The organism is Stenotrophomonas sp. CFBP8994, from assembly GCF_034044835.1.
GTDB lineage: Bacteria > Pseudomonadota > Gammaproteobacteria > Xanthomonadales > Xanthomonadaceae > Stenotrophomonas > Stenotrophomonas rhizophila_A.
In genome coordinates this window covers 340,632-455,561 of the sequence record NZ_JAXCWT010000004.1, presented here as the reverse complement: position 1 = coordinate 455,561, position 114,930 = coordinate 340,632, and the positions used below count along the sequence as shown (strand labels likewise).

107 protein-coding genes and 1 pseudogene (2 of these 108 running past the window's edge) are annotated in these 114,930 nt (G+C 67.3%); 74 read left to right on the top strand and 34 right to left on the bottom strand.

Annotated features, from left to right (window positions below; translation table 11 throughout):
* The 7 genes from SOM39_RS14075 to fusA all read right to left on the bottom strand — a co-directional run.
* On the bottom strand, positions 1–210 hold the 5' end (the start) of the coding sequence (locus SOM39_RS14075; protein ID WP_320458665.1) for a basic amino acid/polyamine antiporter. 1,218 nt of this gene lie to the left of the window's left edge; 210 of the gene's 1,428 nt are visible here — the first part of the coding sequence; its start codon is at positions 208–210; its stop codon lies beyond the left edge, outside the window.
* Positions 211–223: 13 nt separating this feature from the next.
* Entirely contained in the window at positions 224–1,648 is a 1,425-nt protein-coding gene (locus SOM39_RS14070) for a basic amino acid/polyamine antiporter (RefSeq protein WP_068851863.1), read from the bottom strand.
* A 114-nt stretch (positions 1,649–1,762) separates the two neighbouring features.
* Complete coding sequence (locus tag SOM39_RS14065) at positions 1,763–2,431, bottom strand: ATP-binding cassette domain-containing protein (protein ID WP_320458664.1); 669 nt, start codon at positions 2,429–2,431, stop codon at positions 1,763–1,765.
* Positions 2,421–3,104: a molybdate ABC transporter permease subunit gene (gene modB, locus SOM39_RS14060; protein ID WP_320458663.1), complete on the bottom strand. Its 684-nt coding sequence runs from the start codon at positions 3,102–3,104 to the stop codon at positions 2,421–2,423. The genes SOM39_RS14065 and modB overlap by 11 nt, the downstream gene beginning before the upstream one ends.
* Before the next feature lie 3 nt (positions 3,105–3,107).
* Positions 3,108–3,848, bottom strand: a complete 741-nt coding sequence (modA, locus tag SOM39_RS14055) for a molybdate ABC transporter substrate-binding protein (RefSeq protein WP_320458662.1) — start codon at positions 3,846–3,848, stop codon at positions 3,108–3,110.
* Between the two features lie 64 nt (positions 3,849–3,912).
* Positions 3,913–4,833 (bottom strand): M14 family metallocarboxypeptidase, encoded by a 921-nt coding sequence (locus SOM39_RS14050; protein WP_320458661.1) that lies wholly within the window; start codon positions 4,831–4,833, stop codon positions 3,913–3,915.
* 109 nt (positions 4,834–4,942) lie between these two features.
* On the bottom strand, positions 4,943–6,979 hold the full coding sequence (gene fusA, locus SOM39_RS14045) for an elongation factor G (protein ID WP_320458660.1): 2,037 nt from the start codon (positions 6,977–6,979) through the stop codon (positions 4,943–4,945).
* A 518-nt stretch (positions 6,980–7,497) separates the two neighbouring features.
* Between fusA and SOM39_RS14040 the strand changes: the two genes are divergently transcribed.
* A complete protein-coding gene (locus SOM39_RS14040; RefSeq protein WP_320458659.1) occupies positions 7,498–9,696 on the top strand; it encodes a TonB-dependent siderophore receptor in 2,199 nt (732 codons plus the stop codon).
* 23 nt (positions 9,697–9,719) lie between these two features.
* On the opposite strand, the gene SOM39_RS14035 is transcribed toward SOM39_RS14040, so the two are convergent.
* From SOM39_RS14035 to SOM39_RS13980, 12 genes are all read right to left on the bottom strand, one after another.
* Complete coding sequence (locus SOM39_RS14035) at positions 9,720–10,496, bottom strand: heme ABC transporter ATP-binding protein (protein WP_320458658.1); 777 nt, start codon at positions 10,494–10,496, stop codon at positions 9,720–9,722.
* Complete coding sequence (locus SOM39_RS14030; protein WP_320458657.1) at positions 10,493–11,533, bottom strand: iron ABC transporter permease; 1,041 nt, start codon at positions 11,531–11,533, stop codon at positions 10,493–10,495. Before SOM39_RS14030 ends, SOM39_RS14035 begins: the two co-directional genes overlap by 4 nt.
* A gap of 13 nt (positions 11,534–11,546) precedes the next feature.
* Positions 11,547–12,602: a heme/hemin ABC transporter substrate-binding protein gene (locus SOM39_RS14025; protein ID WP_320458656.1), complete on the bottom strand. Its 1,056-nt coding sequence runs from the start codon at positions 12,600–12,602 to the stop codon at positions 11,547–11,549.
* 52 nt (positions 12,603–12,654) lie between these two features.
* Positions 12,655–14,037: an ATP-binding protein gene (locus tag SOM39_RS14020; protein WP_320458655.1), complete on the bottom strand. Its 1,383-nt coding sequence runs from the start codon at positions 14,035–14,037 to the stop codon at positions 12,655–12,657.
* Positions 14,038–14,128: 91 nt separating this feature from the next.
* Positions 14,129–15,073 (bottom strand): alpha/beta hydrolase, encoded by a 945-nt coding sequence (locus SOM39_RS14015; RefSeq protein WP_414715877.1) that lies wholly within the window; start codon positions 15,071–15,073, stop codon positions 14,129–14,131.
* A 337-nt stretch (positions 15,074–15,410) separates the two neighbouring features.
* On the bottom strand, positions 15,411–15,578 hold the full coding sequence (locus SOM39_RS14010; protein WP_176472691.1) for a hypothetical protein: 168 nt from the start codon (positions 15,576–15,578) through the stop codon (positions 15,411–15,413).
* Between the two features lie 172 nt (positions 15,579–15,750).
* Positions 15,751–16,989, bottom strand: a complete 1,239-nt coding sequence (locus SOM39_RS14005) for a hypothetical protein (protein ID WP_320458653.1) — start codon at positions 16,987–16,989, stop codon at positions 15,751–15,753.
* On the bottom strand, positions 16,986–19,532 hold the full coding sequence (locus tag SOM39_RS14000; protein ID WP_320458652.1) for a TcfC E-set like domain-containing protein: 2,547 nt from the start codon (positions 19,530–19,532) through the stop codon (positions 16,986–16,988). Before SOM39_RS14000 ends, SOM39_RS14005 begins: the two co-directional genes overlap by 4 nt.
* Positions 19,533–19,620: 88 nt before the next feature.
* Entirely contained in the window at positions 19,621–20,121 is a 501-nt protein-coding gene (locus SOM39_RS13995; protein WP_320458651.1) for a CS1 type fimbrial major subunit, read from the bottom strand.
* Between the two features lie 69 nt (positions 20,122–20,190).
* Entirely contained in the window at positions 20,191–20,952 is a 762-nt protein-coding gene (locus SOM39_RS13990; protein WP_320458650.1) for a CS1 fimbrial subunit B flags: Precursor, read from the bottom strand.
* A 336-nt stretch (positions 20,953–21,288) separates the two neighbouring features.
* Positions 21,289–22,737 (bottom strand): amidohydrolase family protein, encoded by a 1,449-nt coding sequence (locus SOM39_RS13985; protein WP_320458649.1) that lies wholly within the window; start codon positions 22,735–22,737, stop codon positions 21,289–21,291.
* A gap of 100 nt (positions 22,738–22,837) precedes the next feature.
* A complete protein-coding gene (locus SOM39_RS13980) occupies positions 22,838–23,443 on the bottom strand; it encodes a glutathione S-transferase family protein (RefSeq protein ID WP_320458648.1) in 606 nt (201 codons plus the stop codon).
* 122 nt (positions 23,444–23,565) lie between these two features.
* On the opposite strand from SOM39_RS13980, the gene SOM39_RS13975 reads away from it, so the two are divergent.
* The 4 genes from SOM39_RS13975 (at position 23,566) to SOM39_RS13960 (ending at position 28,628) form a co-directional block, all read left to right on the top strand.
* Positions 23,566–24,546: a transcriptional regulator gene (locus SOM39_RS13975; protein WP_320458647.1), complete on the top strand. Its 981-nt coding sequence runs from the start codon at positions 23,566–23,568 to the stop codon at positions 24,544–24,546.
* Positions 24,547–24,614: 68 nt separating this feature from the next.
* Complete coding sequence (locus tag SOM39_RS13970) at positions 24,615–25,496, top strand: LysR substrate-binding domain-containing protein (RefSeq protein ID WP_320458646.1); 882 nt, start codon at positions 24,615–24,617, stop codon at positions 25,494–25,496.
* A 130-nt stretch (positions 25,497–25,626) separates the two neighbouring features.
* Entirely contained in the window at positions 25,627–26,277 is a 651-nt protein-coding gene (locus SOM39_RS13965; RefSeq protein WP_320458645.1) for a response regulator transcription factor, read from the top strand.
* The gene (locus SOM39_RS13960) at positions 26,274–28,628 is read left to right on the top strand and encodes a hybrid sensor histidine kinase/response regulator (protein WP_320458644.1); all 2,355 of its coding nucleotides are present in this window, start codon (positions 26,274–26,276) and stop codon (positions 28,626–28,628) included. The genes SOM39_RS13965 and SOM39_RS13960 overlap by 4 nt, the downstream gene beginning before the upstream one ends.
* Here the strand turns inward: SOM39_RS13960 and SOM39_RS13955 are convergent.
* The 6 genes from SOM39_RS13955 to SOM39_RS13930 form a co-directional block, all read right to left on the bottom strand.
* The gene (locus SOM39_RS13955; RefSeq protein ID WP_068851817.1) at positions 28,573–28,845 is read right to left on the bottom strand and encodes a hypothetical protein; all 273 of its coding nucleotides are present in this window, start codon (positions 28,843–28,845) and stop codon (positions 28,573–28,575) included. The genes SOM39_RS13960 and SOM39_RS13955 overlap by 56 nt on opposite strands.
* A 78-nt stretch (positions 28,846–28,923) precedes the next feature.
* A complete protein-coding gene (gene crcB, locus SOM39_RS13950) occupies positions 28,924–29,328 on the bottom strand; it encodes a fluoride efflux transporter CrcB (RefSeq protein WP_217538117.1) in 405 nt (134 codons plus the stop codon).
* The gene (locus SOM39_RS13945) at positions 29,328–30,629 is read right to left on the bottom strand and encodes a replication-associated recombination protein A (protein WP_249834259.1); all 1,302 of its coding nucleotides are present in this window, start codon (positions 30,627–30,629) and stop codon (positions 29,328–29,330) included. Before SOM39_RS13945 ends, crcB begins: the two co-directional genes overlap by 1 nt.
* A 111-nt stretch (positions 30,630–30,740) precedes the next feature.
* Positions 30,741–31,379, bottom strand: coding sequence for an outer membrane lipoprotein chaperone LolA (gene lolA / locus SOM39_RS13940; RefSeq protein WP_320458643.1), 639 nt, complete (start codon positions 31,377–31,379; stop codon positions 30,741–30,743).
* A gap of 64 nt (positions 31,380–31,443) precedes the next feature.
* The gene (locus SOM39_RS13935; RefSeq protein ID WP_320458642.1) at positions 31,444–33,408 is read right to left on the bottom strand and encodes a DUF3857 domain-containing protein; all 1,965 of its coding nucleotides are present in this window, start codon (positions 33,406–33,408) and stop codon (positions 31,444–31,446) included.
* A gap of 13 nt (positions 33,409–33,421) precedes the next feature.
* Positions 33,422–35,788: a DNA translocase FtsK gene (locus tag SOM39_RS13930; RefSeq protein WP_320458641.1), complete on the bottom strand. Its 2,367-nt coding sequence runs from the start codon at positions 35,786–35,788 to the stop codon at positions 33,422–33,424.
* Positions 35,789–35,985: 197 nt separating this feature from the next.
* Here SOM39_RS13930 and trxB point away from each other — a divergent pair, with 197 nt between their 5' ends.
* Together trxB and SOM39_RS13920 are read left to right on the top strand one after the other, a co-directional pair.
* Positions 35,986–36,957: a thioredoxin-disulfide reductase gene (trxB, locus tag SOM39_RS13925; RefSeq protein ID WP_068851800.1), complete on the top strand. Its 972-nt coding sequence runs from the start codon at positions 35,986–35,988 to the stop codon at positions 36,955–36,957.
* A gap of 161 nt (positions 36,958–37,118) precedes the next feature.
* Positions 37,119–37,271: pseudogene (locus tag SOM39_RS13920) on the top strand (DNA-binding protein); the annotation flags it as partial.
* 72 nt (positions 37,272–37,343) lie between these two features.
* On the opposite strand, the gene SOM39_RS13915 reads toward SOM39_RS13920, so the two are convergent.
* The gene (locus SOM39_RS13915) at positions 37,344–38,885 is read right to left on the bottom strand and encodes an N-acetylmuramoyl-L-alanine amidase (RefSeq protein WP_320458640.1); all 1,542 of its coding nucleotides are present in this window, start codon (positions 38,883–38,885) and stop codon (positions 37,344–37,346) included.
* A 197-nt stretch (positions 38,886–39,082) separates the two neighbouring features.
* On the opposite strand from SOM39_RS13915, the gene SOM39_RS13910 reads away from it, so the two are divergent.
* The 4 genes from SOM39_RS13910 (at position 39,083) to SOM39_RS13895 (ending at position 41,854) form a co-directional block, all read left to right on the top strand.
* The gene (locus SOM39_RS13910) at positions 39,083–40,213 is read left to right on the top strand and encodes a GNAT family N-acetyltransferase (protein ID WP_320458639.1); all 1,131 of its coding nucleotides are present in this window, start codon (positions 39,083–39,085) and stop codon (positions 40,211–40,213) included.
* On the top strand, positions 40,210–40,944 hold the full coding sequence (gene aat / locus SOM39_RS13905) for a leucyl/phenylalanyl-tRNA--protein transferase (RefSeq protein WP_320458638.1): 735 nt from the start codon (positions 40,210–40,212) through the stop codon (positions 40,942–40,944). Before SOM39_RS13910 ends, aat begins: the two co-directional genes overlap by 4 nt.
* A gap of 99 nt (positions 40,945–41,043) precedes the next feature.
* On the top strand, positions 41,044–41,262 hold the full coding sequence (gene infA / locus SOM39_RS13900; protein WP_005409596.1) for a translation initiation factor IF-1: 219 nt from the start codon (positions 41,044–41,046) through the stop codon (positions 41,260–41,262).
* A gap of 217 nt (positions 41,263–41,479) precedes the next feature.
* Positions 41,480–41,854 (top strand): hypothetical protein, encoded by a 375-nt coding sequence (locus SOM39_RS13895; RefSeq protein WP_184123686.1) that lies wholly within the window; start codon positions 41,480–41,482, stop codon positions 41,852–41,854.
* Positions 41,855–41,931: 77 nt separating this feature from the next.
* Here the strand turns inward: SOM39_RS13895 and clpA are convergent, their stop codons facing one another.
* Positions 41,932–44,214 carry an ATP-dependent Clp protease ATP-binding subunit ClpA gene (gene clpA / locus SOM39_RS13890; RefSeq protein ID WP_093536703.1) on the bottom strand — a complete coding sequence of 761 codons (2,283 nt, stop codon included), beginning with the start codon at positions 44,212–44,214 and terminating at the stop codon, positions 41,932–41,934.
* Positions 44,215–44,539: 325 nt separating this feature from the next.
* Entirely contained in the window at positions 44,540–44,869 is a 330-nt protein-coding gene (gene clpS, locus SOM39_RS13885) for an ATP-dependent Clp protease adapter ClpS (protein ID WP_068851786.1), read from the bottom strand.
* Positions 44,870–44,963: 94 nt separating this feature from the next.
* On the opposite strand from clpS, the gene SOM39_RS13880 reads away from it, so the two are divergent.
* The 6 genes from SOM39_RS13880 (at position 44,964) to SOM39_RS13855 (ending at position 49,259) form a co-directional block, all read left to right on the top strand.
* Positions 44,964–45,428, top strand: a complete 465-nt coding sequence (locus SOM39_RS13880; RefSeq protein ID WP_068851783.1) for a hypothetical protein — start codon at positions 44,964–44,966, stop codon at positions 45,426–45,428.
* A 1-nt stretch (position 45,429) separates the two neighbouring features.
* Positions 45,430–45,891, top strand: coding sequence for an NUDIX hydrolase (locus tag SOM39_RS13875; RefSeq protein ID WP_320458637.1), 462 nt, complete (start codon positions 45,430–45,432; stop codon positions 45,889–45,891).
* Positions 45,888–47,027 (top strand): tRNA 2-thiouridine(34) synthase MnmA, encoded by a 1,140-nt coding sequence (gene mnmA, locus SOM39_RS13870; protein ID WP_320458636.1) that lies wholly within the window; start codon positions 45,888–45,890, stop codon positions 47,025–47,027. The genes SOM39_RS13875 and mnmA overlap by 4 nt, the downstream gene beginning before the upstream one ends.
* Complete coding sequence (gene hflD, locus SOM39_RS13865) at positions 47,024–47,638, top strand: high frequency lysogenization protein HflD (RefSeq protein ID WP_210132478.1); 615 nt, start codon at positions 47,024–47,026, stop codon at positions 47,636–47,638. Before mnmA ends, hflD begins: the two co-directional genes overlap by 4 nt.
* 74 nt (positions 47,639–47,712) lie before the next feature.
* On the top strand, positions 47,713–48,903 hold the full coding sequence (locus SOM39_RS13860) for a methyl-accepting chemotaxis protein (RefSeq protein ID WP_068851775.1): 1,191 nt from the start codon (positions 47,713–47,715) through the stop codon (positions 48,901–48,903).
* Between the two features lie 98 nt (positions 48,904–49,001).
* Positions 49,002–49,259, top strand: a complete 258-nt coding sequence (locus tag SOM39_RS13855) for a hypothetical protein (protein ID WP_320458635.1) — start codon at positions 49,002–49,004, stop codon at positions 49,257–49,259.
* A gap of 144 nt (positions 49,260–49,403) precedes the next feature.
* On the opposite strand, the gene SOM39_RS13850 is transcribed toward SOM39_RS13855, so the two are convergent.
* Entirely contained in the window at positions 49,404–52,208 is a 2,805-nt protein-coding gene (locus tag SOM39_RS13850) for a bifunctional diguanylate cyclase/phosphodiesterase (protein ID WP_320458634.1), read from the bottom strand.
* A 143-nt stretch (positions 52,209–52,351) separates the two neighbouring features.
* Between SOM39_RS13850 and SOM39_RS13845 the strand changes: the two genes are divergently transcribed.
* Together SOM39_RS13845 and SOM39_RS13840 are read left to right on the top strand one after the other, a co-directional pair.
* Positions 52,352–54,454, top strand: coding sequence for a PAS domain S-box protein (locus SOM39_RS13845; protein ID WP_068851766.1), 2,103 nt, complete (start codon positions 52,352–52,354; stop codon positions 54,452–54,454).
* Positions 54,455–54,457: 3 nt separating this feature from the next.
* Positions 54,458–56,215 carry an EAL domain-containing protein gene (locus tag SOM39_RS13840; protein WP_320458633.1) on the top strand — a complete coding sequence of 586 codons (1,758 nt, stop codon included), beginning with the start codon at positions 54,458–54,460 and terminating at the stop codon, positions 56,213–56,215.
* A gap of 343 nt (positions 56,216–56,558) precedes the next feature.
* Here SOM39_RS13840 and SOM39_RS13835 read toward each other — a convergent pair whose 3' ends face one another.
* From SOM39_RS13835 to flgA, 4 genes are all read right to left on the bottom strand, one after another.
* Positions 56,559–57,788: an ATP-binding protein gene (locus SOM39_RS13835; protein WP_179197305.1), complete on the bottom strand. Its 1,230-nt coding sequence runs from the start codon at positions 57,786–57,788 to the stop codon at positions 56,559–56,561.
* A gap of 44 nt (positions 57,789–57,832) precedes the next feature.
* On the bottom strand, positions 57,833–58,171 hold the full coding sequence (locus tag SOM39_RS13830; protein ID WP_093532818.1) for a flagellar protein FlgN: 339 nt from the start codon (positions 58,169–58,171) through the stop codon (positions 57,833–57,835).
* Positions 58,168–58,470, bottom strand: coding sequence for a flagellar biosynthesis anti-sigma factor FlgM (gene flgM / locus SOM39_RS13825; protein WP_068851758.1), 303 nt, complete (start codon positions 58,468–58,470; stop codon positions 58,168–58,170). The genes SOM39_RS13830 and flgM overlap by 4 nt, the downstream gene beginning before the upstream one ends.
* 81 nt (positions 58,471–58,551) lie before the next feature.
* Positions 58,552–59,214: a flagellar basal body P-ring formation chaperone FlgA gene (gene flgA / locus SOM39_RS13820; RefSeq protein ID WP_068851755.1), complete on the bottom strand. Its 663-nt coding sequence runs from the start codon at positions 59,212–59,214 to the stop codon at positions 58,552–58,554.
* Positions 59,215–59,319: 105 nt separating this feature from the next.
* Here flgA and SOM39_RS13815 point away from each other — a divergent pair, with 105 nt between their 5' ends.
* The 40 genes from SOM39_RS13815 (at position 59,320) to SOM39_RS13620 (ending at position 99,500) form a co-directional block, all read left to right on the top strand.
* The gene (locus tag SOM39_RS13815; protein ID WP_068851752.1) at positions 59,320–60,264 is read left to right on the top strand and encodes a chemotaxis protein; all 945 of its coding nucleotides are present in this window, start codon (positions 59,320–59,322) and stop codon (positions 60,262–60,264) included.
* Positions 60,265–60,689: 425 nt separating this feature from the next.
* On the top strand, positions 60,690–61,085 hold the full coding sequence (flgB, locus tag SOM39_RS13810; protein WP_068851748.1) for a flagellar basal body rod protein FlgB: 396 nt from the start codon (positions 60,690–60,692) through the stop codon (positions 61,083–61,085).
* Positions 61,086–61,088: 3 nt separating this feature from the next.
* Positions 61,089–61,496: a flagellar basal body rod protein FlgC gene (flgC, locus tag SOM39_RS13805; RefSeq protein WP_068851745.1), complete on the top strand. Its 408-nt coding sequence runs from the start codon at positions 61,089–61,091 to the stop codon at positions 61,494–61,496.
* 26 nt (positions 61,497–61,522) lie between these two features.
* A complete protein-coding gene (locus tag SOM39_RS13800) occupies positions 61,523–62,203 on the top strand; it encodes a flagellar hook capping FlgD N-terminal domain-containing protein (RefSeq protein WP_093532817.1) in 681 nt (226 codons plus the stop codon).
* Positions 62,204–62,234: 31 nt separating this feature from the next.
* Positions 62,235–63,458 (top strand): flagellar hook protein FlgE, encoded by a 1,224-nt coding sequence (flgE, locus tag SOM39_RS13795; protein WP_068851739.1) that lies wholly within the window; start codon positions 62,235–62,237, stop codon positions 63,456–63,458.
* Positions 63,459–63,493: 35 nt separating this feature from the next.
* Complete coding sequence (locus tag SOM39_RS13790; protein WP_068851737.1) at positions 63,494–64,246, top strand: flagellar basal body rod protein FlgF; 753 nt, start codon at positions 63,494–63,496, stop codon at positions 64,244–64,246.
* Positions 64,247–64,351: 105 nt separating this feature from the next.
* Positions 64,352–65,137: a flagellar basal-body rod protein FlgG gene (flgG, locus tag SOM39_RS13785; protein ID WP_068851734.1), complete on the top strand. Its 786-nt coding sequence runs from the start codon at positions 64,352–64,354 to the stop codon at positions 65,135–65,137.
* Between the two features lie 22 nt (positions 65,138–65,159).
* On the top strand, positions 65,160–65,852 hold the full coding sequence (flgH, locus tag SOM39_RS13780; protein WP_068851731.1) for a flagellar basal body L-ring protein FlgH: 693 nt from the start codon (positions 65,160–65,162) through the stop codon (positions 65,850–65,852).
* An 8-nt stretch (positions 65,853–65,860) separates the two neighbouring features.
* Positions 65,861–67,003: a flagellar basal body P-ring protein FlgI gene (locus tag SOM39_RS13775; RefSeq protein ID WP_320458632.1), complete on the top strand. Its 1,143-nt coding sequence runs from the start codon at positions 65,861–65,863 to the stop codon at positions 67,001–67,003.
* On the top strand, positions 67,003–68,226 hold the full coding sequence (gene flgJ / locus SOM39_RS13770) for a flagellar assembly peptidoglycan hydrolase FlgJ (RefSeq protein ID WP_320458631.1): 1,224 nt from the start codon (positions 67,003–67,005) through the stop codon (positions 68,224–68,226). The genes SOM39_RS13775 and flgJ overlap by 1 nt, the downstream gene beginning before the upstream one ends.
* Before the next feature lie 8 nt (positions 68,227–68,234).
* The gene (flgK, locus tag SOM39_RS13765) at positions 68,235–70,112 is read left to right on the top strand and encodes a flagellar hook-associated protein FlgK (RefSeq protein ID WP_210132474.1); all 1,878 of its coding nucleotides are present in this window, start codon (positions 68,235–68,237) and stop codon (positions 70,110–70,112) included.
* Entirely contained in the window at positions 70,109–71,314 is a 1,206-nt protein-coding gene (flgL, locus tag SOM39_RS13760) for a flagellar hook-associated protein FlgL (RefSeq protein WP_068851723.1), read from the top strand. The genes flgK and flgL overlap by 4 nt, the downstream gene beginning before the upstream one ends.
* Before the next feature lie 247 nt (positions 71,315–71,561).
* Positions 71,562–72,737, top strand: coding sequence for a flagellin (locus SOM39_RS13755; RefSeq protein ID WP_068851721.1), 1,176 nt, complete (start codon positions 71,562–71,564; stop codon positions 72,735–72,737).
* 192 nt (positions 72,738–72,929) lie between these two features.
* Positions 72,930–74,147, top strand: coding sequence for a flagellin (locus tag SOM39_RS13750; RefSeq protein ID WP_320458630.1), 1,218 nt, complete (start codon positions 72,930–72,932; stop codon positions 74,145–74,147).
* Positions 74,148–74,339: 192 nt separating this feature from the next.
* Positions 74,340–75,560, top strand: coding sequence for a flagellin (locus SOM39_RS13745; protein WP_320458629.1), 1,221 nt, complete (start codon positions 74,340–74,342; stop codon positions 75,558–75,560).
* Between the two features lie 229 nt (positions 75,561–75,789).
* Positions 75,790–77,019, top strand: coding sequence for a flagellin (locus tag SOM39_RS13740; protein WP_068851713.1), 1,230 nt, complete (start codon positions 75,790–75,792; stop codon positions 77,017–77,019).
* Between the two features lie 209 nt (positions 77,020–77,228).
* Complete coding sequence (fliD, locus tag SOM39_RS13735) at positions 77,229–78,587, top strand: flagellar filament capping protein FliD (RefSeq protein WP_320458628.1); 1,359 nt, start codon at positions 77,229–77,231, stop codon at positions 78,585–78,587.
* Positions 78,588–78,688: 101 nt separating this feature from the next.
* The gene (fliS, locus tag SOM39_RS13730) at positions 78,689–79,105 is read left to right on the top strand and encodes a flagellar export chaperone FliS (protein ID WP_068851708.1); all 417 of its coding nucleotides are present in this window, start codon (positions 78,689–78,691) and stop codon (positions 79,103–79,105) included.
* Positions 79,105–79,419, top strand: a complete 315-nt coding sequence (locus SOM39_RS13725; protein WP_093532807.1) for a hypothetical protein — start codon at positions 79,105–79,107, stop codon at positions 79,417–79,419. The genes fliS and SOM39_RS13725 overlap by 1 nt, the downstream gene beginning before the upstream one ends.
* Positions 79,416–80,000 (top strand): PilZ domain-containing protein, encoded by a 585-nt coding sequence (locus tag SOM39_RS13720; RefSeq protein ID WP_320458627.1) that lies wholly within the window; start codon positions 79,416–79,418, stop codon positions 79,998–80,000. The genes SOM39_RS13725 and SOM39_RS13720 overlap by 4 nt, the downstream gene beginning before the upstream one ends.
* Positions 80,001–80,057: 57 nt before the next feature.
* Positions 80,058–80,690 (top strand): response regulator, encoded by a 633-nt coding sequence (locus SOM39_RS13715; RefSeq protein WP_068851698.1) that lies wholly within the window; start codon positions 80,058–80,060, stop codon positions 80,688–80,690.
* A gap of 264 nt (positions 80,691–80,954) precedes the next feature.
* Positions 80,955–82,364, top strand: coding sequence for an RNA polymerase factor sigma-54 (gene rpoN / locus SOM39_RS13710; RefSeq protein WP_320458626.1), 1,410 nt, complete (start codon positions 80,955–80,957; stop codon positions 82,362–82,364).
* Positions 82,365–82,378: 14 nt separating this feature from the next.
* Positions 82,379–82,756, top strand: coding sequence for a response regulator (locus SOM39_RS13705; protein ID WP_068851692.1), 378 nt, complete (start codon positions 82,379–82,381; stop codon positions 82,754–82,756).
* Entirely contained in the window at positions 82,753–84,243 is a 1,491-nt protein-coding gene (locus SOM39_RS13700) for a sigma-54 dependent transcriptional regulator (protein ID WP_320458625.1), read from the top strand. The genes SOM39_RS13705 and SOM39_RS13700 overlap by 4 nt, the downstream gene beginning before the upstream one ends.
* Positions 84,244–84,660: 417 nt before the next feature.
* Positions 84,661–85,686, top strand: coding sequence for a YadA-like family protein (locus SOM39_RS13695; protein ID WP_320458624.1), 1,026 nt, complete (start codon positions 84,661–84,663; stop codon positions 85,684–85,686).
* 338 nt (positions 85,687–86,024) lie between these two features.
* A complete protein-coding gene (gene fliE, locus SOM39_RS13690; RefSeq protein ID WP_068851684.1) occupies positions 86,025–86,381 on the top strand; it encodes a flagellar hook-basal body complex protein FliE in 357 nt (118 codons plus the stop codon).
* Positions 86,382–86,393: 12 nt separating this feature from the next.
* The gene (gene fliF, locus SOM39_RS13685; RefSeq protein ID WP_320458623.1) at positions 86,394–88,040 is read left to right on the top strand and encodes a flagellar basal-body MS-ring/collar protein FliF; all 1,647 of its coding nucleotides are present in this window, start codon (positions 86,394–86,396) and stop codon (positions 88,038–88,040) included.
* Between the two features lie 22 nt (positions 88,041–88,062).
* Complete coding sequence (gene fliG / locus SOM39_RS13680) at positions 88,063–89,049, top strand: flagellar motor switch protein FliG (RefSeq protein ID WP_068854644.1); 987 nt, start codon at positions 88,063–88,065, stop codon at positions 89,047–89,049.
* Complete coding sequence (locus SOM39_RS13675) at positions 89,046–89,681, top strand: FliH/SctL family protein (RefSeq protein WP_068851678.1); 636 nt, start codon at positions 89,046–89,048, stop codon at positions 89,679–89,681. Before fliG ends, SOM39_RS13675 begins: the two co-directional genes overlap by 4 nt.
* Entirely contained in the window at positions 89,678–91,060 is a 1,383-nt protein-coding gene (locus SOM39_RS13670; RefSeq protein WP_095363805.1) for a FliI/YscN family ATPase, read from the top strand. The genes SOM39_RS13675 and SOM39_RS13670 overlap by 4 nt, the downstream gene beginning before the upstream one ends.
* 3 nt (positions 91,061–91,063) lie before the next feature.
* On the top strand, positions 91,064–91,519 hold the full coding sequence (gene fliJ / locus SOM39_RS13665; protein WP_068851672.1) for a flagellar export protein FliJ: 456 nt from the start codon (positions 91,064–91,066) through the stop codon (positions 91,517–91,519).
* Entirely contained in the window at positions 91,519–92,664 is a 1,146-nt protein-coding gene (locus SOM39_RS13660; protein ID WP_320458698.1) for a flagellar hook-length control protein FliK, read from the top strand. Before fliJ ends, SOM39_RS13660 begins: the two co-directional genes overlap by 1 nt.
* Positions 92,665–93,002: 338 nt before the next feature.
* Positions 93,003–93,536 (top strand): flagellar basal body-associated FliL family protein, encoded by a 534-nt coding sequence (locus tag SOM39_RS13655; RefSeq protein ID WP_176472652.1) that lies wholly within the window; start codon positions 93,003–93,005, stop codon positions 93,534–93,536.
* Between the two features lie 9 nt (positions 93,537–93,545).
* On the top strand, positions 93,546–94,553 hold the full coding sequence (gene fliM, locus SOM39_RS13650) for a flagellar motor switch protein FliM (protein WP_068851665.1): 1,008 nt from the start codon (positions 93,546–93,548) through the stop codon (positions 94,551–94,553).
* The gene (fliN, locus tag SOM39_RS13645; RefSeq protein WP_184123708.1) at positions 94,550–94,891 is read left to right on the top strand and encodes a flagellar motor switch protein FliN; all 342 of its coding nucleotides are present in this window, start codon (positions 94,550–94,552) and stop codon (positions 94,889–94,891) included. The genes fliM and fliN overlap by 4 nt, the downstream gene beginning before the upstream one ends.
* Entirely contained in the window at positions 94,888–95,289 is a 402-nt protein-coding gene (gene fliO, locus SOM39_RS13640) for a flagellar biosynthetic protein FliO (RefSeq protein WP_068851659.1), read from the top strand. Before fliN ends, fliO begins: the two co-directional genes overlap by 4 nt.
* Positions 95,290–95,291: 2 nt before the next feature.
* On the top strand, positions 95,292–96,074 hold the full coding sequence (gene fliP / locus SOM39_RS13635; RefSeq protein ID WP_068851657.1) for a flagellar type III secretion system pore protein FliP: 783 nt from the start codon (positions 95,292–95,294) through the stop codon (positions 96,072–96,074).
* A 7-nt stretch (positions 96,075–96,081) separates the two neighbouring features.
* Positions 96,082–96,351: a flagellar biosynthetic protein FliQ gene (locus SOM39_RS13630; protein ID WP_017356083.1), complete on the top strand. Its 270-nt coding sequence runs from the start codon at positions 96,082–96,084 to the stop codon at positions 96,349–96,351.
* Between the two features lie 7 nt (positions 96,352–96,358).
* Positions 96,359–97,150, top strand: a complete 792-nt coding sequence (gene fliR, locus SOM39_RS13625) for a flagellar biosynthetic protein FliR (protein ID WP_068851654.1) — start codon at positions 96,359–96,361, stop codon at positions 97,148–97,150.
* A 208-nt stretch (positions 97,151–97,358) separates the two neighbouring features.
* A complete protein-coding gene (locus SOM39_RS13620) occupies positions 97,359–99,500 on the top strand; it encodes a putative bifunctional diguanylate cyclase/phosphodiesterase (RefSeq protein WP_320458622.1) in 2,142 nt (713 codons plus the stop codon).
* Here the strand turns inward: SOM39_RS13620 and SOM39_RS13615 are convergent.
* Positions 99,497–100,324, bottom strand: coding sequence for a DMT family transporter (locus SOM39_RS13615; RefSeq protein WP_320458621.1), 828 nt, complete (start codon positions 100,322–100,324; stop codon positions 99,497–99,499). The two genes, SOM39_RS13620 and SOM39_RS13615, sit on opposite strands and share 4 nt — an antisense overlap.
* Before the next feature lie 391 nt (positions 100,325–100,715).
* On the opposite strand from SOM39_RS13615, the gene flhB reads away from it, so the two are divergent.
* The 15 genes from flhB to SOM39_RS13540 all read left to right on the top strand — a co-directional run.
* Complete coding sequence (gene flhB, locus SOM39_RS13610) at positions 100,716–101,846, top strand: flagellar biosynthesis protein FlhB (RefSeq protein WP_320458620.1); 1,131 nt, start codon at positions 100,716–100,718, stop codon at positions 101,844–101,846.
* Positions 101,843–103,948, top strand: coding sequence for a flagellar biosynthesis protein FlhA (flhA, locus tag SOM39_RS13605; RefSeq protein WP_414715875.1), 2,106 nt, complete (start codon positions 101,843–101,845; stop codon positions 103,946–103,948). The genes flhB and flhA overlap by 4 nt, the downstream gene beginning before the upstream one ends.
* Positions 103,949–104,099: 151 nt before the next feature.
* The gene (locus SOM39_RS13600; RefSeq protein WP_320458619.1) at positions 104,100–105,974 is read left to right on the top strand and encodes an AAA family ATPase; all 1,875 of its coding nucleotides are present in this window, start codon (positions 104,100–104,102) and stop codon (positions 105,972–105,974) included.
* Entirely contained in the window at positions 105,961–106,848 is an 888-nt protein-coding gene (locus tag SOM39_RS13595) for a MinD/ParA family ATP-binding protein (protein ID WP_068851643.1), read from the top strand. The genes SOM39_RS13600 and SOM39_RS13595 overlap by 14 nt, the downstream gene beginning before the upstream one ends.
* Positions 106,845–107,591: an RNA polymerase sigma factor FliA gene (locus tag SOM39_RS13590; protein ID WP_068851640.1), complete on the top strand. Its 747-nt coding sequence runs from the start codon at positions 106,845–106,847 to the stop codon at positions 107,589–107,591. The genes SOM39_RS13595 and SOM39_RS13590 overlap by 4 nt, the downstream gene beginning before the upstream one ends.
* A gap of 16 nt (positions 107,592–107,607) precedes the next feature.
* Complete coding sequence (gene cheY / locus SOM39_RS13585) at positions 107,608–108,000, top strand: chemotaxis response regulator CheY (RefSeq protein WP_068851637.1); 393 nt, start codon at positions 107,608–107,610, stop codon at positions 107,998–108,000.
* Positions 108,000–108,614, top strand: a complete 615-nt coding sequence (locus SOM39_RS13580; protein WP_068851634.1) for a protein phosphatase CheZ — start codon at positions 108,000–108,002, stop codon at positions 108,612–108,614. The genes cheY and SOM39_RS13580 overlap by 1 nt, the downstream gene beginning before the upstream one ends.
* Before the next feature lie 4 nt (positions 108,615–108,618).
* Positions 108,619–110,451 (top strand): chemotaxis protein CheW, encoded by a 1,833-nt coding sequence (locus SOM39_RS13575; protein WP_184123713.1) that lies wholly within the window; start codon positions 108,619–108,621, stop codon positions 110,449–110,451.
* A 114-nt stretch (positions 110,452–110,565) separates the two neighbouring features.
* Positions 110,566–111,306 carry a flagellar motor protein gene (locus SOM39_RS13570; RefSeq protein WP_184123714.1) on the top strand — a complete coding sequence of 247 codons (741 nt, stop codon included), beginning with the start codon at positions 110,566–110,568 and terminating at the stop codon, positions 111,304–111,306.
* A gap of 1 nt (position 111,307) precedes the next feature.
* Positions 111,308–112,300 (top strand): flagellar motor protein MotD, encoded by a 993-nt coding sequence (gene motD / locus SOM39_RS13565; RefSeq protein WP_068851625.1) that lies wholly within the window; start codon positions 111,308–111,310, stop codon positions 112,298–112,300.
* A 4-nt stretch (positions 112,301–112,304) separates the two neighbouring features.
* Entirely contained in the window at positions 112,305–113,087 is a 783-nt protein-coding gene (locus SOM39_RS13560; protein ID WP_320458618.1) for a ParA family protein, read from the top strand.
* Positions 113,084–114,106 (top strand): chemotaxis protein CheW, encoded by a 1,023-nt coding sequence (locus SOM39_RS13555; protein WP_307107032.1) that lies wholly within the window; start codon positions 113,084–113,086, stop codon positions 114,104–114,106. Before SOM39_RS13560 ends, SOM39_RS13555 begins: the two co-directional genes overlap by 4 nt.
* Before the next feature lie 79 nt (positions 114,107–114,185).
* The gene (locus SOM39_RS13550; protein ID WP_068851616.1) at positions 114,186–114,494 is read left to right on the top strand and encodes an STAS domain-containing protein; all 309 of its coding nucleotides are present in this window, start codon (positions 114,186–114,188) and stop codon (positions 114,492–114,494) included.
* The gene (locus SOM39_RS13545) at positions 114,491–114,856 is read left to right on the top strand and encodes a response regulator (RefSeq protein WP_038688521.1); all 366 of its coding nucleotides are present in this window, start codon (positions 114,491–114,493) and stop codon (positions 114,854–114,856) included. The genes SOM39_RS13550 and SOM39_RS13545 overlap by 4 nt, the downstream gene beginning before the upstream one ends.
* Positions 114,857–114,904: 48 nt before the next feature.
* Positions 114,905–114,930, top strand: partial view of a chemotaxis protein CheA gene (locus tag SOM39_RS13540; protein WP_320458617.1) — the beginning only. 1,957 nt of this gene lie beyond the right edge of the window; 26 of the gene's 1,983 nt are visible here — the first part of the coding sequence; it begins with the start codon at positions 114,905–114,907; the stop codon falls past the right edge of the window.

Below are 114,930 nucleotides of genomic sequence, written 5' to 3'. Positions count from 1 at the left end.
CGGCTTCAGCCGCGACAGCGACTGGAACACGAAGGCCAGCATCAGCATGCCGGTGCCGGCGATCGCCCAGGCCAGCAGTGCACCGTTCACCCCGGTGTTGGCGGCGAAGGCGGCGGGCAACGCGAAAATGCCCGAACCGATCATGGAGCCGACCACCAGCGCGGTCAGCTCCAGCAGCGACAGCTTGCGGCTACCCACGGCGGGGCTCATCGCGGCATGGTCCTTAGATCTGGATATAACCCGTTGCGATCCAGTACACGCCCACGATGGCAGCAATCACCGCCACCGCCAGGATGATGAAATCCGACGCCTTGGTGAAGATCTTCTCGCCCTGCTCGCGCCGCGCCCAGAAGTACAGCAGGCTGCCCGGTGCATACAGCACCGCCGAGAGCACGATGAACTTGATGCCGCCCGCGTACAGCAGGAACGCGGTGTAGATCGTGGCCAGGATCGCCAGGGTCAGGTCACGCCCGCGTTCGTTGGGGCGCTCGTTGTAGGTCTCTCCGCGCCGGGTGATCTTCAACCCGTACGCGGCCACCAGCAGGAACGGAATCAGCGACATCGCGCTGGTCAGGTTGAGCATCAGCGAGAACGCATCGCGCGACCAGTAGGTGGTGATCACGATCAGCTGGATGATGATGTTGGTCGCCCACAGTGCCGCCGACGGCACCCCGTTGGCGTTCTCACGGGCGAAGATGGCCGGCATGTCCTTGGTGCGCGCCGCCGCCGACAGCACTTCGGCGCAGATCAGCGACCACGCCAGGTAGGCGCCCAGCACCGATACCATCAGCCCGACGCTGACGAACACCGCGCCCCAATGGCCCACCACCGCTTCCAGCACGGTGGCCATCGAGGGCTGGCGCATGCCGGCGATGTCGGCCCGCTCCAGCACCGCAAACGGCAGCAGGGTCACCAGCACCATCAACGTGGTGACCACCAGGAAACCGGTGATGGTGGCCGCGCCCACGTCCTTGCGCTCCTTGGCATAGCGCGAGTACACGCTGGCGCCTTCAATGCCGAGGAACACGAACACCGTGACCAGCATGGTCGCGCGCACCTGTTCGAAGATGCCGCCTTCCAGCCCGCCGCCGTAGAAATTGAACTGGAACACGTCCATCTTCATGGCAAAGGCCATGATCACCAGGAACACCACGATGGGGATGACCTTGGCAATGGTGACGATCTTGTTGATCGCCGCGGCCTGCTGCACACCGCGCAGGATCATGAAGTGGAACAACCAGATGCCGGCCGAGGCCACCAGGATCGCAACGACGGTATTGCCATCCCCGAAGATCGGGAAGAACGCGCCCAGGGTGGATTTGATCAGCACCCAATACGACACGTTGCCGATGCAGCTGCCGATCCAGTAGCCGAACGCGGAAAGGAACCCGGGGTAGTCGCCGAAGCCCTCCTTCGCATAGGCGAACACACCGGCGTCCAGATCCGGCTTGCGCTCGGCCAGCAGCTGGAACACGCGGGCCAGGGTGTACATGCCCAAGCCGGCGATCAGCCACGCCACCACCGCACCCAGTGGGCCGGTGGCACCGGCGAAGGTTCGCGGGAGGGAGAAAATACCTGCGCCGATCATGCCGCCGACCACCATGGCGGTAAGTTGCGTGCGCGTCATCTTCACGACGTTCGAGGACATGGCTGGCGTCCACTGGCAGGCTGGAGCATTCAGGATGGAGAGCAAATCGTCAATTCGACGTGAGTGCTTTGCCACTATCCGGAAACCGTCATCGGAGCGTGTTTTCAGCAGTATTCAGCGGTGTTTTGCCTGTCCGTCAACGAGCTCCACCACCTGCTGGCCGAACATCGCCACGTCCACCGGATCATGGCTGATCAGCAGCAGCGGAATGTCGGTGGCCTCCAGAACGCCCTGCAGTTCTTGGCGCAGGTGATCGCGCAACGCGTGGTCCAGTGCAGCAAACGGCTCGTCCAGCAGCAGCGCCTGCGGTCGTGTCACCAGCGCCCGTGCCAACGCCGTGCGCTGGCGCTGTCCGCCCGACAGCTGGGCCGGCATCATCTGTGCCAGGTGCTCGATGCGCAGTGCCGCCATCCAGCGTTCCACCTCGGGGTCGGCCTCCCGGCGCCGGGGATTGAACCAGCCGCGACGCAGGCCGAACGCGATGTTCTGGCGCACGGTCAGGTGCGGGAACAGGGCGTAGTCCTGGAACACGTAACCCAACCGGCGCTGCTGGGGTGGCAGGTGAATGCCCTGCGCGGCGTCGAACAGCGTCGCACCGCCCAGCCGCACATGCCCATCGTGCGGTCGCAGCAGGCCGGCGATGGCCTTCAGGGTCAGGCTCTTGCCTGCGCCGGAGGGGCCGAACAGCACCACCTGCCGCTGGCTGCACTGCAGCTGCACGTCCAGCGTGAACTGCTGGCCGGGTGCTTCCAGCGTGCGGCGGATGTCCAGTTCAAGCCACATCGCGCATCTCCCGGCGGCGCCCGCCGACCAGCCGCGCCGCCGCCAGCAGGATGAGGATGCACACCACCGAGGTGAGGATGACCAGACCGTTGGCGGTGTCGTCATGCCCGGCCTGCACGGCTTCGTAGATCGCGATGGACAGGGTCTGGGTGCGTCCGGGAATGCTGCCGGCCACCATCAAGGTGGCACCAAACTCACCCATCGACCGCGCGAATGCCAGCAGCAGCCCCGCCAGGATGCCGCGCCAGGCCAGCGGCAGGCTGACCCGCAGGAACAGTGCGAACTCGGAGACACCGAGCGTGCGCGCAGCCTGCTCCAGCTGCCCGTCCACGTCCTCGAACGCCGCGCGTGCCGGCTTGAACACCAGCGGCAGCGAGGCAACGGCAGCGGCGATGACCGCCGCCTGCCAGGTAAACACCAGGTTGATGCCGAAGGTGGACTGCAACCATGCGCCAAGTGGTCCGTTGCGCCCGATCACCACCAGCAGGTAATACCCCAGCACGGTCGGGGGCAGCACCATCGGCAGCGTCAGCAGCGTGTCCAGCAGCTCACGCCCGGGGAAACGGCGCCGCGCCAGCAGCGCGCCCAGCGCCACGCCCAGTACCAGGTTGATCGCCGTGGCCCAGCCGGCCACCTTCAGCGACAACCAGAGCGCGGACCAGTCCAGCGCCATCGATCAGGGCGCGCCGAAACCGTGGCGGCGCAGGATCGCCCGGCCCTGCGGTGAGACCACGAACGCCACGAAACGGCGCGCTTCCGCCGCACGGCCGCTGTCCTTGATCACCGCCACCGGGTAGTTGATCGGGGTCTTCAGCGGCACCTCGAAGGCACGCACCACGCGGCCGGGCGTGGCCTGGTAATCGCTGGCGTAGACAAAACCGGCGTCCACTTCGCCGCGCGCCACGTAATCGAGGGACTGGCGCACGTTCTGGGTGGTGATGGTCTTGGCGGTGATCGCCTCCCACAACCCGGCGTCCTGCAGCGCGGCGCGTGCATAGCGGCCCACCGGCACGCTGTCCGGATTGCCGATCGCCACCCGCTGCACGCCCTTCCCTGCCAGCGCGGCCAAGGACGCGGGGGCATCCCTGCGGCCCGGAGGCACCACCACCACCAGCCGGTTGGTGGCGAAGATCTGGCGCGAATCGGTTTCCAGAAGTCCGCCCTTCGCCGCCTGCACCATCGTTTCGGTATCGGCAGTGGCCAGTACATCCACCGGCGCGCCGCGCGAAACCTGCTGCAGCAGCACGCCCGATGCGGCGAAGTTCAGATCGACCTTCGTTCCTGGCTGCGCCGCCTCGTACGCGCTGGCGATGTCACGGAAGCTTTCGGTCAGGCTGGACGCGGCCGATACGGTGAGTTCGGCGGCGGTGGCCGGCAACGCGGCCACCATCAGCAACAGGCACAGCAATCGTTTCATCGGTCAGGTCCCGGGGGGTTGCGCCGATGATAGCCACGGCGGGATGCCCGCCGCGCGAAGACCGTTACCCTGCCTGCAGGGCGAAGTCCAACCCCGCGCGCACGGCAGCCACCTGTGCGGCGTTGCACTCCGTCGGCGTGGTCCGCGGGCTGTCCGGGTACACCTCGGTGGTGGTGGCGAAGCGGGCACTGGTGAACCCCGCGCAGGCGCCGATCGAGCGCGATTCGCCCCACACCACGCCCGGCGACTGCAGCGGCAGCCCGACCAGGTTGCCCTGCGCGTCGGCGGGGGCGATGTGGGTAATGGGGGCCACGGCGGCGATCAGGGCACGCTGGAAGGCCGGTTCCGGATTTTCGCTGTTGCCGATCACATAGAAGCCGTCGGGAATGGTTTCCGGGTGCCACGGCTTGCCATCGCGCGAGGCCAGCGCCGGGTCGAACTCATGCGCGTCGCTGTCGGTGGTTTCGTGCAGGTCCAGGTGCACCAGCAGGTCGTCGTTGCGGGCAGCGACCCAGTGCATCAGCGAGGCCGTTTCAACGATGCGGCCACCGTCACGGAAGCTGCGGTTGGGATCGATCGCATCGTGGTTCCAGCGCTGGATGCGTTCGTAGCCCCAAGGGCACACGCAGGGGGCGACGATCAGGTTGATGCGGCCGGCGTACTCCTGCGCGTGGTCGCGCAGGAACTGCAGTGCGCCGTGCACGCCGCTGGTTTCGTAACCGTGCACACCGCCGGTGACCAGAGCGGTGGGTAGCGCCGGGTCCCAGTTGCGGGTCTTGGCCAGCAGCAGCGGGTAGGTGTCGGTGATGGATTCAAGCTGGCCGTACTGGACGATTTCCAGTGCATCGGGCAGCGCATTCAAGGCGGCGACCACGTCGTTGGCGTAGTGGCGTTGCACGACCTGGCGCGCGCGCCACGCCGCGCGCTCGGTATCGCCCCAGGGTTGGCCGGGGATACCGACGGGGTAGAAATGGGGGGTGGTCATGGGAAGCTCCTGAAGCAGATGCCCCCATTGTAAAGGGTTGCCGGTAGAGCCACGCCCTGCGTGGCTGAGCGGGGGCCGGAGAATTCCGGCCCCCTTTTCCTTCCAGCGTTCAAGCAGCCTGCACCTCTTCGTAGCCGTTGAAGCGCATGTCGCTGGATGCGCGGCCCTGGGTCAGCGAGCGCAGCGAGGTGGTGTAGCCGGACAACTGCGCCAGCGGCGCGTAGCCCACCACTTCCGCACGCCCACCCTGGTCCTCGATGGAGGCGATGCGGCCACTGCGGCGGTTGAGGTCGCCCACCACGTCGCCGACATTCACCGACGGCACGTGGATGGCTACTTCCATCACCGGCTCCAGCAGGCGTGTTCCTGCCTGCAGCAGCGCGGCCTTCACCGCTTCGGCACCGGCGCGATGGAACGCCATGTCGGACGAATCCTTGGCATGGGTCTGCCCATCGACCAGCGCCACCTCGATGCCCACCACCGGATGGCCACGCGGCCCTTCCGACAGCGCGCTCCGCACGCCCTTCTCCACCGCCGCTACGAAGCCGCGCGGGATCACGCCGCCTACGGTGCGGTCGACGAAATGCACCTCGCCGTCCTCGCGTGGGCTGACATCCAGCACCACCCGGGCGTACTGGCCCTGGCCGCCGGTCTGCTTGACCACCTTGCCTTCGATGCCACGCACCGCCTGCTTCAGCGTTTCCTGGTAGGCCACCCGCGGCGCACCGGTGCGGACGTTGACATTCCACTCGGTGCGCAGCCGTTCCACCATCACTTCCAGGTGCAGCTCGCCCATGCCCCAGACCAGGGTTTCGCCGCTGTCCGCTTCGGTTTCGACGCGGAACGACGGGTCTTCCTGGGCCAGGCTGGACAGGCCCTGCGCGATGCGGATCAGGTCGGCCGACTTTTCCGCAGTCAACCGCCACGCCAGCACCGCGTGCTGCGCCTGGATGGTGTCCAGCAACAGCGGGCGCGAGGGTGCACTGAGCGTTTCACCGCTCACCGCATCCTTCCAGCCCAGCACCGCCACGATGTCACCGGCCACCGCCTGCTTGATGTCGTGGGTCTGGTCGGCCTGCACTCGCACCAGCCGGCTGACCCGGCGTCCCTGCGCATGCTGCGAACTGGCCAACGCATCGCCCACCTTCAGCGTGCCCGAATACACCCGTACGAAGCTCAACGCCCCATGGTGCTGGTGCGTGATCTTGAACAGCAGCGCCGCCAGCGGCCCATTCGGATCCGGCGGCAGGCTGACCTCGCCCGCTTCCTCCGTGGCCACCACGGCCGGCCGGTCTTCCGGCGCGGGCAGGTAGTCCACGATGGCATCGAGCAGGGTTTCAATGCCCTTGCTCTTGAACGCCGCACCCGCCAGTACCGGCACGCCGGCACCGGCCAGCGTGGCCCGGCGCAGCGCAGCGCGCAGCGCGGCGGGTGCCACCGCACTTCCGTCCAGCCAGGCTTCGGCCAGCAGTTCGTCGTGGTCGGCCACCGCTTCCACCAGTTCCGCACGCCGCGGCTCCCACGCGCTGTGCTCAGCGGTGGTCCATGCGGTGCGGGTCGGCATGCCGGCGTCGTCCCACTGCACGGTGCTGCGGTCGACCAGGTCAACCCAGCCGTGGAAGGCGTTCTCGGCGCCCAACGGCCAGCCGAGCGCCCACGGCCGCGCCTGCAGCTTGTCCTGAAGCTGCGCCAGCACGCGCTCGAACGAGGCGCCGATGCGGTCCATCTTGTTGACGAACGCGATCAGCGGCACGCCATGGCGACGGGCCTGGTGCCACACGGTTTCCGATTGCGGTTGCACGCCATCCACGGCGGAGAACACCGCCACCGCACCGTCGAGCACGCGCAGCGAACGTTCGACTTCAATGGCGAAGTCGATATGCCCGGGCGTGTCGATCAGGGTCAGGTGGTGGGTCGGTTCGCCGCGCGGCGCCCAATGCGCCTGCACGGCGGCCGCGCCGATGGTGATGCCGCGCTCGCGCTCGATCGCCGAGAAGTCGGTGGTGGCGGCGCCATCGTGGACTTCACCGACGCGATGGATCTCGCCGGTTTTCCACAGCAGGCGTTCGGTGAGCGTGGTTTTGCCGGCGTCGATGTGGGCAATGATGCCGAGGTTGCGCCGGAGGTTCTGGGTCTGGGTGTTCATAAAAGGGGTCTCGCTGCTGCCAACATCAGGGAGCCGCACGCCGCCGTTGGCTAACGGGCGTGCGGCCAGGTTTGGGGCTCGGCGATCTGGTGCATGGCACGTTCTCCTTGATGCGTGGTGTTACAAAACACTGAAACGAAAAAAGCGCCCAATGGGCGCTCTGTCTGGGGTCCTGCGGTGATCGAATCCGATCAGCCGCCAGAGGAGCCGCGAGGCAGACGCGCCCGTCCCGCGAAAGCGCGGGTGCGAGTAAAAAACGTCAGGAGCGGCATCGAGTTCATGGCGGTGGTTGAGAGGATCTGCGGCGAATTCTAGACCTCTGCGTACGGGTTGCAAGCGGTTTTTGCTGCCACGGGTAGAACACTGACGACTATGTCGAGCGGATTATCACGCGGGCGCGGAGTTAACTCCCTCCGCCCCCGCTGGTACATGCGAATAGGTCGCAATTGCATTGCGTGTCGGAATCCTTAAAATGCCGGGTCAACGTCGCTCTGCGACGACCCTGACGCTGGCAGTACATGACCCCCTCCCCCGCTTCGTTCCGTCGGTTGCGCCCCAACCTGCTTGCCCTCGCCTGCTGCCTCGCCAGCGCCGCCGCTCCTGTCGCCTTTGCGCAGAACGCCACCGATCTGGATGCCGTCCAGGTCAACGCCTACCGCGCGGCCAACAGCACCAGTGGCGCCACGAAGACCACCACCAGCATTGCGGAAACGCCACAGTCCGTCGCCGTGATCGAACGCGCCGAACTCGATGCGCGTGGCGTGCAGTCGCTCAACGACGCCATGCGCTATGTAGCGGGCGTGAGCCTGGAAAGCAGCGGCATCGACAACCGCGTGGACGACTTCCGCATCCGTGGGTTCGATGCCGGCAGCTGGGCCAACAACGTAACCCTGGATGGCATGCGCGCGCCGCAGGGCAGCCAGTGGAACCGCAGCATGTTCGACAGCTGGAACCTGGAACGCGTGGAAGTGCTCAAGGGCCCGTCCGCGGTGATGTACGGGCAGGTCGCACCCGGCGGCATGGTCAACCAGGTCAGCAAGACCCCCACCCCGGACCCGCAGCAGCTGCTGCGCCTGGGCGTGGATGCCAACGGCCAGTACAGCGCGGCCTTCGACGTCGGCACCGGCAGCGACGACAACACGCACCTGCTGCGTCTGGTCGGCCTGTACCGGGATGGCAACACCCAGATCAAGCACACGGCGCAGGAACACTGGTTCCTCGCGCCCAGCTACACCTGGCAGATCGCCGAACGCACCCGCCTCACCCTGCTCGGCATGTACCAGAAGGACGACGGCGGCTCCACCTACCAGTTCCTGCCAATGGCCGGCACCCTCAACGCCACGCCCCATGGCCACATGAAGAACAGCACCTTCATCGGCCAGCCGGACTGGAATACCTTCGACCGCACGCTGTGGACGGCCGCCTGGATGTTCGAACACCAGTTCAACGACCACCTTACCCTGACCCAGAACGCACGCCGCACCCATGTGGATTCGCTGTACCGCGGCGTGGTCACCTTCGGCGCGCTCAATGCCGATGGCCGCACCCAGAACCGGCGCGGCGTACAGGGCACCGGCGATTCCGACGGCGACACCTTCGATACCCGCCTGCAGGCCCGCTTCAGCACGGGCGCGGTGGACCACACCGTACTGCTCGGCTGGGATTGGCAACGGGCAGACTGGGAAGGCGTGCGCAGCGCGATGACCAACCCGCGCGCGATCGACATCTTCGATCCCGTCTACTACCCGTACCAGCCCACCGTCACCACCGAAACACCCACCGCCGGCATCAACCGGCAGAGCGGCGTGTACCTGCAGGACCAGTTGGCCGCCGGCCACTGGCGCCTGACCCTGGGCGGCCGGTATGACTGGACCAAGGACGACACGCTGAGCGCCACCCGCAACATCGCCACCGGCATATCGCAACCGGGTGCGCACAACGTGATCAAGAACGAAGCGTTCACCGGTCGTGCCGGCGTGCTATATGTGTTCGACAGCGGTCTGACCCCGTATGTCAGCTATGCCGAATCGTTCCAGCCCTCCAACAAGTCGCCATTGGACAGCTTCACCCAGACCGCGTTCGACCCGGTGACCGGCTCGCAATGGGAAGCCGGTCTGAAGTACCAGCCGGCCAGCGTCGATGGGCTGGTCACCCTGGCCGTGTACGACCTGCGCCAGCAGGACATGATTGTCGATGACCCCGTGGCCAGCCACCGCAACTGCGGCGCTACGGGCACGGCGGTCTGCTCGATCCAGGGCGACGAAGGCCGCGTGCGCGGCATCGAACTGGAAGGCCGCATCACGCCGATCGCGGGGCTGAGCCTGATCGGTGCGGCCTCGCGGATGGACTCGGAAATGCTGACGTCAGCGGCCTACAAGGGCAAGCAGCTGGCCATGGTGCCCGACTACAGCGCTTCATTCTGGGCCGACTACACCTTCCAGGCCGGTGCGCTGCGTGGCGTAAGCCTGGCGGCTGGCGCGCGCTACAACGGCGTGAGCTACGGCGACAGCGCCAACCTGTACCGCATTCCGTCCTACACCCTGTTTGACGCTGCGCTGCGCTATGACCTCGGCCAGCATGGCAACACGCACGTGCAGCTCGCGCTCAACGCCAGCAACCTGGCGGACAAGCGATATGTGTCTACCTGCACCGGCGTATCGTCCTGCTATTACGGCAGCGGGCGTACCGTGATGGCTACGGCGACGTTTGGCTGGTAGCCCCCGCCACACAGGGCGTGGCGCTATGCGGGGGGATCGGCGACTACCACCAGCGGCACATCGCGTTGCGGGTGCCGCAGCACCAGCACCGGCTGCTGGTATACCCGCTCGATGTGCTCGCGCGTCAGCACCTGGTCCGGCGTTCCATCAGCCGCCACCCTGCCCTGCTCCAGCAGCACGATCCGGTCGGCATACCCCGCTGCCAAGTTCAGGTCGTGCAGCACGACGATCACGCATGCGCCGCTGTCGGCCAGCTGCCGCACCGCACGCAGCGTCCGCTCCTGGTGCCGGAGGTCCAGCGCCGCGGTCGGCTCATCGAGCAGCAGCAGCGGCGTGTCCTGGGTGAGCACCCGCGCGAACGTGGCCCGCGCCGCCTCACCGCCGGACAACGTCTGCACCTCGCGCCGCCGCAACCCCACCATCTCGGCCTGGCCCAACGACTGTTCCACCCGCGCCGCATCGCGCAACGCATCGGCAGGGTGCGGCAACCGCCCCATCGCCACCACCTCGTCCACCGTGAACGCAAAGCGCACTGCATGGTCCTGCGGCATCACCGCCCGCTCGCGCGCCAGCGCCATCGCCTTCCAGTGCGCGATCGGTCTGTCGTGCAGGATCACCTGCCCGGCATCGGCCTCGACGTCGCCACTGGCCACCGCCAGCAGCGTCGACTTGCCCGCCCCGTTCGGCCCGACCAGCGCCGTCACCGTGCCCGGCACGAACCCCAGGTGGATGTCGTGCAGGATGGACCGCTCACCGAAACGAACGCCCACGCCATCCAGTTGCAGGAACGGCGCGCTCATACCGTGCCGCTCCGGCGCTGGTGCAGCACCAGCCACAGGAAGAACGGTGCACCCAATGCTGCCGAGAACAAGCCCAGCGGAATCTCTGCGGGCGGGTCCAAGGTACGTGCGGCGGTATCGGCGACCACGATCAACACCGCACCGGTCACCGCCGACACCGGCAGCAACCAGCGGTGCCCGGGGCCCACCAGCATGCGCACCACATGCGGCACCACCAGCCCCACAAAACCGATGGAACCGGCGAACGCCACGGCCGCGCCGACCAGCAGCGCGCTGAACGCAATCAGCTTCAGCCGTGTGCGCTTCACGTCCAGACCCAGGTGCTGCGCCTGGCGCTCCCCCAGCGCCAGCATGTCCAGCGGCGTGGACAGCCGCAGCAGCGCGAACGTCCCCAGCACGAACACCGGCAGCGCCGCCGCCAGGTCAGCCCAGTCGGCCTGCGCCAGCGAGCCCATCTGCCAGAACACCAGCGACTGCAGCTCGCTTTCGCTGGCGATGTAGGTCAGGAACCCGATCGCCGCCGAACAGAACGCCGCCATCGCAATGCCTACCAGCAGCAAGGTCGCCGTGCCCGTGTTACGCCCGGGCCGCGCCAGCGCATAGGTGAGGCTGATCGCCGCCGCACCCCCGGCAAAGGCCGCCAGCGGCAGCGTCCAGCCGCCCACGCTGCCGGCGCCCAGCACGATGGCCGCCACCGCGCCCAACGCCGCGCCCTGGGTCACCCCCACGATGCCCGGATCGGCCAGTGGATTGCCGAACAACCCCTGCAGGCTGGCCCCGGCCATCGCCAGTGATGCCCCCACCAGCGCGCCCAGCAGCGCACGCGGAATGCGCAGGTTCCAGACCACCGCCATGTCGCGCTGGCTGACCTGCGCGGGGTCGAGCATGCCCAGCTTGACCGCCACCGCCTGCACCACCTCCAGCGGTGGCAGGCGCAACGGCCCGACCGCGAACGAAGCCAGGATCGCGCCCAGCAGGGCCAGCGACATCATCGCCAGCACCCATCCGCCTGCACGTCTGCGCGTAGCGCGTTCCATCACAGCGTCCTGCTCACGGCGACGGCAGTGCCGCCAGCGCCTTGGCCAAGGCCACCGCACCGCTGCCGGAGCCCACGCTGGCCGCCTTCAACTGCACGTCCGGCATCACCCACACCCGGTTGGCCGCGCCGGCCGGGGTCTGTTTCAACGTCGGGTAGGCCTTCCACAGGCCCGCCTCACCCCCGAACAGCTGCAGATCGTTTTCGGTCACCAGGATGACCTCGGGCGCTGCGGCCACCACGCCTTCATTGCTCAGCGCGGAATAGTTGGCCACCCCCGCTTCGGTGCCGATGTTCACGCCACCGGCCAGCCCGATCAGCTTGCCCGAGGCACTGTCGGCGCCCGCCACGGTCGGCGCACCGCCAGCCCCGGTCGCGGAAAGATGGATCACCCGCGGGTGCACCTTGCTGGCCGCGGCGATGCGGGCCGCCTCATCCAGCTGCGCCTGCACCTGCGTGGCCAGTGCCTCGCCCGCCGTTGCCACGCCCAGCGCAGCCGCCACCTTGCGTACCTTGTCCGGCGCCGGCTGCAGGTCATCGATCACCACGGCCGCCTCACCGGCACCGCGCAGTTTCTTCGCCAGCTCGGTATGCCGGCGCAGGCTGTTGCCCAGGAACAGCGTCCCTTCCAGGCTCAGCACGCCTTCCACGCCGGTGGTGCGGTTGAACAGGAACTGCTTGGGCGCCTTGCGCCCCGCTTCGGTGGCCGACCGCAGCGGCGCGCCGTACACCTGCCCGCCCAGGCCCAGCGCTTCGATCACCGCGATGACATCGTCACCGCCAGCCACGATGCGCGAGGCGTCTTTCACCGTGACCTGTTCGCCGTCATCGGAGGTAACCGTGACCGGCAGCACCGGGGTGAGGTTGGTGCTGGAGGGCACATTGGCGCCGGCCAGGTGCAGCCAGCCCTGCGGCAGCGCGGCAGGCGATGATGCGTTTGCGGCGTCGGCCGCCTTCGGCGCGGCTGCGGCGGGCGCTGCGGTTTCCGCGGGCTTGCCGCCGCAGGCAGTCAGTGCGGCTGCCAAGGCCAGCACCAGCAGATGCCGGCGCGCGGTCAGGGAACTGGACATGTCATTACTCCGTCAGGTGCGCGCAGGGCCGCAGCCCCGCGCGCGGAATGCATCAGCGGCGGGTCGGGGTGATGCGGGTGATGCGGTCGCCCTTCGGGTCCTCCGCACCGCGCGACTTGTTGACCGCGAACACGTTGCCCTTGCCGTCTTCGCGGACGTGGTTCGGGAACGTGCCGCCGTCCAGGTTGCCGACCACCTTGCCGTCGCCATCCACCACGGTCACCGTGCCGGCACCACGATTGGTGACGTAGGCCAGGCCGGACACCGGTTCGAACGCCACGTTCAGCGCACCCGCGCCCACCGGCACATCGTGCAGGACCTTGCCACTGGCCACGTCGACGATGAGCAGGTTGTCGGTGCCCTGCGAGGCCACGAACAGGCGGTTGCGCTTCGCATCGAAGGCTACGCCGGAGGCGCTGATCGAATTGCCCAGGTCGATCACCTTGTCCACTTTGCCGCTGGCCACGTCGATCACTGCCGCTTCCGGTGTCCCGATGCTCACCGTGAACAGCTTGCCGCTGGCTTCATCCAGCACCAGGCTCATCGGCACGAACTTCTCGTCGTCCACGCCGGATGCCAGCGTGATCGGCTCCAGCGCCTTGAAGGTCCTGGCATCGAACACCGACAGATGGTCTTCACCAGCCGCCGACGCGAACACCTTGCCACGCTTGGCATCCACCACTACGTCACGCGCATGCGGCACCGCGCCCACCGGGAACTGGTGCACCAGTGACAGATCCGACTGGCGGTACACCGCCACCGTGTCCTGGCGGGTGTTGCTGACCCACACGTTGCCGTTGGCATCGTCCACGCCCACGCCATACACCGCAAACACGCTGCCGCCCTTGGCATCGGGCACCTGTGCCGGCGTGATTGCCTTGACCACCTTCAGCGTCTTCGGGTCCACCTTGAGCAGCTGCGACTGGGTCACCGGCGGGCGGCCCACCGCCGAGGTCACGAACAGCGCGTTGCTGCCCGCGCTGTAGGCGCTCTGGTACAGCCCCTGCACCAGCTTGCCCGAACGCTGCTGGAATGCCTGCTGGCCGCTCAGCGGCAGGTTCGGCGACACCCGCAGGGCGACCACGGTCGCAGCAGCCGGCTGGCTGGCGCGCACCACCACCGGGTGCTGGCCGGGCACGGCGTCGGCGGGGATCTGCACGCTGGCCTTGAAGTTGCCCTGCGCGTCCACCACCACCGGCGTGGCGTTGAGCACGGTCTCGCCGCGCAGCAGCGTCACCTGCTGGCCGGGCACGAACGCGCGCCCGGTCACTTCAGCGGCGCTGCCGGGAATCACGTTCTCGTTGCGGGCGCTGACCTTGCCACGGAAGCCGTTGGCCGGCGCATCGAACACCGGCTGTGCGGACACCGCGCCGGTGGCCAGCGACAAGGCCAGGGCCAACGCGGCAACGCGCGGGAGGGAAATCAATCGGGACATAGCAGACTCCTTCTGTAGGGGCGCGCCAGCGGCGCGTGTCACAAGGGTTGCCTTGGCAGGGCCGGATCGGCGCAGCCTGGGTAAGGAAAAATCAATCGGCGCTCTTGTCGGCCACGCCGTACAGCGCCGCCAGCGTTGCTTTCAGCGAAGCCGGCAGCATCGGGCCGTGGCCCAGGCCAGGAAATTCGCGGTACTTGACCTGCAGCCCGGGCACCTTGGCCAGGCGCCCGCTCAGCGCATGCGCGGCATCGGGGGTGGCACCGGCGATGCGGCGCAGGTGCGCCACCACGCGCGGGTTGCTCATGTCACGCACGCCGCGGTTGCCGCTGCGCTCGTCGCCGCCGAGCATCAGCCACAGCTTCGCCGGCGCGGGGTGGGCGATGAATTCCTGCTCCATCGCGCCCTGCGGCGCGCCCTGGCTCCACCACAAGGAGGGGCTGGCGCTCACGTACTGTTGGAATGCGGTCGGCTGGGTGTACAGCGTGCTGAGCACGAACAGCCCGCCCAACGAGTGGCCCCAGAGCGACTGCTGCTGCGTGTCCACCCGGGCGCGGCGCTCCACCTCGGGCTTGATCCGCTGCTGGATGACGTCCAGGAACGCCTTGGCGCCGCCGCCGCTGGACCGGGACGCGCCGTTCTCATCATCGGCCGTATCCACCCACGCGGTGTAGTCGAGCGTGCGGGCGGGTGAATCGATGCGCAGGTCGTTGTCGTAGCCGATGAACACCAGCACCGGCGCGGCATGTGCGGCCAGGTCGCTCAGCATCGCCTGGTCGAACACCATGGCCGCTGCGTTGCCATCCAGCATGTACAGCACCGGCGCAGGCGCGTCTGCCTTGCGCACAGGCACGCCGACGTTGACGCGCCAGCGCCGTGCAGGCTCGCCGCTTTCAATCACGAAACGCTCGAACCGATAGCGCTGCGGCGGTTGGTCCAGTACGGTCTCGCCGACCTTCTGCAACGGGTTGCGTTGCTGGGCGGCAACCGGCGCCATCGCGACCACGCCCAGTACTGCGGCAACGCCAGCGTTGCGCAACCACGGAGAGAAATCGGAAATCAGACGGGAAAACACGGCGGGCACGACCCAGGGCAAGACGATCGCCCCAGTGTACCCGAAATGCGAATGGGTATCACTTGCTTCGTGAACACCCTGCAACGGCACCCGATTGTTGATCGTGACTCGACCGCAACGGTAGGTCACCACCGTAGGTTTCAGCGGCAACGGTAGGTCACGACCGTAGGTCTCAGCGGCAACGGTAGGTCACGACCGTAGGTCTCAGCGGCAACGGTAGGTCACGACCGTTGGTCGTGACCCAACAAACGGAAAGTCCGGCCCAAAGGCCGGACTCCGGTCATAGCGTTGGTGCAGCAGCTTATTCTTCTTCTTCCTGCTGGCCGCCCTGCTGGTTGCGCTCGCCCTTCTGGTTCTGGTCCTGCTGTTGCTGCTGGCCCTGGCGCTGCTGGTCCTTCTGGTTCTGCTGGTTCTGCTGGCCCTGCTGCGGATTCTGCTGGCCCTGCTGCGGATTCTGTTGGTTACCCATCATGCTTCTCCGGTAGACGGCGTCGAAAGCGATGCCGGTAAGCCAACACTAGGGACCGCCGCGTTACCGCCGCGTGCGCTGACGATGCCGCGCGTCAACGGAAAACGCATGTACGTAAACAGTTCAGAACCGAACCTGTGTGTCGTCACGCTGTTGTCGCACTCCCCATGCATCAGGGATCCGCATCGAAGATCACCGTCACGTCACCGCGATATCGGCTGCCGGGATGGTCCAGCATCGTGCCCACCGCCTCGCCATTGACGGCAAAATGCAGTCTGGAGGGGCGGCGGATGATGAAACTCTCGGCGGTCATCACAGGCGGCGTCATCGTGGTGGTCAACGCAATGCCAATCGCCTCTGCTCCCGACGATGCATCGCGGAAACCTGGCAGGGTCAGCTGGACATCGAGCGGCGCGTCTGGCGCATCCACGGTTTCGTTGCGGATCGCACAGCGGCCATCCGGCAGCGCGTACTGGCACGACAGTGAGACGCTGAATTGACCGGAACTGCTCAGGCTGAACGGCACCTCGCGCTCCAGCGCCTTCGGCACGACGCCGTGGTCGCTCCATTGCGTCCAGCCTCCTTTTGGCGCGAGGACCGCGCGATCACTGCCCGGCGGCAGGTCGAGCTGGAAGGCATGCTGGACGTCCAGACGGAAATGAACATTGACGATGTTGTCGTCCAGGACTACGCCGTTGCCAAGGTCGAAATCGGCACCGTCACCGGTACCGCCAACCCGGTACGAGGTGACGCCCGTGTACACGCCGCTTCGCATGGCCAGCGGGGCCGGCGTGGTCAGCTTGTAGGTAAAGTCGAACTCGGTCATGAGGTAGTTGTTGGTAGCCTGCCAGTGCAGGGAACAGGCGACTACACCCTCACCGCCATCGCGCCGCAGGAACATGCGCATCGTGCTGCGATTCTGCGCACTCGCGTTGGTCAAGCCCCTGTTGCAGTTCCTGGGATTTCCAACCGAGGCCGGCTCCAGCGGCCCGTCACGGTCCTCGTCCACCAGCCGCATCGCCGCCCCAATGATGTTGAATCCAAGATCGAAGCTGTGTGCGCCGTCGTCCGAGGTGACACGCACGGTCCGGGGCGGCGGCATGCCTATATAGAAGCCGTTACGCCCATAGTTGTCCTCACGGATCGCCTGCTTGGTCCCCCGTATCTTCGTGTCGATGCTCCACCAGCTGTTGCTGATGCAGGCCTGCAGGTGCGTGCTGTTGCACACGCCAGACCAGGGCGTGGTGTTCTCGAAGTCGCGCTTGTCCGGATCGAGGATGCTGGGCTTGAACTCAGCGGTGATAAGGATGTCGGCGGCCCGGGCACTGTTGGTGCCCGCCATCAGCATCAGCGCGCACAGCGCCATGGCCGGCCACTGCGACGCGGTGTTTGATCGGATGGGGTTTCTCATGGCATGGCTCCAGCAGTCGGCGCAGCTGCGTGCGATTGCCCGGTGGTCAGGGTGGACGGCGGGCACTGCAGGATCCCGGCGAGCCAGGTGTCGCCGTCCGGACGCGTTGCGGTGCCGTCGAGCATGAAGCTGCACCCGGCCACCCTGGGGTGGCGGACTTCCAGGCTCGGCACCCTGGCACTCATCTCCAGCGCGAAGAAGCCATCGGCCTCCGCTACGCTGCGCCCGGCGTGGTTGATCACGTGGGCGCCGGCCAGTGGCTGCCCGGCGGCATCCTTGAGATGGCCCATCACGGTGAAGGTGCTGAGCACGTCCACCTTGCCGTAGGCCACGCCCCCCTTGTTGAGGTGATAGTCCAGCGTGGCCGGCTGGATGCTCGCAGCCGGCGCGGCGCGCCCATGGAAGTCGACCTGCAGGGCGCCGGTGCGATATGCAGTGACCGGCAGGAAGTTGCGGCCAGGGTGGAGCGCGTAGGAGCCACCGCGGCTGTCGTATGCGCGCAGCTCCACATCGGGCAGCTCGGAGCTCACGTCCACGATCATGCCGGTATCGACACTGCCGACCTGCCCCGCACCGGCGATGGCAAGCTTTCCGCCCCCCATTGCCAAGGTGCTTTCCAGGTTCAGGCCGCCACTGACGGTGCCGCCCAGCGACGAGCGCTGCGCATGCACGTCGCCGCGCAGTGCAGGATGCTCGAACTGCGCGTTGCTGCTCAGGCCCAGCCCATCGCTGTCCAGCGTGGCCTGGCCGGCGACACTGCGCAGCAGCCCCTCTTCATAGGTCTGCTGTACCCCCGCGCTGGCGTACAGGCTGCGCCCGCCATCGGTGGCGGTGCGGCTGCCAAGGCTGCCGCTGTAGCGACGCCCCTCCTGGCCCAGCGCGATGTTCAGGGTGAAGTCGACACCACGGTTGCGGCGCGTGCCGCTGCTGGCACTGGCCGGGCGGTCGAACACCGCAGCGCGCCAGGTCGCGTCGCTGCCGAACAGGGTCTGGCGACGGCTGAAGGACAGGTCGAGCCCAACGCCGTTGCTGGTGCCACTGTGATGCGACACGCGCGCGGCAACGTAGCTGCTGTCACCGAGGCGATGGTTCATGCTCAGCGCACTGGTCTGCAGCCAGCCCGAGCGGGTCTGCGGCAGCTCGGCACCGGGCGGCAACGGCGGGTAGGCGTCGTCACCAGGGCGGCGACGCTCCTGCCAGCTGCGGTTGTGCGAGGCGATCACGGTGCCTTTGCCATGGCGCCACATGCCTTGGAGATCGACGCCATTGCCGTGGTCGCCGCTGTAGGCGTTGGTATGGATGTTGGCACGGTCGTTGACCTGCCAGTCCAGCGATCCAGCGACGGCATTCCCGCCATCCAGGTGCTGGGCAGACAGGCCGAGGATCGCACGCGGATGGGCCAGGTAATTGACGATGCCGCCTGCGGCGAAGGCACCGGCATTGGGGTCCTCCAGGGTGTCCAGCAGGCTGTGCTGGACACCGGCGAACGCGCTGTAGCGCCAGCGGCGGCTCGGGTCGCGCCAGTTGCCGGGCTTGTGGATCACCGTGGTTTCACGCGAGCTTTCGCGTCCATCCTCGATGACCCGCAGTTCGACCTCGTAGATGCCGCCCGGCAGGCGACGGGTATCCAGCTCCTGCAGGCCCGGCTGCAATGGCTGGGTCTGGATCAGGCTACCGTCGCGGAACACCTCCACGGTGCCCTCGCGGTTGGCGGTCACGTACACCGGATACAGGCTCGGTGCGCGAGAATCAATGGCCAGGCTGTCCGATGAGCCGGCCATCATGCCCACGGTGGTGTGGCTGAACGAGCCGGGCGCACGCGGCTGGCGGGTGACGCCCTGGAAGTTGGGCAGGAAGTAACCCACGCGCAGGAAGTTGTCGCGGAATTCGCGTTGTGCGTAGAGGCTCTGTACCGACTGTCGCAGCTGCCCGGCTTCATCGCTGCTGCGGTCGACCTGGTAGTTGCCTACCAGCGTCCAGTGTCCCAGGCTGCCCTGTGCGTCGAGCGCGTAGCGGCCCACCGTAGCCACGCCCTGCCCTGCATAGGCGTTGAGCTGGTGGCGCAGGATCAGGCCGCGACTGCCGTCTTCAGGCAACGCGAGGTGGCGCTGCGGCATGGCGGCGCGCCCACCGTTCTCGGTGGCGATGGAAAGCAGCGAGCTCTCCAGGCTGTAGTGAAGCCGCACCAGGCTGTCATTGCAGGCCAGTTCGCAGGCGCCCAATGGGCGCGGTGCAGCCAACGCCTTCAACCAGCGCTCGCGTTCGGCGGCCGGTTCGGTGCTGTCGTGGCTGTCGGTAAACTCCAACAGCGACAAGGTATTGTCGCGGGTCAGCACCGCACGGGCATCGCCCAGGTACTGACCATCGCGTTCGACCCGTACCACCAGGGGTACGTCGAAGAAATGGTCACGGAAGTCATCGGGCAGGCCCCCCGCCTGGTCAAGCAGGGTGAGGCTTTCCAGTGCCGCAGGCGCAGCCTGCACTGCTGCAACGCTGCAATGGAGCATGACGGCGGTGGCGAGGGGAAGCAGACGCGGTGACATGGTCATTCCTGTGCATGAAGAAGGGGCGCGAGCGCGCCCCTCCTGTGGCAGCCGGAGCTGCCGGGGTGAAACATGCGCAGCTGCGCGATTACGGGGTGCCGCTCTCGAACATCATGAAAACGTTGCCCTGGTAGGTGCCCTGCACGTAGCTCTCGCCGGTCGGCGCAGCGGCGGTGATGGCAACCGCAGCGCGCTTGCTCGCGGCGGCTTCGGTCGCGGTGGCCACTTCAACCGCGTTGGCGGCACCGACCTGCAGGTCCTGGCCGGCGACGGCCACGGTCAGGTCGATGGCGTTGCCGGCGCTGGTCAGCATGGCTTCGGTGGTCAGGTAGGCGTTGATGGCGCCCAGGCCGCTCTTTATGTCGACCTGCTGCAGGATCGGATCCAGGCGCTGGGTCGCGATGTTCCAGCGCATGTTCTGGGTCTGGCCAGCCCAGTCGCCGACCGGCGAGATCTGCAGGCCGGTGGCGGACGGCACCGTGGCTTCAACCGTCACCTGGATGGGGAACTGCTCGGTGGCGGCCATGGCGACAGCCGGGGTCAGGATCAGGGCAGCCGCAGCGGCCAGGACGGTGGTCTTGAGGTTCATTTTTCCTGCATCTCCAACGGAAAGGTGTCGCCTGGAGCCCGGCGACGGGACGGCGGTTCCGGGCGGAACCTAGCGGGTGAGCAGGACGTCCTTGCGGTTGTCCCCCTCAACGATCTGGAAGCGGTGCAGATGCCCGGCACTGCGAGCGAAGCGTTCGGTGCGTCCGGGCAGCAGGTGCACCTTGCGCGACGGGGAGCACTTGCCCGGCTTGTCCTGCGCACTGCACTGGCGGATGTCGTCGAGCACCACCGTGGTATTGCCGGCATTGCGCAGCTGCACGTGGCTGTCGTGCGTTTCGGTCTGCACGTCGTAGCGGGGCTGGTCGGGATGCACGATCACGAACACGCCATAGCCGGTCAATACGTTGACGCCGGCCAAGAGCTCGTTGCGATAGTCATCACGCTGCGCGTCTGTCAGCGCGAATTCGTCTTCGGACTGTGGCAGCACCGGCACGAAGCGCACGCGGTAGTAGCGTTCGGTGCTGCGATCCCCCTGCACCAGCAGGCGCGTGGCCTGTTGGCCCTGCGCCGGCACGATCAACCGCGACGGGCTGGCAATCAGGCCGGCGGCGGCAGCGGTGCCGGAGGTATCCACCGGGATCTCCTGATGGGTGCCGTCCGCGGCGTAGCGCACTTCGCTGATCTGCACACGGACAAACGCCGTGGCATCGCCGGTGTTGCGCACGCGCTTCAGCAGCGCCCCCTTGCCCGGCTCGGCATATTCGTACATCGCCCCCACATGGATGCTTGGAGCGGCAGCCTGGGCCGGACGAGGCGACGCCGTCATCGCCATGGCCATTGCTGTCGCCAGCGCGGTCGTCAGACGCTTCATCGAAGGGACTCCTGTTATTGAAGGGTCGATCACGAAATCCGGTTGTCATAACCGTCTCGAATCGAGGGCGAAGCATAGGCAGCCGCCTCCTGTCGCCCTATGCAACTCGTTGCAAGACACCCTGAAATAAATTGCAACCGCGATTGGAATGACCAACAGATGCGTGCGAATGCATCGCCGCGTTGAATGGGGGCAGCTTAAAGTTCTGCTACGCCGCGCCACATTCAATATTCCTCAATGCGCTACTGCAATTTGTTGTAGCGGCGCCCAAACGAAAACGCCCCGCTGATGAGCGGGGCGCCTGCTGCTTCTCTTCACTCTGCTGCGCGCATATCGCTACTGGGCAGCGTCCTGCTGCCACTTGGCGACCTTGGACCGTGTCTGCGCCAGCAACGCATCCAGCGCCTTGCGGTCATACACGTGGCCACGCAGTACCACGGTGTTGATCGCGCGCGTGGCCTGGATATCCTGCAGCGGGTTGGCATCCAGCAGCACCAGGTCGGCGGCCTTGCCTTCGGCGATGCCGCCGTAGCGGTCCAGCGTACCGAACCACGACGGACCCGCACGGGTTGCCGACGACAGCGCCTGCGCAGGAGTCAGGCCTTCCTTGACGAACAGGGCCAGCTCGTCATGCAGGCCGATACCGGGATAGTTGAAGGAATTGAGGAACCCCGCATCGGTGCCGGCCATGACGGTCACGCCCGCCTGCTGCAGCATCGGCAGCACGGCCGCCACCTGGTGGTACTGCTGGTGGCGCTCGGCGATCTGCTCTGGACCCGCCTTGGCAGCACGTTCCACCCGCCACAGGTAAGTCGCCTGCAGCTTCGGGCCAATGTAGGCCAGGTACGGATCGTTGGCGTGGTCATCCTGGTCCAGGAAGTCGAGGATGCGGCCGCCGTTGAGGGTGGGCGTGACATACACGCCCTTCGCCGCAAAGCCACGGTAGGCGGCCATGGCAGTGTCACGATCAAAGCCGGCATCAAGCCGGCGATTGGCCTCGGCGCGATCGATGCGCTTGGCGGCGAAATCGGCGGCAATGGCCGCCTCGTCCTTGACCCCGGCCTTGTAGGCGTAGTCCAGATGCTCGATCGAGCTGATGCCGGCATCCACCGCCTGCTGCACGGTCAGCGCCATCGGGATGTGCCCGGACGCGCGCAGGCCATTGGCACGGGCGCCACGCACTGCCGCCAGGAACAGGGGCGGGGTCAGGGTGCTGTCGGTGATCTTGACGAAGTCGACGCGGTCGCGCTTGAGCTGGGCCAGCGCGGCATCGAGGTCGGCCTGGCTGCCGACCTCCAGCGTTCCCTTCCAGACCGGCTTGATGCCTTCGATCTTGGCGCCCGAACTGAACAGCTGCGGGCCTTCCAGGCTGCCGTCGGCAATCTGGCCACGCCACTGCAGCACCTGCGTGGGCAGGTCGCCGGAACAATCGCGGATGGTGGTGATGCCATGGGCGATGTACAGCGGCAGCAGCGCCTTGTTCTCTTCGACCAGCTCCGGTCCGCCGCCGAAATGCACATGCATGTCCCACAGGCCGGGAATCAGGAAGCGGCCGTTGCCATCGATGCGCTGCGGCGCCTTCCAGGCCTTGGCAATGCTGCGGTCGTCACCCACGGCGACGATGTCATTGCCGCGTACCACCACCGCCTGGTCGGCATGGGTGGTGGCATGTTCGACATCCACCACGGTGGCATGCCGGATGATCAGGTCGGCCTGTTCGGCGGCGAGGACGCAGGGCGCCAGTGCAAGCAGCACCGGGAAGGCAGACAGCACAATGGGTTTCATGGCAACGTGGCAAAAAGGAGTACCTCCGCACCATACGGCGCGAAGGCATCCATTCACCAGTTAAATTTCGTCATGACGCGCATTACGGAATCGAATGCGCTCAGACCTCGCCCTGCATGGCCGGACGCGCCTGCACCTGCGCCAACCAGGCCGCCACGGCGGGATACGCGTCCACGCCGGCACCGACGTAGGTGCCATAACCGACCACCTGCGCCACCACCAGGTCCACCAGCGAGTAATCGCCGCCCAGCATCCAGGGCTGCGATCCCAGGCGATCTTCCAGCAATCCCAGCAGCTCGGCCGCGCCCTGCCCTGCGGCGGCGGCCTGCACAGTGTCGCGCAGCGGGCCTTCGCGGGTGGCCAGCATCAGCCGGTTGATCATCGCCGCGTAGGTCACATAGGCCCACGCGCACCACGACAACGCCTGCAGCCGCTCCGGGGTGTCGGCGGCCGGCCACAGCCCGCGCGCCACGCCGAAGCGGTCACCCAGCCACAGATGGATGGCCAGGCCCTCGAAGATCGGCGTGCCATCCACCACCAGGCACGGCACCTTGCCGTTGGGATTGATCGCCAGGTACTCCGGGGTGCGCTGCTCTCCATTCCGGATGTCGATCCGCACCCGGTCATGGGCAACCCCCAGTTCGGCAAGCGCGCAGGCGACGGGGGTGGCACTGGACATGGGATGCCAATAGAAGACGACGGACATGTGGAACTCCTTGTGGGTTGTCGGTGTGGAAAGGTGCGCCGCCAGGGGGCCTTGCACCGTGGCCACAGGCTAGCCACCATTGCGGACAGATCCTGTCCTCGACAGGCGCGATGCTGCCGCCCATGCTGACCACCTCCGCTCGACTGCTGCGCCTGCTCTCGCTGCTGCAATCCCGGCCGCATTGGCCGGGCAACACACTGGCCGCGGATATCGGCGTGCATCCGCGCACGCTGCGCCGCGACATCGACCGCCTGCGCGAGCTGGGCTACCCGATCCAGGCCAGCAGTGGCGTGGCCGGCGGCTACGCGTTCCGCGCCGGGCGCGCATTGCCGCCGCTGCTGCTCGACGATGAAGAAGCGTTGGCCGCTGCGCTGGCCCTGCGCACTGCAGTGACCGGCACCATCAGCGGCATCGAGCAGACCGCCATCACCGCACTGGTCAAACTGGAACAGGTGATGCCGGCCCGGCTGCGCCGCCGGCTGGATGCATTACGTACCGCGATCCTGCCGATCGACCAGGCCGGGCCCATGGTCGATGCCGGGCTGCTGGCCACCCTGGCCGGCGCCTGCCGCGACCAACTGCAGCTTCGCTTCGACTATGCCGACCGCCAGGGACAGCCCAGCCAGCGGCTGGTGGAACCGCAGGGCGTGGTGCATGCCGAACGGCGCTGGTACCTGGTGGCCTGGGACACGCTGCGCGTGGATTGGCGCACCTTCCGCATCGACCGCATGACCAGTGCGGCAGAGGTGGGCGCGCACTTCCGCCCGCGCCCCTCGCCCGCCAATGGCGACCTGCGCGCGTTCGTGAGCCAGTCGCTGTCGCTGGGGCCCTACGGAGACGAAGCGCGGGTGATCCTGCACGCGCCCATCGACATCGTGCGCGAACGCATACCGGCCTCGGCGGGCATGCTCGAAGCGGTGGATGCACAGCGCTGCCTGCTGCGGTGTGGCGCGCACCCGCAGGGCGCGGTGGTGTACTGGCTGCTCGCGCTGGAGCTCGAATTCGAGGTACTGGGCCCGCCTGCGCTGCACGCGATGATGCAGGCCGCGGGCGCTCGCGTGGCGCGCAGCCTTGCACGTAGCGGTAGTGCCGCCAACGGATGAGGAGCCGCAGCTGGCTAGGCACCCGCGTGCATGCTAGAACAGGCACCATTCGTTTTCTGGATACCGCCATGCCGCCCAGTGCACAATCGCATCGCACCCTGTTCGAACTGGACCTGCTGCGGGCGATGGTGATGGTGGCCGACTGCGGCAGCTTCACCACCGCCGCCACGCGCCTGCATTCCACCCAGTCCACCATCAGCCAGAAGATCCGGCGGCTGGAGCAGTTGGCCGGGCACCCGCTGCTGGTGCGCGGCAACCGCGATGTGCACCCCACCGATGCCGGCCAGACACTGCTCGGCATCGCGCGCCAGATGCTGGCCCTCAACGACCAGATGGGCGAAGCACTGGCCGGCGCCACGGTGGCGGTGACCGTCCGGCTGGGCGTGCCCGAAGACTTTGTCAGCCCCCGCACCACCGCCCTGCTGGGCCGCTTCACCCGCCGCCACCGGCAGGTGAAGCTGGAAGTCACCAGCGGCCTCAGCCGCGACCTCGCCAACGCCTACGACCACGGCGAGCTGGACCTTGTGCTGGTCAAACAGCGCCGCAACAGCCGCCAGGGCGTGGCCTGCTGGCATGAGCCGATGCGCTGGGTGGACAGTGCACGCAGCCCCTGCATCGGCATGGACCCGATTCCGCTGGTGACGTTTCCGCCGCGCGGGCTGTATCGCGATGAATTGATCGCAGCCGTGGAAGGCATGGGCCGGCGCTGGCGAATCGGCTTCACCAGCTCCAGCCTCAGTGGCATCCAGGGCGCGGTGGCCGACGGCATGGGCATCAGCCTGCTGCCAGCGCGTGCCATGACCCGCGAACACCGCGCGCTCACCGCGCGCCAAGGCCTGCCGCCCATGGACGGCATCGAAATCGCGATGCTGCACCGTGACAATGCCGATCCGCTGGTTGTGGATCTGGCGTCGCAGTTCGCGCGACTGCTCGATCGCGAAAAACGGTGACGCGGATGCGCGCAGAGAGTGACGCACCTCTCGTACCGAGCATAGGAATAGTCCTAATCTGACATCAGACTATCTCCGCTGCGCGTTGAAGCGGTAAGAATGGCGCAAATCCCACGATTGCGTGCCTCCTTTGTCTCGACGCCATCCAGGCCCCGCATATGGACCGCTGCTGCCGTCCGTACTCAACATCGCCCTGCTGGATGACCACGATGTGGTCCGGCATGGCAGTTATGTACACCTGTCCACCGACCCTCGCTTCCATGTGGTCGGCAACCACGCCCACACCAGCTCCCTGATCAGCACTTTGCAACACCACCCGGTGGACGTGGCGGTGGTGGACTACACGCTGGGCGAAGGCGACCTGCAGGGCATGGAGCTGCTGCGCATGCTGCGACGCCGGTTCCCGCGCGTGCGGGTGTTGATGTTCTCGGCCAACGTCCATCACGTGATGATCTCCAACACCATGGCCGCCGGCGCCGCGGGCGTGGTCTCCAAGGGCGAGACACTGGAGGCGCTGGCGCGCGCGGTCACCCGCGTGGCGGCCGGGCACACCCATGTACCGGTCAACTACCGCGACGAACACGCCGAACACCGGTTGTCGCAGAGCGAGCGCGAAGTGCTGCAGCTGTGCCTGAGCGGCATGACCGTGACCGACATTGCCCTGCAGCGCAACCGCAGCATCAAGACCATCAGCACCCAGAAGCACGCGGCGTTCCGCAAGCTCGGCCTGCGCACCGACCGCGACCTGTTCACCCTTCGCCACCAGCTGGCGGTGTGGTGAGCGGCAACTGGACTTGGGCCGGCGCCTTGACCGGGGTGCTGGTCGGCCTGCTGCTGCCTGTCACCGCGGGCAGCAGTGCCGAACCGCGGCTGGTCCGGGTGGCTGCCGACCCCTCCCAGCATGGCCTGCTCGCCAACGACAACCGCGCGGCGCGCGACACCAACCTGATCACCGGCTATGCGCAGCTGGTCGCCGAACAGGCCGGACTGGAATTCCGCGAGCAGCCGGTGGAATCGGCCACCGCCGCGCTGCAGGCGATCTGCGACGGGCGCGCCGATCTGATGCTGCTGCTGGGTCCGCTGGACAACGCGCCCTGCACGGCGTTGGCCGCATCACCGGCGTATTACCGCGGCCAGACCCTGATGGCCAGCCGCCACGCCCAGGCGCACCCGCCGGAGTTCGCACACCTGCGCCGGGTGGCGGTGGTGCGCGGCACCCGCCTGGCCGAATGGCTGGGCGCCTACCACCCCCACCTGCAGGTGGTGGACCTGCCCAGCCTGCGTGAAGCGCTGTCCGCCGTGGAAGCCGGCGTGGTGGACGCGGCACTGGACCTGGATGTGGCAATGCGCCCCGTGGTGCGCCGCGACTTCGGCAACAGCCTGCTCCTGCATGGCGGGCCATCCACCTTGCCAGGCAGCCTGCACCTGGTGGTGCGCCACCGCGACCGCGCCCTGCTCGATCAGATCCATCAGGCGATGCGCTCGATCAGCCCGCAGGAACACGCGATGCTGATGCAGCGCTGGACCAAAGCCACGCACCTGAGCGGACCGTCGCTGCAGGTGATGTCGCAGCACTTTCGCTGGGAACTGCTGGCCGGCGCGCTGATCCTGCTGGCCCTGCTCACCGCCGGGGTGTGGATGCGTGTGGCACAGCAGTCGGCGCGGCGCAGCGAGCGCCAGCAGGCGCGCTTCATCGCCGTGATGAGCCACGAAGTGCGCAACGCCGCGCAGGCGCTGGTCACCTCGGTGGATCTGCTGCACCAGTCGGGCCTGGACCAGGGCCAGCGGCAACTGGTGAACGCCGCACGCAATGCGGGGGCCGGCCTGCGCCATCTGCTCGGCCACGCGCTGGACTATTCACGCCTGGCCACCGGCGAGTACCACCCCACCCCCGGCTGGCAGGACGTGCGCCAGCTGGCGCGTGACTGCCTGGCGGTGGCCCGCCCTGCGGCCGAGGCCAAGGGCCTGGCCATCACCCTGCTGCAGGACACCGACCCGCTGCCCCGGATGTGGCTGGACGGTGACGCGCTGCGCCAGGTGCTCAGCAACCTGCTGGGCAACGCGGTGAAGTTCACCGACCTGGGGCACGTGGACGTGACCCTGTCGCTGCACCTGGACCAGGACAGCGCACACCTGGGGCTGTCGGTCCGCGATACCGGCATCGGCATCCCGCCCGCGCTGCACGACACCGTGTTCAAGCCTTTCGCGCAGGCGCACGACAGTCATTCGCGGCAGATGGGCGGCGCCGGGCTCGGCCTCTCCATCTGCCAGGATCTGGTGCGGGGCATGGGAGGCACGGTGCAGCTGCGCAGCGCCCCCGGCGAGGGCAGCTGCTTCGAGGTGCGCTTGCCGGTGGTGATCGAAGCCACCGGCCCCTGCGCGGGGGAGCAGCCGCTGGCCGGGCGCACCCTGTTGCTGGTTGAAGACCACGCATTGAATCGCACGGTGGTGTGTCGGCAGTTGGAGACGCTGGGCGCCTCGGTGAGCAGCTGCGCCGACGGCGCCAGCGCACTGCACTGCCAGGCCGCCGAGCCCTGCGGCATCGTGCTGCTCGATTGCGTACTCGACGACATGAGCGGTTACGAGCTGGCCGTCCAACTGCGACAACTGGAGCGCCGCCACGGGCGTACGCCGGCCGTATTGGTTGCAGTGTCTGCCAATGATTCGGCCGCGCACGTGGAACGCTGCCTCGCCTGCGGCATGGACGCGGTGCTGTGCAAGCCGCTGGATATCGGCCAGCTGCTCCGGGCATTGCAGGTGGAGACACAGGGGAACGCAGAGCGGCTGGCAAGCGCGAGCAGCGGCCCAACCGACCCTGTCTGGATCGAGATCCTGCAATCGCTGCAGGAAGAGCAGATGGCGCTGCATGACGCCCTGCGCGACCGGGCCGCAACCTCGCTGCGGCACCACGCGCATCGGCTGGCCGGCGTGCTGCAGATGCTGGGACAACCGGATCTGGCCGCGATTGCCGGCGACCTGCACGAACTGGACCTGGACGAGCCCGGCGACTGGCTGGATGCCGGGCGGCTGCTGGGTTACCTGCGCCCGGCCCTCGCCGGCCTGGCAGGCGGGACGATCATTTCAGCTGCAGGGGATAGCGCTGCCACAGCACGTGCACCAGGAATCCAGTGAGCTCGGCATCCTTTGCGCTGATCGCTGCACGGATCTTGTCCAGCAGCACCATATCGCTGCAGGTGCGCACATCGGCGTGGTCGGCCTGTCCGGCACGGCGGGCCCGGTAGCGGGCGGCACGTTGGGCATCGGTCATGGCGTAGCCGAACGTGGGCGGACGGCCGCGCTTGCGCGGCAGCATCAGCTCCAGGGTGCCGGGGTCTTCTTCATCACGCATGACGGACGGGGAACGCAAACGGGGCGCGAACAATATCGTGAGATGTAACGGAAATCCAGCAGAAATACGCGGAATCGATCACCGCGCGAGCGAGGACTCCGCCAACCGCGCGCCCAACCACACCAGCGCAAATCCCGCCACCAGACTGATGCCCAGATACGTCGGCATCACCCACCCGCGTCCGTTGCGGACCAGCAGCACTGCCTCCAGCATCATCGACGAGAACGTGGTCAGCCCGCCAATGATGCCGACGATGGCGAACGCGCGCCAATACAATGCCGCGCTGCCGCGGGTCTGCAGCCAGACCACCACGTAGCCGACCGCGAAGGCGCCCACCAGGTTCACCGTCAGCGTGCCCCAGGGGAAGCCGTTGCCGAACTGGCGCAGCATGGCGTCGCCGATGATGAAACGCAGCGCAGCGCCCAGCGCGCCGCCGGCCATCACCAGCCCCAACTGCTGCCACCACGTGCTGAAGCCCCCCATCAGTCGCTGCCCTTGCGCGCCCGCGCCTGCTCGCGCTCGGCACGCAGCCGGTCGAGCTTTTCCTTCAGCTTGATTTCCAGGCCGCGCGCCACCGGTTGGTAATACACCCGCTCGCCCATCGCATCCGGGAAGCCGGTCTGGTCCAGCGCGATGCCACCTTCGGCGTCATGGTCGTACTGGTAGGTCTTGCCGTAACCCAGTTCCTTCATCAGTTTGGTCGGCGCGTTGCGCAGGTGCAGCGGCACCTCCTGGGTGCCGGTCTCGCGCACTTCCTGCTTGGCCAGGTTGAAGGCGGCATAGCCGGCGTTGGATTTGGCGGTGCTGGCCAGGTACAGCACCAGCTGGGCGAAGGCCAGCTCGCCCTCCGGGCTGCCCAGCCGTTCGTAGATGTCCCAGGCTTCCAACGCCATCGACTGCGCGCGTGGATCGGCCAGGCCGATGTCCTCGATCGCCATGCGGGTCAGGCGCCGGGCCAGGTAGGAGGGATCGCAGCCGCCATCGAGCATGCGCGTCAGCCAGTACAGCGCCGCATCCGGATTGGAGCTGCGCACCGACTTGTGCAGGGCCGAGATCTGGTCGTAGAACTGCTCGCCCCCCTTGTCGAAGCGGCGGGTGCGGTCGGCCAGCACCTGCACCAGCATCTCCGGGCTGATCCGCCCGCCTTCACCGCCAGCCAGTTCGGCGGCGATCTCCAGCAGGGTCAGACCGCGCCGCACATCGCCGTCGGCGGCGGTCGCGATCTCCAGCAGCGCTTCGGGGGTGACCTGCAGCGCCTCGGCGCCGAGCCCGCGTTCCTTGTCCTGCAGCGCCCGCTCCAGCGCCTCGACGATGTCGGCCGGCGACACCGCTTCCAGCACGTGCACGCGGCAGCGCGACAGCAACGCCGAATTGAGCTCGAATGAAGGGTTTTCCGTGGTGGCACCGACGAACACGATGGTGCCGCGCTCGATATGCGGCAGGAATGCATCCTGCTGCGCCTTGTTGAAGCGGTGCACTTCGTCCACGAACAGCACCGTGCGGCGGCCTTCGGCGAAGCGCTGGGCCGCTTCGGCCAGCACCACCCGGACCTCGGGCAGGCCCGAAAGCACCGCGGAGATGGCACGGAATTCGGCGTCGGCGTAGTGCGCCAGCAGCAGGGACAACGTGGTCTTGCCGCAGCCTGGCGGCCCCCACAGGATCATCGAGTGTACATGCCCGGACTCGACTGCCCGGCGCAGCGCACTGCCCGGGGCGAGAAGGCGTTTCTGCCCCACCATCTCATCGAGGGTCTGCGGGCGCATGCGCTCGGCAAGCGGGCGCATGCTGTCCCGATCCACCGTCAGCAGATCGGGTTCATTGAATGTCGTTCGGTTTCTGGCCACGCCACTATTGTATGACCGAATGACGCAGCGCCGGGCCCTGCCCGGCTACGCTCAGTTGCCGATGACGTCGGTGCCCTTCGGCGGCGTGAACGTGAAGGTGGTTTTCGGGAACGTCGGGTTCCGCTTCCAGTCCTTGAACGAGATCACCGTGCGCTGGTTCACCGCATCGGTCACTTCCATGCGGGCCAGGCCCTGCGCGTTGAAGCCCAGCGCGGCGTACTGGAACGACGTTTCGGTTTCACGCTTCGGGGTCAGCGACAGCCACTGCAGGCCATCGCGCTGCGCGGCCTCTTCACTGACGTCGTACTGCTTTTCCAGCAGCGCCGGGGTGATCAGCGCGATCAACGGGCTGTTCTGTTCCTCGGCGCCCTGCACCCGCTTGGTCGCCTGCTGCAGGTCCGGCTCGTACACCCACACATTCCTGCCGTCGGCAATGATCAGCTGCTCGTGCGGCACCTTGTACTCCCAGCGGAACTGGTTCGGCACCGACAACGCCACGCTGCCGCTGGTGGTTTCCTTCACCTTGCCCTTGCTGTCGAACACCTTCTGCTCGAACTTGCCGTCCAGGCCCTTCAGGCCCTTGGTGAACGTGGTCAGCTCATCGCGGGCGCCGGCCCAGGCAGACACCGACCCGACACTGGCGCAGACCAGCGTGGCGGCGACAAGACAGCGGCGGAAAGTGCTCTGCATACGGGTATCCAATGAAGGTGGTAAGGATGGCCGGCAGTGTGCCGAGGTCATCCTGAATGGGGGGTCAGGGGACGGATTGCACCGTGCGAAGGTCGCCGTAGACCACCTGCCCACGGAAGCCGCGCCGCACCTGCTGGTACAGCTCGCGGAACGCAGCATAGTCGCCCGGCTGGCACAGCGCATCCGCGCCGCGCACCGCGTTCTGGTGCAGGCGGTGGCGGGCGACGATGGCCTGCCCTTCGCGGCGCCACTCAAGCGCATACTCCCCGGCGGCATTACGGAACTGCTGGTTGCGGGGCATCGCCACGATCGGCACCCCGGCCGGGAACTCCAGCCGGTAGGTTTCTTCGCGCAGGGTGTCGTTGCAGTAGAACGGGGTGGCGTTGTCCGGCGCTGAAGTGGTGGTGTAGATGTCACGGAACGACTCACCACCGGGCGGGTCCGGCAGCACCATGCCGCCGACTACGCCGAAATCGACGTAATCCCGGGCGTGGAAGTCGTAGCGGTAGTTGAACGGCCGGGTCAGGTCCTGCGGGTCGCCCAGCAGGGTCAGCGTGCCGCTGCCATCGAAGCCGGACGAGGCCATGATCGACTCCTCCACCCGCGCCCGGTTCTGCGCGTTGAGCCGGGCGAAAGCGCCGCGCATCCCGATCTCGCCCACTTCGCGGGGCTGCTGCACGGTCTGGCCCTGCAGGTTGCCGTCCGGGTCGAAGCGGAAGGTCACCTCGAAGCCGCTGCCGTTGCGCGCGGCATCGTTGGCCGGGGTGCGTGCCACCCTGGCCTGGCGCGTATGCAGCACCGGCGCACCGAGGTCGGCGTCGGGCAGCTGGCCAAAGCGCGCATAGGCGCTGGTGGAATCCAGGTACAGGTCGAACTCGGGAATATAGGTGATGGCGTGGTTGAACCGCCCCAGCAGGGGAATGTCCGGCAGGGTCGGGCCGCCGCCAGCACCAATCAGCACCGGCGTGCTGTCGATGCCGCGCGCGGCCAGCAACGCCTCCAGGATCACCACGTGGTCCTTGCAGTCGCCGTAGTGGTTGTCGAGGATGCTCTGCGCCGGGTTCGGCTCGAGCCCGCCGTTGCCCAGGTACACCGCCACGTAGCGGATATTCTGCGACACCCAACGGTACAGCGCGGCGGCCTGCTCCCGCCGGTCGACGATGCCGCGGGTGACCTCGTCGGCCAGCGCCTGGATCCCCGGGGTCACCCGTGCCGCCTCGCCGCCCTTGAGCTGGTAGGCCTGCGCCACCTGCGCCCAGTCGCGGTAGGTGCTGGCCATGATGGTCGGGCTGAATTCCCACGGCGCCGCGGTCCAGATCTGCACCGGCATCGGGTCCGGGCGGCGGTAGCGCCAGGCCCAGCTCGCCTGCCCGTTCCGGATGACGGGTTTCTGGCTGCCCTGGACGCCCCGCTGCTGCACGTACATCGGCAGGGAGGCCGGCGCGCTCAGGGTGACCTGCGCATCGTCGTACTGCGAGAACCCGCTGAAGGTTTCCCACAGGCTGAAGTAGCCCGGGAAGTACGGCTGGGTCTGGGTGCGGCGGGTCTGGTAGACCACCCGGGTACCCGGCGCCAGGTTGGGGAACACCACCACCCGCACCTTGCGGTCGGCGTACATGGCCGCCGCGGCGCTGGAGTAGCTTTCCTGGGTGTAGATGCGGTCGGCCGGCACGTCACGGCGCTGGCCGTCGGCGGTCAGGGTGTAGGCCGACAGCACCTCCAGCGTTTCCATCTTCTCGCTGTAGCTCAGCCGCACCTGGCTGAACTGCTCCACCGCTGCCTTGGTCTTGAGCAGGATGTCGTAGGACTCGGTCTGCACGTTGCCGGCGTCAGCGCGCACCACGTAATCGGCGCGGTAGCTGACGAAGCTGAAGTTGTTGCTGGCCTGGGTATCGCTGGGGGCGGCCGGCGGGGCCGGTGCCGGTGCCATCGCAGGCGCCGGAACCGGGGCCGGGGCGACCGCCTGGGCCGACACCAGCAGGGGCGCCAACGCCAGCGCGCACGCGGTCATCCATGTCATGCGGATCATTGCGGTTCCGGCGTTACTTCGGCGGGGGCGGCGCAAGCACGCTGCGGTCGCCGTTGTGTTCGGGTGGGCTGACCACGCCGGCCATCTCCATGGCTTCGATCAGGCGCGCGGCGCGGTTGTAGCCGATCTTGAGCCGGCGCTGCACACCGGAAATCGAGGCGCGGCGGGTTTCGGTCACGATCCGCACTGCTTCGTCGTACAGCGGATCCGATTCATCCCCTGCCGCCCCGCTGGACTCGGGCAGGCCACCGGCACCCACCACCACGCCATCGCCCATCATCTGCACTTCGTCCAGCACGCCGCTGATGTAGTCGGCCGGGCCGCTGGCCTTGAGGTGTTCGACCACGCGGTGCACTTCCTCGTCGGAAACGAACGCGCCGTGCACACGGTCAGGCAATGCGGTGCCGGGCGGCAGGTACAGCATGTCGCCGTGGCCCAGCAGCGTTTCGGCGCCGGACTGGTCCAGGATGGTGCGCGAATCGATCTTGGAGCTGACTTGGAAGCCGATGCGGGTCGGGATGTTGGCCTTGATCAGGCCGGTGATCACATCCACCGACGGACGCTGGGTGGCCAGGATCAGGTGGATGCCGGCCGCACGCGCCTTCTGTGCCAGGCGCGCGATCAGCTCTTCGACCTTCTTGCCGACGATCATCATCATGTCGGCGAATTCGTCGATGAAGATGACAATGAACGGCAGCGTCTCCAGCGGGCGCGGGGCTTCGCCCAGCTCCGGGTTCGGCTTGAACAGCGGGTCCATCAACGGCTGGCCGGCGTCTTCGGCGTCCTTGACCTTCTTGTTGAAGCCGGCCAGGTTGCGCACGCCCACCGCGCTCATCAGCTTGTAGCGCCGTTCCATTTCGGCCACGCACCAGCGCAGGCCGTTGGCGGCTTCCTTCATGTCGGTGACCACCGGCGCCAGCAGGTGCGGAATGCCCTGGTAGACACTCAGTTCGAGCATCTTCGGGTCGATCATCAACATCCGCAGGTCTTTGGGCGAGGCCTTGTACAGCAGGCTCAGCACCATGGCGTTGACCGCCACCGACTTGCCCGAGCCGGTGGTACCGGCCACCAGCAGGTGCGGCATGCGCGCCAGGTCGGCCACGGTCGGACGGCCGGCAATGTCCTTGCCCAAGGCCAGGGTCAGCGGGCTGGCCGACTTGTCGTACTCCTTGGAGCGCAGCAGTTCGGACAGGTAGATCATTTCGCGGGTGACGTTGGGGATCTCAAGACCCACCACCGACTTGCCCGGAATCACATCCACCACGCGCACCGACTTGACCGACAGGCCGCGGGCGATGTCCTTGTCCAGCGAGCTGATCTGGCTGACCTTGATGCCCGGTGCCGGCTCGATCTCGAAGCGCGTGATCACCGGGCCGGGATATGCGCCGACCACCTGCGCGTCGATGCGGAAGTCCTTGAGCTTGAACTCGATCTGGCGCGACAGGGTTTCCAGCGTCTCCTCGTCGTAGCCTTTGGGCTGCGACTTGGGATCATCCAGCAGCGCCAGCGGCGGCAGGTCCGAGCCATCGCCATTGACGCCGCGGAACATCGGAATCTGGGTTTCGCGCTTGGCGCGGTCGCTCTTTTCCAGCACCGGTTCCGGACGCGGCTCGATCTTGACCGGTTCGCGCTTGGCGCGCACCTCGGCGTCCACCTTGCGCACTTCCTGGCGCTCCTCGCGCATGGCGCGGGTCTGCTGCCACTCGGTGGCCTGCTCCTTCTTCTTGCTGAGCAGCGGCGGCAGCGCAAGCACCGCGCGGCCGATCTTCTCCATCACCACGAACCACGAAATGCCGGTGGCCAGGGTGATCGAGGCCAGCAGCAGCACCAGCACGAACAGGTTCGCGCCGAGCGCGCCGAACCCAGCACTGAGCGAATTGCCCACCAGCCGGCCGAGGATGCCGCCGGCATGGCCCACATCGCCACTGAACAGCCGCAGGTGCAGGAAGCCGGTGCCGGCAATCAGGAAGCCGACCAGGCCGACCAGCCGCAGCGCCGGGTCCAGGTCGTGCTCGCCCTTGCTCTCACGCTTGAGCCCGAACATGGCGAACCACGCCAGCGCGCCCAGCACGATCGGCAGCAGGAACGCCATGTAACCGAACAGCTGCAGCAGCACATCGGCCACCCAGGCGCCGACCCGGCCGCCCATGTTGTGGATGGGCGCCACCACGCTGCCGGTGTGCGACCAGCCCGGGTCGCTCGCCGAATAGGTGAACAGGCTGGCGACCAGATACAGCAACGCCGGGGCGATCGCGATCAGGCCGAGGTCGCGCCAGAGGCGCTGCCGACGGGGATTTTCGACCGGCGCCGCAGCCGCAGCACGGCGCGACGCCGCTTTGCCGTCGGGAGACTTGGATCGTTCCGGGACCTGTTTCGCCACCTTAGACCAGACCTTGGGAATGCACTGTTAGTGCTTGATAATAAACGACTGACGGCACGCCAACCACCACCGGCTGGGTTGCGCCGTTCCACCGCTCGCCTTGAATCGGGCGACCCCTGCCGCCACTCTATGACCTGTCTTCGACGCCGGGCAATCTTTCCCCAGCGCCCCGCCCCATCATCTCTTTGCGAGTCTACATGAGCAATTCCAAGCCTTCCCGCCACCAGAAGCTCGTCATCCTCGGTTCCGGCCCGGCCGGCTGGACGGCAGCGGTCTACGCCGCCCGCGCCAACCTGAACCCGGTGGTGATCACCGGCCTGCAGCAGGGCGGCCAGCTCATGACCACCACCGAAGTGGACAACTGGCCGGGCGACGCCCACGGCCTGATGGGCCCGGACCTGATGGCGCGCATGCAGGCCCACGCCGAGCGCTTCGAGACCGAAGTGATCTTCGACCACATCCACACCGCCGATGTGACCCAGCGCCCGTTCAAGCTGATCGGCGACAGCGCCGAGTACACCTGCGACGCGCTGATCATCGCCACCGGCGCCACCGCCAAGTACCTGGGCATTCCCACCGAAGAGGCCTTCAAGGGCCGCGGCGTGTCGGCCTGCGCCACCTGCGACGGCTTCTTCTACCGTGACCAGGACGTGGTCGTGGTCGGCGGCGGCAACACCGCCGTGGAAGAGGCGCTGTACCTGTCCAACATCGCCCGCAAGGTCTACCTGGTCCACCGCCGCGACACCCTCAAGGCGGAAAAGATCATGCAGGACAAGCTGTTCGCCAAGGTCGCCTCGGGCAAGATCGAGACCGTGTGGCACCACCAGGTGGACGAAGTGCTGGGTAACGAAGCAGGCGTCACCGGCGTGCGCGTGAAGTCCACCCTGGACGGCAGCACCCGCGACATCGACGCCCACGGCTTCTTCGTGGCCATCGGCCACCACCCGAACACCAGCCTGTTCGAAGGCCAGCTGACCATGAACAACGGTTACCTGGACATCCGCTCGGGCCTGGGCGGCAACGCCACCCAGACCTCGGTGGAAGGCGTGTTCGCCGCCGGCGACGTGGCCGACCAGCACTACCGCCAGGCCATCACCTCGGCCGGCTTCGGCTGCATGGCCGCGCTGGACGCTGAGCGCTACCTGGATGCCAAGGGCGAGCTGAGCTGATCGGCGGCGCCTGAAGCACCCCAGGAAGGCCGGCGCCCAGCGCCGGCCTTCTTCGTTTCTGGTCATACGCAACTGTTTGCAATGCTCGCCACACGACCTTACGGCTACGCTGGACAGGTGAAGCATCGGCGCATCGAGAAGCGCCTCGGAGCCAGGCAGCTGTGACAGAGAAGATCAATACACAAGCGTTCGACGTAGCAGATCATCTTCGCACCCCCGAAGAAATGGCGGCCTATCTGGATGCCTGCATCCTTGAGAGTGACGGCGACCCTGCGTTCATCACCAAGGCGCTCGCGGACATTGCCCGCGCCCAAGACTAAGTCACGCTTGTTCTGCGAAAGCCGGCGCACCGCGCCGACCTTCTGCATGTCAATGGAACTGCCAAATCAACTGCTGCTCTCGCATGTCATCCAGTGCTCGACGGGGCCGGAAGTGACGCCGTCGGCATCGCGCATGACCGTGCTCCAGTTGACCATGCCGTAGCCGCTCCCTTCGCAGGACATCTGCACCTTGATGGGTGAGGCAGACGCCTCCGTAATCGTCTTCACTTCCGCCCTGCAGGCGCCCGGCTGGGTGCAGTAGACAGGCGTGAAGGTGAGGGTTACCGGGAACTGTGGATGGCCGTCGAAACGAACGCTGGTCTCTGCCGCCCCATTCGCAGGAACAGTAACGCGATCAATCTTTGACAGGGCCAGCGGCGTACAGTCCTTGCCATCACGGAACAGACGGTGGCCCTTCTCAACCCCCTTCATCGAAGCCGCACGGAACACCGGGTCCAATAGTGCCGCCGCATCTTCCGGATGCGTATGGAACGCCGTCTCGACGATGATGGAGGGCATGGTGGCCAGACGGTTTTCGCCCTTATCCTCGGAATGAGGCGCAGGCGCTACGACGAACGACTCGTAGCCGGGAGTACTTTGAATCAGTTCTTTCATTGCACATAGAACGCTCGCTCCCAGCGCTGCATCTGAGGGACGCCCGGGCTGGACGATGACACGGGCACCCCTTGCCGTACCGTGATCATCTGCATTGCTGTGCAGGTGGATGGCGAATTCTGCACCCAGATGATTGGCAAGCAGTGGTCGAGTGTTGATGTCCTCTTTGTACTCGCGATCACTTGCAGCACTCCCTTCATGGGTATTCCATATCTCAGGATTGCCCGGGTACTGCGCCGCGACCGAATAGCGCGCAGCCATCCGCCACCACTCCTGCCCACTCTCCGGGTGAGTCCCCGTCCCATCTTGGACGCGAGGCCGGATCACAGGCATCTGAGAGCGAAGTTCGATGACGCTTTTCAGCTCAGCGGCATAGGTGGGCGTCAGCATGCCCTCCATCACGCCGTTATGGGGGTCTCGTTGCGTCTTCCATGCTCGGTCCTTATGGTCGAAGTAGTATCCATGCCCTGCCGCCACGAATGCCACGCCAGACCCCGCGACCTGCCCCGATCGCTCTCGTCCCTGCTTTTCACGGCGGATGCGCTCCCCGGCCTTTCGAGCCGCATCATCCTCCTCCTTGACCTCTGGAAAATAGTGGTAGACGTCGAATCCACCGTAAAGGTATTTGACCTGCGAAACATGCAGGAATCGCTCGGTGACTGACAACAGCGCGTTGTTGATGATGCTGCGTTGATCTTCAAATGCAGGGCCGTAGTCCTGCGGGATGAAACCGCGATCCAGGTTCACGGTGATGACCTTTTGCGAAAGATCCACCGACGCACTGACATGCCTGCTTCTCGCCTGCCCCTCAAGCAGCTCTATACGCCCCACCAGATCGCTGGCTGCACGCGTGAGGAGCATATCCAGCTCCATATTGCTTTCTGGCGCCAAGACCTCAACTGCATGAAGCGGGGTCGGGGCGAAGCCGCAACACGCGCCGACGGCAAGCATTGAAGCGGAGAAGAGACGGTTGAGGCCACTGCACTTGATCACGACGAAGCTCCTGAGTCGACTGAGATTCGCGCCAACAGTTCGGCGCGACTTGAAATCTCCTCCCTTCATGGCCGCACGAACGCGCGCCAACGCACGCTTCCCGGCGTTTACTGAACGACTTTCTTATCGGTTACCGCAAGCCGATCAACGCCGCCTAAAACACCCCGTTTTCCATCTGCCTGCCCTATCCTTCAGCCATGCCCGATATACGCTTCCTTCATCGCCTCACCGACCTGCCCGCCGCCGACTGGGATGCGCTGCACGACGGCCGCAACCCGTTCGTCAGCTACGCGTTCCTGCAGGGGCTGGAGGAACACGGCTGCCTGCGTGCGGAATGGGGCTGGCGGCCATGCCACTTCACCCTGTGGGAGAGCGGCCAGCTGATCGGGGCGGTACCGGGTTACCTGAAGGACAACTCGCATGGCGAGTTCGTGTTCGATCACGCCTGGGCCAATGCCTATGCCCGCCACGGGCTGGCGTACTTCCCGAAGTGGCTGGGCGCGGTGCCGTATTCGCCGGTGAGCGGGCCGCGCCTGCTGGCGAAGGATGCGGAAACCGCTCGCACGCTGGTGGAAACCCTGCGCGCGGAAGTCGCCCGCATGGGCTGGTCGTCGGCGCACGTGAACTTCCACCTGGCCGAAGACGACGCCGCGTTCGGCCCCGACTGGCTGCTGCGCGAGGACATCCAGTTCCAGTGGCACAACCCGGGCGACTGGACCGACTTCAGCAGCTTCCTGGCCGCGATGGACCACAAGCACCGCAAGAACATCCGCCAGGAGCGCGCCAAGCTGGCCCGCACCGGGGTGAACTACCGGATCGTGCACGGCGATGAAGCCACCGACGCCGACCTGCAGGCCATGCACGACTTCTACCTGCAGACCTTCAGTGAGTACGGCAACTCGCCGGCACTGACCCTGCCCTTCCTGCAGCACCTGGCCACGGCAATGCCGCGACAGCTGGTGATCTTCCTGGCCATGCTGGAGGGCCAGCCGATCGCCGGCGCGCTGTGCCTGCGCGGTGGCGACACCCTGTACGGGCGCTACTGGGGTGGCGCCACCCTGCCCGGCCTGCACTTTGAAACCTGCTACTACCAGGGTATCGAGTACTGCCTGCGCGAAGGGCTCACCCGTTTCGAGCCCGGCGCGCAGGGTGAGCACAAGCTGGCGCGTGGGTTCCTGCCACATGCGGTGCGCAGCCGGCACTGGCTGGCCGAGCCCGCGTTCGCCGCCGCCCTTGCAGGCTGGTGCGCGCAGGAGCGCGAGGAAGTGCAGCGCTATGCGCAGCTGCTGGCCGAGCACACCCCATTCAAGGCCATCGAGTCCCCATGACCCGGCACCTGCCCTGGCGACTGGACAACCGGCCGGACGCCCCCTTCCCGCCGGCCGAAACCGCGCTGCGCGATCCCGATGGCCTGCTGGCACTGGGCGGCGACCTCTCGCCGGCGCGCCTGCTCAATGCCTACGCCGGCGGCATCTTTCCGTGGTTCTCGCAGGGCCAGCCGCTGCTGTGGTGGTCGCCGGACCCGCGCATGGTGTTCCGCACCGAGGGCGTCCACCTGTCCTCGCGCTTCCGCCGCAGCCTGCGCGCCAGCAGCTGGATGCTGCGTGCCGATACCCGCTTCCGGGAGGTGATCGAGGCCTGCGCGGCCAGCCCGCGCCCCGGGCAGGACGGGACCTGGATTACCCGGGACATGATCGAGGCCTATGTGGCGCTGCATGCCCTCGGCTTCGCCCATTCGATCGAGGTGCTGGACGGCGACCGGCTGGTGGGCGGGATCTACGGGGTGGCCATCGGCCGGATGTTCTTCGGCGAAAGCATGTTCAGCGCGGCCAGCGGCGGCTCCAAGGTGGCGCTGGCCGGGTTGGCCCACCGGCTGTCGTCGTGGGGGTGGCCATTGATCGATGCACAGGTGGAAAACGACCACCTGCTGCGGATGGGCGCCGAACATTGGCCGCGGGAGCGGTTCCTGGGGGTGGTGCGGGAGCAGGTGCAGGCCGCAGCGCCGCCCGGGGGTTGGACGGAGCGGTTTGGCGACGTTTCCGCCACATCATTGGCCTGAGGCGGACGGTTAACGCAATCTTTGCATCCCGGGGGAGATGCGCGTAAAATGCCCGCTCTTAAGGCCAGCTCGGCCGTTTATAGAACTGCACAGGACTACATGTCGAAAGACGACTCCATCGAGTTCGAAGGCACCGTCAGCGAGACGCTGCCGAACACCACTTTCCGCGTTCGACTGGAAAACGGGCATGAAATCATCGCCCACATCTCCGGCCGCATGCGCAAGAACTACATCCGCATCCTGACGGGCGACCGTGTCAAGGTTGAAATGACGCCCTACGACCTGACCAAGGGTCGCATCACCTACCGCATGAAGTAAGCGGCAGGGCGGCTTCTCCGGAAGACGCGATCAAAGGCCGGCCCTGCGCTGGCCTTTTTGCGTGGGCGCCATTCAGCTGTGCCCACCGTGCCGGCAGTCACCCTGCCCCACGGCACCCTGACATCAGTCAGCCTGCCTTGATGCAGATTCGCCACCGGCCGAACGCAGGCACTGTGGTCTACGGTCCACTCCGGATCGTGACCCACTGGCCCCCGCCATGAAGACCCTGATCGCGCTTTGCCTGTTGGTTGTTTCCAGCGTAGCCGCTACGGCATCGGCGCAGACTGCGCCAGCTGCCGCCACCCCGGCGGCCTCCGATTGCATCACCCTGTCCAGCGACCAGCAGCTGGTCCGCAAGGGCGCCGATCGCAGCATCCTGCTGCGCAACGGCACCGATCACTACATCGTCCATTTCCAGAACAGCTGCAGCCAGGCCAGCTTCTCGCGAAAGCTCGAGTTTGCCACCCCCAGCAACGAGGGCCAGCTGTGCGGGGCACGCGCCAGCAAGCTGCGCACCGACACCGGCAGCTGCGATGTCGCCCGGCTTGAGCCGATCAGCGCAGAGGCGTTCGCATCCCGCGCCAAGCGCTGAGCGGGACCCAACAAAAACGCCCCATCCGGGGCGTTTTTGCGTTCAATGAGCCACGGCCAACGGTCGTGGCCTGCCGGTCATTCGACCGTTGCCGGCAGCAGCCGCTCCGGCTCGGCCTGCGCTTCGACGAACAGCTCGTCGTCGCGCACGTCGATGCTGACGCGGCCGCCATTGACCAGCTTGCCGAACAGCAGCTCGTCGGCCAGCGGGCGCTTGACCTTGTCCTGGATCACCCGCGCCATCGGGCGGGCACCCATCAGCGGGTCGAAGCCGTGGCGGGCCAGCCAGTCGCGCGCGGTCGGGGTGGCCGACAGGCTGACGTGCTTTTCCTGCAGCAGCATTTCCAGCTCGATCAGGAACTTGTCCACCACGCGCAGGATGTGCTCGAAGCCCAGCGGCTGGAACTGCACCACCGCATCGAGGCGGTTGCGGAATTCCGGCGTGAAGCTCTTGCGGATGATCTCCATCGCGTCGGTGGCGTGGTCCTGCCGGGTGAAGCCGATCGACCGCCGCGAGGCCTGCGCCGCGCCGGCGTTGGTGGTCATCACCAGCACCACGTTCTTGAAGTTGGCTTCGCGCCCGTTGGTGTCGGTGAGCACGCCACGGTCCATGACCTGCAGCAGGATGTTGAAGATGTCCGGGTGGGCCTTTTCCACCTCGTCCAGCAACAGCACGCAGTGCGGGGTCTTGACGATCTTTTCGGTGAGCAGGCCACCCTGGTCGAAGCCGACGTAGCCCGGGGGCGCACCGATCAGGCGGCTGATCGAATGCGGCTCCATGTACTCGCTCATGTCAAAGCGCACCAGCTCGATGCCCAGCTGCAGGGCCAGCTGCTTGGTCACCTCGGTCTTGCCCACGCCGGTGGGGCCGGCGAACAGGAAGTTGCCGATCGGCTTTTCCGGATTGGCCAGGCCCGAACGGGCCAGCTTGATCGCCGAGGACAGGGTCTCGATGGCCGGGTCCTGGCCGAAGATCACCATCTTCAGGTTGCGCTCCAGGTGCTGCAGCACGTCCTTGTCGGTGGCGCTGACCTGCTTGGCCGGAATGCGCGCCATCTTGGCCACGATCGTTTCAATTTCCTCGATGTCGATCAGCTCCTTGCGCTCGCCCTCGGGCAGCAGGCGCTGGCGGGCACCGGCTTCGTCGATTACGTCGATGGCCTTGTCCGGCAGCAGGCGGTCGCCGATGTGCTTCACCGACAGGTCCACCGCCGCCTGCAGCGCGTCATCGGCATAGGTCACGCCGTGGTGCGCCTCGTACTTGGGCTTGAGGCCCTGCAGGATCTCGTAGGTTTCGCCCACGGTCGGCTCGACGATGTCGATCTTCTGGAAGCGACGGGCCAGCGCACGGTCCTTCTCGAAGATGCCGCGGTATTCCTGGAAGGTGGTGGAGCCGATGCAGCGCAGCTCACCGGAGGCCAGCGCCGGCTTGATCAGGTTGGAGGCGTCCATGGTGCCGCCCGACGCCGACCCGGCACCGATGATGGTGTGGATCTCGTCGATGAACAGTACGGCGTTGGGCATCTTCTTCAGTGCGGTCAGCACGCCCTTCAGGCGCTTTTCGAAATCGCCGCGGTACTTGGTGCCGGCCACCAGCGCGCCCAGATCGAGCGAATAGATCACCGCATCGGCCAGCACGTCGGGCACCGTACCTTCCACGATGCGCTTGGCCAGGCCTTCGGCAATGGCGGTCTTGCCCACGCCGGCCTCGCCCACGTAGAGCGGGTTGTTCTTGCGGCGGCGGCACAGCACCTGGATGGTGCGCTCGATTTCGTCGCGGCGGCCGACCAGCGGGTCGATCCGGCCGTTGCGCGCCGCTTCGTTGAGGTTGCTGGCGAACTCGGCCAGGGCATCGCCCTTGCCTTCGCCATCGCCACCCTCGGCGCGCCCTTCGGCGTCCGACGACGGCGGCACTTCGCCCTCCTCGCCCAGCTTGGCGATGCCATGGGAGAGGTAATTGACGATATCCAGCCGGGTCACGTCCTGCTGGTTGAGGTAATACACCGCATGGGAGTCCTTTTCGCCGAAGATCGCCACCAGCACGTTGGCGCCGGTGACCTCCTTCTTGCCCGAGGACTGCACGTGGTACACGGCCCGCTGCAGCACGCGCTGGAAGCCCAGGGTGGGCTGGGTGTCGCGGCCGTCATCTTCGGCCAGGCGCGAGACGGAGGCTTCGATGGCCTGCTCCAGCTCCTGGCGCAGGCGGTCGGCGTCGGCCCCGCATGCCTTGAGCACGGCCTGGGCGGACGGGTTGTCGAGCAGTGCCAGCAGCAGGTGTTCCACCGTCATGAACTCATGGCGGGCCTCACGGGCGCGCTTGTAGCACTGACCGATGGTGTGTTCGAGGTCTTTACTGAACATGTTCTACTCCGGCGGCAGTTGAGAACAATATGCGGCCTACCTGCACAATTTCCATCACCCTACTGGATCGGTGCGTTCAGATGGCGTTATCACTCGCGCGATCATGCCCCAGACACCGCCAGCATTGGCTGCCGACCCGTGATGGCGACGTCATCCACCCATTGCAAGGCGCCCCGCCCCTTGGCGGCCCCCGGCGCTCTTTCCCTCATGGACGGGCATGGGGCCCGGAAACGGCCATGCGTGGGCCGGCCAACGGCCGGCGCTACGAATCGTGATGGGCCCATTGGGGCCTGGATCAATCAACCGGGGCGGCGGGAACGCCTTGTTATCCGGCTTTTTCCATCGTGCACAGCAGCGGATGCTGGTTCATGCGCGAGAACTCATTGACCTGGGCCACCTTCGATTCGGCGACCTCGCGGGTGAACACACCGCACACGCCACGGCCACGGGTGTGCACGTTGAGCATCACCTGGGTGGCTTTTTCCAGATCCATCGAGAAGAAGTGCTGCAGCACGGTCACCACGAAGTCCATCGGGGTGTAGTCGTCGTTCAGCAGCATCACCTGGTAGAACGGCGGCGGCGCGACCTCGGGGCGGGCTGGCTCCAGCGCTACGCCGTGGTCGTGGTGGGGTTCTTGGGAAGGCTCGCGGGGCATCCGGACATTATAGACGCCGCACCGGCCGGATTGGACGTTGGCCCCCTGCCCCCGTCACAATCCACTCATGGATACATACTTTCACAGGGATTTCATGAAAAGGATCGCCACCGCGCTGCTGCTGACCGCCACCGTGTTCGGGGCCCAGGCCGCAACGCCCGACAAGGCCGTCGGCCGCGTACTGGACACGCTGAAGTACCCCTACGAGGTCGACGAGGACGGCGACTACAAGCTGGTGTTCGACGTCGAAGGCGACCGCACCCAGCTGGTGTTCGTGCGCTCGGCCGTGGAAGAGTACGGCAAGCACCGCATCCGCGAGATCTGGTCGCCGGGCTACAACGCGCCGGGCAAGCAGTTCTCCGCCGCGGTGGCCAACCGCCTGCTGGAAGACTCCCAGGACGCCAAGCTGGGCGGCTGGGTGAAGCAGGAGCAGCTGGCCATGTTCGTGGTGAAGGTGGATGCCAACGCCAGCGCGGACGCCCTGAGCGAGGCCATCGAGGCGGCGATGAACACCGCCGATGCGATGGAACTTGAACTGACTGGAACGGACGAATACTGACGTGAACGAAGTGCAGGACCTGCGCTGGGCGCCGCACGTGACCGTGGCCACCGTGGTGGTGCGGGACGGGCGCCTGTTGCTGGTGGAAGAAGCCATCGACGGCCGTGCGGTGCTCAACCAGCCGGCCGGGCACCTGGAGCCGGGCGAGAGCCTGGCCGCCGCCGCCGTGCGCGAGACCCTGGAAGAATCGGGCTGGACGGTGCGGCTGACCGCCTTCATCGGCACTTACCAGTGGACCGCGCCCGACGGCACGCCGTTCCTGCGCTTCGCCTACGCGGCCGAGCCGATCTCGCATGACCCGGCCCGACCGCTGGACACCGGCATCCTGCGCGCGCTGTGGCTGGACCCGGCCGAGCTGCTGGCCGAGCCCTCGCGGCTGCGCAGTCCGCTGGTCTGGCAGGTCGTTGCCGACTTCCTGGCGGGCCAGCGCCACCCGCTGTCGATCGTGAAGGAGGTTGCATGAGCACCCCGCGCATCATGGTCGGCGTTTCCGGCGGCGTGGATTCGTCCGTGGCCGCCTGGCGGCTGGTCCAGCAGGGCGAGCCGGTGGCCGGGCTGTTCATGCAGAACTGGGCCGACGACGGCAGCGGCGATTGCCGCGCCGAAGACGACCGCCGCGATGCGGTCGCCGTGTGCGGCCTGCTCGACATTCCGTTCCACTTCCGCGACTTCTCCAGCGAATACTGGCAGGGCGTGTTCGAACACTTCCTGGCCGAATACGCGGCCGGGCGCACCCCCAACCCGGACGTGCTGTGCAACCGCGAAGTGAAGTTCAAGCACTTCCTGGACGCGGCCCGCGAGCTGGGCGCCGAACGCATCGCCACCGGCCACTACGCCCGCGTGGCCCAGGTGGGCGGGCGCTGGGCACTGCTGCGCGGTGCCGACCGCAGCAAGGACCAGAGCTACTTCCTGCACCAGCTGGGCCAGGCCCAGCTGGCCGCCACCCTGTTCCCGATCGGCGACCTGCAGAAGAACGACCTGCGCCGCATTGCCCGCGATGCGCGCCTGCCGACCCACGCCAAGAAGGACTCCACCGGCATCTGCTTCATCGGCGAGCGGGACTTCCGCGAATTCCTGGGCCGTTACCTGCCGGCGCGTACCGGTGAGATCCAGGACCCGGACGGCAACCGCATCGCGGAGCACCCCGGGGTGTTCTATTTCACCCTGGGCCAGCGCGAGGGCCTGAACATCGGCGGCGTGCGGGGCCGCCCGGCGGCCCCGTGGTACGTGGTGGGCAAGGACGTGGCCAGCAACGTGCTGTACGTGGACCAGGACCGCGAAAGCCCGTGGCTGCAGTCGACCCGCCTGCATTCGGAAACTGCCCACTGGATCGCCGGCGCACCGCCTGCGCGCGAATTCGAGTGCACCGCGCAGACCCGCTACCGCCAACCGGACGAGCCCTGCACGGTGCGGGTGCGCGGCGATGGCAGCGTGGATGTGCGTTTCGCGCGGCCACAGCGTGCCGTCACCCCCGGGCAATCCCTGGTGTTGTATGACGACGAGGTCTGCCTGGGTGGCGCGGTGATCGCCGCCACCGATGCGCCGCTGGAGCAGCGCCTGCGCACCGCCCCTTCCCCCTTCGAGGTATCTGCTGCATGAGTTTTTCCATCGACGACCGCGTCCTTGCCCTGGCTGGCATCGCCCAGGCGCTGCAGCAGGTGCGCCGCATCGCCGAAACCGGCCATTCCGAGGCCAGCGTGGTCCGCACCGCCATCGACAGCGTGTTCCGGATCGACGCTGACAGCCCGCAGGCCATCTATGGCAGCGCCGCCAACCTGGCCCCGGGCCTGCGCCTGCTGCACAACTATTTCCGCAACCAGGGCCAGGACGAGATCCTGCCGCGGTTGGCATTGGCCGTGCTGCAGCTGGAGCGCCGCTTCGTGCGCGAGAACGCCGTGGTCGAGCAGGTCAGCCAGGGCATCGCCCGTGCCCAGCGCCAGGCCGCCGAGCTGAACGACAGTGCCCACCCGGACGTGCTGTCCAGCCTGGGCGGACTGTATGCCGACACCATCAGTCACCTCAAACCGCGGGTGATGGTCCAGGGCAACCCGCACTACCTGGGCCAGGCCGGGGTGGTGGCCGAGATCCGCGCACTGCTGCTGGCGGCGGTGCGTTCGGCGGTGCTGTGGCGCCAGACCGGCGGCCAGTACTGGGATTTCCTGATCTCGCGCAAGGCGATGATCGACGCTGTGGACCGTCAGCTTCGATAAAAAATGGTGCACGGCGGCTAAAGCAAACGGGGGTACGGCCGATACATCATCCGTGCACCTCCCCGAGAACGTCCATGTACTCACGCCTCTTCACTAGTCTGGCCGCCCCCCTGGTCCTGACCCTGCTGCTTCCCTTCGCCATCGGCTTTGAATGGCCGGCCGCCCTGCGCTGGGCGATCCTGACCACGATGACGCTCAGCTGGCTGGGGTTCGCGTGGTGGACCGCCCGCGCCCAGACCCAGCGCTCGCCCGAGCATGCCCGCATGATGCGGGAACAGGACCAGCTGCTGACCGAGCTGCGCTCGTTCGTCGGCAACGAAATCGACGGTTCGCGTGGCGAAATCGAACGCGCCCGTGACCTGATCCGCCAGGCCGTGGCCGGCCTGGGTGGCAGCTTCGATGCCATGAACCGCAAGTCCCGCCAGCAGAGCCAGGCACTGGCCCGGATCGTCGACCGCGCCGGTGAAGACGGCGGCGCCGGCGTCGACGTGGCCCGTTTCGCCCAGCACGCCAGCCACCGCATGGAACAGCTGGTGGAAGCGCTGGAACAGGTCAGCGGCCAGAGCAGCAACACCGTGCAGCACATCGACCAGATGGCGCAGCACCTGGATGGCATCTTCGCGCTGCTGGAAGACGTCAAGTCGATCGCCGACCAGACCAACCTGCTGGCGCTGAACGCGGCCATCGAAGCAGCCCGTGCCGGTGAAGCCGGTCGCGGCTTCGCAGTGGTGGCCGACGAGGTACGCAACCTCTCCGAGCGTTCCACCACCTTCAACGAGCAGATCCGCAAGCTGGCGCACAGCTCCAAGGACGCCATCGCCAAGGTCCGCGAGACGGTGTCCAACATGGCCTCGCGGGACATGGACCGCTCCCGCGAAGCGCGTCACGAAGCGGCGGCCATGCTCGACAACGTGGCGCAGATCAACGCGTCGCTGGGCGAAGGCATGCGCGAGATCTCCGAGTGCGGCCGTGCCATCGACAGCAGCGTGGCCGAAGCCGTGCGCGCCCTGCAGTTCGAGGACATCGCCACCCAGGCCCTGGGCGGCGTGCACACCCACCTGGACCGCCTGACCTCGATCAACCGTGAAGCGGTCGGCCTGCAGGAACTGCTGCACCGTAACGGCGGCGTGTTCGATGCCGAAGTGGCCACCGCGCTGCAGCGTACCGGCAACCGCCTGCGCGAAATGCGCAGCGAATGGGAACGCCCGCCGCACAAGCCGGTGAGCCAGCAGAGCATGGCAGCCGGTGCGGTCGAACTGTTCTGACCTGCCATTCGTGCCCGCAACGGCATTCCACGAGGGCCCCGGCATTGCCGGGGCTTTCGTGCGTGTAGCACCCTGACCCATCTGCTGAAGACTGCCGCATGCTGTTGAACGCCGCCCCCTCTCAATTGATTCCTGCCGGTAACGGCGCGTCGCCCGACGCTGCGGGCGACGTCATCCCCCCTGCTCCGCCGCCCGCGGCACCGAAGAGCGGGCGTGCGCTGTTGGCGGCGCTGGAACAGCAGGCGCAACGGGAGCTGGCGGGAATGTTGGCGACGGCACCGGCGGCAGCGCCGCTGGATCCCGCATTGGCGGGATTGGCGTGGGACCTGGGATTGAGCGGAGACAGGGTTGGTTGATACGGGTCCCGATGGGCCCGTGACAATCCGTGGATCGGAATCAACCCACCACAGGCTCGTCAACGGTCATGGACACGACGGTATCGGGATCATCAACGGGCACCGGACACCGGTAGCGCCGGCCGTTGGCCGGCCCACGCACCGTCAGGGGGCGACCGGAATCCGCAACGCGTCACCCGCCGGGGCGGGAATCGCCTGCATCTGTCCGCCACCGTGCTTCAGCCACTGGGCCAGGTCACGCGGGGTCAGCGGACGCGAATACAGGTAGCCCTGGATCTCATCGCAGCCCTGGCGGCGCAGCATCGCTTCTTCCTGCTCGGTTTCCACGCCTTCGGCCACCACTTTCATGCCCAGGGCGTGGCCCAGGTGCACGATGGCCTGGGTGACCTCGGCGGTACCGGCATCGTGGAGCATGCCCTGCACGAAGCTGCGGTCGATCTTCAGGCGGCCCACCGGGAAACGGTTGAGGTAGTGCAGGTTGGAGAAGCCGGTACCGAAATCGTCTACCGCCAAGGGCACGCCGTGCCGCTCCAGCACATCAAAACAATGCCGCAGCACGTCGGTGTCGCGGATCAGCGCCGATTCGGTCAGCTCCAGTTCCAGCCGCTGCGGTGCCCAGCCATGGGCGTGGCAGATGTCGATCACCCGCTCGGCAAAGCCGCGGTCGCGCAGCTGCACGGCCGATACGTTCACCGCGATCCGGTCGAACACCAGCCCTGCCCGGTCCCAGGCGGCTGCCTGGCGGCAGGCTTCGGCCAGCACCCAGTCGCCGATGCGCACGATCTCGCCGCACTTCTCGGCAATGGGAATGAACTCGGCTGGACTGCAGTAGCCAATCCCCGGGCGGTGCCAGCGCAGCAGCGCCTCGATGGCCGGCGGCTGGTCCTGCGCGGCATGCAGCAGCGGCTGGTAGGCCAGGCTGAATTCTTCGCGCTCGATGGCACCCAGCAGCGCGTGCTCGATCTCCAACTTGCGCTGGATCCGCAGCAACGCGTCCTGGCTGTAGTACTGGTAGGTATTGCGGCCCGCTTCCTTGGCGGCATACATGGCCGCATCGGCTGCGCGCAGCAGGGAATCGAAATCGGTGCGTCCTTCGTCGAGCATCGCAATGCCTACGCTGGCGCCCACCTTCAAGGTGGTGTCACCGCGCTGCAGCGGCTCGGCCAGCGATGCGATCAGCTTGCGCGCCACGTGCCCGGCATCTTCCGGATCGGCCAGGTCGCGCAGCACCACGATGAACTCATCGCCGCTGAAGCGCCCGAACAGGTCGGCGTTGCGCAGGTTCTGGTGTAGCCGCGCCGCCGCTGCCTTGAGCAGCGCATCGCCGGTGGCGTGGCCGAAGGTGTCGTTGATGGTCTTGAAACCATCCAGGTCGATGAACAGCATCGCCAACGGCGCGCCGCGATCGCGCGCTTCCTCGATGGCGTCGGCGGTCTGCTCGCGCAGGAGCATGCGGTTGGGCAGGCCGGTGAGCAGGTCATAATGGGCCAGCAGCTCGATCCGCTCGTTGGCTTCGCGTTCGCGGGTGATGTCACGGAACAGCACCACGAAGCGGGTTGGCAGGCCGTCGCGATGATCCAGCTCGACCAGCACCTGCACCCAGACGCGCAGCCCGGACTGGCGGTAGAAGCACAGGTCCAGCTGTTCGGGCAGGCCGCCGGCGGCAATGCGCGCCAGTGCGGCCTCGAACGCATCGCGCGAATCCTGCGTGTACAGCGCCAGCGCCTGGTCCAGGGTGATCGGTTCCTTGCGCAGCCCGTGGATGCGGTAGCACTCCTCGGTCCACTGCATGTGGCGGGTGGCCACGTCGATCTCGCAACCGCCGATCCTGCCCAGCGCAGAGACCCGGTTCAGCAGCTCGGTCCGCCAGCGGATGAGCGCATCGGTCTGGTGCTGTTCGGTGATGTTCTGGACCTGGCCGAGCAGGCGCTGGATGCGCCCGTCCGGGCCCAGCAGCGGCTGCATCCACAATCGCAGGTGCAGCGCGCTGTCGTTCCCGCGCGGCAGCTCCAGCGCCAGCGTGCTGGGCTTGCCATCGCGCAGCATGCGCCGCCAGGCCTGCCGCAGCAGGCCGCGCGAACGCGGTTCCAGCAGGCGCAGCCAGTGCCGGCGACTGCTCAACGGGGCATCGCCCACGCCGAGCAGCGCCCGGAACTCCGGCGACCACCAGAACTGGCGGCTGTCCGGGTCCCACGACCAGCTGCCCATGCTGGCGATGCGCTGCGCCTCGCGCAGGTGTACCTGCTGCTCCAGCAGCAGGGCTTCCATCTGTTTCTGTGCCTGGATGTCGGTGTGGGTGCCGACCATGCGCAGCGGCTGTCCGTCGACGGTACGGGCCACCACGCGGCCGCGATCGAGCACCCAGCGCCACTCGCCTTCGGGATGGCGCAGGCGGTACTGGGCGGTGTACACCTCGCCTTCGCCGCGCAGGTGCGCGTCCAGCGCCGCGCGCACCGCGGCCTGGTCATCGGGATGCACAGGCGCCAGCAACGTCTGGCCGGCGTCCGCCGCCGCGTGTTCGTCCATGCCAGCCGGCACGTCATGCCAGCGCTGCGAACGGGTCACCGCGTCGCTGGGCAGGTCCCAGTCCCACAAGCCGTGTCCGGCGTGGTCCAGCGCCACTTCCCAGCGGCTGCCCGCGTAGGCGGCCACCGGTTCGGGCACGCTCAGGGTGAAGGCCAGCAGGTTGCCGTCGGCGTCGTGCACGGCGCGCATCCAGCCATCGAAGCGTCCACGGGGCCCACCCGGCAGCTGGCAGGGCACCAGGCCGCCATCGGCGGCCAGCAGCCGCAGGTCTTCCAGCAGCTCGCCGTAGGCCGCCACGGTAGCCGGCAACCCATGTTCGCGCGCGGCCGGATTGGCGGCGAGCGGGCGCCCGGTCCGGTCCAGGATGACCAGGGCCGAGGCCAGGGGGTGCTGCAGCAGACTCGCGATGATGCCTTGGTCCACGCGGTATGACTCCGATAACGCACCCGACAGCCGGGAACGCAATCGTTAGCGGCTGTTCTGGTCGATAGTTGAGCCTCGCGTGCGCCCGGGGTGTCCCAGCCACTACTATGGACCGCCCACCCAACCCCTTCCCGTCGCGCCCCATGCCTGTCGTCCCGCCCGGCCCGCCCGCACCGCACCGTCGTGACCACCCGCTCGCCCAGGCCCTGCGCCGCGATCGCTGGCGGGTGGTGCTCGGCTATCTGGTGCTGGCGCTGGTGTGGATCCTTTGCAGCGACGCCGCCGTGCAGGTGCTCACCGCCGACCTGGCCACGGCCGCGCGCTGGCAGACCGCCAAAGGGGCGTTCTTCGTCATTCTCAGCGGCGCGCTGATCTACCTGCTGCTGCGCCCGCTCGCCCACCACGTGCTGCAGACCCACGCGAAGCTGGAGCACTCCGAGCAGCGCCACCGGCAGCTGTTCGAGGGCAACCCCGGGCCGATCCTGGTGTACGACCTGGACACGCTGGAGATCCTGGACGTCAACCCGGCCGCGTGCAGCCTGTTCGGCTGGACGCGCGAGGAGTTCACGGCCCTGCCGATGACCGCGCTGTGGCCACCGGGCGACGAAGCAGTCCTGGCCGCCAAGCTTGAGCAGATCCGGGCCCAGCCGGACCAGCTGTGCGTGCTTACCGCCGACCTGCTGTTGAAGGACGGCAGCCCGCGGCGGATCGAAATGCGCAGCAACTACCTCGATTACGCCGGCCGCCCGGCGCGGCTGCTGATCGCCATCGACCGGACCCGCGAAGACCAGGCGCTGCGCCGCCGCGACCAGGCCCTGGCCCGTGTCGAGGAAGCCCATGAAATGGCCCGTATCGGCGCGTGGGAAGTCGACCCCGCCACGGGTATGGGCCAGTACTCCAACCAGGTCTACCACCTGCTGGGCCGGCGCCCACCGGAAGCGCGGCGCTGGCACCGCTTCGACGAGCTGCTGGTGCCGGCCGATCCGTCCACTGCCGCACTGAGCGAACAGCTGCTGCAGGACATGCGGGGTGAGCAGGTGCAGATCGACGTACTGCTGCCGCTGCTGGCCATGGACGGTCGCGCCTTGATGGTCCACCTGCGCGCCGAGAGCGGCACCGACGACGCCGGGCGCCCGCGCGTGCTGGGCACCCTGCAGGATGTCACCGAGCGCGAACACTCGCGGCGCCTGCTGCGCGAGCGTGAGGAGCAGTTCCGCGAACTGGTCCGGGTGCTGCCCGACGGCGTGGTGATCCTCTCCGACGAACACGTGCTGTATGCCAATGCCTGCGCCGCGGCCCAGTTCGGCTACGGGCAACATACGCTGCTGGGCGAGCCGCTGTCGGCGCTGGTCGCCGCCACCGACCTGTCCCGGGTCCGCGCGCAGCTGTTCGCCACCATTCCCCTGCCCAGCAGCGGCAGTGAAGTCATCGGCATGCGCCGGCTGGACGGCGAAGGTTTCCAGGCCGGCCTGGCGGTGGGCGAGGTCCGTTACGGCGGGCGCAACTGCAAGCTGTTGATCGTGCGCGACCTGAGCGAGCCCGAGCGCATCCGCGAGGCGCTGGAAACCAGCAACCGCGAGCTGCAGGCCATGGCCGGGCGCCTGTTCTCGCTGCAGGAAGACGAGCGCCGCGCGATCTCGCGCGACCTCCACGACGATATCGGCCAGGCCATCACCGCCATGAAGCTGTCGGCGTATGCGGCACAGGATGAAGCCGATCCGCAACGGCGCGGCGAAGACCTGGAGCAGATCATCCAGCTGGCCGACACCACGGTGGGCAAGCTGCGCGACATCTCCACCCTGCTGCGCCCGCCGCAGCTGGACGCACTGGGCCTGGAGGCGGCGTTGCGCTGGCAGGCCGGGGTGCTGTTCCGTTCCTCGCCGATCGAACTGCTGGCCGACATCGCGGCGCTGCCGCGACGGCCGCAGGGTGAGATCGAGCAGGCCTGTTTCCGCATCGCCCAGGAAAGCCTGACCAATGTGCTGCGCCATGCGCGCGCCAGCCAGGTGCACCTGACGCTGCAGGACGTGCAGGACCATGGCCTGCACCTGCAGGTGCGCGATGACGGCGAGGGTTTCGACCCCGACGGCCCGCGCGGGCTGGGCCTGATCGTCATGCGCGAACGCGCGCAGAGCGCCGGCGGCACCCTCAAGATCGAGTCGGCGCATGGCGCCGGCACCCTGGTCGACCTGTTCCTGCCTTACCGCAGCGATGGCGTGGCCACCCCCGATACCGTGGAATATTGAGTGATGTGGAACCCTTCCCTGCCCCTGGTCAGCATCGAGGACGCGCCGCCCCGGCTGGGTGCCGGCAATCCTGCGCTGCAGGCGATGGTGGCCGAGGCCGCCTCCGGTGGCACGCCGTTGATGCTGATGCACGTGGATATCGACCACTTCGCGTCGGTCAACGAGAACATGAGCGCCGAGGTCGGCGATCAGGCGCTGGTGCTGGTGGCCCAGCGCCTGCAGCACCACCTGCGCGGGCGCGGCAAGCTGTGGCGGCATGGCAGCGATGAGTTCCTGATCGCGGTACCGCGCACTGCCGACCTGCCGCTGCCGGACGACCTGGCCGAAGAGATCCGGCAGCAGCTGGAGCTGCCGCTCTCGGTGCTGCCGTATACGCTGTTCATGACCGGCAAGCTCGGCGTCAGCCTGTGTCCGGAGCATGCGACAGAGACCTCGCGCCTGCTCGACCATGCCGAGGACGCGCTGTACCAGGCCGCCCGCGAGGGCGGCAATGCCGTGCGCATCCACGCGGTCAATACCCCGTCCAGCGCGCACAGCGAGAGCATCATCGCGCGCCAGATCGTGGACGCCATTCCCAATGGCGAGCTGAAGCTGCGCTACCAGCCGCTGGTGAGCGCCCGCGATGGCCATGTGGTCGGGATGGAGGCGCTGCTGCGCTGGCAGTCACCGACGCTGGGCATGCTGGTGCCGGAGCGTTTCATGCGCACCGCCGAGCGGCTGGGCATCATCGTGCAGATCGGCACGTGGGTGCTGGAGGGCGCACTGAAGCAGGCCAGGCTCTGGCGGGACCTGGGCTTCGATGACTTCACCATCGCGGTGAACGTGTCGACGCTGCAGCTGCTGCGCCCGAACTTCTTCGGTGAGGTGATGGCGCTGATGCAGACCGCCGGCGTGCCGGCGCAGATGCTCACGCTGGAAATCAACGAAAGTGCGCTGACCAACAACGTCAATTTCGTGCACGAAACGCTGGTGAACCTGCGCAATGAAGGCATCAGCCTTAGCCTGGACAACTTCGGCACCGGCGATTCCAGCCTGAGCGCGCTGGTGCGCTACCCGGTGGACAAGCTGAAGATCGACCGCAGCTTCATCAAGAGCGCGCCGGCCGGAAACCGCGAGGCGGCCATTGCGCGCGCGATCATCGCCATGGGCCACCAGCTGGGCATGACGGTGATCGCCAACGGGGTGGAGTCGCAGGCGCAGCTGGGCTTCCTGCGCCGCAATGACTGCGACGTGTTCCAGGGGTACCTGTTCGGCGAGCCGATGTCGGCCGACGCGGCGGGCATGACCCTGCGCCGGCGCTACCTGCGCCCGGAAGCGTTCGCCGAAACCCGCCCGGACCGCACGCTGCTGCTGCTGGACGACGAGGAGAACGTGCTGCGTTCGCTGGTGCGCCTGTTCCGCCGCGATGGCTACCGGATCCTGGCGGCGGGCAACGTGCGCGATGCGTTCGACCTGCTGGCGATCAACGACGTGCAGGTGATCCTGTCGGACCAGCGCATGAGCGACATGAGCGGCACGGAGTTCCTGGGCCGGGTGAAGATGCTGTACCCGGACACGATCCGGCTGGTCCTTTCGGGCTACACCGACCTCAACACGGTGACCGACGCGATCAACCGCGGCGCGATCTACCGCTTCCTGACCAAGCCCTGGAACGACGACGAGCTGCGCAAGCACATCCACCAGGCGTTCCGCACGCACGAAGAGCAACGGCGCGCCAACACCTCACAACCGGTTGCTATACCGGCGCCTGAAGGCGATTGAGAGCAGCGTGTCCGTTGCTACGTGCTGGGGAGGGCGACGGGCAGCCCACTCCGGGACACGCCGTAAACCGCCCTCCGGGCCCCGGCCCAGCCGCCAGCGGCTGTGCGTTCAGTCGCACGCGAGGCAGTGCCTCGCAAGCAGTGCGCCTTCACCCTTGGGGGCTTGGCAAAAACATCCATGTTTTTGACAGTCCCTCCGTGGGCTACCCGCCGCCCTCCCCCGACAGTTGGTCGCGGGCGGAAACAAACGGCAGGCACACCCTGCGCTGGTAGAGTCGGTTCCCAAACGACTGCCGTGAACCCAGCAACGCGCGGTAACGCATGAAAATGATCGGGACTACGCTTTAGCGCGGTTGCTTGATCGGCAACACCAACCGGAATCGCGAACCCACGCCCGGGGTGCTGTCCAGGTCGATCCGCCCGTGGTGTTTGTTGATGATGCTGTACGAAATCGACAGCCCCAGCCCGGTGCCGCTGCCCACCGGCTTGGTGGTGAAGAACGGGTCGAAGATGCGCTGGCGCAGGTCCGGCGAAATGCCGCCACCGGTGTCTTCGAATTCCACCCAGACGTAGTCGCCGTCCACGCCGGTGCGCACGGTGATGGTGCCGCGCTCGGCGATGGCGTGGCCGGCATTGAGCAGCAGGTTCATGTAGACCTGGTTGAGCTCGGACGGCAGGCATTCCACCAGCGGCAGCTGGCCGAACTCGCGGTGCAGCGTCACCTTGTACTTGAGCTCGTTCCAGATGATGTTGATCGTGGACTCAAGACCCGAGTGCAGGTCGACCAGCTTCCACGATTCGTCGCGGCCCGAGTAGGAGAAGTCCTTCAGGTCACGCACGATCCGGGTGACCCGCTCGATGCCTTCGCGTGATTCGGCCATCAGCTGCGGCAGGTCGCGGCTGATGAAATCGATGTCGAAGCGGTTGCGGATATCGTCGATTTCGGGAATCAGCGCCTTCGGGTCCGGCGCGCGCAGTGCCCGCTCGTAGGCTTCGATCACGGTGAACAGGCTGCGCAGGTATTCCTGCAGGCTGCCCAGGTTGGAGTGCACGTAGCCGATGGGATTGTTGATCTCGTGCGCGACGCCGGCGGCGAGCTGGCCGATGGAGGCCATCTTTTCCGACTGCAGCAGTTTTTCCTGGGTGCCGTTGAGGCGCAGGTAGGCCTGCCGCAGCTCGGCGTGGCGCTGCTGCAGCTCGCGTTCGTAGTCTTCCTGGCCTTCGATGCGACGGAACAGCGCCAGGTAATGAAGCCTGCCGGCGTCTTCCTGCTGGTAGACATGCGCGATGACCATGCGTTCGCCCACGGGCAGGCTGCCGTTCCAGTGGCCGTGCAGGCGCGCATGCTCCAGCGCATCGGGCGGCAGCAGCTGGCGCAGCCATTGCGCGGGATCCACGCCGGCATCGATCTCGGCCTGGCCGAGCATGCCGCGCACGGCGGCGTTGGCCACGGCCACGCTGCCGTCATCACGGAACAGGAGCACGCCTTCGTTGATGCGCTCGAACAGCGCAAGCAGAACCGGCTGCGGCGGCAGCGGTGCGGTGACAAAAGTGGTGGGCGCGGTCACGGTCACATCGGGGCAGTCGAAACAGGTGCCCACTATATCCGTGTTGGCGCCTAGGCGACGGCCAGCGGCCTGCGCGTGTGCAGGGTGTTGGCCTGGCCCTTGGCGTCGTACGCCGAGGAGGCTTCGCTGCGGCCCAGCTGGCGCAGTGCCCAGTTGACCTCGCGGCGGCGGCGCGCCAGCAGCACGCCGTTGGCGCGGTTGCGCTCGGCCAGCTCCTGCAGGCGTTCGTTCTGCCCCACCGGCAACACCTGCTCCAGCGCACGCAGCGCATCGAGCTTGGCGCTGGTGGCGCGGATCAGGGACTGGACGTCATGCTCCACCAAGGCCTGGCGTTCGACGTCCAAGGCATCGCTGAGGCGCTGCAATGGCTCGCTCATGGCCAGCTTCATTTCTGCAGCTGCTGGTCCAGCTCAAGCATGCGCGAGGCGATCGCGTCCGGATTGATCTTGTAGGTGCCGTTCTGCAGCGACTCGCGCACGGCCTGCACGCGGCCGGCATCGATCGCCGGGGCGGTGCTCAGTTCGCGCTGCAGCGCCTGCAGGCTGGTGGCCTCGCCGGTCAGCTTCAGGCTGTCGGCCGCTTCCACCGGCCGCGCCGGGGCATCGGTGCTCACGCTGGGCTTGTTACCCGGCGCAATGCTGCGCAGATGGGCGGTCGCCTGCAGGTTGCCGTCGATTTTCTGGCTCATGGGTTGTCCTGGGAGTTACGGTTCACAAGGGATAACGGCACGGGGGCCGGCATCTTTAGGAGATTTTGCGTGCTGGAGTGGTCAGCGCGTCACAAAAACGTCGCCGCTGGCCGCCACCGTGCCCTGGACCACCTTGCGTGACGACAGATTTTCCACGGATACGCGTTCATTTTCACCTGCATCGGCCAGAGCCTTCCCCGCCACCCGGACTTCGACCCCACCAAAACGCGAGACCAGGGCAACGCTGTCGCCGCGGCGGATGAGACGCTGGGCGACCAGGTCGTTGGCCGACAGCAGGCTGCCGGCACTCAGCGTACGCCGCGCCACCCGCCCCACCGCCACGGCCGGGTCGGCCAGGGCGGCACCGGCAATGCGGGCCACGTCTCGCTGTGCCGTGGTGATATCGGCCACCCCCAGCGTTTCTCCAGCGGCAATGCCCCGATTGAGGATCAGCACGGTCTGGTTGCGGCGCACCTTCACCGGTACGAACAGGCGCCAGCCACCCGCGTCGGGGCAGCTGACCTCCACGGTGCTGGTGCCGGTGGGCTGGGCGCGCAGGTCCTGGCCGCAGGCCGGCAGGCGCAGCGCCGAATCCAGGGTGGTGTCGCCTTCGCTGCCCGCCGGCAACGTGGACAGCGCGGCGGCGCGGATGCTGTCCACCGGCTGCCAGCCGCCAGCGGCCTGGGCGTGCGGGGACGCACCGGCCAACGCGATCAGCGCGACAACTATAGGAAGGATACGCATGGCGGCTCCGGGGCAAGGCACATGCGCAGCACCCTGCAAGGGCCGTGCCGTTCATGCACGGCGCGCGGCGCTCAAGTGATTGCCAATGCCGCCGATACATCCCCCATGTCACATGACCTGCTCAACCGCATCGACCAGCGCACGCGCCTGGCGGGCCACAACCGCCTGGCCCTGCTGCTGTTCCGCCTTGGCGGACGTCAGCTTTTTGGCGTCAACGTGTTCAAGGTGCAGGAAGTCCTGCGCCGGCCGGACCTGTTCCAGGTACCCGGGCTGCCCAGCCAGTTCGCCGGCGTGGCCGACGTGCGCGGCCGCTCGGTACCGGTGCTGGACCTGGGCCTGGCGATCGGCCACCCCGAGCGCGAGCCGGACGCCGACAAGTCGCCGGGCTACCTGGTGGTGACCGAATTCAACCGCTCGATCCAGGGCTTCCTGGTCAGCGGCGTGGAGCGCATCGTCAACATCGCGGTCGAAGACATCCACCCGCCGCCGGAACTGGGCGCCGAATCGAGCTACCTGACCGCCGTCACCCGCTTCCAGGGTGAGCTGATCCAGGTGATCGACGTGGAAAGCGTGCTGGCCGACATCGCCCAGGTGCGTGGCGAGGCCGTGCTGGACCCCTCGATGGCGCTGCCGGCCGACGCCCCGCAGCTGCAGGTGCTGGTGGTGGACGACTCGCGGGTTGCCCGCCAGCAGATCCGCAGCGTGCTGGACCAGCTGGGCGTGGGCGCCACCCTGCTCTCGGACGGCAAGCAGGCGCTGGACCATCTGCTGCAGATCCACGCCGCCGGCGAAAACCCGGCCGAGCGTTATGCCATGGTCATTTCGGACATCGAAATGCCGGCCATGGACGGCTACACCCTGACGACGGAAATCCGTCGCCACCCGGGCCTGGCCGGCCTGTACGTGCTGCTTCACACCTCCCTCTCGGGCGTATTCAACAACGCCATGGTCGAGCGGGTCGGCGCCAACGCCTTCGTGGCCAAGTATTCCCCACACGAACTGGCCGATTTCGTGCTGGATCGCCTCCGGAAGGTCGCCCTGGCGGCCTGACCGGCCGTTGACCTTGGTTGATTGATCCGGACCCCAATGGGCCCGTATGAATTCGTAGCCCCGGCCGTTGGCCGGACACCGCGCGCAGCGCGGCCAAAGGGTCCGGAGCCTGACAGGCTGTCGGTCGGGACCGTACGTCCGGGTGTGCAACCAGAACGAAACCGTGTATCAGGCGACATGAGCGCCTGACGGGCGGCTTCGGAACCTCTAAACGCCGGGATGTTGGCCGCGAGCGATAACCCGCCGGCTTCGGACGCTTGGGCCGCGCTGCGCGCGGTTTCCGGCCAACGGCCGGGGCTACGAATTTTTGCGGGCCCATTGGGATCCCGACCAATCAACCGAGGCCTTCGGTTCGGCGCGGTTGCACGTCCCCGTTCTGGCACGGCCCTTGCAACCTCCCCCACATCGTCCCGTGGGAGAGCGCCATGCCCAACCTGATTTCCGACTATCTGGGTGTCCATGCCCAGGCCATGCCGTTGCGCGAGCAGCGGATGAAGCTGATTGCCAGCAACCTGAGCAATGCCGATACCCCCGGGTACAAGGCCCAGGACCTGGACTTCGATGCCGCCCTGCGCAACGCCCAGGGTGCCGACAGCAACGGGCTCATGCGGACCACCAATGAGCAGCACTTCAGCATCGGCGGTGGGCTCAACCCGTTCCAGATCACCAAGGAAGGCGTGCAGCCGAGCATCGACGGCAACACCGTCGATCCCGATGCCGAGCGCGCCGCCTATGGCCGCGCCGCGCTGGAATACCGCGCCTCGCTGAGCTTCGTCGAATCCAAGGTGCGCTCCATGCTCACCGCAATCACGGGGCAATAAGCCATGAGCAACCTGCCCATCTTCGATATCGCCGGCTCCGCGCTGCAGGCCCAGTCCGTGCGCATGAGCACGCTGGCCTCCAACCTGTCCAACGCCGACACCGTCGCCGGCTCGGCCGATGCCGTGTACAAGCCGCTCGAACCGATCTTCCAGTCGGTCACCAGCCGCACCGACCCGAACATCACCACCGTCCAGGTCAAGGAAATCAGCCAGAGCAACGCCGCGCCGATCAAGCGCTACGAGCCCGGCCACCCCCTGGCCGATGGCGATGGCTACATCTACCAGCCCGATGTCGACCCCGTCGCCCAGATGGTCAACCTGATCTCGACCTCGCGCAATTACCAGGCCGGCGTGGAGATGCTCACCACCGCCAAGGAACTGGCGCTGGCCACCCTGACCATGGGTCGCTGACCCTTCTTATTGCAGGACATACCGTCATGAGCAGCACCAGCGGCGTCGGCAACACCGACATCTACAGCGCCTTGGGCCTGAACGCACCCAACAGCAGCACCACCAAGAAGAAGGACACCCTGGACCAGGCCGACTTCCTGCGCCTGATGACCGAGCAGCTGCAGCACCAGGATCCGCTCAAGCCCATGGACAACACCCAGATGGTGGCGCAGATGGCGCAGCTGTCGCAGGTGCAGGGCATCAATGACCTCAACAGCACCGTCCAAGGCTTCCAGGAATCGATGGCCGGCGACCAGGTCCTGCGCGGCGCGGCGCTGGTCGGCCATGACGTACTTGTGCCCTCCACCAAGTGGCAGCTGGAAACCGAAGGCGATACCAGCGGCATGGTCGCTGCGCCCGGCGCCGGCTACGTCACCGTGGACATCACCGACGCCAACGGCGTGAAGGTGACCCAGCTCAGCGTGGAAGCCAAGGAAGCCGGCGAAGTGACCTTCAACTGGGATGGCAAGGATGCCAACGGCAACCGCATGGCCGCCGGCAGCTACACCATCGCCGCCACCCACACCGACAGCGCCGGTACCCAGACCAAGATCAACACCTACGTCGAAGCACCGGTGGAAAGCGTCACCGTCGGCTCGGACGGCCTCTACCTCAACCTCAAGGGCCTGGGCACGGCCCCGATCGACTACGTGCTGCGCGTCAGCTGAGTCCCTTCGTCACGCATCCAAGGAGAATCCCATGGGCTTCAACATCTCGCTGTCCGGCATCAATGCCGCCAATGCCGACCTGAACGTCACCGCGAACAACATCGCCAACGTCAACACCACCGGCTTCAAGGAATCGCGCGCCGAGTTCGCCGACCTGTTCTCGGCCACCAGCTATGGCCTGTCAAAGAATGCAGTGGGTTCGGGCGTGCGCCTGACCAACGTGGCCCAGCAGTTCTCGCAGGGCAACAACGAGCAGACCGGGCGCAGCCTGGACATGGCGATCTCCGGCGAAGGCTTCTTCACCATGAGCATGAACGGCGCCCGCGTGTACTCGCGCGCCGGCAACTTCCAGACCGACCAGGCCGGCTACGTGACCAACCCGCAGGGTGCGCGCCTGCAGGTGTTCGCGCCCAACGCCGACGGCACCAGCTTCGACAGCGGCCGCCTGACCGACCTGCAGCTGCTCACCACCGACAGCCCGCCCAAGCAGACCGGCAAGGTCAACGTGGCGTTCACCCTGCCGGCCAACGCCAAGCAGCCGACCCTGGCCACGTTCGACCCGACCGATTCCAACAGCTACAACCAGTCCACCGGCGGCATCACCGTGTACGACTCGCTGGGCGTGAGCCACACCCAGACCTCGTACTTCGTCAAGACGGCCACCGCCAACGAATGGCAGGTCTACAACTACGTCGATGGCCAGGCCGTGGGCACCCCGACCACGCTGACCTTCAACGATGCCGGCGCGCTGACCACCCCGGCCAACGGCCAGATCGTGATGGACCCGTTCACCCCGACCACCGGCGCTGGCACCCTGGCGATGACCCTGGATGTCACCGGGTCCACCCAGTACGGCGAGAAGTTCGCGCTGCGCAACACCCAGCAGGACGGCTACGCCGCCGGCAAGCTCAACGAGATCACCGTGTCCGAAGAGGGCGTGGTCTATGCCCGCTACACCAACGGCGACGACAAGCCGCTGGGCCAGGTCGCGCTCACCACCTTCAACAACTCGCAGGGCCTGGAAGCCAAGGGCAACAACCTGTGGGTGGAAACCTTCAGCTCCGGCACGCCGCGTACCGGCGCGCCCGACAGCTCCAACCTGGGCAAGGTACAGGCCGGTTCGCTGGAAGCCTCCACGGTCGATCTGACCGAGCAGCTGGTGAACATGATCACCGCCCAGCGCAACTTCCAGGCCAACTCGCAGATGGTCTCCACGATGGACCAGATCACCCAGACCATCATCAACATCCGTTGATGAGCCACTGATCGCAGCAGCACGGGAATACAACGATGGACAAGGCGCTCTACGTCGCGATGACCGGTGCACGTGCGTCCCTGCAGGCGCAGGGGACGCTGTCGCACAACCTGGCCAACACCGATACGCCTGGATTCAAGGAAGCCCTCGCCAATACCGAGGCCTTCCCGATCAAGGGTGCCGGCTATGCCTCGCGCGTGGATGCCCTGCACGTGGACGCCGGCTTCAACCGGCGCCAGGGCGCGCAGCACATCACCGGCAACGCGCTGGACCTGTCGCTGGACGCAGGCAACTGGCTGGCCGTGCAGGCGCCGACCGGGGGCGGTGAGGCCTATACCCGCGGTGCATCGCTGTCGATCACGCCCAATGGCCAGCTGGTGACCGCCGGCGGCCATCCGGTGCTGGACGAGAACGGCGCCCCGATCGCGATTCCGCCGCACCAGGCGATGGACATCGGCAACGACGGCACCATCTCGATCATCCCGCAGGGCGAAGGCCCGCAGACCATGGCGGTGATCGGCCGCCTGCGCGTGGTCGCCGCCGAGGATGCGCGGCTGGAGCGCGGGCTGGACGGGTTGATGCGCAACACCGACCCGCAGCAGCCGTTCGTGCAGGCCCAGGGCAAGTCGCTGGACAGTGGCCAGCTCGAAGGCAGCAACGTGGATGCCGCCGGCGCGCTGGTGCAGATGATCCAGCTGCAGCGGCAATACGAAATGCAGGTGAAGGTGATCAAGCACGGCGATGAAAACGCCCGCAGCGCCAACTCCCTGCTGCGCCTGGGCAGCTGACCGGCCGCCCCGACGTAATTCCGGCGCGGTTGTGGCACGCGCCATGCATCAGCCAGGACAACGGCCACCCCGCGTGGCCACCCGCATCAACACAGGAACAAGGCCATGAACCAGGCATTGTGGATCGCCAAGACCGGACTGGATGCGCAGCAGACGCGCATGTCGGTGGTTTCCAACAACCTCGCCAACACCAACACCACCGGCTTCAAGCAGGACCGTGCCAGCTTCGAAGACCTGCTGTACCAGCAGGTACGCCAGCCCGGCGGTTCCTCCTCGGCCCAGACGCAGCTGCCCACCGGCCTGCAGCTGGGTACCGGCGTGCGCGTGGTGGCCACCTCCAAGAACTTCGAACAGGGCAGCCAGCAGCAGACCGGCCGCGCCCTGGACGTGATGGTGAACGGCCGCGGCTTTTTCGAAGTGCAGATGCCCGATGGTTCGTCGGCGTATACCCGCGACGGCTCGTTCCAGCGCAACCAGCAGGGCGAACTGGTCACCAACAGCGGCTATCCGGTGCAGCCGGGCATCCAGATTCCCGAAGGCGCGCAGTCGCTCACCATCGGCACCGACGGCACCATCAGCGTGAAGATGGCCGACGACGCCGCCTCGGTCGAAATCGGCGCGCTGACCCTCACCGACTTCGTCAATCCGGCCGGCCTGCAGGCACGCGGTGAAAACCTGTTCCTGGAAACCACCGCCTCGGGCCCCGCACAGAACGGCAACCCCGGCCTGAACGGCCTGGGCAGCGTGGTGCAGGGTGCGCTGGAAGGCAGCAACGTCAACGTGGTCGAAGAGCTGGTGTCGATGATCGAAACCCAGCGCGCCTACGAAATGAACGCCAAGGCGATCTCCACTACCGACTCCATGCTCGGCTACCTCAACAACAACGTCTGATCGGTTGAACCGGGAACCTGCCATGTCGCCTCTGCGCCCTACCCTTCGCCTGCTGCTCGCCAGCGCCGTGACCGCCCTGCTCGGCGGCTGCGTCATCGCGGGCGATGTGCGCCCGTATCCGGCAATGGCGCCGGTCGTGCCCGTGGTCGCGCCCAGCGCGCCGGCCACCGCCGGGGCGATCTACGCCTCGGGCCCCGGCCTGCAGCTGTATTCGGACCGCCGCGCACGTGATGTCGGCGACCTGCTCACCATCACCCTGACCGAAAGCACCACCGCGCAGACCACCGCCAACACCAGTACCGACAAGGAATCCAACCTCGCGCTGGGCACGCCCACGCTGTTCGGTGCGCCGGTGACGCTGGGCGGCAAGGACATCCTGGGCGCCAGCGCGACCGGCTCGCGCGACTTCACCGGCAAGGGCACCAGCGCGCAGAGCAACCGCCTGCAGGGCAGCGTGACCGTGACCGTGATGCAGCGCCTGCCCAACGGCAACCTGGTCGTGCAGGGGGCCAAGAACCTGCGGCTGAACCAGGGCGACGAACTGGTGCAGGTACAGGGCATCGTGCGCGCGGCGGACATCTTCCCGGACAACACCATTCCCTCCAGCCGCGTGGCCGATGCACGCATCGTGTACGGCGGTCGTGGCCCGGTCGCCCAGTCCAATGCGATGGGCTGGCTGAGTCGTTTCTTCAACTCGGCGCTGGTGCCGTTCTGAGGCTGATGATGAAATTCCTTCTTCGGTTGGTTGTTCAGCCACGCACGGCGTGGCTCTACGCGGTTGTCATCGCCGCTTCCGTTCTGGGTGTTGCGGCGCCTGCCTCGGCTGAGCGGATCAAGGACCTGGCGCAGGTGGGCGGCGTGCGCGGCAATGCGCTGGTCGGCTACGGCCTGGTGGTCGGCCTGGATGGCAGCGGTGACCGCACCAGCCAGGCCCCCTTCACCGTGCAGAGCCTGAAGAACCTGCTGGGCGAGCTGGGAGTGAACGTGCCGGCCAACGTCAATCCGCAGCTGAAGAACGTGGCTGCCGTGGCGATCCACGCCGAGCTGCCGCCGTTCGCCAAACCGGGCCAGCCGATCGACATCACCGTGTCCTCGATCGGCAACGCGGTGTCGCTGCGTGGCGGTTCCCTGCTGATGGCGCCGCTGCGCGGTGCCGATGGCCAGGTCTACGCCATCGCCCAGGGCAACCTGGTGGTGGGCGGCTTCGGCGCACAGGGCAAGGATGGCTCGCGGGTATCGGTCAACGTGCCCAGCGTCGGCCGCATTCCGAACGGTGCCACGGTCGAACGTGCCCTGCCCGACGTGTTCAGCGCTGGCGGCGAGATCACGCTCAACCTGCACAAGAACGACTTCACCACGGTGTCGCGCATGGTCGCCGCGCTGAACAACGCCTTCGGCGATGGCGCCGCGCGCGCCGTGGATGGCGTCACCGTGGCGGTGCAGTCGCCCAATGACCCGGGCGCGCGCATCGGCCTGCTGGCCCGCATTGAAAACCTGGAACTCACCCCCGGCACCGCGCCGGCCAAGGTGGTGGTCAACTCGCGTACCGGCACCGTGGTCATCGGCGCGCAGGTGCGGGTCGGCGCGGCGGCCATCTCGCACGGTTCGCTGACCGTGACGATCAACGAAAACACCAACGTCAGCCAGCCCAATGCCTTCGCCGGTGGCCAGACCGTGGCCACGCCGCAGTCCACCATCACCGCCACCAACGATGGCAGCCGCATGTTCAAGTTCAACGGCGGCAGCACCCTGGATGAGATCGTGCACGCGGTCAATGCCGTGGGCGCCGCCCCGGGTGACCTGATCGCGATCCTGGAAGCGCTCAAGCAGGCCGGCGCGCTGAGCGCCGAACTCGAGGTGATCTGATGCGCATCCAACCGTCACTGGAGCTCAATCCGGCCCAGGCCAACAGCCCGGCCAAGGTCGACAAGGTCGCGCGCCAGCTGGAAGGCCAGTTCGCGCAGATGCTGGTCAAGAGCATGCGCGATGCCAGTTTCGGCGATTCGCTGCTGCCCGGCGAAAACCAGATGTTCCGCGACATGTACGACCAGAAGATCGCCGAAGCGATGACCAAGGGCCGCGGCCTGGGGCTGTCGGCGATGATCTCGCGCCAGCTCGGCGGTGGCGGGACCGACGCTGCCAAGCCCACCGACACCAGCCTGAATCCCGCCGCGGCGCTGCGTGCCTACCGGCTCAACGCGCCGGCTGCCGCGCCGATGGCCCTGCCCGCATCCGGTGCAGCGCCTTCCGCACCAAGCGAAGTCGACCTGCTGCAGCAGCTTGGCGGGCAGGCACCGTCGGCGGTGCTGCAGCCGATGGAGCGTGCGCTGGACCTGATTGCCGGACGTGAAAGCAGCCAGATGCATGAAGCAATCGGCCGCAGCGATCCGTACGGCGCCGCGCCCGCCACCGATACGTCCGGCGAAAACTGGGCAATGGCCGACGACCGTTGGCGCGACGTCGGCACCACCGCCGCCACCACCGGCCCCAGCGCCGTGGATACGCTGGCCGGCAGCACTGCCGCCGCCCAGCTTGGCGCACATACCCCCGAAGGCTTCGTGGCCAGCATCTGGGGCCACGCGCAGCAGGCCGCGCGCGAACTGGGCGTGGATGCCAAGGCGCTGGTCGCCCAGGCCGCGCTGGAAACCGGCTGGGGCCGCAAGCTGGTGCAGCGCAATGGCGGCGGCAGCTCGCACAACCTGTTCGGCATCAAGGCCAGCGGCTGGAGTGGCGAGCGCGCCACCAGCGGCACCCACGAATACGTCGATGGCGTGCGCCGCAATGAAACCGCCAGTTTCCGGGCCTACGGCTCGGTCGGCGACAGCTTTGCCGACTACGTGAAACTGCTCAAGAACAGCCCGCGCTACCAGAACGCGCTGCAGGCCGGCGGCGATGTCCGTGGCTTCGCCCAGGGCCTGCAGAAGGCCGGCTACGCCACCGACCCCAGCTACGCGGCCAAGATCGCCGCGATCGCCGGCGGCCCGACCATCGAGCGCGCCATCGCCGCCGTGGGCGATGCCAGCCAGCGCCTGGGCCGCACCTTTGCCAGCACCGCCAGCCCCGCCGGGCTGGGGGCAATCCGTCGTTGAGGTAACCCATGTCCGTACTTTCCACCGGCACCAGCGCCCTGCTCGCCTTCCAGCGCGCACTGGCCACCACCAGCCATAACGTCGCCAACATCAACACGCCCGGCTACAGCCGGCAGAAGGTGGACTTCGCCACCGCCAGCCCGCAGAACCTGGGCTATGGCGATATCGGCAACGGCACCCGCATCACCGACGTGCGCCGCGTGGCCGACCAGCTGGCGATCTCGCGGCTGCTCGACAGCAGCGGCGAACTGGCGCGGCTGAAGCAGCTGTCCACCCTGGCCGACCGCGTGGATTCACTGTTCTCCGATACCGCCACCAATGTGTCCGGCGTGTGGTCGAACTTCTTCGACACGGTCAGCGGCCTGTCCTCCAATGCCTCGGGCACCGCCGACCGCCAGAACGTGCTCGACAACGCCGGCACCCTGGCCAGCCGCTTCAAGCAGCTCAACGAAAGCCTCAATTCGCTCAATGGCGAGGTCAACAACGGCCTGATCGCCGGCGCCTCCGAAGTGAACCGGCTGGCAGCGGAAATCGCCCAGCTCAACGGCGCCATCGGCAGCAATGCCAATACCGCCGCACCGGACCTGCTCGACCGCCGCGACCAGCTGGTGGCCAACCTGATCGGCTATACCGGCGGCACCGCGGTGATCCAGGACGGCGGCTTCATGAACGTCTATACCGCTGGCGGCCAGGCCGTGGTGGTGGGCACCACCGCCAGCAAGGTCACCACCGTCACCGACCCCTACCAGCCCGAGCGCCTGCAGCTGGCGATGGAAACCCAGGGCCAGAAGATCACCCTGGATCCGAAGAGCCTGGGCGGCCAGATTGGCGGCCTGCTCGAATTCCGCGATTCAGTGCTCACCCCCACCCAGGCCGAGCTGGGCAAGCTCGCCGTGGGCCTGGCCAGCAGCTTCAACGACACCCACCACCAGGGCGTTGACCTGTACGGCAACATGGGCGGCGACTTCTTCAACTACGGCAGCCCGCGCGTCACCGGCAACACCGGCAATACCGGCACCGCCAGCTTCAGCGCCAGCTTCGGCGACCTGTCCAAGCTGGACGGCCAGAACATCGTGCTGAAGTTCGATGGCGGTGCGTGGCAGGCCACGCGCGCCGACACCGGTGCGGCCGTGCCGATGACCGGCACCGGCACCGCCGCCGACCCGCTGGTGCTCAACGGCGTGGAAATGGTGATGTCCGGCACCCCGGCACAGAACGACCGCTTCCTGCTGCAGCCCACCGCCGGCGTGGCCGGCACCCTGTCGGTGGCGATCACCGATACCTCGCGCATTGCCGCGGCTGCGCCGATCAAGGCCGCCGCAGGCCTGGGCAACACCGGCACCGGCAAGGTCAGCGGCGTGGCGGTGAGCGACTACACCAACGCCAACCTGCGCAATCCGGCCGCGATCGTGTTCACCAGCGCCACCGAATACACCATCGATGGCACCGGGCCGTTTACCTATACCGCTGGACAGACCATCAGCGCCAATGGCTGGAGCTTCGTGCTCGACGGCGCGCCGAAGGTCGGCGACAGCTTCAACATCAGCCCCACCCCGGCCGGCTCCAGCGACAACAGCAACGCGCTGCTGCTGGCCAAGGTGGAAGACGCCAAGACCTTCAACGCCGGTACGGTCACGCTCAACGGTGCCCTGGGTGGCCTGACCACGCTGGTGGGCTCGGCCGCACGCGCGGCCGACTACTCGCTGCAGGCCCAGCAGGTCATCACCGACCAGGCACAGGCCTCGCGCGACTCGGTGTCCGGGGTCAACCTGGACGAAGAAGCCGCCGACATGCTCCGGCTGCAGCAGGCCTACCAGGCCGCCTCGCAGCTGATCTCCACTGCCGACACCATGTTCCAGACCATCCTGGGAGCCGTTTCGCGATGAACAACCGAATCTCCACCGGGATGATGTTCAACCAGTCCATCTCGATGATGATGGCCAAGCAGAGCAAGATGAACCACCTGGAGCAGCAGCTGGCCACCGGCAAGAAGCTGGTCAGCGCCAAGGACGACCCGGTCGCCGCGGGCACCGCGGTCGGCCTGGACCGCGCCGTGGCCGAGCTGGACCGCTTCGCCCGCAATGGCGACGTGGTGGAGAACCGCCTGGGCCTGCAGGAAAACGCACTGGCACAGGCCGGCGAAATGATGGCCCATATCACCGAGCTGACCATCCAGGCCAACAACCCGGCACTGTCGGCGGCCGACCTGAAGTCGATCGCCTCGGAACTGAAGAGCGTGCGCGACGGCCTGCTGTCGCTGGCCAATTCCACCGACGGCACCGGCCGCTACCTGTTCGGCGGCACCGACGACGCCGATGCGCCGTTCAAGCTCAGCAATGGCGTGGTCACCTACAACGGCGACCAGACCCAGCGCCAGGTGGAAGTGGCCCCGGACACCTTCGTCAAGGACGCCCTGCCCGGCAGCGAGATCTTCCTGCGCATCCGCACCGGCGATGGCACCCTGGACGGCAGCGCAGCCGGCACCAATACCGGCACCGGCGTGCTCACCACCTTTGGCCGCGACCCGGCTTCCGGCAACTGGGATGGCGCCAGCTACACCCTGCGCTTCACCGGCCCGGACGCCTATGAAGTGGTGGATGCAACCAATACCGTGGTCAAGACCGGCGCCTTCAAGGCCGGCGAAGACATCACGTTCGAAGGCGTTTCCATGCGGATCGAAGGCGAACCCAAGGCCGGCGACAGCTTCGGCATCGGCGCCGCCGACGCCCGCGACATCTTCTCCACCCTGGACGGCATGATCAACGCGCTGGACAACGCCGCTGACGACCCGACCGCCGTGGCCCGCCAGCAGAACATCCTGCAGGCCGGCATCCGTGACGTGGCCCGTGCCTCGGAGAAGTTCATCGACGCCCGCGCCGCCGGCGGTGCGCAGCTCAAGGCCATCGACGATGCCGGCGCACTGCGCGACGCCAACGGCGTGACCCTGAAGACCACCCTGTCGGCCATGCGCGACCTCGACTACGCCGAAGCCATCGGCCAGTACCAGCTGGAACAGATTTCCCTGCAGGCCGCGCAGACCATTTTCACCCAGATGCAGCAGATGTCGCTGTTCAACGCGATCCGCTGACATAGCGCGCACGCCGGGCGCAGAACGCCCCGCGCTGCAGGCTGTTGCGCGTGGTCCGGCCCCTGCCGGACGCGCGCAACCACCGACCATCACCCCACCCGGGTGATGTTTTCTGCGTATTTTTTCTCAAGGCTTCGCGCCAACCGCCGTTATCTCTCCTGCAACAGCTGCATCCGGCACGGGTGCGGACTCTGCGTCAACTCCGGGTGCACGCCGCGGCCGGAACTTGCCCACAGGAAAGAGACAAATGGCACAAGTAATCAATACCAACGTGATGTCGCTGAATGCTCAGCGCAATCTGTCGACCAGCGGTTCCAGCCTGGCCACCACGATCCAGCGCCTGTCCTCGGGCCTGCGCATCAACAGCGCCAAGGACGACGCGGCCGGCCTGGCCATCTCCGAACGCTTCAGCACCCAGATCCGCGGCCTGGACGTGGCCGTGCGCAATGCCAACGACGGCATTTCGCTGGCCCAGACCGCCGAAGGCGCGATGGTGGAAATCGGCAACAACCTGCAGCGTATCCGCGAACTGTCGGTGCAGTCGGCCAACGCCACCAACTCCGACAGCGACCGTGAAGCGCTGAACGCCGAAGTCAACCAGCTGGTCTCGGAAATCGACCGCGTCTCCCGCCAGACCAACTTCAACGGCACCAAGCTGCTGGACGGTTCGTTCTCCGGCGCGCTGTTCCAGATCGGCGCCGATTCGGGCCAGACCATCGGCATCAACAGCATCGTCAACTCCAGCACCTCGGAGCTGGGCAACGGCCTGTACGCTGCCAAGCAGACCTCGACCGCAGCTGCCCTGACCGGCACCGCGACGGCCGCGGGCACTGTCAGCGACATGGAAATCAATGGCGTTGCCATTGCTGCCGTGGACGTTGCCGTGGGCGACAAGGCCGCCGACGTCAGCAAGAAGGTGGTCAATGCCATCAACGACAAGATGGACCAGACCGGCGTGTACGCCTCGCTGGACAAGGACGGCAAGCTGGAACTGACTTCGCTGAAGTCGGGCAAGGATTTCGAGTTCACCACCGCCACCACCGATGCCACCGGCCTGACCGTGGCCATGGCCGGCATTGGCGCCACCGCCGATGCGGACGCCCGTGACACCGTCAGCGGCGTGGACATCTCCTCGGTCGCCGGTGCCCAGAAGGCGCTGTCGATCGTGGACGACGCCCTGAAGGCGGTGAACTCCTCGCGTGCCGACATGGGTGCGATCCAGAACCGCTTCACCTCCACCATCGCCAACCTGAACACCACCTCGGAAAACCTGTCGGCCTCGCGCAGCCGTATCCGCGACACCGACTACGCCAAGGAAACCGCCGAACTGACCCGCACGCAGATCCTGCAGCAGGCCGGCACCGCGATGCTGGCCCAGGCCAACCAGTCGCCCTCGAGCGTGATGAGCCTGCTGAACGGCTGATCCCGCACAAGCACGCGTCACAGAAAACCCCGCTCCGGCGGGGTTTTTTGTTGACAAACGCACTTTTGACCCGCTGAGCCCTAAAGGTTCCGGCCCCGGTGTCGTTAATGATTTCAACCAGGGCACATCGCCCATTGCCTCCCCCGGGGCACCCCAAAAACCAGCAGTAACTTCGTATCCAGGAGCACGGAAATGGCACAAGTCATCAACACCAATGTGATGTCGCTGAACGCACAGCGCAATCTGTCGACCAGCGGTTCCAGCCTGGCTACCACCATCCAGCGCCTGTCCTCGGGCCTGCGCATCAACAGCGCCAAGGACGACGCCGCCGGCCTGGCGATCTCCGAGCGCTTCAGCACCCAGATCCGCGGCCTGGATGTTGCGGTTCGCAACGCCAACGACGGCATCTCGCTGGCCCAGACCGCCGAAGGCGCGATGGTCGAAATCGGCAACAACCTGCAGCGTATCCGCGAACTGTCGGTGCAGTCGGCCAACGCCACCAACTCCGACAGCGACCGTGAAGCGCTGAACGCCGAAGTGAAGCAGCTGACCTCGGAAATCGACCGCGTTTCCCGCCAGACCAACTTCAACGGCACCAAGCTGCTGGACGGTTCGTTCTCCGGCGCCCTGTTCCAGGTCGGTGCGGATTCGGGCCAGACCATCGGCATCAACAGCATCGTCAACGCCAGCGCCAGCGCACTGGGCGGCGCCAAGTTCGACAAGAACACCTTCACCGTCGCCGCCCCGGGCACCAATGCCGCCGCGACCATCAAGGGCATGGAAATCAAGGGTGCCGACGGCACCTCGTACAAGCTGGACGACATCGAAGTGAAGGCCGGCGTCGACGCCGCCGCCACCCAGAAGGCCACCGCCTCCGCCATCGCCGCCGCAATCAACGCCAAGATGGACCAGACCGGCGTCTATGCCTCGGTCGATGCCGCCACCGCCGGCAAGCTGGACCTGACCTCGGTGCAGAACAACGTCGCCGACGACGGCACCTTCAATGCCATCGCCGTGACCATGGGCACCTGGACCGGCGCCACCGCACCGACCGCGCCGACCCCGACCGCCGACGCCACCGGCCTGACCGCGCAGTTCGCCAGCAACCTGAACATCTCCACCTTCACCGGTGCGCAGCAGGCCCTGTCGATCGTCGACAAGGCGCTGACCGCAGTCAACTCCTCGCGAGCCGACATGGGTGCGATCCAGAACCGCTTCACCTCCACCATCGCCAACCTCGGCACCACCTCGGAAAACCTGTCGGCCTCGCGCAGCCGTATCCGCGATACCGACTACGCCAAGGAAACCGCCGAGCTGACCCGCACGCAGATCCTGCAGCAGGCCGGCACCGCGATGCTGGCCCAGGCCAACCAGTCGCCCTCGAGCGTCATGAGCCTGCTGCAGGGTTGATGCCTGCGGAGGGTGCGTAACGGAAAACCCCGCGAAAGCGGGGTTTTTTGTTGACAAACGCGAAATTCGGTCGTCCTAGCCCTAAAGGTTCCCTGCGGGTTGTCGTTAATGATTTCAACCCGGGCACATTGCCCACCGCCTCCCCCGCGAGGCGCCCACTGAATCCGCATCACCGCACCCAGGAGCACGGAAATGGCACAAGTCATCAACACCAATGTGATGTCGCTGAACGCACAGCGCAATCTGTCGACCAGCGGTTCCAGCCTGGCCACCACCATCCAGCGCCTGTCCTCGGGCCTGCGCATCAACAGCGCCAAGGACGACGCCGCCGGCCTGGCGATTTCCGAGCGCTTCAGCACCCAGATCCGCGGCCTGGACGTTGCGGTTCGCAACGCCAACGACGGCATCTCGCTGGCCCAGACCGCCGAAGGCGCGATGGTCGAAATCGGCAACAACCTGCAGCGCATCCGCGAACTGTCGGTGCAGTCGTCCAATGCGACCAACTCCGACAGCGACCGTGAAGCGCTGAACGCCGAAGTGAAGCAGCTGACCTCGGAAATCGACCGCGTCTCCCGCCAGACCAACTTCAACGGCACCAAGCTGCTTGACGGTTCGTTCTCCGGCGCACTGTTCCAGGTCGGCGCCGATTCGGGCCAGACCATCGGCATCAACAGCATCGTCAACGCCAGCGCCAGCGCGCTGGGCGGCGCCAAGTTCGACACCAGCACCCTGGACATCGGCGTGCCCGCCACCAACGGTGACGTGACCATCAAGGGCATGACCATCAAGGGCGCCGACGGCACCGCCTACGCGCTGTCGGACATCTCGGTGAAGGCCGGCGTCGACGCCGCCGCCACGCAGAAGGCCGCCACCGCCGCCGTCGCCGCCGCCATCAACGAGAAGATGGACCAGGCCGGCGTGTACGCATCGGTCAATGCCACTGCCGGCAAGATCGACCTGACCTCGGTCAAGAACAGCGTCTCCGACACCGGCACGTTCAACGCCATCACCGTCACCGCAGGCACCTGGACCGGCATCACCGCGCCGACCCCGGCCACCCCGACCACTGCCGCCGCCGGCGCTGCCCTGGCCACCAAGTTCGCCAGCGACCTGGACATCTCCTCGGTGGCCGGCGCGCAGCAGGCCCTGTCGATCGTCGACAAGGCGCTGACCTCGGTGAACTCCTCGCGAGCTGACATGGGTGCGATCCAGAACCGCTTCACCTCCACCATCGCCAACCTCAACACCACCTCGGAAAACCTGTCGGCCTCGCGCAGCCGTATCCGCGACACCGACTACGCCAAGGAAACCGCCGAGCTGACCCGCACGCAGATCCTGCAGCAGGCCGGCACCGCGATGCTGGCCCAGGCCAACCAGTCGCCCTCGAGCGTGATGAGCCTCCTGCAGGGTTGATGCCTGCGAAGGATGCGTAACGAAAAACCCCGCGAAAGCGGGGTTTTTTGTTTGCATCGGCGTTCATGAAACGTGACGGATTCAGCGTTTTTTTCACCCCATTGATTAAAGCTTCTTGACATTGGGTCGTTATTGATTTCAGCCACGGCAGATCGACATCGCTTGGCGCTCCCACACGGGAGAAACACCTCTATAACCCGGCGACATCATCGCCACCAGGAGCAAGAAAATGGCACAAGTCATCAACACCAACGTGATGTCGCTCAACGCCCAGCGCAACCTGTCGACCAGCGGCTCCAGCCTGGCCACGACGATCCAGCGCCTGTCCTCGGGCCTGCGCATCAACAGCGCCAAGGACGACGCCGCCGGCCTCGCGATTTCCGAGCGCTTCAGCACCCAGATCCGTGGCCTTGACGTTGCGGTTCGCAACGCCAACGACGGCATCTCACTGGCCCAGACCGCCGAAGGCGCGATGGTCGAAATCGGCAACAACCTGCAGCGCATCCGCGAACTGTCGGTGCAGTCGGCCAACGCCACCAACTCCGACAGCGACCGTGAAGCGCTGAACGCCGAAGTGAAGCAGCTGACCTCGGAAATCGACCGCGTTTCCCGCCAGACCAACTTCAACGGCACCAAGCTGCTGGACGGTTCCTTCTCCGGTGCGCTGTTCCAGGTCGGTGCGGATTCGGGCCAGACCATCGGCATCAACAGCATCGTCAACGCCAGCGCCAACGCGCTGGGCGGCGCCAAGTTCGACAGCAACAGCTTCACTGTCGGCGCGGTCGCTGCGGCTGCCAACGCCGACGTCAAGATCACCGGCATGGCCATCACCGGCGCCGACGGCAAGTCGTACACCCTGTCCGACATCAACGTGAAGGCCGGCGTCGACTCGGCTGCCACCCAGAAGGCCACCGTGGCTGCGGTGACCGCCGCGATCAACGAAAAGATGGACCAGACCGGCGTGTACGCCTCGGTCGACGGCGCCGCCGGCAAGGTCAACCTGACCTCCGTGCAGAACAGCGTGGGCTCGGACGGCACCTTCAACGCGATCGGCCTGACCGCCGGCACCTACACCGGTGGCGCCACCGCCCCGGCCGCGTACACCGCCACCACCGCCGCTGCCGGCGCCGCCCTGGCCAACAAGTTCGCCAGCGACCTGGACATCTCCTCGGTGGCCGGTGCGCAGCAGGCCCTGTCGATCGTCGACAAGGCGCTGACCGCGGTGAACTCCTCGCGCGCCGACATGGGTGCGATCCAGAACCGCTTCACTTCGACCATCGCCAACCTCAACACCACCTCGGAAAACCTGTCGGCCTCGCGCAGCCGTATCCGCGACACCGACTACGCCAAGGAAACCGCCGAACTGACCCGCACGCAGATCCTGCAGCAGGCCGGCACCGCGATGCTGGCCCAGGCCAACCAGTCGCCCTCCAGCGTCATGAGCCTGCTGAACGGCTAAGCGTCATTGGCGTTGCGAAACAGGGAACCCCGCTCCGGCGGGGTTTTTTGTTGGCCACGGCGCCACTCTGGCATGCCGCTTGCACCTGCTTTGGCATCAGCGCGCCCACCGCCAGGTGGACGGGCCTCAAGCCTCCCCGTTCCGGGCCGATACCACCTGCAGGAAGCGCAGGCGGTTGCGTGCCCACATTTCAAGACAGGACTGCAGACATGGCGATTGGCACCATTGGTACCGGCCTCGATATTCCCACCCTGGTGGCCCAGCTGGTCGCCAAGGAGCGCGAACCGCAGGAAAACCAGATCAATTCCGCCGGTACCGCCGCCAGTGCCAAATTGTCGGCGCTGGCCACCCTGACCAGTGGCATGACCAACCTGCAGACCACCCTGGCCAGCCTGATCAAGAACGCCGACAAGCCGTCCTTCAAAGCCAGCACCATCACCGACTCCAACTTCACCGCCAGCATCGACACCAGCGAAGGCGCCGCCTCCGCCTCTGCCGGCACCCACCAGGTGGAAGTCAAATCCCTGGCCCAGGGCCAGAAGCTCAGCTCCGGCGCCTTCGCCAAGGACACCGTCATCGGCGACGGCACCCTGACCATCGCCTATGGCGACAAGACCCTCGACGTCACCATCAACGCCGACAGCAAGCTCAGCGACATCGCCGCGGCCATCAACAAAGCCGCCGGCGGCAAAGTGGTCAGCGCCAGTGTCATCACCGCCGACGATGGCCAGCATCTGATGCTCAGTGCCGTCGATACCGGCCTGTCGGGTGCCGTCAAGATCACCGCCAGCGGCGGCAACGGCGGCTTGGCGGCCCTGACCTACGACGGCACCGCCGGCTCCCCGATGACCCAGACCGTCGAGCCGAAGGATGCCGTGGTCGTCGTCGACGGGTTCACCCGTACCTCCAGCTCCAACACGATCAGCGACATCGTCCCCGGGGTGAACCTGACCCTGACCAAGGCCGGCACTGAAGCGGGCAAGACCCAGACCCTGACGATTACCCGCGACAACACCGCGGTCAAGACCGACATGGCCGCCTTCGTGGCCGCCTACAACGCCATGAACAGCGCGCTGAAGTCCACCAGCGCCTACAACGCCACCAGCAAAACCGCCGCCGCACTCACTGGCGACGCCATGGTGCGCGGCCTGCAGCAGCAGCTGCGCAGCCAGTTCAGCAGCAACATCAACGGCCTCAAGGACATGGGCGTCACCATGGCGGCCGACGGCAGCCTGACCCTGGACAGCGGCAAGATGGAGACCGCCATCGGCAAGGATCCCGATGCCGTGTCCCGCCTGTTCGGCAAGGACGGCGCCATCGGCAAGCCCATGGACACGCTCATCAAGAGCAACCTGGACAAGGAAACCGGCACCCTCACCCAGCGCACCAATTCGCTGAACAAGCAGATCAAGGACCTGGAAATCCGCCTGGACGCGCTCGACGCGCGCATGGAAAAGGTTTCCGACCGCTACACCAAGCAGTTCACCGCCATGGAAACCCTGGTGACCCAGATGCAGACCACCAGCGACAGCCTGACCCAGGCACTGGCCAAGAAGACCAGCAGCTGACCCGCCGCGCGGCAACGCTCAAGTTTCCGCACCGCACCGCCGATATTCATGGCAGCACCCACCACCTGATGTCTGGCGTGGGTCCCAGAGGAGAAGTTCCAATGTACGGTTCCAGCCGTCAGTACGCAGAGCAGTACCGCAAGGTCGGCGTTTCCAGCGCCGTCAACGATGCCGACCCGCACAAACTGGTCGCCATGCTGCTGACCGGTGCCTGCGAGCGCATCCGCCTGGCCGAGGCCTGCCTGGAGCGCAACGACCAGGCCCGCAAGGGCAAGGCCATCGGCGAGGCCTGCGCCATCGTCGGCCACCTCAATGGCTCGCTCGACCACGAAGCCGGCGGCGACATCGCCGGCAACCTGTCGGCCCTGTACGACTACGTCATGCAGCGCCTGACCGACGCCAACCTGCACAACGACGGCGCTGCCCTGCAGGAAGCCCTGCAGCTGCTGACCGAGATCGATTCTGCGTGGAATGCCATCCCGCACGACCAGCGCCAGCCCGCTGCGGCAGGCGCCTGATGCACGCCTCACTCGCCCCCGACGTCCTTCACCTCCTGCATGATGCGCTGGACAGGCTGTCGGGCGCGGTTGAAGGTGATGACCACGACCTGACCCAGCGCCTGATGGACGCCTACGACCAGCAGGTACGTGCGTACCTGGACGAACACGAGGCCCGCATCGACGCCGGCTCGCTGCGCGGGCTGATCGCCCGCCAGCAGCAGGTCAGCATCCGCATGGCGGCCCGCCGCGACGAAGCGGGCAGCCACCTCACCGCCGACCGACGCGCCGTTCGCGCGTCTCTCGCCTACCTCCGGGCAGAATCCCTGACATGAGCGAACTTCGCCCCAGCGACATCCATCATCCGGCCGAAAGCGAGCTGTTCGATGAAACGCTGAGCTGCGATGTCGCCCTGCCCGCCGAATTCCGCCTGGGCAGCAGCGTGATCCGCCCCGGCAGCGCCGAAACCCTGCTGCGCAGCGTTGCCCTGGTCGAGGATTCCCGGGGTGATGACGGTCATGACGACCGTGGCGAATCCAGTGCCCAGCTGCAGCGCCTGGAAGCCAAGCTGGACCTGACCATGGTGCTGCTCGGCCGGCTGGTGCGGCAGAGCGCCCAGGACCTGGACCTGCGCCCGCTGCGCTGGTCGCGCCGGGGCATCCGCCTGGAACTGGGCGCCCGCACCGGTGCCGCGGCCGGCAGCGTGGGGGTGATCCGCCTGCAGCCCTGCGACTGGCTGCCCGACCACATCGACCTGCCCGTCACCGTGCTGGCCGAAGCGGCCACCGGTGCCGGCTCCTGTTTCCTCTGGCTGCGCTTCGCGCCCATGAGCGACGGGCTGGAAATGGCGCTGGAGCGGCACCTGTTCCGGCTGCACCGGCGGCAGGTGGCGGATTCCCGGCGGCGCGGTCTTTAATAAAGGCCCGCGCTAGGATAATGTGAAGAACTTCTTTTCTTCACATCTCTTCTGCCCGTGCGCGTTCTCATCGTCGACGATCACACCCTGGTCCGCGCCGGCCTAAGCCGCCTGCTCCAGGGCTTTGCCGACGTCGAGGTCGCCGCAGAGGCCAGCAATGCAAAGGAGGCGCTTGAAATGGCCCTGCTGCATTCCCCCGATGTGATCCTGATGGACCTGTCCCTGCCCGGACGTACCGGGCTGGAAGCCCTGAGCGATATCCTGGTCCGCGCGCCGGGCACCCGCGTGGTGATGATGACCATGCACGACGACGCCGTGCACGTGCGCGACGCACTGGACCGCGGTGCGGTGGGCTTCGTGGTCAAGGACGCTGCCCCCCAGGAGCTCGACCTGGCCCTGCGCGCCGCCCATGCCGGCCAGGTGTTCCTGAGCCCACAGATCTCGGCCAAGATGCTGGCGCCCATGCTGGGCAGGGAAAAGCCGGTCGGCATTGCCGCGCTCTCGCCGCGCCAGCGCGAGATCCTGCGCCAGATCGGCAAGGGTGAAAGCAACAAGGAAATCGCCGCCGACCTGGGCATCAGCGTCAAGACGGTGGAAACCCACCGCGCGCGCATGATGGAATCGCTGGGCTGCCGCCGCGCCAACGATCTGCTGCTGCTGGCCGCGCGTCACCAGCACGAACTGGAATAACCGGCGTCGATTCCCCGACACCCACCCGCCACGGCGGCCACGAGCGCCGGGTTTTTGAACGGGACGCACCCGGACACACCACGGAAACAGCGATCTCCGCCGCGCCCAGCGTCAAATAACCAGACATACCGTCAGGAATCTCCCTACACGCTGTCGGGAACCTGACGACCCCGCTAGGGAACCCCCTGATTTCGCCCCCACGGGATCACAAGCAAGATGTGTTCCATAACGCACCGGGGGCTCGGGGCGACGGGGATACACCACATGAAGCCGATGATGTCGACCCAGATGGGTCAGCAGCTGCACCTCACGCCGCAATTGCTGCAGTCGATCCGACTGCTGCAGCTGGACGGCATGCAGCTGGAGCTGGAAATCCGCCGCGCACTGGACACCAATCCGCTGCTGGAGCTGGAGGAAGCGCCCGCGCCCGACACCGCCGAGACCGGCGAAGCCGGCACCACCGTGGAAGTGGCCGCCTTCGACGAACTGCCCGAGCCGGCGATGTGGGACGTGGCCGGGGCCAGCTGGCACGACGGCGACGACGACCGCCTGCAGCGCATTGCCGCCGACGAATCCAGCGACCCGCAGCTGCGCGCCCTGCAGCGCCTGTCGCTGGAACTGGATGCACGCGAACTGACCGTGGCCCGCTTCTGGCTGGAGCACTGCGACGATGCCGGCTACCTGGACGCGCCGCTGGAGCAGCTGACCCTGCTGGCCAGCGCCCATTGCGACGTGGACGCCGCCGGTGTGGAAGCGGTGCGCCAGCAGATCCTGCACGGCGACCCGGCCGGCCTGGCTGCCCGCGACCTGCACGAATGCCTCTCGGTCCAGCTGCGCGCCCTGCACGGCCGAGTGCCGGCCCGCCACCTGGCCCTGCGGGTGCTGGACCACGGCCTGGACGCCCTGGCCGCGCACGACTACCCCGCCCTGGCCCGCCAGCTGGAGGCGGAAGTCGCCGACATCCACGAAGCAGTGCGCCTGATCCTCTCGCTGCAGCCGCGCCCGGGCGACAGCCTGCTGCCGGATACCTCCGGCGCGGTCATCCCGGACGTGGTGGCCTGGCACGCCGATGGCCAGTGGCGCGTGGCGCTCAACCCGGCCACCAGCCGCCGCCTGAGCATCAACCCCACCTACGAAAGTGCCCTGGCCGATGCCGGCGACAGTGCCCAGCCGTTGCGCGACATGCTGCAGGAAGCCCGCTGGCTGACCCGTGGCCTGTCCATGCGCTACGACACCCTGCTGCGCACCACCCGCGTCATCATCGAACGCCAGGCCGGCTTCCTCACCCGCGGCGAAGAGGCCATGGCCCCGCTGACCCTGAAGGAAGTGGCCGATGCCATCGGCATGCACGAGTCCACCGTCTCGCGCATCACCACCGGCAAGTACCTGCAGACCCCGCGCGGCACCCTGGAGCTGAAGCACTTCTTCGCCGTGCGCCTGGAAGGCGCCAGCGTCTCCGGCCAGGCCGTGAAGGCCATGGTCCGGCGCCTGATCGATGCCGAACCGGCCGGTCGTCCGCTGGCTGATGAGGCCATTGCGGGACTTCTGTCACGTCAGGGCGTGAACATTGCCCGCCGAACCGTTGCAAAATACCGCGAACAACTGGACATCGCCCCGGCCCGGGAACGCCGCCGGCACAATGCCCGCACCCCGCTACTGGCCCGGGTGGGCTGAAGGAAGTACACGACATGAACAAGCTCACCGTCCTGCTGGTCGATGACCACGAGGGCTTCATCAACGCCGCCATGCGCCACTTCCGCAAGGTCGACTGGCTCGATGTGGTCGGCAGCGCCGGCAATGGCCTGGAAGCCATCGAGCGTTCCGAGTCGCTACGCCCGCAGGTGGTGCTGATGGACCTGGCCATGCCGGAAATGGGCGGGCTGCAGGCCACCCGCCTGATCAAGACCCAGGACGATGCACCGTACATCGTCATCGCCAGCCACTTCGACGACGTCGAACACCGCGAGCACGCCCTGCGTGCCGGTGCCGACAACTTCGTCAGCAAGCTGTCCTACATCCAGGAGGTCATGCCGATCCTGGAGGGCTTGAAGGAGCCGACGCCATGAGCGAGTCGCGCATCCTGGTGCTGGACAACGACGCCGTGCGCGCCGAGCGCACCGTTGGCCTGCTGGAATTCATGGACTTCAACCCGCGCTGGATTGCCGACGCGGCCGATTTCGATACCACCCGCCACCGTGCCACCGACTGGATGGCCGTGATCATCGGCGGCCTGGAGCCGGGCGCGCGCAGTGAAGCGCTGTTCGCGTGGGCCGGCCAGGGCGCCCTGCCGCCGCCAGTGATGCTGATCGACGGCGATGCTGCCGCGTTCGCCCAGCGCCACGGCCTGCATGAGGCAAATGTATGGCCGCTGGAAGCCCCGCTGCGCCATGCGCAGATGGAAGCCCTGCTGCGCCGTGCCAGCCTGAAGCGGCTGGATGCCGAACACCAGGCCGGCGCCAGCCAGGACCAGGGTCCCACCGGCGACGGTGCGGCGGTGAGCGCGCTGCGCCAGATGATCGAGCAGGTGGCCGCCTTCGACACCACCGTGCTGGTGCTGGGCGAATCGGGCACCGGCAAGGAAGTGGTGTCGCGTTCGATCCACCAGCGCTCGCCGCGCCGCGATGGCCCGTTCGTGGCGATCAACTGCGGCGCGATTCCGGCCGACCTGCTGGAAAGCGAACTGTTCGGTCACGAAAAGGGTGCCTTCACCGGCGCACTCAGCGCACGCAAGGGCCGTTTCGAAATGGCCGAGGGCGGCACCCTGCTGCTGGACGAAATCGGCGACATGAGCCTGCCGATGCAGGTCAAGCTGCTGCGCGTGCTGCAGGAACGCAGCTTCGAGCGCGTGGGCGGCAACCAGACCATCCGCTGCAACGTACGGGTGATCGCCGCAACCCATCGTGACCTGGAATCGCGCATTGCCGATGGCAAGTTCCGCGAGGATCTGTTCTACCGGCTCAATGTGTTCCCGATTGAAGTGCCGGCGCTGCGCGAGCGCAGCGAAGACCTGCCCGCACTGGTCACCACCATTGCCGGCCAGCTGGCCCGCACCGGCCGCGGCGAAGTGCGATTCAGCCCGGAAGCGTTGCAGGCCCTGGCCGCCTACGAATGGCCGGGCAATGTGCGCGAGCTGACCAACCTCGTGGAGCGCCTGGCCGTGTTGCACCCGGGCGGCAACGTTCGGGTGCAGGACCTGCCGGCACGGTATCGCGGTGATTTCGCGGTGGCAGCGCCGGTTGCGGCAGCGGCGCCGGCACCGGCCGGTGACGACCGTCTGGACCTGCGCAGCTTCTCGTTCCACGCCCCGGCGACGGGTACGGCGGCAGCGAACGGCGCCGCGCCGGCCGACAAATCCCCGGCCCTGCCCGACGCCGGCCTGGACCTGCGCAACCACATGGCCAATATCGAGCTGACCCTGATCAACGAGGCGCTGGAGCGCACGCAGGGCGTGGTCGCCCACGCTGCCCAGCTGCTTGGCCTGCGGCGTACCACGCTGGTGGAGAAGCTGCGCAAGTACGGGATCGAGCGGGACCAGGCTGAGTTGGCGGGTTGATGTTTGCAGGATGCGCATAGTCGGAAAGGCCCGGTTTATACCGGGCCTTTTGCGTTTCCGGCGTCATGATGTCTGACGGGCGGCTTCGGATCGTCTAAACGTCGGTGGCATCGACGCAACCGATTGCACACCGGCTCCGGATGCTTGCGCCGCGCTGCGCGCGGTCGCCGACTAACAGTCGGCGCTACGAATTGTTACGGGCGCCGGTGGGATCCGGATTGCGAATTGGTACGGGCGCCGGTGGGATCCGGATACGGCAGTTCCTGCGATGGCCCTTCACCTCACCATGACGGCACCGGGCATAGCGTCGCCAGCAGCCGTACGCGGGGGAGACGCGTACGGGGAATCGGGGGATTCATGCAGATCGTCTGACCGGCATTGCCCCGGCGGGCGCGCTGCCACCCGAGGATATCCGCCATGGATCGTTCCTGGTATCGCATTGCATTGCGTGGTGTTTCGCGCGCGACCTCCGCCCGTTCCCTCCTCATTACCGCCGCTGCGTTGGGCGTGTTCCTGTCCGCAAGTGGTCCTGCACTGGCCCAGTCGGTCTGCAACCAGACCGGCGGTACTGCGCCCACTGCTACAGGCGGGAGCGCTTTCGCCTGCGGCGACGGCGCCACTGCCAGCGGCGGCCTCGGCACGGCCTTCGGCACGGACAGCAGTGCCGGCGGCGGCAACGCCGTTGCAGTGGGTGGTCTTTCCAACGCCTCTGGCGAATTCACCACCGCGCTGGGCCGAAGTGCGACCGCCAGCGACGACGCCGCTACCGCCGTGGGGTTCAACAGCGCCGCTACAGGGAACAATTCGGTCGCACTGGGCGCCAATTCGGTAGCCGACCAGGCAGACACTGTATCGCTGGGTGCCGCAGGAGCGGAGCGGCGGGTCACCAACATGGCACCTGGCACGAACGCCACCGACGGCGTCAATGTCAGCCAGCTCAACAACACCGCCGCGACCACGCTCGCTTCGGCCAACCAGTACACCGACGAACAGGCCGATGCCACCCTGACCGAGGCCAACACGTATACCGACCAGGTGGCCGGCGATACGTTGACGGCGGCCAACGATTACACCAACCAGCAGGTCAACCAGATCGGCGGAATGGCCAGCGGGGCAGCAGCGGCGCTGGAACAGTTCCGGGCAGAGGCCAATGACCGCTTCGCGGGCATCGACTCCCGCTTGAACGCCATGGATGACAGCCTGCGCACGATGGACAAGCGCATCAGTCGACAGGCGGCCATGACCGCCGCATTCGTACAGAGCTCCGGCATGCCCGACGTCGGTAAGAACTACCTCGGTGCCGGGGTGGGCTGGTCCGAAGGCGAGAACGCCTTTGCCGCCACGTTCCGCCGCCGGTTCACCGAGCACTTCACGGCGTCCGTCGGCGGCGCCAGGAGCGGCAATGAAAGCTCAGTGGGCGTGGGCGCCGGCTTCACCTGGTAGCCGCGCCCCCCCTTTAAGTGTCCAGACGCCCGGCCAGCCCGGGCGTCTTTGTCTCCGGTAGCGCCGGCCGTTGGCCGGCCCACGCCATGTCCGGCGATGCGCAGCGCAACAACGTCCAGCCACCGTCACGGGTCAGGCGTCGGTTTCCCGACGCCGGGGTTCCGACGTCCCCTTTGCGACCTGCTGACGCACCGGCTTTCCGCCACGCCCGGCATGTAACCGGTTGCGCCGCGGGTCCCTGCAGCCCGCCATCACGACATCGCTGAACCACTCAGCCGTTTCGGCACGGGGCTTGCAACGTCATCACTCGAAACCCCCAAACAGCCGGAACGTTCCAGATGTCACACTCCGTCACCTCGATTCTTTCCCAGATCCGCACCTACCAGACCCAGGTCGGTCAGTCCGTTGAGACCCCCCAGACCAACGCCCTGCAAGGGCTGCAGGGGCTGGGAGCGCCGCAGGACGTGCAGGGCCCGAGCTTCACCGAAACCCTGCGTGGCGCGATCGCCGGCGTCAACGAGGCGCAGCAGAAATCCGGCGCCCTCGCCCGCGCCTTCGAACTGGGTGAACCCGGCGCCGACCTGGCCAAGGTGATGGTCGCCTCGCAGCAGTCCCAGATCGCCTTCCGCGCCACCGTGGAAGTCCGCAACCGTCTCGTCCAGGCTTACCAGGACGTGATGAACATGCCGCTGTAAGGATAGAAACGCATGGCCCTGTCGCTCACCAAGGAATCCCTGAACGCCGAAAAGGCGGGCCAGTGGTTCGACCGGCTGCAAAGCCTGCAGATCACCCGTCGGCTTGGCCTGATGGCGATGATCGCCGTGGCCGTTGCGGCAGGCCTGTTCGTGTTCTTCTGGTCGCAGAAGCCGGGGATGGTGCCGCTGTACACCGGCCTGGACCAGAAGGCCACCGCCGAAGCCACCGACCTGCTGCGTGCTGCACAGATTCCGTTCGAACTGGATGCGGCCACCGGCGGCATCACCGTGCCGGAAAAGAACCTGCACGATGCGCGCCTGAAGCTGGCCGGCTCCGGCCTGACCGACAGCGGCCGGCTCGGCTTCGAGCTGATGGAGCGCGACCCCGGCTTCGGCGTCAGCCAGTTCATGGAAAATGCCCGCTACCAGCACTCGCTGGAAACCGAGCTGTCGCGCACCATCAACACCCTGCGCCCGGTGCGCGATTCGCGCGTGCACCTGGCCATTCCCAAGCCCAGCGCCTTCACCCGCCAGCGCGACGTCGCCAGCGCCTCGGTGGTGCTGGAACTGCGCGGTGGCCAGCAGCTGGAACGCGGCCAGATCGATGCCATCGTGCACATGGTGGCCGCCAGCATTCCCGACCTGGCCGCCGAGCGCGTCACCGTGGTCGACCAGAACGGGCGCATGCTCAGCGTGTCCGACCCCAACAGCGAAGCGGCAGTCAACGCCGCCCAGTTCGACCAGGTGCGCCGCCAGGAAACCTCGTTCAACCAGCGCATCCGCGAGCTGCTCGAGCCGATGACCGGCCCGGGCCGGGTCAACCCGGAGGTCAGCGTGGACATGGACTTCTCGGTCACCGAAGAAGCCCGCGAAATCTACAACGGCGAGCCGCAGAAGCTGCGCAGCGAACAGACCAGCGAAAACAGCACGACCACCCCGGGTCCGCAGGGCGTACCGGGTGCGGCCAGCAACACGCCGCCGGGTCCGGCTGCGGCACCGGCCACCGCTGCCACGCCTACCGAAACCGCGCGCAACGCCACACGCAACTACGAACTGGATCGCACCCTGCAGCACAGCCGCCAGCCGGCCGGCCGCATCAAGCGCGTTTCCGTCGCCGTACTGCTGGACAACGTGCCGCGCCCGGGCGCCAACGGCAAGACCACCGAGCAGCCGCTGTCGGCCGCTGAACTCACCCGGGTCGAAGCGCTGGTCAAGCAGGCAGTGGGCTTCAACGCCGAACGTGGCGACACCGTGTCGGTGATGAACGCTCCGTTCGTGCGTGAAGTCACCCCCGTCGAAGGGCCGAAGTGGTGGGAACTGCCGCAGGTGCAGGACGGCCTGCGCCTGCTGCTCGGTGCCATCGTGGTGCTGGCGCTGGTGTTCGGCGTACTGCGCCCGGCGCTGCGCTCGATCACCGGCACCCCGAAGAAGCCCGGCCGGGACGACAGCCTCGAACCGCACAGCGCCGACGTGCAACTGGTGGACGATGGCGAAGGCCTGCCCCAGCTCGGCTCGGACCGGGTACACCTTTCTGGCCAAGAGCCGCTGGCATTGCCCGTGGACTCCTACGAGGAACGACTGCGCATGGCGCGTGAAGCTGTAAAGACCGATTCCAAGCGCGTGGCCCAGGTGGTCAAGGGCTGGGTGGCCAATGATTGATCCCGCAGCCCCCCCTGCCCCGCTGAGCGGCGTGCAGCGCGCCGCCGTGCTGCTGCTGTCCCTGGGTGAAGTGGAAGCGGCCGACGTGCTGCGCCACATGGAACCGAAGGAAGTGCAGAAGATCGGCATCGCCATGGCGACCATGAGCGACATCACCCGCGAGCAGGTCGAGCGGGTCATGGACCAGTTCAGCACCGAACTGGGCTCCAAGACCTCGCTTGGCGTCGGCTCGGACGACTACATCCGCAACATGCTGGTGCAGGCCCTGGGCAGCGAGAAGGCCGGCAACCTGATCGACCGCATCCTGCTCGGCCGCAACACCACCGGCCTGGATGCGCTGAAGTGGATGGACCCGCGTGCGGTGGCCGACCTGGTCCGCAACGAGCACCCGCAGATCATCGCCATCGTGATGGCCCACCTGGAAACCGACCAGGCCGCCGATGCGCTCAAGCTGCTGCCCGAGCGCACCCGCGTGGACGTGCTGCTGCGCATCGCCACCCTGGACGGCATTCCGCCCAACGCGTTGAACGAACTGAACGAAATCATGGAGCGCCAGTTCGCCGGCAACCAGAACCTGAAGTCGTCCAACATCGGCGGCGTGCAGTGCGCGGCCAACATCCTCAACTTCATGGACAGTGGCCAGGACCAGGCCATCCTCGGCGAGATCTCGCGCATCGATGCGCCGCTGAGCGCGCGCATCCAGGAAAAGATGTTCGTGTTCGACGACCTGATCGACCTGGAAGACCGCGAACTGCAGCTGGTGCTGCGCGAAGTCAGTGGCGAGCGCCTGGGCCTGGCCCTGCGCGGCGCCGACATCAAGGTGCGCGACAAGATCACCCGCAACATGTCCCAGCGTGCCGCCGAAATCCTGCTTGAAGACATGGAAGCACGCGGTCCGGTGCGCCTGTCGGACGTGGAAACCGCGCAGCGCGAGATCCTGGCCATCGTCAAGCGCATGGCCGATGAAGGCACCGTCACCCTCGGCGGCAACGCGGAGGCGATGCTGTGAACCACGCCGTGCGCTGGCTTGCCCCGGACCTGCTGGCGGCCCCTGCCGCCCCGCAGGACGACCATTACGACCTCGACGAACCGGTTGCCGAACACGAGCCCGAACCGCTGCTGCAGCTGCCGACCCTGGAAGAAATCCAGGCGATCCAGGACGCTGCGGAGAAAGACGGTTTCGAACAGGGCCACGCCGACGGCCAGGCCCAGGGCCAGGCCGAAGTGCGCCGCCTGGTCGCGCAGATCGAAGGCATCCTGGACAACTTCGGCCGTCCACTGGCCCGTCTCGAAAACGAAGTGGTGGCCGCGCTCGGCGAACTGGCCGTGCGCATCGCCGGCACCCTGGTCGGCCGCGCCTACGAGGCCGACCCCGCCCTGCTCGCGCAGCTGGTTGGCGAAGCAGTCGACGCGGTGGGCGGTGCAAATCGCGACGTCGAAGTGCGCCTGCACCCCGACGACATCGCCGCACTCGCCCCGCTGCTGCAGCTCTCGCCCACCCAGCGCCTCACCGCCGACCTCACCCTGAGCCGTGGCGACCTGCGCGTGCACGCCGAAGCCGTGCGCATCGACGGCACCCTCGAAGCGCGTCTGCGCGGCGCGCTGGATGCAGTGCTGCGCAAATCCGGAGCCAGCGCATGACCCCCGAGTCCCTGCCCCCGCCCGCCGCGGACTGGTCCGCCGCGCGCAACCTGCGCCTGGCCGCGCGCCTGGACGGTATCAAGCCCGACGGCGCACATGGTCGCGGCCTGATCCGCGAAGGCGTGCTGCGCCGCGCGGTCGGCCTGACCCTGGAAGCGGTCGGCTGCGAATCGCCGATGGGCGCCAGCTGCAAGGTCGAAGTGGCCGATGGCGGCTGGGTCGATGCCGAAGTGGTCGGCTTCGCCGGCGAACGCACCTACCTCATGCCCAGCGCCGAGCTGCACGGGCTGCTGCCCAATGCCCGCGTGGTGCCCTCGCTGGGCCGTGGCGGCGTGGAAGTCGGCGAAGGCCTGCTCGGCCGCGTCATCGACAGCGACGGCGTGCCGCTGGACGGCAAGGGTCCGATCCGCGCTGAAGGCACCGTCGGCATGGCCGGCGTCTCGATCAACCCGCTCGCCCGCGAACCGATCACCCAGCCGCTCGATGTCGGCGTGCGCGCCATCAACGCCCTGCTGCCGATCGGCCGTGGCCAGCGCGTGGGCCTGTTCGCCGGTTCCGGCGTCGGCAAGTCCACCCTGCTGGGCATGATGACCCGCTACACCGCCGCCGATGTGATCGTGGTCGGCCTGATCGGCGAACGTGGCCGCGAAGTGCGCGACTTCGTCGAAAGCACCCTCGGCGAAGAAGGCCTGCGCCGCGCCGTGGTGGTGGCCAGCCCCGCCGACCGCCCACCGTTGGCCCGCCTGCACGGCGCCTACCGCGCCACCGCCATTGCCGAATGGTTCCGCGACCAGGGCCTGAACGTGCTGCTGCTCATGGACTCGCTGACCCGCTTCGCCCAGGCGCAGCGCGAAATCGGCCTGTCCGTCGGCGAACCGCCGACCACCCGCGGCTACCCGCCCTCGGTGTTCGCCAAACTGCCCGCGCTGGTCGAACGCGCCGGCAACGGCGCCAAAGGCCGCGGCTCCATCACCGCGTTCTACACCGTGCTGACCGAAGGCGACGACCCGCAGGACCCCATCGCCGACGCCGCCCGCGCCATCCTCGACGGCCACATCCTGCTCTCCCGCCGCGTGGCCGACAGCGGCCTGTACCCGGCCATCGACGTCGAATCGTCGGTCAGCCGCGTCGTCACTGAAATCGCCGACGAACCCTGGCGCCTGCGCATCCGCAAGCTCAAGCGCCTGGTCTCGGCCTACTCCAGCAACCGCGACCTGATCGCCATCGGCGCCTACCAGCGCGGCAACGATCCGGCCACCGACGAAGCACTGGAACGCTGGTCGGACATCGTCGATTTCCTCGGCCAGGACGTCGGCAAAGCCGCCGACCTGCCGCACAGCCAGGCCGCGCTCAAGCGCCTGGTGGAACCTGAGGGCTAACCCATGCAATCCAAGCGCATCGATCCCCTGCTCAAGCGGGCCCAGGACCACGAAGACGAAGTCGCCCGCGACCTCGCCGAACGCCAGCGCGTGCTCGACACCCACCTCTCACGCCTGGAAGAGCTGCGGCGCTATGCCGAGGAATACGCGAACGCACAGATGGCCGCCACCAGCCCGGCCCAGCTGCTCAACCGCCGCGCCTTCCTCGACCGCCTCGACACCGCCGTCGCCCAGCAGCGCCAGACCGTCGACAGCAACCGCGAAAAGGTCGAAGCCGAACGCGCCCGCCTGATCCTGGCCAGCCGCGACAAAGCCGTGCTCGAACAGCTCGCCGCCAGCTACCGCGCCCAGGAAAAAGTCCTGGTCGACCGCCGCGACCAGCGCGAAATGGACGACCTCGGCGCCCGCCGCAGCCGCCTGGCCCGCGCCGAAGACACCGACAGCGGAGACACCCCGTGATGCCCCCCAGCCTGCTCGGCAGCAGCGCCGGCCCCACCGCCAGCAGCAGCGCCACCCCCACCAGCCCCAGCGCGCGCAACACCGCCAGCGGCGGCAGCGACCGTCGGGACTTTGACGCCCTGCTGAAAGCCGACGGCGGCCCTAAAGACGCGCCCGCCAAGGCCAGCAAAGACAAACCCACGACCGCCGACGCCGGCGGCAGCAGCACGGGCGACGCCCCCGGCCGCCCCGGCGCGGACGCGCCAGCCGAGGCCACCGACCCGGCCGCCGCGCCCACGACTGCCGCCAGCGACACGCCGACCGCCAGCGACGCCACCGACGACGCCGACACCGCTCCATGGCCGCCGCTCGGCCTCGCCGGCCTGGCCTTGGCCGGCGTCGAAGCCGTCACCGTCATGGCCGCCCCGGCCGCCAATGCCGACACCGCCCTGGCCAAGGCCGACCCGGCACTCCCCACCGCGCCCACCACCCCCGCCAACGCACTGCCCGCATCCGCGCTGCCCGGTCTCGCCCCCGCCGCCACTGCCAGCAGCGCCGCGCCCATCGCCCTGCCGGCCGACGCCCAGGTCACGGAAGACGTCGCCCTGCCCGATTCGCTGAAAGACGCCATCGCCAACGCCGGCAGCGACAGCGACGCCCCCACCACCCCGCTCCTGCACGCCCTGCACGCCGCCGCCGAACTCAAGGCCGCCGCCACCGCCAGCACCCCGTTCCAGGGCGACCCCACCGCCACCCCGCACATCGGCGGCGACGACTTCGACGACGCCATGAGCGCCCGCATCGGCTGGCTGGCCGACCAGAAAATCGGCCACGCCACCATCAAAGTCACCCCGCACGACCTCGGCCAGATCGAAGTCCGCCTCCAGATGGACGGCGACAAGGTCCACGCCAGCTTCAGCAGCGCCCACGCCGACGTCCGCCACGCCCTCGAATCCAGCATCCCGCGCCTGCGTGAAATGCTGGACGACCAGGGATTCCAGCTGGGCAATGCCGACGTTGGCCACCAGCAGACCGCCCAGGATGGCAAGGCAAACGGCGGCCAGGCAGGTCACGGAACCGGAGACGGAGACGCGGCATTGGTCGAAACAACGATTTCCCCATCGCAATTGATGCGCCAGCGCGGATTAGTCGACGCGTACGCATAAAGCGACCCGACCAACGGTCGGGCCCTACCGAAACACAGGCCGATGTAAGACGCCCGGCCAGCACACCGGTTTTGCATTGGTTTTTCCCCCGTCAATGGGACACCGTCATAGGTGGGTCGGGGCCGGTTTGCGGGGGTGTGAGCGGCATGGATGCCGCGACCAAGCCCCCAGGGATGGGTTCACGGCGTCCCCCGCAAACCGGCACCGACCCGCCAAGCCTCAGACAGCGCACAGCCGACGCCGTTGCCGTTGCCGTTGCCGTTGAAACGTCAAATTCCCGACAACGAAACACCGGCGCATTACGGCACGCCCTTTGCATGTAGCCAGGAAGCAATCCTATGGAGCTTCCCCTCGTGGCCGCAGCCGCTGACAAAACCAAGAAATCCACCGACAAGGACAAGGCCGCCAAGCCGCGCAGCCCCCTCCTCGTCACCGCCCTGATCGCCGTCGTCGCCGCTGGCGCCGCCGGTGGCGGCGTGTGGTACTTCACCCAGTCCCACGACGAGAAGACCCCCGCCAAAGCCGCCACCGCCAAATCGGCCGTGCCCGCCCCCGCCCAGTACTTCGGCCTCGAACCCCCGTTCGTCGTCAACCTCAGCAGCAGCTTCGACGGCCCCCGCTACCTCCAGGTCGAAGTCCAGCTCATGACCCGCGACCCGGCCGCCCTTGAAGCCATCAAGCTTCACGCCCCCGCCATCCGCGCCAAACTGCTCATGCTGTTCTCCCAGGTCGAACCGGCCCAGATCGCCGACCGCGCCGGCAAAGAACGCCTGCAGGCCGACTCCCTGGCCGAAGTGCAGAAACTGCTCAAAGCCGAAACCGGCAGCAAGGGCGTCGACGAACTGCTGTTCACCAGCTTCGTCACCCAGTAAGGGCATCCCATGAATGACCTGCTTTCCCAGGACGAAATCGATGCCCTGCTGCATGGCGTCGATTCCGGCGCCGTCGAAACCGAAGTCGACGCCATCGCCCCCGGCGAAGCGCGCAACTACGATTTTGCCAGCCAGGACCGCATCATCCGGGGGCGCATGCCGACCCTGGAAATGGTCAACGAGCGCTTCGCCCGCCTCTGGCGCATCGGCCTGTTCAACCTGATCCGCCGCTCCGCCGAACTGTCCGTGCGCGGCATCGAACTGATCAAGTTCAACGACTACATGCACTCCCTGTATGTACCGACCAACCTCAACCTGATCCGCTTCAAGCCCCTGCGCGGCACCGGCCTGATCGTCTTCGAGCCTACCCTCGTGTTCGCCATCGTCGACAACTTCTTCGGCGGCGACGGGCGCTACCCCACCCGCATCGAAGGCCGCGAGTTCACCGCCACCGAAATGCGCGTCATCCACCTCCTGCTCAAGCAGACCTTCGCCGACCTGCGCGAAGCCTGGGCCCCGGTGATGGATGTCGAACTCGAATACATCAACTCCGAAATCAACCCCCACTTCGCCAACATCGTCACCCCCCGCGAATACGTCGTGGTCTGCCGCCTGCATGTCGAACTCGACGGCGGTGGCGGCGACATCCACGTCACGTTGCCGTACTCGATGCTCGAACCGATCCGCGAACTGCTCGACGCCGGCATCCAGAGCGACCGCAACGACCGCGACGAAAGCTGGGGCACCATGCTGCGCGAACAGCTCAACATCGCCGAAGTCACCCTCTCCAGCGTGCTCGCCACCAAACGCATGAGCCTGCGTGACCTCACCCAGCTCAAGATCGGCGACATCCTGCCCATCGACCTGCCTCCCCACGTGCCGCTGTGCGTGGAGAACATTCCCGTGTTCACCGGCCAGTTCGGCGTCGCCAACGGCATGAACGCCGTGAAGATCACCGCTACCCATCCCCCGGGCACCCGCCCGCGCGCTCCCGTTATCCAGGAAGACCCGCAATGAACGACGACATCGAAACCAACGAACCGGCACCGGCGCAGTTCACCACCCTGCACTCCGACGAGACCAGCGGCGGCCCGGATCTGAACCTCGACGTGATCCTCGACGTACCGGTCACCCTGTCGCTGGAAGTCGGCCGCGCCCGCCTGCCCATCCGCAACCTGCTGCAGCTCAACCAGGGCTCGGTGGTGGAACTGGAACGCGGCGCCGGCGAATCGCTCGACGTGTTCGTCAACGGCACCCTCATCGCCCACGGCGAAGTCGTGGTCATCAACGACCGCTTCGGCGTGCGCCTGACCGACGTGGTCAGCCCCAGCGAACGGATCCGGAGACTGCGTTGATTTCCCTGGCACTCATTGCCGCCGGCGCACCGGCGGCCAAGGTCGGCCAGCACGCCGCCGCGGCACCCAGCATGTTCGGCGCCGTGCTCGCACTGCTGGCTGTGCTGGCGCTGATCGTCGGCCTGGGCTGGGTGCTCAAGCGCATGCCCGGCAGCGGCTTCAAGCCCGCCGACGGCCTGCGCGTGGTGGCCAGCCTCAACGTGGGTGCCAAGGAACGCGTCGTCGTCGTCGATATCAATGGCGAACAGCTGCTGCTCGGCGTCACCGCCGGCGGCATCAACACGCTGCACCGCCTGCCCGAACCGCTGCCCACCCCGGAACCGGCGCGCCTGCCGGATTTCAAGAACCTGCCGAATTTCGCCCAGCTGCTGCAACAGCGGCTGCGCAAGGAAAAATGATCATGCGTGGCCCCCGTGCATCCTGGACCCGTTACCTGCCGTTGCTGCTGACCCTGCTGCTGTGCGCGTTGCCCGCGCTGGCCATGGCCGCGCCCGGCGCGCCCGCCGTGCCCAACCTGCCCGACGTGAATGTCGGCAAGATCGGCGGCGCCCCGGTCAGCCTGCCGCTGCAGACCCTGCTGCTGATGACCGCGATCACCCTGATCCCGTCGATGCTGCTGGTGCTTACCGCCTTCACCCGCATCATCATCGTGCTGGGCCTGCTGCGCCAGGCACTGGGCACCGGCCAGACCCCGTCCAACCAGGTGCTGCTCGGCCTGGCCCTGTTCCTGACCGCCATGGTCATGCTGCCGGTGTGGCAGAAAGCCTGGGGCAGCGGCATGGCGCCCTACCTCAACGGCGAGATCGACTTCCAGACCGCCTGGACCCTCACCACCCAGCCGCTGCGCGCCTTCATGCTGGCCCAGATCCGCGAAACCGACCTGATGACCTTCGCCGGCATGGCCGGGCATGGCACCTACGCCAGCCCCGATGCCATTCCGTTCCCGGTGCTGGTCGCCTCGTTCGTCACCAGCGAACTGAAAACCGCCTTTGAAATCGGCTTCCTGATCTTCATCCCGTTCGTGATCATCGACCTGGTCGTGGCCAGCGTGCTGATGTCGATGGGCATGATGATGCTCTCGCCGATGCTGGTCTCGGCGCCCTTCAAGATCCTGCTGTTCGTGCTGGTCGACGGCTGGGTGCTGGTGGTCGGCACCCTCGCCGCCAGCTTCAACGCCGTCTGAGGTCGCCATGACACCCGAACTTGCCCTGACCGAACTGCGCGGCGGCCTGATCACCGTGCTGTGGGTAGCCGGCCCGCTGCTGTTGACCGTCCTGATCGTCGGCGTGGTGGTCGGCGTGGTGCAGGCTGCCACCCAGCTCAACGAACCCACCATCGCCTTCGTGGCCAAGGCCGCCGCGCTCACCGCGGTGCTGTTCGCGCTCGGCAGCCTGCTGATCGGCCACCTGGTCGAATACACCACGCTGCTGTTCCAGCGCATACCGCATCTGATCGGATAGCCCCGCGATGGATTCGGCAACCCAGATGGCCGCCGACGGGCTCAACGCCTTCGGCATGATCGGCACCGTGCTGTGGACCATGCTGCGCATCGGCGCCATGATCATGGCCATGCCGCTGGTCGGCAGCCGCGCGGTGCCGGCACGGGTGCGCGTGATGCTGTCCGGCGCATTGGCCATCGCGCTGTCGCCGATGCTGCCGCCCGTCCCGGCCTGGACCGGTTTTGACGCGGCCACCGTACTCAGCATCGCGCGCGAACTGGCCATCGGCATCTCCATCGGCTTCCTGCTGCGGCTGGTGTTCGAAGCCGGTGCCATGGCCGGCGAACTGGTCTCGCAGGGCACCGGCCTGGCCTTCGCGCAGATGAGCGATCCGATGCGCGGCGGCACCTCGGGCGTGATCGGTCAGTGGTTCTATCTTCTGTTCGGCCTGCTGTTCTTCGCCGCCAACGGGCATCTCGCCTTGATCTCACTGGTGATGGACAGCTACAAGGCAGTGCCGATCGGCGCATCGCTGCCCGACCTCGATGCGTTCATCAGCACCGCGCCCACGTTCCTGCTGCAGGTGCTGCGCGGCGCGTTGACGCTGTCGCTGCCGATCACGGTCGCCATGTTGGCGGTGAACCTGGCCTTCGGCGTGCTGGCGCGTGCCGCACCCGCGCTCAACCCGATCCAGCTGGGCCTGCCGGTCGCCCTGTTGCTGGGCCTGTTCCTGCTGACCGTGCTTGCCGGTGAAATGGGCCCCCCGGTGCAACGCCTGTTCGACGCCGCGTTCCAGACCGCCGACGGCCTCACCCGCTAGCGCCGGCCCCGTCGCGTACGCGCCCGTATGTAAAACAGGTGACGGTCGCGTGATGGCTGCATGAAATTTGGCCGGATTTGCGCTTGCTTTCGCCCCCTCCTGTGTCGTTAACATGCGCTCACGGCAGGGGGAACGTGCCTGAGCAGTCCGCGCAGACGCGCGGTCCAGTCTTTTTAGATTGCAGCTGTGTACGCCAGGGAGAGTCATGATGCTCGTCGGCAGTTACACCCCATGGTTGGTCGTGGTTTCGCTGCTGGTCGCCATCATGGCGTCCTTCACCGCGCTGGACATGGCCAATCGGGTCACCACCGCGCCTTCGCCAAGGATCAGCGTGCTGTGGCTGCTGGGCGGTGGGTGCGCCATGGGCCTGGGAATCTGGTCCATGCACTTCATCGGCATGCTGGCCTTCAAGCTGCCCATTCCATTGGGGTACGACCTTGAACTGACCGCGGTATCGTTGCTGGCGGCGATCGCCTCCTCGATCTTCGCGCTCTGGCTGGTCTCACGCGCCACGCTGCCGCACTCGCGCCTGGCGCTGGGTGCATTGCTGATGGGCAGCGGCATCGCCAGCATGCACTACCTGGGCATGGCGGCCATGCTCATGCGCCCGGGCATCGAATACCACCCGGGCTGGTTCACCCTCTCTCTCATCATTGCAGTGGCGGCATCGTGGGTCGCGCTGTACGTCGCCTTCCGCCTGCGCCACAACGACACCCGGCTGCAGCATCGCCTGGCGCCGGCGGTGGTGCTGGGCGCGGCGATCGTCGGCATGCACTACACCGGCATGGCCGCGGCACGGTTCCCCGCTGACAGTGTGTGCGGCGCCGCCGCCGGCACCGGCCTGCAGACCCAGTGGCTGGGAGCGCTGGTGATGGTGCTCACCATCGGCATCCTGGCCGTGGTGCTGTTGGTGTCCTGGCTGGACCAGCGCCAGCAGGCGCAGCTGCTGCGGTTGCGCAACCTGCACCTGCGCACGTCGTTGGACGATGCGCACGCCGAGCTCAGCCAGGCCGCCCTGCACGATCCGCTGACCCACCTGCCCAATCGCCTGCTGCTGCAGCAGCGCATTGAACAGGCCCTGGTGGATGCCGAACAACGTGGCGGGCGTTTCGCGGTGATGTTCATGGACCTGGATGGCTTCAAACAGGTCAACGACGCCTACGGTCACCAGACCGGCGACGCCCTGCTGGTCGCGGTGGCCACGCGCACCCGCCAGCTGCTGCGTGCCGCCGACGTGATGGCCCGCCTGGGCGGCGACGAATTCGTGCTGGTGGTCGGCATCGACAACGACGAGGACGTGTCCAGCCTGGCCGGCCGCATCATTCAGGCCGTGGGCACCGGCAACCTGGTGCCCGGGCATGAGCTGCAGGTCACGGCCAGCATCGGCATTTCCATCTGCCCCGACCACGCCACCACCGAACGCCAGTTGATGGGGTATGCCGACGCGGCGATGTACCAGGCCAAGGAGGCCGGACGCAACGCCTTCGTGGTGTTCGCCGAGTGGATGAGCGACAGCGCCGAACAGCAGTTCCGGCTGCTGGCCGACCTGCGCCGCGCGATCCAGGCCAACCAGCTGTTCCTGCACTACCAGCCCAAGGTGCGGGTCAGCACCCACCAGGTCTGTGGCGCCGAGGCCCTGGTCCGCTGGAACCACCCCGAGCACGGCCTGATTCCACCGGATCGTTTCATCCGCCTGGCCGAACGCAGCGGGGTCATCCACGAGATCGGGCGCTGGGTGCTCAACGAAGCGTGCCGCCAGCTGCGCCGCTGGCATGACGCCGGCCACGACAGCTGGTCGGTATCGGTGAACCTGTCGCCAATCCAGTTCGGCTCCCCGAACCTGCTCGGCGAGATCAGCGACGCGCTGAAACTGCACCGGGTGGAACCGCGCCGGCTGGTCCTGGAGATCACCGAAAGCGCGGTGATGCGCGACACCGAGACCAGCCTGCGCCTGCTGCAGGCCCTGGCGCGGCTGGGTGTGGGCATTTCCATCGACGATTTCGGCACCGGCTATTCCAGCCTGCTGTATCTCAAACGCCTGCCGGCCACCGAGATCAAGATCGACCACGCCTTCGTGCGCGACCTGGAAAACAGCTCCGAAGACGTGGTGATCGTCTCGGCCATCGTGGCGCTGGGGCATGCGCTGGACATGGACATCGTGGCCGAGGGCGTGGAAACCGCCGGCCAGCGTTCCTACCTGGAGCGGCTGGGCTGCGACTTCCTGCAGGGCTACCTGCTCGGCCGCCCGGTCGACGCCGAGCGCTTCCTGCAGCTCCACGACCTGCCACGCCCACGGATGGTGGTGTCACAGGACCACAAAGCCTCGCAGGGCGGGCATTTCCTGGATTAGCCGCACACGCGCAACACCACCGCTCCTGCAACGATCAATCCGGCGGCGACCCATCGTTGCCGGGTGACCCGTTCGCGTAACACCAACGCAGAGATCAGCACGCCAAACAGGATCGAGGTCTCGCGCAGTGCCGAGACCATCGCCACAGGCGCCTGCGTCATCACCCAGAGCACCACGCCGTACGATGTCAGGGTACCTACGCCGCCGACGAGGCCATAGCCCCAATTCGATCGTGCATAGGCGAAAAGCTGCGGCGCGCGGGTAGCGAGGGCCCAGACCGGCAATGGCAGCCCCGACAGCAGGAACAGCCACAAGGTGTAGCCCAGCGCCGAACCAGACTGCCGCGCCCCCAAGGCGTCCACCAGCGTGTAAGTGGCAATCATTCCGGCGTTGAGCAGAGGCAGCCACATCTGCCGACGCACGATCCCGTGCGACATGCACAGAATACCGAAGCAGATCAGCCCGATGCCGGCCCATGCCAATCCCGGCAGGCGCTCGCCGAGAACTGCCCCGCCCACCAGCGCCACCAGGATCGGCGCGCAACCCCGCATCAACGGATAGGCCGCGCTCATGTCGGTCACCCGGTAGGTACGCGCCACCAGCAGGTAATACCCCGCCTGCAGCACGGTCGACGCCGCCAGCCACGGCCAGCTGCGCGGATCCGGTGCGGTCATGAAAGGCAGGCACATCGCCGCGATCAACGCCGCCGAGCCGGTCACCAGGATCGTGGTGAACAGCGTATCGCTGCCGCGTTTGACGATGGCGTTCCAGCTGGCATGCAGCAGCCCGGCGAAGAGCACGGCGCAGAACAGGAAAGGCGACATCGATTACCGCAGCAGTCAGTTGAACCTGGATGATGCCATTGATGATGCCGGTGGCGCCGGGCCGTTGGGCTGTTGCTGGTAGGGTCGCATCCCGATCGACTGCACGTGGATTGCCCGCGTTCGATGGCGGCATGACCTCCGTCGGGGAACGCTTCTGCGCTTCCCGTCATGCGTTACCGGACGTTGACCCCGTATCGGCGGTCGTTTGGGAACCGACCCTACTCTCCCGTCGCCGTCGCCGTCGCCGTCGCCGTCACCATCACGATCACGATCACGATCCCGAGCGAGAGCTCGATCACTGTCCCTGTCACGTGCTCTGCTCCCGGCACGTCGTCCGCAATGGAACACTTCTTGCACCACCCCGGGGAATCCCCGTGGTGCCCTGCTCCCGATGTCCGACGAAGAACAAGCCGGCGAAAAAACCGAACAACCTACCGAAAAACGCCTGCGCGATGCCCGTGAACAGGGCAACATCCCACGTTCACGCGAGCTGGCCACCGCCGCCGTGTTCGGCGCCTCGGTGCTGGCGCTGATGGCGTTTTCCGGGGGCATGGCCAGCAGCGCCAAGGACTGGATGAAGCTGGCCCTGACCCCGGAACCGGGCCTGCGCTTCGAGCCGCTGGGGTTGTTCAACCATTTCGGGCACCTGTTCCTGCAGCTGATGCTGGCCCTGTGGCCGCTGCTGCTGGTCTGCCTGCTGGCCAGCTTCCTGGCCCCTGTGGCCATGGGCGGGCTGCGCTGGTCGAACAAGTCGCTGATGCCGCAGTTCAGCCGGCTCAGCCCGATGGCCGGCATGAAGCGCCTGTATGGCGCCGAAGCCATCGGCGAATTCACCAAATCCCTGCTGCGCATCGTGTTCGTCGGCACCGCCGCCGGGCTGGTGGTCTGGCATGGCATCCGCGGGCTGCGCGACCTGGTCCACCAGCCGCTGGAGGCGGCCATGGTCCACGGGCTGGGCTTCACCCTGAAACTGATGCTGGCCACCGGCGGCGCCATGATGCTGCTGGCCGCCATCGACGCCCCGTACCAGCGCTGGAACTGGATGCGCAAGCTGAAGATGACCCGCGAAGAGCTGCGCCGGGAAATGAAGGAAAGCGAGGGCAGCCCGGAAGTGAAGGGCCGCATCCGCCAGCTGCAGCAGCAGATGTCCAACCGCCGGATGATGGAAGCGGTGCCCACCGCCGACGTGGTGGTGGTCAACCCCACCCACTACGCCGTGGCCCTCAAATACGACGGCGGCAGGATGGGCGCCCCCACCGTGGTGGCCCTGGGCGTGGACGAAACCGCCCTGCGCATCCGCCAGGTGGCCGACGGCAACAAGGTCGCCATCGTCTCGGCCCCGCCTTTGGCACGCGCCTTGTATCGGGAAGGTCAACTTGGAAAGGAAATTCCCGTGAGACTGTATTCGGCCGTTGCCCAGGTGCTGTCCTACGTCTACCAGCTGCGTACCTGGCGGGGTGGACCGATGCCGGCCGCGCCCAGCATCGACGTGGATGAGTTCGGCAAGGGAGGCCGCCCATGAGCGCCCAGCCCGCCGGCATGAACACCCGCCGCGCCCTGGACATGATCCGCCAGGGCCTGGGCGCCCCGCTGATCGTGCTGGCCCTGCTGGCCATGGTGGTCGTGCCGCTGGCCGCCCCGGTGCTCGATGCGCTGTTCACCTTCAACATCGCCATCTCGCTGATGGTGCTGCTGGCGGTGGTGTACGTGAAGCGCCCGCTGGATTTCACCATCTTCCCGATCGTGCTGCTGATCACCACCATGCTGCGGCTGGCGCTGAACGTGGCCTCCACCCGCGTGATCCTGCTCAACGGCCAGAACGGCCATGAAGCGGCCGGCAAGGTGATCGCCGCATTCGGCGAATTCGTCATCGGCGGCAACTACGCCGTGGGCATCGTGGTCTTCGCGATCCTGACCATCATCAATTTCGTGGTGATCACCAAGGGTGCCGGCCGCGTGTCCGAAGTGACCGCGCGCTTCATCCTGGACGCCATGCCCGGCAAGCAGATGGCGATCGACGCCGACCTCAACGCCGGTTTGCTGACGCGTGAAGAAGCCAAGCTGCGCCGTGAAGAAGTCCGCGAGGAAGCCGACTTCTACGGCGCCATGGACGGTGCCAGCAAGTTCATCCGCGGCGATGCCATCGCCGGCATCCTCATTCTTTTCATCAACATGATCGGCGGCCTGGCGGTCGGCGTGCTCCAGCACGGCATGCCGTTTGGCGAAGCCGCAGCCACCTACACCCTGCTGTCGATCGGTGACGGCCTGGTGGCGCAGCTGCCGGCACTGCTGGTGTCCTCGGCCGTGGCCATGCTGGTCACCCGCGCCTCGCGCTCGCAGGACATGGCCCAGGCCATGATGGGCCAGGTGTTCGGACAGCACCGCGCACTGACCATCGCCGCGGCGATCCTGGGCCTGGTCGGCCTGGTCCCGGGCATGCCCAACGTCGCCTTCTTGACGCTGGCTGCCATCCTTGGCTTCATCGCCTGGAAGCTCTGGCAGAAGAGCCAGGCGGCCGAGCGCGCCGCCGCCGCGCCTGCGGTGGGCCCGACCAATGCGCTGGGCCTGCCCGGCGCCAGCAGCCCTTCGCCTACCGCCGAACTGACCTGGGACGAACTGCGCCCGGTCGATCCGCTGGGCCTGGAAGTGGGCTACCGGCTGATCCCGCTGGTGGACAAGAACCAGGGCGGCGAACTGATGGCGCGCATCAAGGGCGTGCGCCGCAAGCTCACCCACGACATCGGCTTCCTGATCCCGTCCGTGCACATCCGCGACAACCTGGAACTGGGCGCCAGCGCCTACCGGCTGCTGATCCACGGCGTGCCGGTGGCCACCGCCGAAATCCACCCCGACCGCGAACTGGCCCTGGACCCGGGCAGCGCGCTCGGCGCGCTGGAAGGCATTGCCGGCAAGGACCCCGCGTTCGGCCTGGATGCCACCTGGATCCAGCCGCACCAGCGCGCCCACGCCGAATCGATGGGCTACACCGTGGTCGACCCGGCCACCGTGGTCGCTACCCACCTCTCGCACCTGATCCGCGAACACGCCCCGGAGCTGCTCGGCCACGAAGAGGTGCAGCAGCTGCTGGCCAACCTGGCCAAGAGCGCGCCCAAGCTGGTCGAGGACCTCACCCCGAAGGCATTGCCGCTGTCGGTGGTGGTGCGGGTGCTGCAGAACCTGCTGATCGAACGCATCCCGGTGCGCCAGCTGCGCAAGATCGCCGAATCGCTGGTGGAGAACGCGCCGATGAGCCAGGACCCCGGCGTACTGACGGCCGCCGTGCGCAACGCGCTGGGCCGTTTCATCGTCCAGGAGATCGCCGGCATGTCCGCCGAGCTGCCGGTGTTCACCCTCAACCCGCAACTGGAACGCGTCTTGCAGGAGTCCACTCAGGGCAACGGCGCCGCGCTGGAACCCGGACTCGCTGAGCGACTGCACCAGAGCCTGGCCGAATGTGTCAGCAAGCAGGAAGCGAAGAACGAGCCCGCGGTGGTGCTGGTGCCCGGTCCGGTACGTGCCGCGCTGGCACGGCTGGTACGCCACAGCGTTCCGTCGCTGTCCGTGCTGGCCTACAGCGAGGTCCCCGAGGACAAGCGGCTGAAGCTGGTCGGCACGATCAGCTGAGCCGGAACTCCGACAGCAACGCGTCAGAAAACAGACACCCCCATTTCGCAATCACCGCAGCAGGACAAGAAGGGAAACCCGGACCGTGCAGACCACCGACAACCAGCGCTTCCCTTCCACCCCCCAGCCGCCCCAGTCCCGGTACCACAGCATGAAAATCAAACGCTTCGTCGCTCCCGATATGCGCTCTGCCATGAACCTGGTGCGCAAGGAACACGGTCCGGATGCCGTGATCCTGTCCAATCGCCGGATCGAGGAAGGCGTGGAAATCGTGGCCGCGGCGAACTATGACGAAGGCGCGGTACAGCGTGCGCTGGAAGCGGCGCGCAAGGACGTGGCGCCGCCGCCGCCGGCCCCGCGCCCGCGCAACGCCGCCGATGCGGTGATCGCCGCGGTGACCCGCCGCAAGGCACCGGCCGCCGCGCCGGAGCCGGTGGCGGCCACCACCTCGGCCGTGGCCGCCCTCGCCCGCGCCGCCGTGGGCGCCACCGGCCGCACCCTGGACAGCGCCAACGAAATCGTGCCGCCGCCGGGCAGCAGCGGCTTTGCCGCCACCCTGGCCCGCGCCAACGTGCAGCCGGCCACCCAGCTGCCGGAACAGATCTTCGCCCCGTTCAATGTTGAACAGGCTGCCGCCGCCGAACGCGCCGTGGTTGCGCCGGTCGCCGACGCCGCACCGGTGGCGGTTGAAGCACCGGTCCGCGCCGCTGCGCCGGCCCCGGCCAACCGCGCCCGCTTCATCATCGACCCGCCGCTGGACGAAGCACCGCTGTTCGAGATGCACGCTCCGGCAGGCCGCACCAGCGTCCCGCCGCAGCTGCCGCAGATGCCGGCACAGCAGATGCAGCGGGCTCCGCTTGAAGCCCCGGCGGCGCCGCTGTGGGAAACCGTGCCGGTGGTCCCGGCCGCGGCCAGCCTGGCCATCCAGATCGACGATTCGGCGGTGTTTGCCGCTCCCGCTCCGGTGGTTGTGGACGCCATCGCCGCGCCGGTCGCCGCCATGACCGTTGCTGCACCGGTCGAGCCGTCGCTGCAGGCCGCCAACGAACCGACGGTGCCGGCCGAGGTCATCACCGCCCCGGTGCCTGCCGTTGCCGCCCCGGTGACCCTGGTCCGCGACGATGAGGAACTGCGCCAGCTGCGCAATGAAGTGGCCGGCATGCGCACCGTCATCGAGCGCGAAATGAACCGCTTCACCGACGAGCGCCTGCGCGGTTCGGCGGTGCGTGCCGCCGCGCTGGACCTGATGGACGAATACGGCTTCGACGCCGGCATCTGCCGCGACGTGGCCCTGCAGATCCCGCTGGACACCGAAGCCCACCGTGGCCGTGGCCTGATGCTGGGGCTGCTGTCCAAGAAGCTGCCGATCGCCCCGGTCGACCCGCTGGAGGCCGGCGGCGTGATCGCCCTGGTCGGCCCCACCGGTGCCGGCAAGACCACCACCATCGCCAAGCTGGCCTCGCGCTTCGCCGAAGCCCACGCCGCCCGCGACGTCGCCCTGGTCACCACCGATACCGCCCGCATCGGCGCCCGCGAGCAGCTGTACGGCTTCGGCCGCCAGCTCGGTATCGCCGTGCATGAAGCCAACAGTGGCAGCGACCTGGCCCAGCTGCTGGAGCGCCTGAAGGACTACAAGCTGGTGTTGATCGACACCGCCGGCCTGGGCCCGCGTGACCGCGCCCTGGCCGCCCAGCTGCAGTGGCTGCGCGCCGCCCCGCAGATCCGCACCCTGCTGGTGCTGCCGGCCAACACCAGCTTCGGCGACATGGACGAGGTGGTCCGCCGCTTCAGCGGCGCCAACCCGCAGGGCGTGGTGCTCAGCAAGCTGGACGAGACCGGCCGCTTCGGTACCGCCCTGTCGGTGGCCGTCGACCACCGCCTGCCGATCACCTGGGTCACCGACGGGCAGGACGTTCCCGAAGACCTGCACCGGGCCAGTGCAGCCAATCTTGTACTTCGCCTTGAAGATTTGCGCCGCGCGGCCGATATGCCCTGCAACCCGGAGTTGAACCATGCCGTCGCGTGAGTATGAAAACCTGACCAGGACCTTCCCGTTGTCGGCCACCCGCAGCCAGCCGCTGGGCCCGGTCCGCACCATCGCCGTCACCGGCGGCAAGGGCGGCGTGGGCAAGACCAACGTGTCGGCCAACCTGGCCGTGGCGCTGGCCGACATGGGCAAGCGCACGCTGCTGCTGGATGCCGACCTGGGCCTGGCCAACATCGATGTGATCCTGGGCCTGCAGCCCAAGCTGACCCTGGCCGACCTGGTCGCCGGGCGCTGCACGCTGGATGAAGTGATCCTGGAAGGCCCGGGTGGCGTGCTGGTGGTGCCGGCCGCGTCCGGCCGCCGCCACATGGCCGAACTGCAGCCGGCCGAACACGTGGGCCTGGTCAACGTGTTCTCCGAACTGGAACGCGATCTGGACTTCATGGTGGTCGACACCGCCGCCGGCATCACCGACGGCGTGCTCACCTTCTGCCAGGCCGCCCAGGACACCGTGGTGGTGGTCTGCGACGAACCGGCCTCGATCACCGATGCCTATGCGCTGATCAAGGTGCTCTCGCGCGAACGTGGCGTGGACCGCATCCAGGTGGTCGCCAACATGGTGCGTGACCCCAACGAAGGCCGCGTGCTCTACGAAAAGCTGAGCCGGGTCTGCGACAAGTTCCTGGCCGATGTCTCGCTGAACTACCTGGGCTGCGTGCCGCAGGACGACTGGTTGCGCCTGTCGGTGCAGCGCCAGCAGCCAGTGGTGAAGGCCTACCCGTCCAGCCCGTCGGCGCAGGCGATCGCCGAGATCGCCCGGCGCACCGCGCGCTGGCAGGCCCCGACCGAGCCGCGCGGCGGCGTTGAATTCTTCCTGGAACGCATCCTCAAGCAACGCGGGGTGACCGCATGAAAGGCGCCGCACAATACAAAGAAGTGCAGCGCGCCGCTGCCAACGAGTGCATTGCCCAGCACTCGGACCTGGTCCGGCGCATCGCCCACCACCTGGCCGCACGCCTGCCGGCCAGCGTTGAAGTCGACGACCTGATCCAGGCCGGGATGATGGGCCTGATCGAGGCCTCGCGCAGCTACGACGCCGACCAGGGCGCCTCGTTCGAAACCTACGCCTCGATCCGCATCCGCGGCTCGATGATCGACGAGATCCGCCGCGGCGACTGGGTGCCGCGTTCGGTGCACCGCCGTGCCCGCGACGCCGCCTCCACCATCCGCCGGCTGGAGCAGACCACCGGCCGCGCCGCCAGCGCCACCGAAGTGGCCGCCGCGATGGACATGCCGCTGCCCGACTACCTGCGCCTGATGGAAGACGCCGCGCGTGGCCAGGTGCTGAGCCTGGAATCGCGGATCGAAGACCAGGGCGAGCTGGATACCGTCGCCCAGGGCGGCCCGACCCCGCAGCAGGTGCTGGAGCGCGGCGAATTCGGCCGCGAGCTGGGCAACGCGATCGGCCTGCTGCCCGAACGCGAACAGCTGGTGCTGTCGCTGTACTACGAGCAGGAACTGAACCTGAAAGAGATCGGCGCGGTGCTCGGCGTCAGCGAGTCGCGCGTCTGCCAGATCCATGGCCAGGCAGTACTGCGCCTGCGTGGCCGACTGAAGATCTTCGAGGCGGCCGACGCCGGCCTCGAGAACACTTGATACCGAGGAAAGTGCTTTGAACAAGAACATGCGTATCCTGATCGTCGACGACTTCTCGACCATGCGTCGTATCGTCAAGAACCTGCTGGGCGATCTGGGCTTCACCAATACGGCCGAAGCCGAGGACGGGCATGCCGCGCTGGCCCTGCTGCAGAGCCAGTCGTTCGATTTCGTGGTCACCGACTGGAACATGCCGGTCATGACCGGTATCGATCTGCTCAAGGCGATCCGCGCCGACGCCAAGCTCAAGACCCTGCCGGTGCTGATGGTCACCGCCGAAGCCAAGCGCGAGCAGATCATTGAAGCCGCCCAGTCCGGCGTCAACGGCTACATCATCAAGCCGTTCACCGCCCAGACCCTGGAAGAAAAGCTCGGCAAGATCTTCGAGCGCCTGGCGGCCAGCGCGTGATGGAAACCCTTCGCGACAAATCGGCGCTGGTGCAGCGCCTGCAGGATGCCCTGGCTGCACTGGAAAGCGGCGACGAAGCGGGCTGGCGCCGGGAAATCGACGCCCTGGCCGCGCTGCGCACCCAGCCGATGATGGCCGGGCTGAACCGGCTTGCCCGCGAACTGGGCCAGGCGCTGGGCGAACTGCCCACCCTGCCCAGCGAAGCCGGCGAGCTGGACGATGCCTGCGCGCGCCTGGACCACGTGGTGGCGATGACCGAACAGGCCACCCACCGCACCCTGGACCTGGCCGAGGAATGCCGCGCGCTCACCGAGCAGCTGCGTGCCAACGGGCTGAGCCCGGACCAGGACCAGCAGCTGGACCGCATCCGCCACAACCTCACCGAGATCGCGCTCACCCAGAGCTACCAGGATCTCACCGGGCAGATCATCCGCCGCGTGGTAGGCATCGTGCGCCGCGTGCACGAAGGCTTCGGCGCGCTCGGCCTGCCGCCGCCGGACGACAGCGCGCACAAGCGCGACAACGGCCTGGCCGGTCCGGCCGTGAGCGGCCTGGACCGCCATCAGGTGTCACAGGTCGACGCCGACGACCTGCTTTCCGATTTGGGGCTTTGAAACCATGAGTGCTGTTCCAGACGACATTGCTGCAGACTTCATCCTCGAGGCCCAGGAGATCCTGGATCGCCTCGGCGAACAGCTGGTGTCGCTGGAGCAGTCGCCCCAGGACAGCGACCAGCTCAACGCGGTGTTCCGCGGTTTCCACACGCTCAAGGGCGGTGCCGGCTTCCTGGGCATCCAGGCCATGGTCGAGCTGTGCCACGCCGCCGAAGAAACCCTTGGCATGGCCCGCTCGGGCCAGGCCGTGCTGCAGGCCCACCATTTCGACGCCGGCCAGCAATCGCTGGATTACCTGCAGTCGATGCTGGATTCGGTGGCCGCCGGCACCGAGCCGGGCTATGCCCCGCCGGAGCTGATCGCGCAGTTCGACGTCAACGGACCGGCCACGCCGGCACCGGTCGCGACGGCGGCCGCCTCCAGCGGCGACCTGATCACCGACGATGAATTCGAAGCCCTGCTGGATACCCTGCACGGCGGCGCGGCTCCCACCGCCGTGGCGAAAAAGAACGACGATGGCCTGATCGGCGAAGACGAATTCGAAGCCCTGCTCGACCAGCTGCATGGCGGCGCCGCTCCCGGCGCGCAGAGCGTGGCCGCAGCGGCACCCGCCCCGTCCATCGCACCGCGCCCGGTCGCCGCCCCGGCCCCGGCCAAGCCGGCCGCCAACAAGCCGGTGGCCGAAGCCGAACACACCGTGCGCGTGGATACCAAGCGCCTGGATGCCATCGTCAACCTGATCGGCGAACTGGTGCTGTCGCGCAACCGGCTCAAGACCCTGCGTGCGCGCCTGCACGACGAAGAACTGGACCGCGCCGTGTCCACGCTGGATATCGCCACCGCGCGCCTGCAGTCGGCGGTGATGCGCACCCGCATGCAGCCGGTGGGCAAGGTGTTCTCACGCTTCCCCAAGGTCGCCCGCGACGTGGCCCGCAACCTGAAGAAGGAAGTGGAGCTGGAACTGATCGGTGCGGAAACCGAACTGGACCGCAACCTGGTCGAAGCCCTGGCCGACCCGCTGGTGCACCTGGTGCGCAACGCGATCGACCACGGCATTGAAATGCCCGAGCTGCGCGAAGCGCAGGGCAAGACCCGCAGCGGCAACGTACGCCTGTCCGCGCAGCAGGAAGGCGACTACGTCAGCATTGAAGTGCAGGACGACGGCGCCGGCATCGACCCCGAGCGCCTGCGCGCCAAGGCCCGCGAAAAGGGCCTGATCGATCCCGAAGCCGCCGCCCGCCTGACCAGCGAGGAATGCCTGCACCTGGTGTTCCTGCCCGGCTTCTCGACCAAGCAGGAAGTCACCGATATCTCCGGTCGTGGCGTCGGCATGGACGTGGTGCAGTCGCGCATCCGCGAGCTCAGCGGGCAGATCCAGATCCAGTCCGAACTGGGCCGCGGCAGCCGTTTCATGATCCGCGTGCCGCTCACCCTGGCGATCCTGCCGACCCTGCTGGTGCAGGCCGGCGAGGACGTCTACGCACTGCCGCTGGCACGCGTGATGGAAGTGCTGCACGCGCCCAACACCTCGCTGGGCTGGTTCGACGGCCGCGCCGTGCTCGACCGCAGGACCCACACCCTGCCGCTGGTGGACCTGCGCCACTGGCTCGATGTGGATCCGGCGCCCTCGCCCCTGCTCACCATCGTGGTGCTGCAGGCCGGCGAAGCCCGCTTCGGGCTGGTGGTGGACCAGGTGCGTGGCCGCGAGGAAGTGGTGATCAAGCCGCTGCCCAAGGCCCTGCGCGGCCTGCGCGGCTACGCCGGCGCCACCCTGATCGGCGACGGCCGCATGTCCCTGATCCTCGACGTGGACGGCCTGCGCACCCCGCACGATTGATCCAGGGCCACCGCATCGACGGGTGCCCCCAACGCGTAGAGCCACGCCATGCGTGGCTGAACCGCCGATAGCCCCACAACTCAAGTCCCCCCCAAGCAAGCCGATATCGGACAAATGGACAGACTCAGCCTCATTGGACTTTTCCTCGCCCTGGCCTCGCTGGTCGGCGGCAGCATCCTCAAGGGTGCCGGGCTGGCGTCGCTGTGGTCCCCTGCCGCCTTCGTGATCGTCATCGTCGGCACGCTGGCCGCCATCCTGCTGCACACCTCGCCGGCCGTGTTCAAGCACGCCTTCAGGATCGTGCGCTGGGTCGTGCGCCCGCCGGCCAGCGACCGTGCCGAGCTGATCCGCCAGATCGTGGAATGGAGCAACATCGCCCGCCGCCAGGGCCTGCTCGGCCTGGAAGCCCAGGTCGACGCCCAGGACGACCCGTTCCTGCGCAAGGGCCTGCAGTTGCTGGTGGACGGCGTGGAGCCGGAAACCATCCGGCACATGATGGAAATCGAACTGGGCAGCCAGGAAAGCCAGGACCTGGCCGCCTCCAAGGTGTTCGAAGGCATGGGCATCTACGCGCCCACGCTGGGCATCATCGGCGCCGTGCTCGGCCTGATCGCGGTGATGAAGAACCTGGCCGACCCGAGCAAGCTCGGCCACGGCATCGCCGCTGCGTTCACCGCCACCATCTACGGCATCGCCTCGGCCAACCTGTTGTTCCTGCCGGTGTCGGCCAAGCTCAAGAGCGTGATCCACCACAACAGCCGCGACCGCGAAATGATCATCGAAGGCCTGATCTCGATTGCCCAGGGCGAGAACCCGCGCAACATCGAGACCAACCTGTCGGGGTTCCTGCACTGACATGGCCCGCCGCAAAGCCCACGAAGAGCATGCCAACCATGAGGCCTGGGCGATTCCCTACGCCGACCTCATGACGCTGCTGCTTGCCTTCTTCGTGGTCATGTACGCCATCTCCTCGCTCAACGAAGGCAAGTACCGGGTCATGGCCGACGCGCTGACCACCGCCTTCGGCGGCGCGCCGCGCACCATCAACCCGGTGCAGGTCGGCAACCAGCAGGTGCAGGGCGGCGGCTGGGACAGCCCCTCGGTGATCAAGGCGGGCAACCGCGTTGGCCCGTCGGCACCGTCGCCCAGCAACGACCCCACCCTGCTGCCGGCGATGGCCTCGCAGATGCGCATGCCGGTGTCGGTGCACAACCAGCAACAGCTGCAGGCTGCAGAGCGCCAGCTCAACAGCATCGCCGACCGCCTCACCGCCACGCTGGCCCCGCTGATCGACCGCGGCATGATCACCGTGCGCCGCACCGAGCTGTGGATCGAAGTGGAGATCAACAGCGACATCCTGTTCACCACCGGCTCGGCCACGCTCGACGTGCACGCACGCGACACCCTGTCTTCGCTGGCCCAGGTGTTGCACGACGCGCCCAACGGCGTGCGCGTGGAAGGCCACACCGATGATGTGCCGATCGCCACCGCGCTGTTCCCGTCCAACTGGGAACTGTCGGCCGCGCGTGCGGCCAGCGTGGTGCACCTGTTCGCCGACCAGGGCGTGCAGCCGGCGCGGCTGGCGATGGTCGGCTATGGCCAGTTCCGCCCGCGCGAAGACAACACCAGCGCGCAGGGCCGCAACCGCAACCGCCGGGTGATGGTCATCATCCTGGCCGACACCGCGCAGGGCACGGACCCGCTGGGCCCGCAGCTCACCGCCGAAACCGGCACCGCGCCGGCGCCGGCCACGCCCTCCCCCGTTTCCCCCCTCGCTCCGGTGCAGCTGCCACCGGTGCCGGCCGGCAGCCGCGTTGGCGCCGCCGTTCCCCCCGCAATGAAGGAGTAAGCCGATGCGTATCTGGGCAATCGCCAACCAGAAGGGCGGCGTGGGCAAGACCACCACCACCCTCGCGCTCGGCCGCGGCCTGGCCGCCCTGGGCCACCGCGTGCTGCTGATCGACCTCGATCCGCACTCCTCGCTGACCCGCGCCTTCGGCGTGCCGCTGGATCCGCCGCCGGCCGGCGTGCTGGAGCTGTTCGGCACCCCGCCTGGGGAACTGGGCAGCCTGGCCCATGGCAGCCAGGTGCCTGGCCTGGACTTCATCTGCGCGCAGGCCGCGCTGGCCACGCTGGAACGGCGCAGCGCCAACCAGCCCGGCCTGGGCCTGGCCCTGCAGCACGCAATGACCCGCCACCAGGGCCAGCACGACTACATCCTGCTCGACTGCGCGCCCACGCTGGGCCTGCTGATGATCAACGCGCTTGCCGCGGCCGATCGCCTGATCATTCCGACCCAGGCCGAGCCGCTGGCCCTGCACGGCCTGGATGGCATGGTGCGGACCGGCGAGATGGTCGAGCGTTCGCGCCGCCGCCCGCTGCCGATGTCGATCCTGCCGACCCTGTTCGACCGCCGCACCCGCGCCGGCAACGAAACCGTCAAGCAGATGCAGGACCGCCACGGCCACCGCGTGTGGGAAGACGCCATTCCGGTGGATACGCGCATCTGCAACGCCGCCAGCCTGACCGTGCCGGCGACCTCCGACGACTACCCGGGCCGTGGCCTGGCCGCGTACCGGCGTGCGCTGGAATGGATCCTCGCCGACGACGCGCTGCAGATGGAGCGCGCGGCATGAACAGCACCGGCGTACTCGACGACTATCTCGAGGAACTGCTCGGCGATGCCGTGCCGGTGACCGCCGTGGCGATCGCCGACACGGAAGATGCCAACGGCGCCCCCGCCTTCGATACCCCGACCTCACCGGGCGCACCGGCCGCCATGGCGTTGCTGGACGAACTGATGAACGACCCGGCACTGGGTCCCGTGGTGGAGGCTGCTGCTCCGGCGTCGGAGTTTGATACGCCCACCTCGCCGGGCGCGCCGGCCCACCTGGCCCTGCTGGACGAACTGCTCAACGACCCGGCCCTGGGCCCGGTCGAGGTGGCCGCTACACCGGACGCCTCGCGCCCCAGTTGGGACGATCTGCCAGCGGAAGCGCTCCACGACACTGTGCCGGTGGCCGTGGCGGCGCCCGTGCGCGCAGCGGTCCCGGTCGCTGCCCCGGCACCGGTCGCCCGCACTGCACCGCCGCCGCCCCCACCCGTGGCAGCACCGCGCCCGGTGGCACCCGCTCCCGTTCCCGCCCCCTCCGGCCGCCCCAGCAGCTGGCAGGAGCTGCAGGCCCAGGCCCGCAACCCGGCCTCCAGCCCCCGCGGCGATCGCCGCGCCGCCGAGCGCACCTCGCGCTGGCTTCGCCTGCGCTGCGGCCCCCAGGCCTACGCGCTGGAGCTGCTGAAGGTGCAGGAGGTGGTGCTGCCGGTACCGCTGCTGCCGCTGCGCGGCACCCCGTCGGCGATGCTGGGCATCATGAACCTGCGCGGCCAGGTGGTGCCGGTGATGGACCTGGGCATCCACCTGGGCACCGGTCCCGCCAGCGACGACGCCAACACCCGCATCGTGGTGCTGGAAGAGGACGGCGAGACCATGGGCCTGCGCGTATCGGCCGTGGAAGACGTGGCCAACCTCACCGATTCGCAGATCGAACCGCCCGATACGGCGCGGATCTGCCAGATTTCCAACGACCTGTTCCGCGGCGTGGCCCGGGTCACGGCCCAGCCGATGATCCTGCTGGATGCCACGCAGCTGTTGAATTGATCCAGCGTGGCCGGACCGCCCCTAAAGGTTTCCAGAAATACGCCGTTATAGACCTCGGAACCGTTTGTCCGGAGCAACGATGAGCACTGTGGCCCTGGGTGATGATCTCGGAATCGAGACCAGCACCGAGCTCAAAACACGCCTGGCCCCCTTGGTGGACCAGGGCGGCGACCTGACGCTGGATGCCAGCCAGGTGGGCCGTATCCATACCGCGTCGGTGCAGGTCCTGTGCGCGTTCGTCGAGGCCCGCCGCCTGGCCGGCCACCCGACCGCGTTCGACGGCTGCACGGCCACCTTCCGCGATGCCGCGCGCCTGCTCGGTGTCACCCAGGCCCTGGGCCTGGACGCAACCCATGACAACCTGAAATCTGTGGAGAACGCGGCATGAGCGCACGTATCTTGGTGGTGGACGATTCGGCGTCAATGCGCCAGATGGTTTCCTTCGCCCTCACCTCGGCCGGCTTTTCCGTCGAGGAAGCCGAAGACGGCGCCGTCGCCCTGGGCCGGGCCAAGGGCCAGCGCTTCAACGCGGTGGTGACCGACGTGAACATGCCGAACATGGACGGCATCTCGCTGATCCGCGAGCTGCGCCAGCTGCCGGACTACAAGTTCACCCCGATGCTGATGCTGACCACCGAATCGGCCGCCGACAAGAAGTCCGAAGGCAAGGCGGCTGGTGCAACCGGCTGGCTGGTCAAGCCGTTCAACCCGGAACAGCTGGTCGCGACCGTCCAGAAAGTCCTGGGCTGATCCCCACCCGCCTTCCCCTCCCCCTTTGGTAACCGGACCCGAACGCCCATGAGCATGGACCTGCAACGCTTCCA

Bases quoted from the DNA above. Each gene is read 5' to 3' on its own strand.
- infA (WP_005409596.1), top strand. From the start codon at position 41,044: ATGTCGAAAGACGACTCCATCGAGTTCGAAGGCACCGTCAGCGAGACG.
- SOM39_RS14025 (WP_320458656.1), bottom strand. From the start codon at position 12,602: ATGTCCAGTTCCCTGACCGCGCGCCGGCATCTGCTGGTGCTGGCCTTG.
- SOM39_RS13935 (WP_320458642.1), bottom strand. From the start codon at position 33,408: ATGATCCGCATGACATGGATGACCGCGTGCGCGCTGGCGTTGGCGCCC.
- SOM39_RS14005 (WP_320458653.1), bottom strand. From the start codon at position 16,989: ATGAGAAACCCCATCCGATCAAACACCGCGTCGCAGTGGCCGGCCATG.
- SOM39_RS13855 (WP_320458635.1), top strand. From the start codon at position 49,002: ATGCTGTTGAACGCCGCCCCCTCTCAATTGATTCCTGCCGGTAACGGC.
- SOM39_RS14050 (WP_320458661.1), bottom strand. From the start codon at position 4,833: ATGACCACCCCCCATTTCTACCCCGTCGGTATCCCCGGCCAACCCTGG.
- SOM39_RS13910 (WP_320458639.1), top strand. From the start codon at position 39,083: ATGCCCGATATACGCTTCCTTCATCGCCTCACCGACCTGCCCGCCGCC.
- fliE (WP_068851684.1), top strand. From the start codon at position 86,025: ATGTCACACTCCGTCACCTCGATTCTTTCCCAGATCCGCACCTACCAG.
- SOM39_RS14035 (WP_320458658.1), bottom strand. From the start codon at position 10,496: ATGAGCGCGCCGTTCCTGCAACTGGATGGCGTGGGCGTTCGTTTCGGT.
- SOM39_RS13845 (WP_068851766.1), top strand. From the start codon at position 52,352: ATGCCTGTCGTCCCGCCCGGCCCGCCCGCACCGCACCGTCGTGACCAC.
- SOM39_RS13840 (WP_320458633.1), top strand. From the start codon at position 54,458: ATGTGGAACCCTTCCCTGCCCCTGGTCAGCATCGAGGACGCGCCGCCC.
- SOM39_RS13970 (WP_320458646.1), top strand. From the start codon at position 24,615: ATGCCGCCCAGTGCACAATCGCATCGCACCCTGTTCGAACTGGACCTG.
- flgB (WP_068851748.1), top strand. From the start codon at position 60,690: ATGCCCAACCTGATTTCCGACTATCTGGGTGTCCATGCCCAGGCCATG.
- fliR (WP_068851654.1), top strand. From the start codon at position 96,359: ATGGATTCGGCAACCCAGATGGCCGCCGACGGGCTCAACGCCTTCGGC.
- SOM39_RS13740 (WP_068851713.1), top strand. From the start codon at position 75,790: ATGGCACAAGTCATCAACACCAACGTGATGTCGCTCAACGCCCAGCGC.
- SOM39_RS13990 (WP_320458650.1), bottom strand. From the start codon at position 20,952: ATGAAGCGTCTGACGACCGCGCTGGCGACAGCAATGGCCATGGCGATG.
- lolA (WP_320458643.1), bottom strand. From the start codon at position 31,379: ATGCAGAGCACTTTCCGCCGCTGTCTTGTCGCCGCCACGCTGGTCTGC.
- flhB (WP_320458620.1), top strand. From the start codon at position 100,716: ATGTCCGACGAAGAACAAGCCGGCGAAAAAACCGAACAACCTACCGAA.
- flgA (WP_068851755.1), bottom strand. From the start codon at position 59,214: ATGCGTATCCTTCCTATAGTTGTCGCGCTGATCGCGTTGGCCGGTGCG.
- fliN (WP_184123708.1), top strand. From the start codon at position 94,550: ATGAACGACGACATCGAAACCAACGAACCGGCACCGGCGCAGTTCACC.
- SOM39_RS13590 (WP_068851640.1), top strand. From the start codon at position 106,845: ATGAAAGGCGCCGCACAATACAAAGAAGTGCAGCGCGCCGCTGCCAAC.
- mnmA (WP_320458636.1), top strand. From the start codon at position 45,888: ATGAGCACCCCGCGCATCATGGTCGGCGTTTCCGGCGGCGTGGATTCG.
- aat (WP_320458638.1), top strand. From the start codon at position 40,210: ATGACCCGGCACCTGCCCTGGCGACTGGACAACCGGCCGGACGCCCCC.
- SOM39_RS13660 (WP_320458698.1), top strand. From the start codon at position 91,519: ATGCCCCCCAGCCTGCTCGGCAGCAGCGCCGGCCCCACCGCCAGCAGC.
- SOM39_RS13615 (WP_320458621.1), bottom strand. From the start codon at position 100,324: ATGTCGCCTTTCCTGTTCTGCGCCGTGCTCTTCGCCGGGCTGCTGCAT.
- fliP (WP_068851657.1), top strand. From the start codon at position 95,292: ATGCGTGGCCCCCGTGCATCCTGGACCCGTTACCTGCCGTTGCTGCTG.
- SOM39_RS13595 (WP_068851643.1), top strand. From the start codon at position 105,961: ATGCCGTCGCGTGAGTATGAAAACCTGACCAGGACCTTCCCGTTGTCG.
- clpA (WP_093536703.1), bottom strand. From the start codon at position 44,214: ATGTTCAGTAAAGACCTCGAACACACCATCGGTCAGTGCTACAAGCGC.
- rpoN (WP_320458626.1), top strand. From the start codon at position 80,955: ATGAAGCCGATGATGTCGACCCAGATGGGTCAGCAGCTGCACCTCACG.
- flgH (WP_068851731.1), top strand. From the start codon at position 65,160: ATGTCGCCTCTGCGCCCTACCCTTCGCCTGCTGCTCGCCAGCGCCGTG.
- motD (WP_068851625.1), top strand. From the start codon at position 111,308: ATGGCCCGCCGCAAAGCCCACGAAGAGCATGCCAACCATGAGGCCTGG.
- SOM39_RS13570 (WP_184123714.1), top strand. From the start codon at position 110,566: ATGGACAGACTCAGCCTCATTGGACTTTTCCTCGCCCTGGCCTCGCTG.
- SOM39_RS13815 (WP_068851752.1), top strand. From the start codon at position 59,320: ATGTCACATGACCTGCTCAACCGCATCGACCAGCGCACGCGCCTGGCG.
- fliD (WP_320458628.1), top strand. From the start codon at position 77,229: ATGGCGATTGGCACCATTGGTACCGGCCTCGATATTCCCACCCTGGTG.
- modB (WP_320458663.1), bottom strand. From the start codon at position 3,104: ATGGCGCTGGACTGGTCCGCGCTCTGGTTGTCGCTGAAGGTGGCCGGC.
- flhA (WP_414715875.1), top strand. From the start codon at position 101,843: ATGAGCGCCCAGCCCGCCGGCATGAACACCCGCCGCGCCCTGGACATG.
- SOM39_RS14020 (WP_320458655.1), bottom strand. From the start codon at position 14,037: ATGTCCCGATTGATTTCCCTCCCGCGCGTTGCCGCGTTGGCCCTGGCC.
- fliS (WP_068851708.1), top strand. From the start codon at position 78,689: ATGTACGGTTCCAGCCGTCAGTACGCAGAGCAGTACCGCAAGGTCGGC.
- SOM39_RS14065 (WP_320458664.1), bottom strand. From the start codon at position 2,431: ATGTGGCTTGAACTGGACATCCGCCGCACGCTGGAAGCACCCGGCCAG.
- fusA (WP_320458660.1), bottom strand. From the start codon at position 6,979: ATGAACACCCAGACCCAGAACCTCCGGCGCAACCTCGGCATCATTGCC.
- flgK (WP_210132474.1), top strand. From the start codon at position 68,235: ATGTCCGTACTTTCCACCGGCACCAGCGCCCTGCTCGCCTTCCAGCGC.
- SOM39_RS13750 (WP_320458630.1), top strand. From the start codon at position 72,930: ATGGCACAAGTCATCAACACCAATGTGATGTCGCTGAACGCACAGCGC.
- fliJ (WP_068851672.1), top strand. From the start codon at position 91,064: ATGCAATCCAAGCGCATCGATCCCCTGCTCAAGCGGGCCCAGGACCAC.
- flgG (WP_068851734.1), top strand. From the start codon at position 64,352: ATGAACCAGGCATTGTGGATCGCCAAGACCGGACTGGATGCGCAGCAG.
- SOM39_RS13745 (WP_320458629.1), top strand. From the start codon at position 74,340: ATGGCACAAGTCATCAACACCAATGTGATGTCGCTGAACGCACAGCGC.
- SOM39_RS13620 (WP_320458622.1), top strand. From the start codon at position 97,359: ATGCTCGTCGGCAGTTACACCCCATGGTTGGTCGTGGTTTCGCTGCTG.
- hflD (WP_210132478.1), top strand. From the start codon at position 47,024: ATGAGTTTTTCCATCGACGACCGCGTCCTTGCCCTGGCTGGCATCGCC.
- flgC (WP_068851745.1), top strand. From the start codon at position 61,089: ATGAGCAACCTGCCCATCTTCGATATCGCCGGCTCCGCGCTGCAGGCC.
- SOM39_RS13575 (WP_184123713.1), top strand. From the start codon at position 108,619: ATGAGTGCTGTTCCAGACGACATTGCTGCAGACTTCATCCTCGAGGCC.
- SOM39_RS14030 (WP_320458657.1), bottom strand. From the start codon at position 11,533: ATGGAACGCGCTACGCGCAGACGTGCAGGCGGATGGGTGCTGGCGATG.
- SOM39_RS14000 (WP_320458652.1), bottom strand. From the start codon at position 19,532: ATGTCACCGCGTCTGCTTCCCCTCGCCACCGCCGTCATGCTCCATTGC.
- SOM39_RS13985 (WP_320458649.1), bottom strand. From the start codon at position 22,737: ATGAAACCCATTGTGCTGTCTGCCTTCCCGGTGCTGCTTGCACTGGCG.
- SOM39_RS13775 (WP_320458632.1), top strand. From the start codon at position 65,861: ATGAAATTCCTTCTTCGGTTGGTTGTTCAGCCACGCACGGCGTGGCTC.
- SOM39_RS13830 (WP_093532818.1), bottom strand. From the start codon at position 58,171: ATGAAGCTGGCCATGAGCGAGCCATTGCAGCGCCTCAGCGATGCCTTG.
- SOM39_RS13700 (WP_320458625.1), top strand. From the start codon at position 82,753: ATGAGCGAGTCGCGCATCCTGGTGCTGGACAACGACGCCGTGCGCGCC.
- fliM (WP_068851665.1), top strand. From the start codon at position 93,546: ATGAATGACCTGCTTTCCCAGGACGAAATCGATGCCCTGCTGCATGGC.
- fliF (WP_320458623.1), top strand. From the start codon at position 86,394: ATGGCCCTGTCGCTCACCAAGGAATCCCTGAACGCCGAAAAGGCGGGC.
- SOM39_RS13580 (WP_068851634.1), top strand. From the start codon at position 108,000: ATGGAAACCCTTCGCGACAAATCGGCGCTGGTGCAGCGCCTGCAGGAT.
- SOM39_RS13860 (WP_068851775.1), top strand. From the start codon at position 47,713: ATGTACTCACGCCTCTTCACTAGTCTGGCCGCCCCCCTGGTCCTGACC.
- clpS (WP_068851786.1), bottom strand. From the start codon at position 44,869: ATGCCCCGCGAGCCTTCCCAAGAACCCCACCACGACCACGGCGTAGCG.
- SOM39_RS13600 (WP_320458619.1), top strand. From the start codon at position 104,100: ATGAAAATCAAACGCTTCGTCGCTCCCGATATGCGCTCTGCCATGAAC.
- SOM39_RS13655 (WP_176472652.1), top strand. From the start codon at position 93,003: ATGGAGCTTCCCCTCGTGGCCGCAGCCGCTGACAAAACCAAGAAATCC.
- flgL (WP_068851723.1), top strand. From the start codon at position 70,109: ATGAACAACCGAATCTCCACCGGGATGATGTTCAACCAGTCCATCTCG.
- SOM39_RS13555 (WP_307107032.1), top strand. From the start codon at position 113,084: ATGAACAGCACCGGCGTACTCGACGACTATCTCGAGGAACTGCTCGGC.
- SOM39_RS13800 (WP_093532817.1), top strand. From the start codon at position 61,523: ATGAGCAGCACCAGCGGCGTCGGCAACACCGACATCTACAGCGCCTTG.
- SOM39_RS14070 (WP_068851863.1), bottom strand. From the start codon at position 1,648: ATGTCCTCGAACGTCGTGAAGATGACGCGCACGCAACTTACCGCCATG.
- flgJ (WP_320458631.1), top strand. From the start codon at position 67,003: ATGCGCATCCAACCGTCACTGGAGCTCAATCCGGCCCAGGCCAACAGC.
- trxB (WP_068851800.1), top strand. From the start codon at position 35,986: ATGAGCAATTCCAAGCCTTCCCGCCACCAGAAGCTCGTCATCCTCGGT.
- flgM (WP_068851758.1), bottom strand. From the start codon at position 58,470: ATGAGCCAGAAAATCGACGGCAACCTGCAGGCGACCGCCCATCTGCGC.
- SOM39_RS13560 (WP_320458618.1), top strand. From the start codon at position 112,305: ATGCGTATCTGGGCAATCGCCAACCAGAAGGGCGGCGTGGGCAAGACC.
- SOM39_RS14010 (WP_176472691.1), bottom strand. From the start codon at position 15,578: ATGGGTAACCAACAGAATCCGCAGCAGGGCCAGCAGAATCCGCAGCAG.
- SOM39_RS13980 (WP_320458648.1), bottom strand. From the start codon at position 23,443: ATGTCCGTCGTCTTCTATTGGCATCCCATGTCCAGTGCCACCCCCGTC.
- SOM39_RS13630 (WP_017356083.1), top strand. From the start codon at position 96,082: ATGACACCCGAACTTGCCCTGACCGAACTGCGCGGCGGCCTGATCACC.
- SOM39_RS13945 (WP_249834259.1), bottom strand. From the start codon at position 30,629: ATGCGCCCGCTTGCCGAGCGCATGCGCCCGCAGACCCTCGATGAGATG.
- SOM39_RS14040 (WP_320458659.1), top strand. From the start codon at position 7,498: ATGACCCCCTCCCCCGCTTCGTTCCGTCGGTTGCGCCCCAACCTGCTT.
- SOM39_RS13995 (WP_320458651.1), bottom strand. From the start codon at position 20,121: ATGAACCTCAAGACCACCGTCCTGGCCGCTGCGGCTGCCCTGATCCTG.
- flgE (WP_068851739.1), top strand. From the start codon at position 62,235: ATGGGCTTCAACATCTCGCTGTCCGGCATCAATGCCGCCAATGCCGAC.
- SOM39_RS13880 (WP_068851783.1), top strand. From the start codon at position 44,964: ATGAAAAGGATCGCCACCGCGCTGCTGCTGACCGCCACCGTGTTCGGG.
- SOM39_RS13550 (WP_068851616.1), top strand. From the start codon at position 114,186: ATGAGCACTGTGGCCCTGGGTGATGATCTCGGAATCGAGACCAGCACC.
- SOM39_RS13545 (WP_038688521.1), top strand. From the start codon at position 114,491: ATGAGCGCACGTATCTTGGTGGTGGACGATTCGGCGTCAATGCGCCAG.
- SOM39_RS13975 (WP_320458647.1), top strand. From the start codon at position 23,566: ATGCTGACCACCTCCGCTCGACTGCTGCGCCTGCTCTCGCTGCTGCAA.
- SOM39_RS13725 (WP_093532807.1), top strand. From the start codon at position 79,105: ATGCACGCCTCACTCGCCCCCGACGTCCTTCACCTCCTGCATGATGCG.
- SOM39_RS13695 (WP_320458624.1), top strand. From the start codon at position 84,661: ATGGATCGTTCCTGGTATCGCATTGCATTGCGTGGTGTTTCGCGCGCG.
- SOM39_RS13755 (WP_068851721.1), top strand. From the start codon at position 71,562: ATGGCACAAGTAATCAATACCAACGTGATGTCGCTGAATGCTCAGCGC.
- SOM39_RS13955 (WP_068851817.1), bottom strand. From the start codon at position 28,845: ATGCGTGATGAAGAAGACCCCGGCACCCTGGAGCTGATGCTGCCGCGC.
- SOM39_RS13720 (WP_320458627.1), top strand. From the start codon at position 79,416: ATGAGCGAACTTCGCCCCAGCGACATCCATCATCCGGCCGAAAGCGAG.
- SOM39_RS13670 (WP_095363805.1), top strand. From the start codon at position 89,678: ATGACCCCCGAGTCCCTGCCCCCGCCCGCCGCGGACTGGTCCGCCGCG.
- SOM39_RS13790 (WP_068851737.1), top strand. From the start codon at position 63,494: ATGGACAAGGCGCTCTACGTCGCGATGACCGGTGCACGTGCGTCCCTG.
- modA (WP_320458662.1), bottom strand. From the start codon at position 3,848: ATGAAACGATTGCTGTGCCTGTTGCTGATGGTGGCCGCGTTGCCGGCC.
- SOM39_RS13705 (WP_068851692.1), top strand. From the start codon at position 82,379: ATGAACAAGCTCACCGTCCTGCTGGTCGATGACCACGAGGGCTTCATC.
- crcB (WP_217538117.1), bottom strand. From the start codon at position 29,328: ATGGGGGGCTTCAGCACGTGGTGGCAGCAGTTGGGGCTGGTGATGGCC.
- SOM39_RS13895 (WP_184123686.1), top strand. From the start codon at position 41,480: ATGAAGACCCTGATCGCGCTTTGCCTGTTGGTTGTTTCCAGCGTAGCC.